Below are 114,789 nucleotides of genomic sequence, written 5' to 3'. Positions count from 1 at the left end.
CGTCGGTTTCCTCGGTGCTGTTCGGCGACGATATCTCCAAGCTCTGGCCGATCTCCTATGAAGGCCAGTCGGACACGGCCTGCTTCGACAACGCGCTCGAATTCCTCGTGCGCGGCGGCTACTCCATGGCCCATGCCGTGATGATGCTGATCCCGGAGGCCTGGGCCGGCAACCAGTCCATGTCTGCTGAACGCAAGGCGTTCTACGAATATCACGCAGCGCTGATGGAGCCGTGGGACGGCCCGGCCGCCGTCGCCTTCACCGATGGCAAGCAGATCGGCGCAACGCTCGACCGCAACGGCCTGCGCCCCGCGCGTTACCTCGTCACCGATGACGACCGTATCATCATGGCGTCGGAAGCAGGCACGCTGCCGGTGCCGGAAGAGCGCATAGTCAAGAAGTGGCGCTTGCAGCCCGGCAAGATGCTGCTCATTGATATGGAAAAGGGCTCCATCGTTTCCGACGAGGAAGTCAAGCACGAGCTTGCCGCCAAGCACCCCTATCGCACCTGGCTCGACCGCACGCAGCTCATCCTCGAAGAGCTGAAGCCGGTTGAACCGCGCGCGCTGCGCCGCGACGTGTCGCTGCTCGACCGTCAGCAGGCCTTCGGCTACACCAGCGAAGATACCAAGCTCCTGATGTCGCCGATGGCGACGACCGGTCAGGAAGCCATTGGTTCCATGGGCACCGATACGCCGATTTCGGCCATGTCGGAAAAGTCGAAGCTGCTCTACACCTATTTCAAGCAGAACTTCGCGCAGGTGACCAACCCGCCGATCGATCCGATCCGCGAAGAGCTTGTCATGAGCCTCGTGTCCTTCATCGGTCCGCGCCCGAACATTCTTGACCATGAAGGTGCGGCTCGTGCCAAGCGTCTGGAAGTGCGCCAGCCGATCCTGACCAATGGCGATCTGGAAAAAATCCGCTCCATCGGCCACACGGAAGATCGTTTCGACACCAAGACGCTCGACTTCACCTACGATGTGGAGCGCGGTGCCGAAGGCATGCCTGAAATGCTCGACCGCCTGTGCGAGCGTGCGGAATCGGCCGTTCGCGGCGGTTACAACATCATCGTTCTTTCCGACCGCCAGCTCGGCCCGGACCGCATCGCGATCCCCGCCCTTCTGGCGACGGCCGCCGTGCACCATCACCTGATCCGCAAGGGTCTGCGCACCTCCGTCGGTCTCGTCGTCGAAACCGGTGAGCCGCGCGAAATCCACCATTTCTGTCTGCTGGCCGGTTATGGTGCCGAGGCGATCAACCCCTATCTTGCCTTCGACACGCTGCTTGACATGCACAAGCACGGCGCCTTCCCGAAGGAAGTCTCCGACGATGAAGTGGTCTATCGCTACATCAAGGCTGTGGGTAAGGGCATCCTCAAGGTCATGTCCAAGATGGGCATTTCCACCTACCAGTCCTATTGCGGCGCGCAGATTTTCGACGCCATCGGCCTTTCCTCGGAATTCGTCGAGAAGTATTTCTTCGGCACCGCCACCTCCATCGAAGGTGTCGGCCTGACAGAGATTGCCGAAGAAACCGTGGCACGCCACACGGCGGCCTTTGGCAAGGACCCGATCCTCGCCAACACGCTCGATATTGGCGGCGAATACGCCTATCGCATGCGCGGCGAAAGCCACGCCTGGACGCCGGATGCCGTCGCCTCGCTGCAGCACGCCGTGCGCGGCAACAGCCAGGATCGCTACCGCGAATTCGCCGGCATGGTGAATGAGACGGCGCTGCGCATGAACACCATTCGCGGCCTGTTCAAGGTCAAGTCGGCGGAAGCACTCGGTCGCAAGCCGGTCTCCATCGATGAGGTCGAGCCGGCAGCCGATATCGTCAAGCGGTTCTCCACTGGCGCCATGTCCTTCGGCTCGATCAGCCGCGAGGCGCATACCACGCTTGCGATTGCCATGAACCGCATCGGCGGCAAGTCCAACACGGGTGAGGGCGGCGAAGAATCCGACCGTTACATGCCGCTGTTGAACGGTAAGCCGAACCCGGAACGCTCGGCCATCAAGCAGATCGCTTCCGGACGCTTCGGCGTGACGACCGAATATCTCGTCAATGCCGATATGCTGCAGATTAAGGTGGCGCAGGGTGCCAAGCCCGGCGAAGGCGGCCAGCTGCCCGGCCATAAGGTGGATGCGACCGTTGCCAAAACCCGTCACTCCACCCCGGGCGTCGGCCTCATTTCGCCGCCGCCGCATCATGACATCTATTCCATCGAAGATCTGGCCCAGCTGATCTACGACCTGAAGAACGTCAACCCGGAAGCGGATGTTTCGGTGAAGCTGGTGTCGGAAGTCGGCGTCGGCACGGTTGCGGCCGGTGTCGCCAAGGCGCGCGCCGACCATATCACCGTTGCCGGTTTCGATGGCGGCACGGGTGCTTCGCCGCTCACCTCGCTGAAGCACGCCGGTTCCCCATGGGAAATCGGTCTTGCCGAAACCCAGCAGACGCTGGTGCTGAACGGTCTTCGCTCGCGCGTTGCCCTGCAGGTGGATGGCGGTCTGAAGACCGGCCGCGACGTCATCATCGGCGCGCTGCTCGGTGCGGATGAATTCGGCTTCGCCACCGCACCGCTGATCGCGGCCGGCTGCATCATGATGCGCAAGTGCCATCTCAATACCTGCCCGGTGGGCGTCGCCACGCAGGACCCGGTTCTGCGCAAGCGCTTCAAGGGCACGCCGGAACACGTCATCAACTATTTCTTCTTCGTGGCCGAAGAAGTGCGCGAAATCCTCGCTTCGCTTGGCGTTACCAGGCTGGACGAGATCATCGGCGCTTCCGAGCTGCTGGAGAAGGATGAGATGCTGGCGCACTGGAAGGCCAAGGGGCTGGATTTCAGCCGCATCTTCCACAAGGTCGAGGCTCCGAAGGAAGCAACCTTCTGGACCGAGCGCCAGAAGCATCCGATCGATGACATTCTCGACCGCAAGCTGATCGAGAAGTCCCTGCCGTCGCTCGAAAACCGCGAGCCCGTGGTCTTCGAAGTGCCGATCAAGAACGTCGACCGTTCCGCCGGCGCCATGCTGTCGGGTGCGCTTGCCAAGCGCTGGGGTCACAAGGGCCTGAAAGACGACACGATCCACGTCACCCTCAAGGGTACGGCGGGCCAGTCTTTCGGCGCTTTCCTCGCCCGTGGCATCACCTTCGATCTGGTGGGTGACGGCAACGACTATGTCGGCAAGGGTCTGTCGGGTGGCCGCATCATCGTGCGTCCGCCGGAAAACACCCGTATCGTCGCGGAGAACTCGATCATCGTCGGTAATACCGTTCTTTACGGTGCGATCACCGGCGAGTGTTATTTCCGTGGCGTGGCTGGCGAGCGTTTCGCGGTGCGTAACTCCGGCGCGGTCGCGGTTGTCGAAGGTGTCGGCGACCACGGTTGCGAATATATGACCGGCGGCATCGTCGTCGTTCTCGGTGAAACGGGCCGTAACTTCGCGGCCGGAATGTCCGGCGGCGTGGCCTATGTTCTCGATGAGAAGGGCGATTTCGCCACCCGCTGCAACATGGCCATGGTCGAGCTGGAGCCGGTTCCGGAAGAGGACGACATGCTGGAGAAGCTGCACCATCACGGCGGCGACCTCATGCACAAGGGACGTGTGGACGTTTCCGAGGACATGACGCGCCACGATGAGGAGCGCCTCTACCAGCTGATCTCGAACCACTTCCATTACACGAACTCGTCGCGCGCCAAGGATATACTCGACCGCTGGAGCGAGTTCCGTCCAAAATTCCGCAAGGTCATGCCGGTCGAATACCGCCGTGCGCTTGAGGAAATGGAGCGCATGCGCATGGGCGTGGCGGCGGAGTAATCCGCCGCGTGAGAATTACACCAACTGGTCTCGCTGATGATCGCGGTCGCCGTTCCCACGGCGATCATTTGGACGAGCGGCGAGACCGGATTTGAGTTCATCGTGCTGGGGGCGGCTTTTGGTTTCGCTTACTGGTACTGGGGCCCGACAGGCGCTCCGCTTTGATGTGAGGACATAAACGTGGGCAAGGTTACAGGTTTTCTGGAGATCGACCGGCAGGTGGGCAAGTATCAGCCCGCATCGGATCGTATTCGCCATTTCCGCGAATTCACCATTCCGATGTCGGATGCCGAGGTGCAGAAGCAGGCGGCGCGCTGCATGGATTGCGGCATTCCCTATTGTCACGGCCCGACCGGCTGTCCCGTGCATAACCAGATCCCCGACTGGAACGATCTGGTCTATAACAACAATTGGGAAGAGGCGATCCGCAACCTCCACTCCACCAACAACTTCCCGGAATTTACCGGCCGCGTCTGTCCCGCGCCTTGTGAGGAGGCTTGCACGCTGAATCTCGAGGATGCGCCGGTCGCCATCAAGACCGTCGAGCAGGCGATTGCCGACAAGGCCTATGAGTTGGGCTTCATCGTGCCGAAGCCTGCGACGATCCACACCGGCAAGAAGGTGGCCATCATCGGTTCCGGTCCTTCGGGCATGGCGGCTGCGCAGCAGCTCGGCCGCGCCGGCCACGAGGTCCATGTCTATGAGCGCGAATCCAAGCCCGGCGGCCTGTTGCGTTACGGCATCCCGGACTTCAAGATGGAGAAGAACTTCATCGACCGCCGTGTCGAGCAGATCAAGGGTGAAGGCGTCACCTTCCATTGCGGCGTCAATGTCGGCGTCGATGTGACGGTTGAGGCGCTTCTGGCCGACCACGATGCCGTGCTTTATTGCGGCGGTTCGGAAACCCCGCGCCCGGCCGGTATCGGTGGCGCTGATCTGCATGGCGTCTACGATGCCATGCCCTATCTCGTGCAGCAGAACCGCCGCGTCGGTCGCGAAAATATCGACAGCGTCGGCTGGCCGGCCGATCCGATTCTTGCCGGCGGCAAGCATGTCGTCGTTGTCGGCGGCGGCGATACCGCATCCGACTGCGTCGGTACGGCTTTCCGTCAGGGTGCGGTGAAGGTCACGCAGCTCGACATCCGCCCGATGCCGCCGGAAAAGGAAGACAAGCTGGCCGTCTGGCCCTTCTGGGCGACCAAGATGCGCACCTCGTCCTCGCAGGCCGAAGGCGCTATCCGCGAGTTCCAGGTGGCGACGCTCGAATTCGTCGGCGAAGACGGCGTGTTGACCGGCGTGAAGTGCTGTCAGGTGGATGACCGCCGCAAGCCGATTGCCGGCACGGAATTCATCATCAAGGCCGATCTCGCCTTCATCGCCATCGGCTTTTCCGGTCCCTTCACGGACAGCGTGCTGAAGGAAATGGAAGGCAAGCTGACTCTCAACACCGACCGTCGCGGTTCCACCAATGTGATCGCAAACGAAACGGACTACAAAACCTCGGTCGACAAGCTGTGGGCGGCGGGCGACGTGCGCCGCGGCCAGTCGCTGGTGGTCTGGGCGATCCGCGAAGGCCGTCAGGCGGCGCGCGCGATCGATGAGGCGCTGATGGGTGCGACCGTTCTTCCGCGCTAAGCAGGCGGAACCGATAAGAAGTGGAAAGGCCTGTTGCGGACGCGACAGGCCTTTTTGTTTGACTTGGGTGTCCTCAGCAATAGGGAAGCGCAATGCGGAAACAGGCGCCGCCGGTGGAGGAATCGCTGATGGTGATCTCGCCGCCGTGATAACGGACGATCTCCTGCACGAGATTGAGCCCAAGCCCGGTGCCGCGATCCTTCGGCCTCAGCCGGTGAAACGCATCAAAGACGAGTTCCCGTTCCGCCTCGGGAATACCATTTCCTTCATCGGCTATCTCGATCACCCGGTTTGAGGCCACTCTTATGGTGATGGTTCCGCGATTGCCGCCATGTTCAATGGCGTTCTGCACGATGTTCATTAAAGCGCGCTGCAGCGAGGCATCATCGGCAAGGGCGAGGATCGGTTCCTCTTCCGGCTCGAAGGACAGATTATATCCCTGTGAGATCGCAAGCGGCGCCATATCGGCGACGACGGACCTGCACAGGCCGACGATATCAAGCGGAACCAGCGGTGCTTTCTGCCCGCCAAGGCGCTGCAAATCTAGCAATTGTTCGGCCAGCACGGCGATACGGCTGGCATCCGCCAATATTCTGCTGCGGGCCGGGCCGTCCAGCAGCGTTTCAACGCGGGTCTGGAGAATGGCGACGGGGGTTCGCAATTCATGGGCGGCATCGAGAATGAAGCGCTTGTGCCGTTCGTAGCCATCGTCCAGCCGCTTCAACGCGCCGTTGACGGCATGCACGAGCGGCTGCACCTCCCGTGGAATATCGCCATCCGGCAATCGGTATCCGCGCCTGTCGATATCGATGGTTTCCGCCGCGCGGGCAATGGTGGAAAGGGCGCGAAATTCCCGGCGGATGATCCAGGGGATGGTCACGACCGTCACGATGGACATGAGAATGAGGACAGGCATGATCAATATGTTCGAGAACAAAAAAACGGGGAAGGTCATGCTGAACGGTCCGCCTTTGCCGATCATGACGAATTCTCCGGCCGGCCCCGAAGCGCGGCGAACAATGGCGATGCGCACCACGGCGAGGTAGGAATAGGACAGCGCCGCGTCGCGCACGTCGGAGACCCTGATGTCGCTCAGCTGCTGATCCATGTTGCTGAATGCCTCGGGCACCTGCCCGCCCTGCACGATCTCCCCTTTTTCGCTGACCGCGACGAACCAGAAATCGGAGGTATTGCTGCGCAGGTTGATGAATTCGGGCGTTTCTTGGAGAACCAGCCGATTGTTCTCATCCCGTATGATCGCGTTGGCGGTTATCTGGGCCGCATCCGGGCTGAGCAGCGCGCTGCCTGCGCCGCCGCTCGACATATAGGTGACAATCGCGGCGGTGACGAAGAACAGGCTGCCGATCTGGAACAGCAGCAGTTGAATGGTGAGCCGGCGCTTGAGCGATTTTCTTCTGGCCAGCTTCACGAGGTTGCCCTCAGCAGGTAACCGACGCCGCGAATGCCGTGGACCTCAAGGCCCGCATCCGCGGCCGCCAATTTGCGGCGCAGGCGGGAGATATGGGAATCGAGTGCATTGGACTGGATCTCATCGTCGAAATTATAAACGGCTTCCTCCAGCAATGAGCGCAGCACCGTTCTGCCCTGTCGCCGCAACAGGGCCTCGAGGATCAGCAGTTCGCGTCTGGTCAGCGGAAGAAATTCGCCCTTGATACGCACTTCGCGGGTTTCGAAGCAAAATTCCAGCCTGCCCAGTTTTGCCGTCATCGTCACGGTGCCCGCCGGCCGGCGCATCAGGGCGCGAATGCGTGCAAGCAGTTCCTCGACGGCAAATGGCTTGGCCAGATAATCGTCCGCACCGAGGTTCAGGCCATTCACCCGATCCACAAGCGCGCCCTGCGCGGTGAGCACGATGACGGGCGGGGTGACGGGCAGGAGCCGCAAGTCTTCGATAAGCTGGATGCCGTCACCATCGGGCAATTGCCGGTCGAGCACGACAAGGTCGTGGACGCCGTCCATGATGGCGTGACGGGCAAGATCGAGCGTGCCGACCGTATCCACGATAATATCGAACCGGTGGAGCGCGGCGGACAGGGCTGCTGCCATTTCGCGTTCGTCTTCAACAAGCAGCAGGCGCATGAATTCATCTCGGTATTGTCCGGCGTACCGTCCGGAAAGGGGCGCGGCGAAAGGCAAAAAACGACGGCGCCGCTGACGCTACAAACAAGCGAGGCGTCGCCGTCAAATGGATGTCGCCATGCAAAAAGGGGACCGGGGATGGTGGATGGCCAACCCCGCATTCCTGCAAAGCTGTACCTATCCTGTCATGCGCGGATTGCCTAAACATTACGCCCGCTGCGGGGCGGTCAGGCAGCTGCGAAAGCGTCTATTGTTTTGCCTGTGTGGTATCGGGCGCCACACGATAGTCATCGATGCGGCCTGCCGGTGCATCGGCCATTTCGCCCCGCTTGGTCAACCTCTCACGTGGCGATTCCACCACGGATACGCGTGTCGGTCCGGCGGTCAAAGGAGCATCGCCCAGCAGCTTGTCGCCGCCATCGAGATTGGGATCGGTGAGACTGATAGGCTGGGTGCGCACCTGCCCGGCATCGATGCCGAGTGCTGGCAGGGAGGTGAGCGCCGGCAGATTGCTGCCGTCCAGTTTCACGAGGTCCGGCCCGGCGCTATCGAGGTGCCGGCGCACGAATTTTTCGACGTAAAACGCAAGCTTGCGTTTGCCGGCCTGGGTCATGCCGATGCCATCAGCCTCGCGCAGGCGGGCCTGCTGGCCGTTCATGTCGTAGCCGGTAATGACGAATTTTCCCGCCTCATCAACGAAACCGTCCCAGACGTCGACGAATTCGCCGCCATATTTCTCGACATGGCTGCGATAAAGGCGGTTGAAACCGACGAGATCGGCCGAAAGCGACGGCGACTGGAAGGCGGGCAGGCCAACCCACAAGAGCGGCACCTTTGGGCGTCCGGCAAGGGCCAGAAGCTCGTCGATCCGCCGCTCATATTCCTTGAACCAGACCTCCGTGCCGAACTTTTCCCTGATATCGCCGATCTGCATCTGCTGGCGATCGTTCGATCCCATCATGATGACGATGGTGGCTGGTTTGGTCTCGCTGATGAATTGCGGCAGGTTGGTGAACCAGTCGTAGTAATCGGTACGGACGAGGCCGGAAGAACCATTGGCACGCACATCGACGGCGATTGCAGGCGAACTGGCGAAGGCATTGACCAGTTCTTCACCCATGCCGCCGGCGAGAAAATCGCCGATGACCAGAACGCGCCGCGCATTTTCAAGCTTGGCGGCTGGCTCCGGCTTTGCGGTTCGCATCTGCACCACCGAAGGCGCTTTTCTGGCGGGTTGCGGGCGGGTGACCGATCTTTCGCGCGGAGCAGACGGAAAGTCGCGACGGTTGCGGGGCTGGTATTCGCGCCCGGATCCGCCATCGCGGCCCACCGGTCTGCCGAAGAGCATTTCAAACAGGGTGCGCCGTTGCTCCTGCGCGAAGCTTTCGAAAGGAACGAGCGGCACGGTAAGGACAGCGCAAAGAAGGACGGCGCAGAAACGCCAGCCGGTTCTTCCGTTCTTCGCCGCAGGTTTCCTACTCATGACATCAACCTTTCCGGATGCATCGGCGGCGCTCACGCCGCCGCCGAATTCACCGGCACATTATCAATTGCGCAGGGCTCTCAGCAACCGCTGCGACGGCTGGCCATCGGTTTCCATACCCATGCGCGACTGGATGGCGCTGATGGCGGCTTTCGACCCGGAGCCGAAGTTTCCATCGACCTCGCCGTCATAATAGCCGAGCTCCTTCATGCGGGTCTGCAGCTCGAATTTTTCACGAATGTCCAGCGTCCCGTCGGGGCGCGGCCATTTCTGCTGCATGCCGCCATAACCGGCGATCTCATCCGCAAGCAGGCCGACGGCTAGCGCATAGCTGTCGGATGCGTTGTATTTCTTGATGGTGAAGAAGTTTTTCATCATCAGGAAGCCGGGGCCGTTTGCTCCGCCCTGCAATTTCAGCATGGCGCGATCGGAACCGCGCGTGAAGTTCTTGCCGTTCGGGCGGGCAAAGCCGAGCTTCGTCCATTCCGCAATGGTCTTCGTTTGCCCTTCATAACGGGCGCCGCCACGTGGAACGGCGGTTTCATAACCCCAGGTCCGGCCGGGCTCCCAGCCGTTTTTGGAAAGAAGATTGGCAGCGGTTGCCAGTGCGTCCGGAACGGAGTGCCAGATGTCGCGCTTGCCGTTGCCATCCGCATCCACCGCATAAAGCAGGTAGCTGGTGGGAATGAACTGGGTGTGACCCATCGCGCCCGCCCAGGAGCCTGTCAGCTGTTTCGGCGTGACATCGCCCGCCTGGAGAATCTTCAGAGCGGCGATCAATTGCGTGCGCGCGAATTTGGCGCGTTTGGGATCGGAATAGGCGAGCGTTGCCAGCGCCTGCGGGATGTTGTGCAGACGTTCGGGTTTTTCGAGAACCGCGCCGTAATTCGATTCCATCGACCAGATGGCGAGAATGATGTGCTTGTCGACGTTGAAGTTACGCTCGATCCAGTTGAGGGTCGTTGCGTGCTTCATCTTCATCTCGCGGCCGATCCGCACCGTGTACGGATTGACGCGGGAATCGAGATAATCCCAGATCTGCGTGGTGAATTCCGGCTGGAAGGTGGCCTTGCGCAGCGCGTCGGGATCCGGCTCGCTGACACCGGCAAAGGCCTTCTGATAGGTCGCCTTGCTAATGCCTTCTTTCGCGGCTGTTGCATAGAACTGGTTGATCCACTGACGGAATCCCTGATCGGCGCGGGCCGAAACGGGCGCCAGCGAGATTGCCAGGCCTGCAACCAGCATGCAGCCGAATTTGCGGACATCTGAAAGGATCATCTTTGTCATCGTCTGTCTTTCGTTCTCTCGAATGTCATTTCGATTGCGAAAACGCATCGGGCGTCATCATGGATAACAAAAGAACGTCAACAAATTCTTTACCATTAATAGATGGTAGCGTCACCCTTTACAAAACGTTGTTATTTTTGAAATAACAACAGCGTGCGGGGATTGTGATCAAGTTTTATCTCTCAGGAGGGATATGTGGTAGAACAGAAGAAAATTCGGAAGGCCGTATTTCCGGTCGCAGGTCTCGGCACGCGTTTCCTGCCCGCAACCAAGGCGGTTCCGAAAGAAATGCTCACCGTCGTCGACAAGCCGGTCATTCAATACGTTGTCGATGAGGCGGCGGAAGCGGGCATCGAGCATTTTGTATTTGTCACCGGCCGCGGCAAGGCGGTGATCGAAGATTATTTTGATATTCAATTTGAACTTGAACAGATGCTGCGCGAGCGCAACAAGAATGCCGAGCTGACATTGCTGGCCGGCCTTCTGCCCAAAGCGGGTACTGCAAGCTTCACGCGCCAGCAGGTGCCGCTCGGTCTTGGCCATGCGGTCTGGTGCGCCCGTGATATCGTCGGTGACGAGCCTTTCGCCGTGCTCTTGCCCGATATGATCATGCATTCGCAGAAAAGCTGCCTCAAGGGCATGGTCGAACTTTACGACCAGACCCAGGGCAACGTCATCGCGGTGCAGGAATGCGCTCCCGACCAGACGCATAAATACGGTATCGTCGGCGTGGGTGATGCCGTGGGTGAAGGTTTCAAGATCACTGAAATGGTCGAAAAGCCTGCCAAGGGTACGGCGCCGTCGAATTTCTATATCAACGGCCGTTATATTCTTCAGCCCGAGATTTTCGACATTCTCGAAAATCAGGAGCGTGGCGCCGGCAACGAAATCCAGCTGACGGACGGCATGCTGACGCTTGCCAAGTCGCAGCAGTTCTCCGGATATCATTTCCGTGGACAGACCTTCGATTGCGGCGCCAAGGATGGTTTCATTCTTGCCAACGTCGCCTTCGCGCTGGAGCGTGGCGATATTCGCCCGGCGATCGAAGAGCCGATCAAGGCCCTGATCAACGGGCTGAAGTAATTCACCAGAACAACAACGGAATCCCGGCCTCAGCGCCGGGATTTCTTTTTGGCCGAAGCCTATCGCTTAAGGACAAGTCCTGCGCCGACGCGCAGCTCGCTGCTGTCATAAACCGGTGTCCACTGATAGCTGACGTCCGCCGTCAGGTCGAGATAGCGGTTCAGTCCCCAGGTCAGGCCGGCGCCAGCGGTATATTCAACGGCATTTTCCATGTCGGAAGAGGGGAATGTGCGATGCACGATCTGTCCCGTCAGGCGGGCAACGAGGTTGCTGCGCAATTCGTGGGTCAGGCCGGCATCCAGCCGATAGGAAATCCAGCCACCCTGCGGTCCGCCGGCAAAGTCCTCTATCGTCGTGCGCAGGCCGAGATTGACATTGGTGCCCCGCTGAGGTGACCAGTTGAGTTCGCCATCCAGCGTCAATGCGCCTATCGAGGCGAGGCGATCGTCGTCATATTGCTTGCGCAGATAGCCGATGGCGGCCTCGCCGCGGGTCTTCTCGCCAAGATCGACTTCCGCGCCGACCTTCGCCCCATAGGCATTGGAGGAGCGGGCATAGCCCGAATTGTCGAGACGCCTGTCATATTTGGTCGTCCCGGCATTCAGTTCGAGGAAGGGGATGAGTGCCGGCGACAATTCATAACCGATGCGTCCGCGCAGGTTCGCGCCGTTCTGGTCGCGGTCACTGAGGCTGATCGGCCGGCCGTCGACGCCTTTCGCATCCGTATAGACCGTGCGCGAGAGATCGAGCGCCCCCAGGCCGCGCAGCTTGCCGAAATCCCGCTCTATCGATGCGCTGCTGGTGAAGCGGTGTTCGCCGCCCTGCACGGCAGCGCCGGTGAGAGCATTGGGGTCCGTCGTGTCTTCGCGGCTGAATTCGTAACCGGCCTTGAGATTGGCCGTCGTTTCTTCGCCAAGATCAAGGCGCAGATCGGCCTCTATCCTGGCCCGGGGTTCTTCGCCGTCCTTGTCGCTGCCGAAGTTCCTCTCCCAGGCGCCGTCGCCCGTCACCGTCAAGGCGTGACGGGACCAGTCGCTGGTGAGCGTACCGCGTATGCCTGTCGTCAGATAATTGCGTCTGGAAGGGCCGCCGGTATTCGTCTGCTTTTCCGTATTGATCGTCTGGCTGATCGAGGGCCGCAGCAGGAATGTGCCGAGCCGGATGCCGGGCGTCTGGCCGGGTTCGGTGGCTATCCGTGGATTTTCGCCACCGTCCACCGTCGGCTCATAGGGGTTTTCGCCTTCGGCATAGGGTTGGCCCGCTTCGTCCTGCTGTTCGTAAATCGGATCGCCGGGATTGTTGGACGGACGCCAGAGTTGCGGTGCCGGCGTGGGTGTAGCTGTGGCCGGGACAGCGCCCGTGCCAGTGCTCACCCCATTGTCCGTCGCCGGCGTGGGGGAAGCTGCTCCGTCGACGGCAGAAGCGCTGCCCGGCAATACCGGTATGGCTGTCGTTGCAGTCTGCGCGAAGGTGCTTCCCTGTGGGTAAAAAATCGTGCAGGCGAGCAGCAGGGTTGCTGCTTTCCGCGACGTCGGCAGACGTGTGGCGGTGCCCTTCACGCTCATTCCTTTTCACCCGGCGAGTTTGGCCGATGCCGGATCGAAGGGCCAACAAGACATCTCCTCAGGCCCGATGAGTGACAGGCCGATGAAATGACGTGAAGAAACCAGGGACCAGACAGGCGACGCAAGTTTTAACATCGCTTTAACAATAGGTTTTTTATGGTTAACAGTTGATAAAGATCGCCGGGATTTCAGTGTTATGGCAGGCGAGGGAAAAGCAGAGACACCCCATCGCTCAATCGGGCGGCTCGATTTCACTCACCTCGGTTACTGGAGAAGAATAGTCATAAATGCAAAAAAAATTCTAATATGAGAAGATTAAAACGTTTCAATTTGGCACGGAATTGCCCTATAGTTTACAGCGGCTGATCGTCTATTGCGCAGCAAGTGGTATTGAATTTTATTTTGTGTGACAGCGCCGTTTCATGAATCCCGTTTTGAACGCCAAGCAGGTCGGTTTTTATTGTTGGGATATTACCAATGACCGTTTCTACCTAGATGAAGTATGTGCTGAACTCTTCGGGATTCCGCTGCGGGAGGCGATGCAGGGCATCAGCATTTTTCAGATGCTTGAAAAAGTGGACCTCGATCATCGAAACCATGTGATCGAAACGGCGTTGACCACCCTCAAGGCCGCGAGTTTTTATAATCAGGAATATGCCGTGCGCCGCAGCGACGGCTCGGTCTCATGGGTAAGGACGCTCGGGCGATATCTGGTCGACGAGGAAAACATCCCTTTCAAGCGGCTTGGAACGATGGAGGAGATTTCTCCGCCGGACCGGCGTCATTGATGACATGTCGTCGGACTGAAACCGTCGAACATTTTCGGACGACATCGACTAAAACCCGGCGCTCACCGGCTGGAGAGTGGACTTATTCCGGCTGAAAGAGTAACAGTCGGCCATGATTACGCGCGCCGTCAAACTGGTCGAAGACAATGCCATCGAATCCGCCGTGCGGACGATTTCGATGGAGCGGGCTGGCCTTGCCGCCCTTGAGGATGCTCTGAGGAACGGTCTTTCAGACCCCTTCTGCAAGGCGATCGAGACGATCGGCCAGTCGAATGGCCGTCTCATCATTACCGGGGTCGGTAAAAGCGGCCACATAGGCGCGAAGCTTGCCGCCACCTTCGCCTCCACCGGGACGCCCGCCTTTTTTGTGCATGCGGCGGAGGCCAATCACGGCGATCTCGGCATGATCGGCGGCGATGATGTGGTGCTGGCCATTTCCAAGGGCGGCGAAAGCGCGGAACTGCGCAGCATCATCAACTATTCGCGCCGTTTCTCCATTCCGTTGATAGCGCTCACCTGCTCGGAAAATTCATCGCTGGCACAGGCTTCCGATATCGTGCTGCTGGTTCCCAATGAGCAGGAAGCCTGCCCGCTCGGCCTTGCGCCCACGACCTCTACGTTGATGCAGCTTGCGCTGGGCGATGCCCTTGCCGTTGCGCTGCTGGAGGCGCGCAATTTCACCGCGGGCGATTTCAAGGTGTTTCATCCCGGCGGCAAGCTGGGGGCGAGCCTGACGCTGGTTAGCGATATCATGCATACCGGCGATCGCGTGCCGCTGGTTAACAAGGGAACGGCCATGCCGGAAGCGGTCGGGGTTCTCTCCCGCAAGCATTTCGGCTGCGTCGGCATTCTGGACGAGGATGGTCGCCTGTGCGGCATCGTCACCGAAGGCGATATGGCGCGCAACTTGTCGCGCAACCTCGCCGAAATGACGGTCGATGACATCATGACCCGCACGCCGAAGACCGTCAAAAAATCGGTGCTGGCGACCAGCGCGCTGGCGACGCTGGAAAAATTCCACATTGGCGCGCTGATTGTCATCGATGACGACAACCGTCCTATCGGGCTGGTGCATTTCCACGATCTCTTGAGAATTGGCGTGGCTTGAAGCCAGCGCCGATCCTGAAAAAGCTGGTCTGAATCTATCTGTCCAACGGCTCGATTGTAAGCGTGCGTCCGCGTGCGGAAGCAATTCTCACACGGGTGCCGGCCGGCAGGTCTTCGCCGTTGACCGGCCACCAGGTATCGTCCAGCCTGATCCGGCCACGCCCTTCGACAATCGGCTCCTGAAGGGTCGCGGTGCGGCCGACAAGGCTTGCCTCACGCTGGTTGAGGAAGGGCTCGTCGCTTGCCGCCCGGTTCCTGCCGAAATATTTCCGGCCGAGCAGGGCGAAGACGACGGAAAGCGCGGCAAACAGCACCAGCTGCAATTGCCAGGCCCAGAATGCCGTATCCCATAAAAGCAGCGAGACCGCGCCGATGACCAGCGCGGCGAGGCCGATCCAGATCAGGAATACGCCGGGAGCGATGAGTTCGGCGGCCAGAAGCACGAAGGCGACAATCCACCAGCTCCATGGCCCCAGCTCAGTGGCAAGCCGTTGCAACATCATCACTTCTCCGATGAAGCGCCGAAGGGATTACCGGGGATCGTGACGTTGATGCTCTGGCCGGAGGGCCGCGTCGGCGGCACGGAACGGGGCGCTGTGGAGGCGGCGGGCGCAGTCGGCGCATCGCCCCTGTCACCGAAGACCTCTTTCGCAATCGTGCCGATACCGCCGAGGGAACCGATCAGCGCCGAAGCCTCCATCGGCATCAGCACGATCTTGGAATTCTTCGCCGTGCCGATCTCTGCCAGAGCCTCGGTATATTTCTGGGCGACGAAATAGTTGATGGCGTGGACATTGCCGGCGGCGATGGCTTCCGAGACCATGCGGGTGGCATTCGCTTCGGCCTCGGCCAGACGCTCGCGCGCCTCGGCATCGCGGAATGCCGCTTCGCGCTGGCCTTCCGCCTCCAGAATGGCGGATTGCTTCGCGCCTTCCGCGCGCAGGATCTGGGCATTGCGGGCGCCTTCGGCTTCCAGCACCTGCGCGCGTTTTTCACGCTCGGCCTTCATCTGCCGCGCCATGGAATCGACGAGATCCTTCGGCGGTGCGATGTCCTTGATTTCGATACGGGTGACCTTGATGCCCCATGGTCCCACCGCCTCGTCCACCACGCGCAGCAGGCGGTCGTTGATGGCGTCGCGGTTCGACAGCAATTCGTCGAGGTCCATCGAGCCCATCACCGAACGGATATTGGTCATGGTGAGGTTTTCGATGGCCATTTCCAGATTGGCGATCTGGTAAGCGGCCTGCGCGGCATTGAGGACCTGATAGAAGGTGACGGCGTCGGCGGAGACGCTGGCATTGTCGCGGGTGATGACTTCCTGTGTCGGTATATGAAGGACCTGCTCCATCACGTTCATTTTCGAACCAATGGTTTCGAAGAACGGCACGATGAGGTTCAGGCCCGGCTCGAGTGTGCGGGTGTAGCGCCCGAACCGTTCAACCGTGTAACGATGCCCCTGGGGGACGGTCTTGATACCGGCAAACAGCACCAGAATAACGAGAACCACCGCTGCCATGACGACGATGTCGAAACCGCCCAATGCAATCATCACTTTTCCTCCTGATCGGAACCGTCCGGGTTTTACCCCGGCATCGTTATGGCAAGATTACACCCATCCTTGCAACTCCTGCCGCACAACCTTTTCGAGAACATTCATGCCCTCGGCGCTGTCGTTCAAGCAGGGAATATGGGTAAATTTCTCTCCGCCATTATGCAGGAAAATCTCGCCCGCTTCACCGGCGATTTCTTCCAGCGTCTCAAGACAATCCGAAACGAAGCCGGGATTCATCACGGCGATGCGCTTGATGCCTTCCGACGCCAGCTTTTCCACGGTTTTGTCGGTATAGGGCTGCAACCATTCTTCCGGTCCGAAACGCGACTGGAAGGTGATCATGAAGTTTTTCTCTGTCCGCCCCAGCGCCTCGCGCAGCAGCCGTGCGGTTTTCTGGCAGTGACAATAATAGGGATCGCCTTTTTTGAAATAGGATTGCGGAATGCCGTGGAAAGAGGTGATCAGCATTTCCGGCTCCCAGTCCAGCGTCGCCAGATGGTTTTTGACGGAGGCGGCGAGCGCCTCGATATAGGCCGGATCGTCGTGATAGGGCGGCACGGTGCGGATGGCGGGCTGCCAGCGCAGCTTCATCAAATGCTCGAAAGCCTTGTCGTTCACGGTTGCCGTGGTCGATGCGGCATATTGCGGGTAAAGCGGGAAAAGCAGGATTTTTTCGCAACCCTGTTCCTTCAGCGCGTCGATCTTGGAGGCGATGGAGGGCTGGCCGTAACGCATGCCCCAGTCGACCGCGACATTGGGCAGGTCCTTCAGCGCTTCCGCCAGCAGCTCGCCCTGGCTGCGAGTATAGGTGCGCAGATAGCTTTCATTGCGCTCGCGGTTCCAGATCTCCTCATAGGCCTTGCCGACTTTCTGAGGGCGCTTGTTGAGAACAATGCCGTAAAGGATCGGATACCAGTAGAGACGCGACCATTCGATTACCCGCTTGTCGCTCAGGAATTCCGCCAGATAACGGCGCATCGGCCAATAGTCCGTACCGTCAGGCGTGCCGAGGTTGACGAGCAGGACGCCGACCTTGCCAAATGCTGTGTGGGGATGGTTTGCGGGGAGTGCGGATAGTTCTGTCGCCATGAATGACACCCTGAAACTCGGACTGGTTGCGTGAGGAGCGGTTCCGTTTCGGACAAGGGCGGAAACGCTCCATCTTCTGTTTATGCGCGCCGAACGCAAACCGCGACGGGGTTGGGCCGGCGATGCCCGAGCTATACGCTCGTGCCGTCAATTTGTTCATGTGTTCTAGACGAAATTTTTCAGGATTAAACCACCGGCGGAGGCTATTTCCGGGGCGGGGGGCGCTGCAGGATGTCCTTTGCCAAAATTTGATCTGTAAAGATTTGTTTTTAAAGGGAAAATAAGAAACCGGCCCCGATCTCCGAGGGCCGGCTTCCTGTCTGCGGCAAATTGCCCTGTCTGTTCCCGTCCGGCTTATTGAGCCGGCAGTTCCAGCTCCTCGCCGATCTCGATGTGGTTCGGATGCTTCAGCGTGTTTGCCTTGGCAATCCTGCTCCAGAGAGCGCCGTCGCCATATTTCTCGGCTGCGATCTTCCAGAGCGAGTCGCCCTTTTCAACGACATATTTGCTGGCGGCTGCAGCGGCGGCTGCGGGCGTCGCCGTGGCCGGAGCCGTGGCGGCCGGTGCTGTGGCTGCAGGTGCTGCGGGAGCGGGTGTGGCGGCCGGCGCAGGTGCGGTTGCTGCCGGCGCAGGTGCCGCAGGCTTTGCCGGAGCGACATAACCGGCAGGCGTCACTTCGCTGATACGGCCATCCGTGTAGGGCTTATAGGGGCTGTTGGCGGTGATATAGGCCGCAACGGCTTCCTCGAGGTTGGGGCCGAAGTCATAGGCGTTGATGGCCTTGGTCGCAAAGACCTTGAAGCCGTCGCCGCCGGTACGCACGTAATTATTGGCCGCGACGATGTAGGTCTTGGCGGGATCGAGAGGCACGAAAGCGTCGCCTTCCTTGACGTCGACCGAAACGACCCTGCCGCCGGCCGGCTTCGAGCGGTCGAAGGAATATTTCAGGCCGGAGACCTGCATGAAACGACCAGCGCCGTCATCGATCTGGCTGACGCCGTTTTCGAGGGCGGCGCGAATATCCTCGCCCTTCAGCTGGAAGGTTGCGACGGTGTTCTGGAACGGCAGAACCGTCAGCACTTCGCCCATGGAGACATCGCCGGCATCGATGGAGGAGCGCAGGCCGCCGCTATTGGCGAAAGCGATGGTCACGCCCTGATCCTTGACGCGGGCGAGCGTTGCATCCGCCACCAGATTGCCCATGGAGCATTCCTTCACGCGGCAAACCTTGCGGTCTCCCTCGATCGGGCCTTCCGAGGAGCCGACGACCTTCGACTTCAGAGCCTCGATGGGCGCCTTCAGCTCATCAATGCGCTTCAGCGTGGCTTCATCGGGCTTGAAGGAGGAATCGATCAGGATGGGATCGCCCTTGCTTTCCTTGACCACGCCACTGTCATCGAAGACCACTTTGAGGTCGCCCAGATATTTGCTGTACTGCCCGGCCTGAACGACCGGAACCTTGTAGCCGCCGGGATTGTCGACGAGGGTCGGATAGGGGCCTTCGGCCTTCTGGTCGGTGTTGGAAAGCAGCGTATGTGTGTGGCCGCCGACCACGACGTCGACGTCAGGGATTTTGGCGATGAATTCGAGATCGCGCGGATAGCCGACATGGGTCAGCGCGATGATCTTGTCGACGCCGTCCTGCTTCAGCTTCTGCACCTGCTCGCTGATTTTCGCGACATCTTCGGCGATGGTGATATTGGGACCGGGCGTTGCCAGTTCCGCCGTGTCGTTCGCGACCGCGCCGACAATACCGATTTTCTGTCCGCCGACTTCGAGCACGATGGACGGCTTGACGCGGTCGCCGATTTTCGAGGCGGCGGTGGCCACCACATTGGCGGTCACGACGGGGAACTGCACCTTGTCGAGGAAGCCGGCAAGCCCGTCCTCGCTGTCGTCGAACTCATGGTTGCCGACGGTCATGGCGTCGAACTTCATGGCGTTCAGCACTTCCGCTTCCACCGTGCCCTTGTAGGTGGTGTAGAACAGCGATCCCTGGAAATTGTCGCCTGCATTGAGCAGCAGGACATTCTTGCCTTGAGCCTTCAGGGCATCACGGGTCTGATTGATTGCAGTCAGAAGACGGGCGGCGCCGCCGAAGCATTCGTTTTTGCCTTCTTCTTCAGCCGAGCAGGTCGAGTCGAACTTGTTGATCGATTCGATACGGGAGTGAAAATCGTTGATGTGAAGAATGTTGAGCTCGTAATCGGCCAGAGCCGCTCCGGCCGAAAGCGTTATCGCCGAAACGCTCAGCATGCCCAGTCCCAAAATTTTCTTCATGGTCCCTCTCTCCTGTTCAAAGCGGAAGCCCGGTGGTCGATCATCCTCCGGCCGTGCTCATTTTCTAATCTGAAATCATGTCAGTCTTTCAAAGCGCGATGTTTCCATTTAGCGGCAATCGCCGCAAGCGAAATTATGACAGGCGCACAATAAACGAAAACGCACGCCTGAGGCGTGCGTTCCAGAAGATCATCTCTTTGAAAAGGTGACGTTATCAGCCTTGGCGCGTCAGCGAGAACTGGCTGTTCGTGTCGGTCGTGCAGTTCAATTGTGACGGGGAGACGAGGGCGCAGTTGACGCGCGACTGCGTGTTGCGCACCAGCGAGGTCATGTTGATTTCGTAAAGCGTCGGCGAAATCGTCACATAGGTGCCGGAGGCCAGAAGCGTGTTGGTATCGGTCGAACGGGTGGAGAAGGCGCCGTTCTGGAATGTCGATACGATGCCGTTGCGGTCGATCCAGCGACCGTCGACGGCCGGGCCGCGGGAAAGCGAAGGCGCCATCGAGGTCTGCTGGGAGGGACCCGGCGCGACGCATGAAGACACCGCGATGGCGGCTGAAAGCAAAGCAGCGCTTGTCTTGAAGTTCATGGGCCTGTTCTCCTGCGATTCGATGAAACCTTCTGTGCTTCGACCATGCCGCGAAGCGTTGCTTATTTCAAGGCAACGTTGTTCGCTCTCCCCGGTTCCTGATGTCGTGCAGGAAAGCCCCGGCGTGACAAATATGAGACTCCCTCCCGTCAGCGCACGAGGATGTTGCGAAACTGCCAGGGATCGGACGTATCGATATTGTCGGGAAACAGGCCGGGGCGGCCATCGGTCGGCTTCCAGTCGGTATAATGTCCCTCGACGGGCCCGAGATAGGGGCGCTGCACCTCAAGGCAACGGCGGTAATCCATTTCATCCGCCTCGACGATGCCGGCCTGCGGGTTCTCAATCGCCCAGACCATGCCCGCGAGCACAGCGGAGCTGACCTGCAATCCGGTCGCATTCTGGTTGGGGGCGAGTGAGCGTGCTTCCTGCAGGCTCAACCGCGAGCCATACCAATAGGCATTCCTGTCATGGCCATAAAGAAGAACGCCGAGTTCATCGGCGCCGTCGACAAGCTCGTCTTCGCCGAGCACATGCTGGATCGGCTGGGGGGTGCCGCCATTGCCGAAAAGCTCATGCAGGGAAAGAATGGCGTCATTGCAGGGATGGTAGGCATAATGGCAGGTTGGCCGATAGGTCACGTTGCCATCATCGTTGCGGACGGTGAAATAGTCGGAAATCGAAATCGCTTCGTTATGCGTGACGAGAAATCCGTATTGCGGCCCAAGGCCCGGACACCATGTCCGCACCCGCGTATTGGCGCCGGGCTGATCGAGATAGATCGCCGCCTTGCTTCCCTTTTTCTGCTTTTTTGCGTTTTTCGGCATCCAGTTTTCATGCGTTCCCCAGCCGAGTTCGGCCGGCTGAAAACCTTCCGCGATAAAACCTTCGACGGACCATGTGTTCCAGAAAGCGCTGAAGGGCTTCGGTTCCTTCGCCCGCTGGGTGTCGCGTTCGGCCACGTGAACGCCCTTGACGCCAAGCCGCTTCATCAGCTTTGCCCAGCCATCGCGGTCATGCGGCTGCGGCTCCTCGATGTCGAGGCCGGTATCTTTGGCGAGATTGACGAGTGCCTGTTTCACGAACCAGGACACCATGCCCGGATTGGCGCCGCAGGTGGAAACCGCCGTCGTGCCGCCCGGCTTGCGCGCCCTCTCCTTCAACATGGTTTCGCGCAGCGAATAATTGGTTCTGGCCGCATTATCGGCATCGGCGTCGAAATAAAAACCGGGCCAGGGTTCGACGACCGTGTCGATGTAAAGCATGCCATGTTTGCGACAAATCCGCATCAGATCGACGGAGGCGGCATCGACCGAAAGATTAACGCAGAAGCCCTGGCCCTGAACGCCCTTGAGGAGCGGCTTGAGAATCTCCCGGTAGTTTTCCTTGGTCAGATGCGTCTGGATATGGCGGATGTTCCTTTCGGCCAGAAAGGCGGCGATGTCTTCGCGCGGGTCGATGACGACGAGCCGGGTCCTGTCGAAATTGAAATGACGTTCGATCAACGGAAGAGTGCCACGCCCGATGGAGCCGAAGCCGATCATGATGATGGGGCCGTCAATATCGCCGTAAATCGGGTGGTTTTTATCCGTCATTCGTCAATTTTCCTTTTTTAGCCAATAAGTAAGCTAGATCATAAAAGCGTGCCACAATAAAGGGCAGGTGGATGACGGACATATGACGATGGCGACGGCAAGGCGGGCGCGCGCACCCTTTCCACCGCATTCTGCCTCTTCGCATTTTAGATAGTGCCTTTATAATTAAGTTCTTCTTTTCCTCTCTATGTCCAAAGGCTTGGGGGCTTTGGCCGGATGACGACGGGGGAATTTTCGCCATCACGGGAGAGTTGCCTGTTGAATAATCTTATCGAGCGTGTCGCAGCGCTTCAGAGTGCCACCCCCGTTCTTATTGCGCTTTACGATTCCGAGGACCGGTTGCGCCATGCCAATCCGTCGTTTCGGGAAAGCTTTCAGCTCGCCGCCGGCGATTTCCCGACCTGGGCGGATATCATGCGGCTGAACCATCGGCTGCGCACCGGTGTCGTCGTCCGCAACAATGATTTCGAGGGATGGCTGCTGTCGGCGCAGTCCCGGCGCGGCAAGCTGCCTTACCGCGCCTTTGAGATGGATATGCATGACGGCCGCTGGTTCTGGATGACGGAAACGGTGCAGCAGGATGGCTGGATGCTGTGCGTTGCAAGCGACGTCACCGAATTGCGCCAGGGCTACAGAACGCTGCGGCAGGACCGGGATCTGGCAGTCCGCGCCTCGCAGACGGATGAATTGACGGGAACGGCAAACCGCCGTTTCGTCTTCGCCAAGCTGGCTTTGCAGGTGGAGCGGGTTGCCAAGGGGCTGGAAACGCTTTTTTGCCTGTGCACGCTCGATATCGATTTCTTCAAGCAGATCAACGACCGTTTCGGTCATAAATGCGGGGATGCGGTGCTTCGCGATTTCGTCGGCATCGCCCATTCCGTCATCCGGCGGGTGGATTGTTTCGGAAGGATCGGCGGCGAGGAATTCATGCTCATCCTGCCGCGCAGCACGGTGGCCGAGGGCCGGGAGATCGTCGAACGGCTGCTGCAGAAGGTGCGCCTTTCGAGGCCCCTCGCCGAATTCCCGGATTTTTCCTATAGCTGTTCAGCCGGGCTGACGGTCTATCGCGCGCCCGAAAGCGCCGACGATGTTTTCATGCGGGCGGATCAGGCTCTTTATGCGGCCAAGGAAAAAGGCCGCGACCGGCTTCTGTCGGTGACTGTTTAAACGAGTTCCGCCGCAATCAACCCATGCAGCGAATTGCCGACGAAGAGTTTCCGGCCGGCAATGTCTTCCGGTTTCAGCGCCTGTCCGCGCGCCCTGCGTTCGCGGATCAGATCAGCGCGCAGCACACCCGGCAGAATGCCGCTGTCGAGCGGCGGCGTCAGCAATTGCCCATCCGGCATTTCGACGAAAATGCTGGTCGACGATCCCTCGCACAACTCACCGCGCTCGTTGAGCAGCAGCACCTCGTCGGCCTCCCCGGCTGAAAATTCGGCCCGGGCGGCATCATAGGGCTCGCGGCGTGAGGACTTGTGGCGATAGAAGGTATCGGAGGAGTCGAGCGTGGTCTGCCGGGCGATGCGGACCCGCCAGACGGCATCCTGCCGCAAGGGCTGGAAGTCGGCGGTTTCGACGTCGAGCTCGCCCTTGTAGTTCATGACCAGCCTGACGCAGAGCGGCTTTTCGCCACCCACCTTCTTTTCCAGCACCTGAACCGCATTGACCGGCGCGCGAAAACCGAGCGCGTCGGCGGAGCGCAGCAATCGGCGTATATGCTGGTCGATGCGCTGAAAGCCGGTCTGCGGCTCCCAGCGCAGGGTTTCCCTCAAGGTCAGATCGGCGGGTTTGCGTTTCATTGCCTGTGCTCGTCGCCCGAATTGTTGCCGGTGTCTCCGCCGGCAATATCAACCGGCAAAGCTTGTCCGAAATAGGATAGCCCTGCTGGCGGAAGAGATTAAGCCTGTTTGTTATCCAGCGCTTCCAGCTCGTCGATCAGCCCCTCGATCATCGAAAGCCCCTTGTCCCAGAAAGAGGGATCGGTCGCATCGAGGCCGAAGGGTTTCAGAAGCTCCGAATGATGCTTGGTGCCGCCCGCCTTCAGAAGCTCGAAATATTTCTCCTGAAAACCCGTCTCGGCCTTCTGGTAAACCGCATAGAGCGAGTTCACCAGGCAGTCGCCGAAGGCATAGGCATAAACATAAAACGGCGAGTGAATGAAATGGGGGATGTAGGTCCACCATGTCTCGTAGCCTTCGGAAATCCGGATTGCCGGACCAAGGCTCTCGGCCTGAACGGACAGCCACAATTCACCGATCTGCTCGGAGGTCAGTTCTCCCTGTTTGCGGGCGGTGTGCAGCTTGCGCTCGAATTCATAAAAAGCGATCTGGCGCACGACCGTGTTGATCATGTCCTCGACCTTGCGGGCGAGCATGGCCTTGCGTTCCCGGACATCTTTCGTGTCGTCGAGCAGCTTGCGGAAGGTCAGCATTTCCCCGAAGACGGAGGCGGTCTCGGCAAGCGTCAGCGGCGTCGCGCACATCAAGGCGCCCTGCTCCCCGGCCAGCACCTGATGCACGCCATGGCCAAGCTCATGGGCAAGCGTCATCACGTCGCGCGGTTTACCGAGATAGTTGACGAGCACGTAAGGATGGGCCGAGGGCACGGTCGGATGCGCGAAGGCGCCTGGCGCCTTGCCGGGGCGGGCCGGCGCGTCGATCCACTCTTCATCGAAGAAACGGCGGGCAATATCGGCCATCTCGGGGGCGAAATTGCCATAGGCGGAAAGCACGGTGTCCTTTGCCTCATCCCAGGAAATGATGGTGTTCGACGTATCGGGAAGCGGCGCGTTGCGGTCCCAATAATTCATCTGCTCCATGCCGAGCCATTTCGCCTTCATGGCGTAATAACGATGCGAGAGGCGCGGATAGGCCTTCTTGACCGCCGCCGCCAAGGCATCGACCACCTCGCGCTCGACGCGGTTGGCGAGATGACGGCTATCGGCAATATCCTCGAATTTGCGCCAGCGGTCGGAAATATCCTTGTCCTTGGCAAGCGTGTTGGTGATGAGCGTGAAGACGCGCAGATTGTCCTTGAAGGTGGCGCTCAGCGCCTGAGCCGCTTTCTTTCGGGTTTCCGGCTCCGGCTCCTGCAGCATGTTGAGCGTCACTTCCAGCGGCAGGCTCGCGCCGTCAATGTCGAAACGCAGGTCGGCCATCGTCTCGTCGAACAGGCGGTTGAAGGCCGCTGCGCTGGTCATCGATTTTTCGAGGAACAGCTGCTCTAGCTGGTCGTCGAGCTGGTGCGGCTTGTCCTTGCGCAAATCCACCAGCCACGGGCGGTAGTGACCCGCCGCGGCGTCATTCGCCATGCAGGCGTCCATCGTGGCGTCATCGATGCGGTTGAGCTCAAGGGTGAAGAACAGGAGGTGAGAGGAAATATCCGTCAGCTTCGCCTGGGCATCGCCGTAAAGCTTGCCATTCGCCGGGTTCGACGTATCGGAAAAATAGGTGAGCCCGGCAAAGGAGCCGATGCGGCCAATGAGATCGTCCAGCGCTTCATATTCCTTGAGCGCGGCGCCGATGCCGTTTTCGCCCTTCGCCTTCGCGGCTGCTTCAAGCTTGCCCTTCCATTTCTTCTCGAAAGCCGCCGCCATCGACGCCGCCTTGTCGAGATCGCCCTTGTATTCCGGCGAATCACCCGACGGATAGAGGTCCGAGAGCTTCCAGCCGGGCAGGTCGCCAAGCGCCGGACCGGTGGTTTCGGCAAGGGAGAAGACGGGTTGCGGGGTAGGGCGGTTGAGGGTCATCGAACGTGTCCTTCTGATTATGCGTGCGAAGCATATGGGGACCTTGTTTCCCGCGGCAATGGATAAAATGCAAGCAATTCTCAAAACTGGATGTTCAAGTCTCCCATGCGAGAGTGCGGAATAAGGGACCGCATGAAGCAGGTCCATAAACCGGAAACCGGAGCTAAAAATGACCGCGCATGTTCTCGTGATAGACGATGATCCCGTCCAGCGCCGCCTGCTCAAAAATGCGGTGGAACGTTATGGGCATCTCGCCTTGCTCGCCGAAAACGGCAAGGCGGGGCTGGAACTGCTCAAGCAATATAGCGGCGAGATCAATGTCATCGTCCTCGACCTCATGATGCCTGAAATGGACGGGCTTACCTTTCTCAAAGCTATCGGCGAACTCGGCACCGATGTTCCCGTCATTGTCCAGACGGGGCAGGGCGGCATCGATACCGTTGTGCAGGCCATGCGCGCCGGCGCTTTCGATTTTGTCGTCAAGCCGGTTTCGCCGGAAAGGATCGGCGCCGCCATCTCCAATGCGCTCAAGCTCGACAGGAGAGAGGCAAAGGCCCGCACGGGCCGGCGCGGACGGAGCAATGCAGTGAATTTTACCGATATCGTTTCCGCAAGCCCCGCAATGCTGAGGGTCATCGAACTCGCGCAGCGCGCCGCCCAGTCCAGCATTCCCGTGGTGCTGGAAGGCGAATCCGGTGTGGGCAAGGAAATGGTCGCCCGCGCCATCCAGTCGGCCGGAGACAGGGCGAGCAAGCCGTTCATCACCGTCAATTGCGGCGCCATTCCCCATAATCTCGTGGAAAGCATCCTCTTCGGCCACGAAAAGGGAGCCTTCACAGGCGCGACGGAAAAACATGTCGGCAAATTCATGGAGGCGGATGGCGGCACGCTGTTCCTCGATGAAATCGGCGATCTGCCGCTGGACGTGCAGGTGAAGCTGCTCCGCGCGGTCCAGCAGGGCGAAATCGAAACCGTCGGCTCCGCACGGGTGCAGAAGGTGAATGTGCGGCTGATCTCCGCCACCAACAAGAACCTCATCGAAGAGGTGAAGGAAGGTCGCTTCCGCGAGGACCTTTATTATCGCCTCAATGTCTTCCCGATCACTATTCCGGCGCTGCGCCGCCGCAAGGAAGATATTCCCCATCTGGCGCGGGTTTTCGCCGAGCGCTTTTCGGCGGAACAGAAATTGCCAAATCCCGTCGGCCTCGACGCCAGCGCGCTGGCGCTGCTGACGGCCTATGACTGGCCGGGCAATATCCGCCAGCTCGAAAACGCCGTCTTCCGTGCGGTAGTGCTCTCACAGGGCGAGGAACTCTCGGATTTCGATTTTCCGCAGATCGCGCTTCAGCTGCCGGAATTTTCGACCGGTGACGATGCGGACGATGTCATCCGCACACCATCGGGAGCGTCTCTGAAACTTGCGGCCTATTCGCCGGCCCCGCCACCGGCCGCTGAAAACCACGCCGTCATGGAGGAGCCGTCGGATATTTCCACCACTATCTACCGGGGCGGAAACCTGATCTCCAGCATGGATGAATCGGGCAATATCCGCAAACTGGCCGAGATCGAAGAGGAGCTCATCCGTTTCGCCCTGCGCTTCTATCGTGGGCAGATGAGTCAGGTTGCCAGAAAGCTTGGTATCGGCCGTTCGACTCTTTACCGAAAGCTGAAAGATTATGGCATCGATCCCGACGATCCCCTTCGAGATGCAGCCTGAGCGCACAACCCCCGTATTCGAAGGCAGATCGTAAATTCGTTAACTTCTGAGCAAGGATATCCGCTTACCGTCTATAAACCTCTTGTTAGTGGCTGATTCACTATGTAGAGGAAGGTTGTATGTGTGTGGCAATTTTGCCATCGTGTCACCGTATTTGACGTTCATTTGAGGCAATGTGACAGAAATTGTCTTCCAGGCGGGGATCGAATTGCCATATCTGCATCGGAATAACGCGCTTTCGACAAAGATCGCGCGCGGCTTGATCAAGGATATATGCACGAAGCTGTCGGCGCGCGCTGTCACCTTTGCCTGCCTGATGCTCGCCGCAATGCCTTTCGTAGGTGTTTCGGCGACGGAAGCCGCCGCCGAGACGCGAAGCCTCAAACTGTATTATATCCATACACGCGAGAAGGCGGTCATCACCTTCAAGCGCAATGGAAAATATGACCAGAAAGGTCTGCAGGAGCTGAACCGCTTCCTGCGCGACTGGCGGCGCAACCAGCCGACACGCATGGACCCGCGCCTTTTCGATCTCGTCTGGGAAGTTTATCGCCGCAGCGGCGCGACCGACTATATCAACGTCGTTTCGGCTTTCCGCTCGCCGGAAACCAACGGTTTGCTGCGCACACGCACCAAGGGTGTCGCGGAAAAAAGCCAGCATATGCTCGGCAAGGCCATGGATTTTTATATCCCCGGTGTGAAGCTTGCCCGCCTTCGTGAAATCGGTATGCAGATGCAGATCGGTGGCGTCGGTTTCTATCCGACGTCGGGCTCTCCCTTCGTGCACATGGATGTCGGCGGCGTTCGCGCCTGGCCGCGCATGAGCCGCCAGGAACTCGTCCGCATCTTCCCGAACGGCAATACGCTGCATCTTCCTTCCGACGGTAAGCCGCTTCCCGGTTATGAGCAGGCGCTCGCCGATTACAAGAAGCGTGTCAGCTCCTCCTCCATTCAGGTTGCTTCCAGCGCCGGTGCCGGCCCTGCCTCATCTGGCGGCGGCAAGCGCAAGACGTTGCTGCAGGCCCTCTTTGGCGGCGGTGACGAGGATGAAGATCCCGATAGCATCGCAGCGCCGGAGCCCGCAGAACGCCCGGCTGTCGCCCGTCCGGCGGCTCCGCAGCAGGCGGCTCCCGAGCCTGAACCCACCATTGCAGTTGCTTCGGCACAGGCGCTTCCCGGCGTGAACGATGCGCCGCTGCCGACGGCTCGACCCGCCTTCGGTAACCAGCCGCCGGCCAATACCGGCCTTGCGACTGCGCTTTATTCGCCGGCCCGCAATGCCGCACAGGATGCCCTGCAGGCAGCGACCACGCCGACTCCGGCTTCCGCGCCGGCCGAGCGCCAGCAATTTGCCGATTTGGCTGAGGTATCCGTGCCGGTGCCCACACTTCTTGGGCCGCGTGGCATGAAAGGTGATGCGGAAGGATCGATCCTGACGGCGTCCGCAGATGGTGCGACACCGGCTGCGACCGGCGAACTCGCTTCTGTTCCGGTTCCTGCCAATCGTCCGGCCGTGGCGGAAGCCCTGCTGGCGGCGGCCAATGCCGATCCAGAAGGTGAGGACGATCTCGCCGAGGCGCAGGAGGATACGCTTTCGCCGACGGTGGTTGCGGCTCTTGAACAGAGCGGTCAGGCCGCCCGGTCGCAGGTCCAGTCGGCTGCCATGCCGACAGCCGCGCCATTCCCGGCCGCCGTCAACCATAAGGTTACCGTCGCACCCGCCGAAACGGCCAAGGCCGAACCGCAGGCTGGCTTCGGTGATGCTTTCGACCTGAAACCTGCGATCAATGGCGGCCTCAGCGCCGGCATGCCGACCAAGGGTTCGCGCCCGAGCAGGCAGGATGCCGCCGTTTCCCAGCAGGCCATGGTGGGCGGTGGACGTCTGACGCAGGATCTGATTTCGGATTGGGCGCTCAATCAGAACAAGGGCACGACCGGACGCTCGGTAAAGGCGCCGCGTGTTGTCGCCAACCGCATGCTCAGCAACGACATGTCGGCTTCCGCGACCTCGGCGAGCTTCAAGCCCGGTGCCGTTGCCATCGAATCCAGCCGCTTCAGCACGCCGGTGAAGATGCACTGAGCCCGCTTTCATTAAGTAAGACAGCCGAGAGGCCAACAAAAAACCCGCCGTTACCGGCGGGTTTTTTATGCGGGATATTGAAGCTTTAGACGCCGCTCTGGCCGTCCGAGCCGATATAGGCGATGCGGACCATATTGGTCGCGCCGGGGGTGCCGAGCGGTACGCCTGCGGAGATGATGATACGATCGCCCGGCTTGCCGAAACCTTCGGAAACGACGATGCGACAAGCGCGGTTCACCATGTCGTCAAGGTCGCTGGCATCGCCCGTGACGACGCAGTGCAGGCCCCAGACGACCGACAGGCGGCGGGCGGTCTGGATGATCGGCGACAGCGCGATGATCGGAACCTGCGGCCGCTCGCGCGCGGCGCGCAGGCCGGTCGTGCCCGAAGACGTATAGGTGACGATTGCCGCAAGCTTCAGCGTTTCGGCGATCTGGCGGGCGGCGAGCGAAATGGCATCGGCGCCAGTCGGTTCCGGCTGGGCGCGCTGCGCGTAGATGATATTGGAATAATAGGGGTCCTGCTCCACCGTGCTGGCAATGGATGCCATGGTGGAGACCGCTTCGACCGGGTAGTCGCCGGAGGCAGATTCAGCAGAAAGCATGATGGCGTCCGCGCCTTCGAAGACGGCGGTGGCGACGTCGGAGACTTCGGCGCGGGTCGGTACAGGTGCGGTGATCATCGATTCCAGCATCTGCGTGGCGACCACGACCGGCTTGCCGGCGCGGCGGCAGGCGCGGGTCAACTGCTTCTGGATGCCCGGAACGGCTTCCAGCGGCATTTCGACGCCGAGATCGCCACGGGCGACCATCAGCGCGTCGGAAAGCTCGATGATTTCTTCGATGCGCTCGACAGCCTGCGGCTTTTCGATCTTGGACATCAGGCCGACGCGACCGCGTGCGATCTTGCGCACTTCGGCAAGGTCTTCCGGACGCTGGACGAAGGAAAGCGCCACCCAGTCGACTTCGCCGGTGGCGAGAACGGCGTCGAGATCGACGCGGTCCTTGTCGGTCAGAACGCCGACGCCGAGCAGCGTATCCGGCAGGCTGATGCCCTTGCGGTCGGAAATGCGTGTACCGGAAATGACGGTGGTGACGATGCTCTTGCCGTCGCTCTTTTCAGCGCGCAGATGCAGCTTGCCGTCGTCGATCAGCAGGCGATGGCCGGGCTTGACCGCCTCGAGAATTTCCGGATGGGGAAGGAAAACGCGGGTGTTGTCACCAGGCGTGTCGTTATTGTCCAGCGTGAATGTCTGGCCCGGAACAAGTTCGACCTTGCTTTCGGCGAATTTTCCGACGCGCAGCTTGGGACCCTGCAGGTCGGCCAGAATGCCGATGGGGCGGCCGGTACGGCTCTCGACAGAACGGATACGCTGAATGAGCGTCCGCATCACGTCGTGGCTCGCATGGCTCATGTTGATCCGGAAAAGATCTGCGCCAGCAAGATGCAGCTTCTCGATCATCGCCTCTTCGGAAGAGGCTGGGCCGAGAGTTGCAAGAATTTTGACTTTGCGGTTACGCTTCATCAGTTTTGATTTCCCTGTGTGCCTGGCGTATCGGAGAGCTGGACCATCCAGCTGCCCTGTCTGCCCGTGTCATATTCCTTGAAACCCATTCTCTGGAAGCTGCGGGCAAAACAATCGTCCACGCCGTTGATCTTGAACTCGTTTTCCGCCACGCACATGTTGACGTCACCGGTCCAGCGGCCGCCATGGGCGGCATCTTCGGCATAGAGATAATAATAACGTGACTGCAGCTCACCCTCGATCAGCGTCGCGCAGGTCGAGGAGGGGACCTGCCACCAGCCTTCGCTGACCCAGCCCTCCTGTGCCCGGTAGCCGATTGCGACCCCCACGAGGTTCTGCGTGCTGTTGCACACGCGAAAATCCGCATGCGCGGGCGCCGCGATCATGAACGGGGTCAGAAACAATGCCGCTGCGGAAAAAAGACGGGCGATATGCCGAAAGTGGCGAGGAAGAGCGAGAGATGACTGAGTCACGGCTTCCATCCGGATTCCATGGTTATAATGAACACACTTCTTGGCGTGGCCGCCCAAGAAAGTCAACGCGATTTTAATCGATTATATTGTTCGTGGGATCGTGAGTGCGATAAGGTAGATGGCTGTTCTTTCGCCGCAACTTGCGCCCGGCCTCAAGCCATGCCATCAAGCTTCTCTCCTCAATCCTGCCCCAGAAAATCATCGATGAACGACTTCATACCCTATGAAATCATAGAAGGCGATTATGACAAAGGCATGGTTCTTCTGGCGGACCATGCCATGAACCTCCTGCCGGCACACTACGGCAAACTTGGCCTTCCGCAAACCGCTTTTCATCGCCATATCGCATTTGATATCGGTATAGAGGGGCTGACGCGCTCACTTGCCGCGCGCCTTGGCGTGCCGGCGGTGCTCGGGCGGTTTTCCCGGCTGCTGATCGATCCGAATCGCGGCGAGGATGATCCCACTCTCATCATGAAGATTTCGGACGGAGCGATCATCCCTGGCAATCATCCGATTTCGGATGAGGAATGGCAAAGGCGGATCGAGATTTTCCATCGGCCCTATCACAATGCCGTGGATCGTGTGCTGACCGGCGTGGCCGAGGCCTCGGAAGAAGCGCCGCTGGTTCTGTCGCTGCATTCCTACACGCCGTTCTGGAAGGAAACGCCGCGGCCATGGCATGCGGCGGTTCTGTGGGATACGGATCATCGTGCGGTCGAGCCGCTTCTGGCGCATCTGCGGGCCACGGGCGACATCCTCGTCGGTGACAACGAACCCTATGACGGAGCGCTCAAGGGTGACACCATGTATCGCCATTGCATGATGAAGGGCATACCGCATGCGCTTCTCGAGGTTCGGCAGGATCTGATCGCGAATGAAGAGGGGATCGCCGAATGGTCGGACCGGCTCGCTCCCATTTTCGCCGCAATGAACGACGATCCCGTCCTGCATGAATATCAGCAGTTCGCCTCCCGCACCGGTCCCTACTGAGCCTGGAGTTTTGCCATGACGACTGAGAACGACAATCGGCAGGTCGAATTCGAGGCGGCGGCATTTCGCCGTCTCGTGCAGCACCTTCGCGAACGCCACGACGTGCAGAACATCGACCTGATGAATCTCGCCGGCTTTTGCCGCAACTGCCTTTCCAACTGGTACCGGGAAGCGGCCGAGGAGGCCGGCGTTCCCCTCAGCAAGGAAGAGTCCCGGGAAATCGTCTACGGCATGCCCTCTGAGGACTGGAAGGAAAAATATCAGGCGGAGGCGAGTGATGCCCAGAAAGCCGCCTTTGAGCAGAACAGGCCCAGGGAATAACCCCGATCGACGGAAACGACTTGACGCGACGCCTTTCAGTGGGCAGTTCACAGGCCGGAATTCTGCTGCCCGCCGGCAGCGACCGGCGAAGGCTTCGCCCGGATATAATGAACAAGGCTCGCATGCGGGCCGCCAATGAAGGATGACATGATGGACGATACCAGCACCACCGAAACCGTCGCCGCAGCAGAACTGCGCCAGTTCATCGAGCGCGTCGAGCGTCTCGAAGAAGAGAAGGCCGCCATTCAGGGTGATATCAAGGATGTCATGGGCGAGGCGAAGGGCCGTGGTTACGACACCAAGGCGATCCGCACCATCATCCGCCTGCGCAAGAAGGATGCCAATGAGCGCATCGAGGAGGAAACGATTCTCCAGACCTATATGGCCGCGCTCGGCATGGAATGATCGGCTGGAAACGCCTCAATGAAAAATCGCCGCTTTTGCGGCGATTTTTGTTTGAGCATCTTGCGAATTCAGCCGCGCGTGCCGGCCAGCTTTTCCGAAAGGTCGACGGCCTCCTTGCGGGCGTCCTTGTCGGCGGGGTAAAGTGCCAGATAACGTTCCCACGCCTTCAACGCCAGCTCATCTCGGCCCGAGGCTTCGAGGATGTTGGCAAGGCTTGCCAGCGCCGGGAAATAGCGCGGTTCCCTTTCCAGTGTCAGGTTGATATCCGCCATTGCCTTGCGGGTGTCGCCATCGGCAAAATGCACCATGGCGCGGCGATAGGGCGCCTGCACATAGTCCGGATCGAGCAGAATGACTTGGTCGAGAAAATCGTAAGCGGCGGCATTGCGCTTTTCGTCGGCGGCTTCGCCCGCCCATTGCATCAGCAGATTGACCGTTGCGCTGCCGGAATCATTCCATTCGGAGGCGATCTGGTTGGCGATGCTGCGCGCCTTGACCGCATTCCGTTCTTTTTTCAGCGATGCGAAAAGCGTGTCGATCGTCTTGGCGGGTGAAGGTGAGTCCGCGACAGCAGGCGGTTGCCCGTCTGCCGCGTGGGCAATGGCAGCCATTCCCGAAAGCGGGAGGCTTGAAAACAGGAAGCCCTGGGCGAGGATGATAGCCGTGCAAAAACGATTTGGGCGCATGGGTTAAAGCTTAACCCGACTGCGCCCAATATCAAATGCAAACTTCTGCTCTGTCAACAAAGTGATCCGCGAGCTTGATCGCGAACCGCAGTCGCAGTCAATCAGCCCTGACGAGCCTTGAAGCGCGGGTTCTGCTTGTTGATGATGTAGACGCGGCCCTTGCGGCGAACCAGGCGGTTATCGCGATGACGGGCCTTAAGCGCTTTAAGCGAATTCTTGATCTTCATTTTACTGGTCCGCAGTTTTGCACGGTTTCTGCCGTGCTTATTCAAACAATCAAAAGCGCGCAACGGGGCGCGCTCTTTTCGGTTGGCAGGCAGATACCCGTTTGAGCCCTGCCTGTCAACACTTGCCCGTGTCTTTGCCTTAAAAGACTAGGCTTTTCCTGTGCGCAAAAGCTCGGTCACATGGCCCATCTTGCGGCCCGGCCGTGCTTCCGTCTTGCCGTAGAGATGCACGAGACAGTCTTTTTTCGACAGCCATGCCGGTACATCGTCGATGTCGTCGCCGATGAGGTTGGTCATGACGCAATCCGAATGGCGATCCGTGCTGCCGGGAGTAAGACCCGATACGGCACGGATATGCTGTTCGAATTGCGAGATTACGCAGGCCGCCTCCGTCCAGTGGCCGGTATTGTGAACGCGCGGCGCCATTTCATTGGCGACCAGCGAACCATCCGGCAGGACGAAGAATTCGATGCCGATGACACCGACATAATCCAGCGCAGCCAGAAGCTTTTCCGCCGATTGCACGGCAACTTCCCTCGCGGCGTCGGAAAGTGCGGCCGGAACGCTGGACGTGTGTAGAATGCCGTTCAGATGAACGTTCTCGGCCGGATCGTAGCAGGTGACGGTTCCATCCAGGAAACGGGCGGCGATGATAGAAATTTCCCGCTCGAAGGAGATGAAGCTCTCGAGAATCAGCGGCACGCCGCCGAGCGCCGCAAAAGCGCCTTCGAGGTCTTCTCCACCGCGGAAAAGACGCTGGCCCTTGCCGTCATAACCCATGCGACGGGTTTTCAGAACGCCCTTGCCCCCGAAGGCGGCCAATGCGGCCTCCAGCTCTTCCTGGTTGTCCACAGCACGGAAATCAGCAGTCGGGATGCCGCAGCCATTGAGGAAGCGCTTTTCCGTCAACCGGTCCTGCGAGGCGCTGAGCGCTTTCGGAGGCGGATAGACGGGAACGGAGAGGCTGAGCTTTTCGGCGGCCGCAACAGGCACGTTCTCGAATTCGTAGGTCACGACATCGCAACGGCTTGCGAGTTCCGCAAGCGCGTTTTCGTCGTCATATTCCGCCACGATCTGCTCGTTGCAGGCCTGCGCAGCCGGACAATCGGCCTGCGGTTCGAGTACGATGGTACGGTGGTTGAGGCGGGCTGCGGCCATCGCCAGCATACGCCCGAGCTGCCCGCCACCGATGATGCCGATGGTCAGGTTGGTCGTCTTTGCCATCACTTTTGTCGTCACTGGGTGCTGTCCATTGGATATTCCGCGACAGCCGCCGACTGGCGCGCGCGCCAGACATCCAGACGGTCGGCCAGATCCTCATCGCTGAGCGCGAGGACGGCAGCAGCCAGAAGGGCGGCGTTGATGGCGCCAGCCTTGCCGATGGCGAGCGTGCCGACGGGAATGCCAGCGGGCATCTGCACGATGGAATAGAGACTGTCCTGGCCGGACATGGTTTTCGATTGAACCGGAACGCCAAAGACAGGAAGCGGCGTCATTGCGGCTGTCATGCCCGGCAGGTGGGCAGCACCGCCCGCACCGGCGATGATGACCTTGAAGCCTTCGTCCTTCGCGCCATTGGCGAAGTCATAAAGCCGGTCCGGGGTACGGTGGGCGGAAATGATGCGTGCTTCGTATTCGATGTCGAGCGCATCCAGCGTATCGGCGGCGTTCTTCATGGTCTCCCAGTCGGACTGGCTGCCCATGATGATGGCGACGGGGGGCGTTTCTGCTGTCACGTAATCTCTCCGGCTCAGGCGATGATATCGGGAATGACCTGGTCTTCGAGCTGGGTCATCTTGTCCTTGACGGCCAGCTTCTTCTTTTTCATGCGCTGTATTCTCAGCGCATCGCAGCTGGTCTGGATCATCGCGTTGATCGCCGCGTCATAATCCTCATGCTCCTGGCGCAGCCGCGCCAGCGTGAGCCTGATGTCCGCCTGGTCCTGATCGGGCATCTCGTCATCCCCATTTTATGCCAGCCGGATCGGCTCCGGCGCGTCTGTGATCGTTCACGAGCCTCTATCATCAAATCGCGGTAACGGGAAGTTATCCCTTGCGACCAAATTGCCCACTTATTGCCTTCATTTCGCCTTCGACAAGCGGCGCGATCCGTGTCACATTGCCGTCGTAAACCTGAAACTCCAGCGATGGAGAGCTGGAGGTAGGTTCAAAAAGGAAGGACGTGCCGCATGACCATTCAGGCTCATATTGCATCGCTCGAAAAGAAACACGGTGCTCTGGAGGAGGAGCTCGAAAGTATTCTTGCTTCCCCGTCGTCTGACGATAGAGAGATCGCGGACCTTAAACGTCGAAAACTGCGCCTGAAGGATGAACTGCAGAGGCTCAAGGCCTCGACAAGACATTGATTTTTGCCAGCCCGTCAGCCCTCGATGAATGAGGGGTCGACGGTCTGAGCCTTTCGAGCTCTGGCGGCGAAAACCTGCTGCCAGAGCTTTTTTATTGTCAGATTTAGAACGGCAGTCCGTCCCATAGCAGTTTAAGCGCTGCAATCAGCGCCATGGCATACATGAGTGGGTAAAACACGGCCGGTTTCAGATATTTCACCACCCTGGCGCCGGCAAGCGTCGCCAGCATCGCCACCGGCAGCAGGCTTGCCGATGTCTTGAGGTTGGTGGCGTCCAGCGCGCCGAGCGCGAAATAGGGAATGAGCTTGATCGCATTCATGATGGCGAAGAAGCGCACGCTCATGCCGGTATAGGTCTTTGGATCGAGCTTCAGCGGCAGAACATAGATCTGAAAGGGCGGACCGCCCGCATGAGCCACGAAACTCGCATAACCCGACAGGCTGGACCAGAGGGTTGCAGCAGCCGGTCTTTGCGGCTTTGCCGGAATTTCCTGGCCTTTGCGGCTTTTGAAGCTCTCATAGAAATAACGCAGCACGAACAGGATCGTGACAGAGGCGACGACGAGACGCATGGCGTCCGCAGAAATGAGGCTCGAGGTCGCCCAGCCGAGCGCGATACCGGCGATTGCGCCCGGCAGCATGATGAGGAGCGTTTCCCGGTGGTTGTAGTGCCGCCAGGCAAAAAGCGCCACGATATCCATGACGATCAGGATCGGCAGGAAGATGGCCGCCGCCTGCACTGGCGATACGGCAAGCGCCATCAGCGGCACGCCCATAAGGGCCAGAGCACCGCCCAGCCCGCCCTTGGAAAGGCCGACGAGCACGACTGCGGGGATGGCGACGAGATAAAAATGAAAATCGGTGAGCATGGATGGACAGTTGATCCTTTCGCCGGTCCGGTTTATCGGATTTGTCATATGAAAACGAGTGCAGATTGCGCGGTAAGCGTCTTCTGTCTGAAATGGACGAACCGATGACCCTAGTTGAAGATCGTTGCCGCCTTGTCCTGATCGTTCCGCAATCGGACGACGCGCAAAAGCAGGCGACAGAGGTGGAAGATGCATTGCGGGGCGGCGATGTCGCTTCCGTCATTATTCCGCAATATGGTCTGGATGACGCCGCTTTCCAGAAACGCGCCGAACTGATCGTGCCGCTTGTCCAGAAGGCAGGTGCGGCAGCGCTCATCGCCGGCGACAGCCGCGTTGCCGGTCGCGTGAAGGCGGATGGCCTGCATGTGGTTGGCAATGGCGAGGCGCTTGCCGAGGCAGTGGAAAAATTCACGCCGAAGCTCATCGTCGGCGGCGGCAATGCGGATGACCGACACAAGGCGCTGGAGCAGGGCGAGGCCAATCCGGATTATGTGTTTTTCGGCAAGCTCGAAGGCGACATCAAGCCGGAAGCGCACCCCAAAAACCTGGCGCTCGGCGAGTGGTGGGCCTCGATGATCGAAATCCCGGCGATCGTCATGGGTGGTACCGATGTGTCCTCGGTGGTGGCCGTGGCCGAAACCGGTGTGGAGTTCGTGGCAATGCGCAGCGGCGTTTTCGATAACGCCACCGGCGCTGCCCAGGCCGTTTCTGAAATCAACGCCCTGCTTGACGAAAAAGCGCCACGGTTTGACGGTTGATACAGGCGATGATCATGCGCTCGGTTCACCTCTGCCTTTCCGTTTCGCTGCTGGCGCTCGCTTTCGGCGCGCCGGCGGGTGTCGCTTTTGCCCAGTCCGGACCGCAGAGCGAAAGCAATGCGCTGTCCCGCCAGCTGGAAAATGAGGCTCAGCCGACCCGTCAGGGCCGGGTGCAATCCGAAGAGCAGAAGGACTTGCAGCCGTCGGCAGGCGTGAATGTCTATCAGCGCATGGGCGCGGAATTGCCGGCGCTGCCGCCTGAAAAGGAATTCAAGGGCCGGGTGGACGAAGCTTACGGGCATTTCCAGCGCGGCGAATATGTGCAGGCGCTCGACAAGGCGCTGAACCGCGCGCAGAATGGTGACGCAGCCGCCCAGACGCTGGTGGCGGAAATGATGTCGCGTGGTCTGGGCATCGCCCGTGACGAGAAGACAGCTGCTTTCTGGTACCAGCAGGCGGCTCAGGGTGGCGATCCCGTCGCCATGTTCAAATTCGCGCTGATCCTGATGGAAGGCAAATTCGTCACCCGCGACAAGGCGAAGGCCGACGATTTCATGCGCCGTGCGGCGGAAGCTGGCAACGCCTCAGCCCAGTTCAACTGGGGTCAGATACTGGTTTCGGAAAATCCCGGCGCCAAGGGTCTGCTGATGGCTTTGCCGTTCTATGAGAAATCCGCCGAACAGGGCATTGCCGATGCGCAATATGCGGTGTCGCAGATTTACTGGTCGCTCAAGGATGTGCCGGCCGAGAAGAAGGCAAAGGCGCGGGACTGGCTGACACGGGCCGCGAAGGCGGGCTACGATACTGCGCAGGTCGATCTCGGCATCTGGCTGGTCAATGGTTTCGGCGGTGAGCGCAATCTGGATGAGGGCTTCCGCTGGCTCTACGGCGCGGCACAGCGCGGAAATGTCGTGGCGCAGAACAAGGTGGCGCATCTTTACATTCAGGCGCTCGGCACCCGGCCCGATCCGGTCGAAGCGGCCAAATGGTATGTGCTTTCCCGCCGCGCCGGGCTGAAGGACCCGTCGCTCGAGGACTTTTATCTCGGCATCACCGACGAGCAGCAGAAGAAGGCGATTGAGGCCGCAAATCGTTTCCGCCCGACGTGATGGAAGGGTAGCCTTGCCACGCTGGCGTTGACCCATCGGCTTTTTGCCTTGAATTTCCGCGCGTTTTGTGGTCTTGAACCGCAAACTTTCAATTCAAGAAAATAATGACGTGCCTGCCCGGTGAGCTTCCGGGCGGTTCGCAAGCTTTCCAGGAAACAACATCGATGGCCCGTTCAGCCCTTCTCAATGTCATGGTTCAGGCCGCCATCAAGGCGGGTAAGTCTTTGTCGCGTGACTTCGGTGAAGTGCAGAACCTTCAGGTCTCGGTCAAGGGACCGAGCGATTTCGTCTCGCAGGCGGACCTGAAAGCCGAGAAGATCGTGCGCGACGAGCTGATGAAGGCCCGCCCGACCTACGACTTCCTGGGTGAAGAAGGCGGCGAGGAAAAGGGCACGGACGGCGCACATCGCTGGATCGTCGATCCGCTGGATGGCACCACCAACTTCCTGCACGGCATTCCGCATTTCGCGGTTTCCATTGCGCTCGAGCGTAACGGTGAAGTCGTCGCCGGCGTGATCTTCAATCCGGCCACCGACGAACTCTACACTGCCGAGCGCGGCGGCGGCGCGTTCCTCAACGATCGCCGCATCCGCGTCGCTGCGCGCAAGGCGCTGACCGATTGCGTCATCGGTTGCGGCGTGCCGCATCTCGGCCGCGGCAATCACGGCAAGTTCCTGGTCGAACTTCGCCACGTCATGGGTGAGGCAGCCGGCATCCGCCGCATGGGTGCGGCGTCGCTCGATCTCGCCTACGTTGCCGCTGGCCGTCTAGATGGTTACTGGGAAGCCGATCTTTCGCCATGGGACATGGCGGCAGGCCTGGTGCTGATTCGTGAAGCCGGCGGTTTCGCCTCCGACATCAAGGGCGGCACGGATATCTTCGGCAGCAGCTCCGTCGCTGCCGGCAACGAATATATCCACAAGGCGCTTGTTGAGGTCGCCAACCGTCCCATTCCGGGCCGCTGATTGGTTTTTGGCGGAAAACCTGCCGTTTTCCGCAAGTTTTAGACGCCCGGCGAATATTCGCCGGGTGTTTTTGTTTTCCGTCATCCGGTTCCAGGCTGTTTTCGTGAAACGCCTGTGATGAAAGACCGGCTTTTCGCTTCAAATCGTCGCAATTTTCAAATAGCTTCCGCTGGATAGCTGACCAAAGGGAATGCGAACGTTATGGCGGATTCGGAGCTGCTCGATCTTGGCGTCGAGAAACCGGTGACCACACGGCAATACAGCCACAAGCTGTCCAGCCCGACACCGTTTCTATGGACGATGGTTCTGTTTCTGATCCTCGTGGGCTTTCTGGCGGCCATTCTTTACCGGCAGGCCCACACCGCCTTCATGACCAATCCGGGGCTCAACGGCTTCATTCTCGGCGTGCTGGCCATCGGCATCATTCTGGTGTTTACGCAGACGATGAGCCTGCGTTCCGAAGTGCGCTGGTTCAATGCCTTTCGTGCCGCCGGCAGCGTCGAAAAGGTCGGCCGTGCGCCCAAGCTGCTTGCGCCGATGAGCACGCTGATCGGCAAGCGTGGCGAAGTCCGGCTCTCTGCCGTTACGCAAAGGACGATCCTCGATTCCATCGCGACGCGCCTCGACGAGACGCGTGACACATCGCGTTATCTTGTCGGCCTACTGGTGTTTCTCGGCCTGCTCGGCACCTTCTGGGGCCTGATCGGCACCATTGGCGCCATCAGCAATGTCATCCAGTCGCTCGATCCGAGCGCCGGTGACAGTAACGATATTCTTGGCTCCCTCAAGGCCGGCCTGACTGCGCCGCTGGCGGGCATGGGAACGGCGTTTTCCTCGTCGCTGCTCGGTCTTTCGGGTTCGCTGATTCTCGGCTTCCTCGATCTTCAGGCCGGCCGCGCCCAGAACCGTTTCTATACACAGCTCGAAAACTGGCTTTCCTCGGTGACGGATACCACCGAAGGGCCGCGGGAGTTCAAGGGCGAACCCGGCGCCGTGGTCAGCACAGAGCGCTCGCTTGCGGCCATGACCAGCCTTGCCGAGGGCATTCAGGGTCTGGTCAAGAACATGCGCAGCGAACAGCAGATGTTGCGAGACTGGATCGAAGCGCAGCAGGAAGAATCGAAATCACTCCGCCGCACGCTCGACCGGCTGTCGGCGCGGATCGACAGCGACACGAAATCTTCCGGACGCACCCGGCACGATAACGGGAGCGAGTAGCCATGGCGCTTGCGCGCAACCGCCGCCGCGACAGGGGCGTGGATTATTGGCCGGGTTTCGTCGATGCACTGTCGACGCTGCTCATGGCCATCATGTTTCTGCTTACGGTCTTCGTGCTGGCGCAATTCGTTCTGTCGCGGGAAATCACCGGCAAGGACGAGGTGCTGACACGTCTCAACAGCCAGATTGCCGAACTGACCGAACTTCTGGCCATGGAAAAAGGCAACAAGCAGGATATTGAGGACGCGCTCGCGAGCCTGCAATCCACCCTTGCCGCATCCGAAAACGAGCGCTCGCGCCTGCAGTCGCTTCTCGATGCGGGATCTGGCAACAACGCAAGCGCCAATGCCCGGATCGGTAGCCTGACTGGCGAACTGGACGAGCAGCGGCAGGCCAATTCCCGTGCCTCCGCACAGATCGAATTGCTCAACCAGCAGATTGCGGCGCTGAGAGCGCAGATTGCCTCGGTCGAAGCCGCGCTTCAGGCCTCGGAAGCCAAGGATGCCTCTTCTCAGGTCAAGATCGCCGATCTTGGCCGCCGTCTCAATGTCGCGCTGGCGCAGCGGGTGCAGGAACTGAACCGTTATCGGTCCGATTTCTTCGGGCGGCTGCGCGAAATCCTGTCGGACCGCGAAAACATCCGCATCGTTGGCGACCGGTTTGTCTTCCAGTCCGAAGTGCTCTTCCCCTCCGGCGGCAATGAACTCAACCCGGAAGGGCAGGCGGAGATGGAGAAGCTTGCTGTCGCGCTGCTCGATCTCGCCAAGGAAATTCCGGCGGAGATCAACTGGGTGCTGCGCGTGGATGGCCATACGGATAACGTTCAGCTTTCCGGTTCCGGGCGTTATCGAGACAATTGGGAGCTTTCCTCGGCCCGCGCCACCTCGGTGGTGAAATTCCTGATCTCCAAGGGCGTGCCGGCAAACCGGCTGGTCGCCGCCGGTTTCGGCGAATATCAGCCGATTGCCGAAGGCGATACGCCGGAAGCACGGCAGCAGAACCGCCGTATCGAACTCAAGCTCACCGAACGCTGAAATCGCGGACCGCGTCATCGCAGTTGCCTTCTGATGAAAGTAAATTTACGTTCGCGTAAAAGTAATTCCGTCATATCTGGGAGGGGCTGATGGAAGGCTATGATGTGATCGTTGTCGGCGCGGGGCTTGCCGGGCTGGTGGCGGCAACCGAGGCGGCTGAGCGGGGTTTCAGCGTCTGCGTCGTGGATCAGGAGGGCGAGCAGAACCTTGGTGGGCAGGCCTTCTGGTCGCTGGGCGGTCTGTTTTTCATCGATAGCCCCGAACAGCGCCGGATGCGGGTGCGAGACAGTCTCGATCTTGCAAGACAGGACTGGTTCGGTTCGGCCGGTTTCAACCGTCCGGAGGATTATTGGCCGCGCCGCTGGGCGGAGGCTTATCTCGATTTTGCTGCCGGTGAGAAACGCGAATGGCTGCACCCCATGGGCATGCGCTGGTTTCCCGTTGTTGGCTGGGCCGAGCGCGGTGGCAGCCTTGCCCACGGCCATGGCAATTCCGTTCCGCGTTTCCATGTAACCTGGGGCACGGGTCCGGGCGTACTTGCACCCTTCGTAAAAAAGGCGAAGGCCATGGCGGCAACCGGCCGGCTAACCTTTCGCTTTCGCCACCGGGTTGATCGTCTGGAGATCACCGACGGCCGGGTGACCGGTGTTTCGGGTGCGATTCTTGCGTCCGACCCCGTGCAACGCGGGCAGGAGAGCAGCCGGGAAGAGCAGGGCGATTTTGTCTTCTCCGCTGCTGCCGTCATCGTCAGTTCCGGCGGCATCGGCGGCAATCAGGAACTGGTGCGGCGCAACTGGCCGGTGGAACGGCTGGGCGAGCCTCCTGCCAGCATGGTATGCGGTGTTCCCGCGCATGTGGATGGCCGCATGATCGCCATTACGGAAACCGCCGGCGGAGCCGTCATCAACCGTGACCGCATGTGGCATTATACCGAGGGCGTGAAGAACCACGATCCGATCTGGCCGGGTCACGGCATCCGCATCTTGCCTGGCCCCTCGTCCTTCTGGTGCGATGCGGATGGAAAACGCCTTGCCGCCCCGGCCATGCCGGGTTTCGATACGCTCGGCACGCTAAAAATGCTGGGTGAACGCGGCAGCGGCCATAGCTGGTTCATTCTGACCAAGGCGATCATCAAGAAGGAATTTGCGCTTTCAGGCTCGGAACAGAATCCGGATCTGACCGGCAAGGATATAAGGCTGCTGCTCAAAAGACTGGGCAAGGAACCGCCGGGACCGGTGCGTGCCTTCATGGAGCGCGGCGAAGATTTCGCCGTCCGGGATACGCTCGAAGAACTCGTGACGGCGATGAATGCCATCAGCGGCGACGACCGGCTGCGTATAGACCATATCCGTCATCAGATAGAGGCGCGCGACCGCGAAATCGAAAACGGTTTCAGCAAGGATGCGCAGGTAACGGCGATACACGGGGCGCGCCGTTATCTCGGTGACCGGCTGATGCGGACGGCAAAACCGCACCGGCTGCTTGATCCGGCAATGGGGCCGCTGATTGCCGTGCGGCTGCATGTGCTGACGCGCAAGACGCTTGGTGGCCTCCATACCGATCTTGAGGGGCGGGTGCTGGATGCTGCCGGTGCGCCGGTTCCGGGCCTTTATGCCGCCGGAGAAGTGGCGGGTTTCGGCGGCGGCGGCATGCATGGCTATAATGCCCTGGAAGGCACGTTCCTTGGCGGCTGCCTGTTTTCCGGCCGCGTTGCGGGGCGCAAAGTGCTGGCGTGATCTAGGCCTGGGCGCGCAATTCGTCCGGCCCAGTCTGAAATTGCAGCCGGGCAAGCCGCGCATAAAGGCCATTCTGGCGAATGAGACTCTGATGCGTGCCTTCTTCGATGATGCGGCCTTCATCCATCACCAGAATACGGTCGGCCTTCAACACGGTGGCGAGGCGATGGGCGATGACGATGGTGGTGCGGGTTTTCATCAGCTCATCGAGCGCCTTCTGCACCAGCGTTTCGTTTTCCGCATCCAGCGCCGAGGTGGCTTCGTCCAGCAGCAGGATTGGCGCATTGCGCAGGATGGCGCGGGCAATGGCGATGCGCTGGCGTTGGCCGCCGGAAAGCGTCACGCCGCGCTCGCCCACCTGCGTATCATATCCGTCGGTGAGACGTTCGATGAAGCTGTCGGCCTGTGCGGCGATGGCGGCGGCCCGCACCTCCTCGCGTGTCGCGTCAGGTCGGCCAAAGGCGATATTATCGTGGATGGAGGAGGCGAATATCGCCACATCCTGCGGAACGATGGACAGGCGCGCGCGCAGATCGGCAAGGGTGACGTCGCGAATATCCGTGCCATCGACGGTGATGTGGCCCTGCTGCGGATCGTAAAAGCGCATCAGCAGGGAAAAAACCGTGCTCTTGCCCGCACCGGAAGGTCCGACGATGGCGACGGTTTCGCCGGCGCTGACCTTGAAGGAGAGGCCGGAAACGATCGGCCGTTCTGTCGCGAGCGGATAAACGAAATCGACATTCTCGAATTCCGCCTCGCCGCGCGGCGGTTGCGGCATGGCGACGGGCGATATGGGTTCCGCGACGGGCGAGTGCTCGTTCAGCAGTTCGGAGAGCCGTTCTGCCGCACCGCCCGCCTGCGCCAGTTCACCCCAGACTTCCGAGAGCTGACCGAGACCGCTTGCCGCGATGACCGAATAAAGCACGAACTGGCCGAGCGTACCGGCCGTCATAGTGCCCGAGAGCACGCTTTGCGCGCCATACCAGAGAATGCCGACGACGCTGCCGAAGACGAGCGCAATGGCAACGGCGGTGAGGATGGAGCGGGCGCCGATGGCGGCGCGTGCGCCCTGATAGGCGGCTTCCACGGAGGCTCCATAACGGGCATTCGCCAGCACCTCGGCATTAAAGGACTGCACGGTGCGGCTCGCCGCAATCGTCTCGGAAGCATAGGCGGCGGAATTGGCCAATGTGTCCTGCGTGGTGCGGGAGCGGGCGCGAACCGAGCGTCCGAAGGCGATCAGCGGAAAAACGATGAAGGGAATGGCAAGCAGCGCAAGGCCGGAAAGGCCGGGGCTGGTATAGATCATCATCGCCACCGCGCCGCAGCACATGATGATGTTACGCAGCGCTACCGAGGCGGAAGAGCCAAAAGCCGAGCGAATTTGCACGGTATCGGCGGTCAGCCGCGAGGTCAGCTCGCCGGATCGATTGCTATCGAAAAACTGCTGCGACAGGGTGGTGAGGTGGGCAAAGACATCGCGGCGCAGATCGGCGACGACCCTTTCACCGATGGTCATGACGTAATAATAACGCATGGCGCTGGCGAGCGCGAGGACAACGGCAATCGCCAGAAGCATGGCGAAATAGCTGTTGATCATGCCGCCATCAGGCGTCTGGAAACCGTGATCGATAATGCGGCGAACGGCAAGCGGCAGGGCGAGTGTCGTGGCGGAAGAAAGCACGAGAGCGAAAAGGGCAGCCGCCATCAGGCCGCGGTAACGCCGGAGATAGGGAAACAGGCCAAGAAGCGGCTTCAGGCTTCGTTGTTTCGCCGCTTTCTGCTCGTCAATGTCTGCCACGTCCTCTATGCTCCTCATTCCCTGCCGTTTTGGGCCTTTTGCGGGTGAATTTCCCGCGTGCGGCAAAATTCCCGCCCCTTTGGCCATCTCCCTTCACAAGGGGATAGCAGGCTCTTGTTATCTGGGCGACCTTCATGTATAGGCTCCGCATCGAATTGGGAAGCCATAGCCCATCTGGTCTATGGCTTCATTTATTGAAATGGCTCAGTTGACGCAATTGCGGCAAATGGACCGCACGTCACTTAACCAGGAAGATTGTCATGAAGGCTGATATCCATCCCGATTATCACACGATCAAGGTGGTCATGACCGATGGCACCGAATACGAAACCCGCTCCACCTGGGGTTCGGAAGGCGCCGTCATGAACCTTGAAATCGACCCCAAGTCCCATCCGGCATGGACGGGCGGCAACCAGCAGCTTATGGACCGCGGTGGTCGCGTTTCCAAGTTCAACAAGCGTTTCGGCGGCCTCGGCCTCTGATCCTCTTGAGGACGGATCGTTAAAAAAAAGCCCGGTTTTGCCGGGCTTTTTTGTTGCCATTTTTCGGCGATGGCGCCCGCGCCGGCGTAGCACGCAAAAGAAAAAAGCAGGCCGGTGAGCCTGCTTTTCAAATTGTCCAGATAAGGTCGTCTTTTCTCAGTTGATCGAGAAAGCCGTGCGCAGGAGGTTGAGCTGCGCCTGCACGCTGTTTTCATTGTCCGGCACCTTGGCGGCTTCGGACGGGCGATAGATTTCGCGGTCGAGCAGGGCGATGCGGTTCTGGAGACGCAGCGAGCGCTCGATGAGGTCGCGGAAGGATTCCGGCAGGTCGTTCCAGCCGGGCGCATTGCGGTCGACGTTAAAGCTGTCGAGTCGCACCTTGTTCTTTTCGCTCAGAACCTGATCGCGCGTCATTTCACCGTTGTTAACGGCGCGCTGCAGAAGCAGCCAGGAGGCCATCTGCATCAAGCGGGTGGTGAGGCGCATCGATTCCGCCGCATAAAGAACCGAGGCCATACGCGGCAGCACCTTGGAGGCGGCGCGGCCGGCGCCGTCGAGATAACTTGCCGTTTCCTCAACCAAGGTCATGCCTTCGGTATAGAGGGTCTTGAACTGGTTGGAAGCAGCTGCGCGACCCGCAAAGCTTATGGTATTTAAAACCTGTTCCGACATTTTCTTTAAATCCCTGCTCACGCACCACACTGTCAGGCAACGACGACGCGGATATTTTGTTCCGGCCTTTAGTGTTTTCAGGATGGTATCTTTACCTGAAATGCGCAAGGCAATTATTAAAGAAGGGTTAATACCCACAGTTTTACGGAAACCGGCCAGCGGCAAAAAAAGAGCCGCGAAAGCGGCTCTCAAGGTAAAACAGGGAGAAAAATCAGACCAATTCGCCGTATGGAGAAGATGCCTGAGGTCCAGAAGAACTGGACATGTATAGTAATCTCTCAGAAAGCTTAATTTTTGGTTAATGGTAAACGAAAGACTGCCCCGTAATATTCATTTTCGGGCGCTGGCTGAGCCTTAGCTTACGGCAGCGGAAGTGCAGTCGTGTACCTATTCTGCAGGGCGCGTCAGGATCGGAAGAGATTTTCCGCCGCCTGCCTTCCGGCGGATTTCCGTGTCCTCTCCTCTTCGAGTCGGGTGATTTCGGCTTGCAGAAGATCGATACGGCTGCTCAGTTCGTCCACGGAAAGAAGGCTGAGATCGCCACCGATCTCATGCGCTGCCGGTTTTTGCGGACGGTCATCGTCAAAGAGGCTCATATGCCTGCTCCTTTTTCCACATAGTCGCCATCGTCGCCTGGATATTGCGGCGCGCGCGGGTCAAGCGCAATACTTTCCGGCGTGACGAGCGGCGAGGGTGTCGTTGGCATCATCGTCGAGAAATTGTCTTTTTCCTCGGTTGAAAGCGCTGCGCGCCGGCGGCTTCTGATGATGGCATAGGCGGTGATGAGCAGGTGCGCCACAGCCGTGACCAGAAACAGCGCATAGGGGCCGAAATGGGTCATGATCGCGCCGCCGAGCGTCGGGCCGATGATGGTGCCGATGCCGTAAAGCAGCAGCAGACCACCGGAAACCTTGACGAAGTCTTCCGATGCGGCGAAGTCGTTGGCATGGGCCACCGCGATGGGATAGAGCGCATTGGCGGCGGCGCCATAAATGGCGATCATCGAAATCAGCACATAGACATCATGCGGCTGGACCACCGCGACAGCCAGGCCCGCGACCGCGCCAAGCCCGGCAAGCCCGGCAAGCACATAGCGGCGGTCTATCCGGTCTGAAAGCCGGCCTGCGGGAAATTGCGCCAGCGCACCGACGAAAATCGTGACGGACACCATGATGGCGATCATGGTCGGGTCCAGCCCTGCCCGCGCACCGAAGACGGCGCCAAGCGTACCGTAAGCGCCGTTGGCAATGCCGATCATCAGGATGCCGATGAAGGAAACCGGTGAGTTGCGGTAAAGGGCCGGCAGATCCAGCTTCACCTTCTGCAACGGCTGTGGGCTCGCCGCTTTCGAAAGCGTCGCCGGCAGAATGGCGATGCAATAGATGATGCCGCAGATCATGAACAGCGAGGTATTGCTGATATCCCCCATCGGCACGATCATCTGCCCCGCCACGACACCGAGCAGCGTGATGGCGATATAAAGCGAGAAGATCATGCCACGACTTTCGTTGGTGGCGCGCTCGTTCAGCCAGCTTTCGATGATCATCGAGGTTCCGGCCGTGCAGAAACCGGTAAGCGCGCGCAGCGCGATCCATGAGGTGTCGTCGATGATAAGGCCGGTCATCAGCACCGTCAGGCACACCAGCGCCACGAATGACCCGAATGCCCTAACATGGCCAGCGCGGCGCACGATGGCAGGCGCGACAAAGCAACCGACGACGAATCCCGCCGCCCAGGAAGTGCCCAGAAAGCCAAGAATTTCATTGGAGTAACCTTCCGCCGAACCACGCACCGGCAGCACAAGGCCCTGAAGGCCGTTGCCGAGAAAAAGAAACAGAGTGCTGGATAAAAGAGCGAATACGGGTAGAAGATTTCTGCTCATGAAAACACTCTCATGCGTTCGGACGGACGGTCGGACAGGTCATAGGACGGGCGTTACCCGAATGAGTTGCACTCTTCTGGTGAACGGTAAAAATGTCCAGCCTGTGACGATGCAGAAATAAAGAAAAGGCTCAATAAATGACAAAGGCGATCGGCCTTTTTTTACTGCTGGCCATGGTGGTCCAGATCATCCGGCCGCTCGGTCTGCCGGGCCTGAAAAAAAGAGGCGATTGCTGGAAGATCGCGGTTGCCGCCTTTGTCATCTGGTCGGTGACGCTGCTTCTGCGCCCGTAAGGAAAAACCGCCGCGGAGGCAGGCTCCTTTCAGGCGGGTGGCGGCTCCGCATCGGGCACGACCGATAAAGTATGCTTGAGGCATTTAAGTGCGAAACAGGAGCGGGAATGGCGCACACCCTCGATCTTGTAAAGCTTGCGGCGCAGAAACTGCTCGTAGCCCGCGGTTCCCGCCACCGCCACCTTGATGAGATAATCATATTCGCCGGTTGTCAGATAGGCTTCCAGCACTTCGGGAAGAGCGGCCATGGCCTTACCGAAACGTTCCAGAACTTCATCGTCGTGACGTTCCAGCATGACCTCGATGATCACCGTCTCCGTCAGTCCCAGATGGGCCTGATCGAGAATGGCGGTATAGCCGCGAATGACCCCTTCGTCTTCCAGCCGCTTGACGCGCTGCCAGCAAGGGCTGGGCGACAGCCCCACCTTTTCCGATAGTTCCGTATTGCTCAGCCTGCCGTTCTCCAGCAGGGCCCGCAATATTTTGCGGTCAATTCTGTCCAGCGGCTTCGTCATGCCGGTCTCCCTGAAATGTATCGCAAAAAAATCTGCCGTCCGCGGGGCCGCTCGCGAAAGAAGTGTTTTCCGAAGGGCACTTTGACGACGCCATTCGAAAGCACCTTTGGCTGGTCTTTAAGTACCGTACTGCAAGGTACAGGCAGCAGGGAGGAGCAGGCATGGCACCCACACGGCAACAGCATTTTCCACGGCCGAGAACGCTGATACACCCCGGTATTTCTTCGCCGGTGCGTATCAACAGCCTGCGCTCGCCATCTGCGCGTCATATGCGGCTGTTCATCGCGCCGGGGTGCAGCCTCTACGATGGCATCGTGCGGCCTTTGGCCGAAAACGGCATCGAAAATGCCTCTTTGACCATTCTCGGCGGTTATTTCGACATCCTGTCCTATTGCGTGGCTCCACCCGATCCTTCCGGCAGGGCGGTCATCGCCTATACGAAACCCATCGATGCCGGGGCGGCCTGGCTGGTTTTCGGCAACGCGACGCTGGGGCGGAGCCTGAAGGGCGAGCCGATCGTGCATTGCCATGCCGCCATGCGGACTGCGGCGGGTGTGGTCAAAGGCGGCCATTTGCTGACGGAATCCTGTATCGTCGGAGAAAGCGGCATTTCCGCCCTTGTGACCTCGCTCGACAGTTTCGTGCTGCAGCAGTCCTTCGATCCCGAAACCAATATTCCCCTTCTTCAACCCAGGAACCGCACGGAGCCCGCCGATGAACACGCATAACACTGTCGAATCCGGCTCCATGGGCCGCGTGGCCTATGCCCGCATTGCGCCCAATGAAGACCTCGTGCTCGGCGTCGAGAAACTGTGTCTGGCCGAAGGTTTCCGTAATGCCTTCGTGCGCGGCGCGCTGGGCAGTCTGGTGGATGCGTGCCTCGGCACCCGCAGCGGCGCTTTTTTGCAGATAAGCGGTCCTGCCGTTGAAATCGTTTCGATTGCCGGTGAGGTGCGCGCCCAGCCGGATGGCTCCCTGCGCGCCGCGCTGACCGGCGTTGTCGCCGATACCGATGGCGCGGTTTATGGGGGTCCCTTCATCGCCGGCGCCAACCCGGTGTGCATGACCTTTGAGGTGACGCTGGAAGAATGGTTGCCTGTGGAAAAGCCACAGGCGGCGTGAGGTACGGTAAGGCGGGCGGTGGAGCTGCACGGCGCAACTCATGCGGCCGCCCCCTGTCTTTCGGTCAGAAGCAGCTCGAAAGTGACGCAGACCGGGTTTTTGCCGCGCACCAGCCGCCCGCCGCTGATCCGCGTGGTAAGATCGACCATCGCAATATCCAGCATTGCCCGTTCGCCACCCGTGGCGGCGGGGTGGATGCGGCCATTGCGGATGAGGATTTCGCTGGCATAGGCGGTGAGACTTGTTCCGTCTTCATAATCCGCGCCGATCAGGCTGCCGATACCATTGACCTCGGCCTGCCGCAGGTCGAACTGTCTGCAGGCGGCTTCAAGCGCCGTGCAGATATCGGTATTGGGCCGCACGGTGCACAACAGCGCCCGGAGCCCTGCATCCTTCCGGTTGCGCGGCTGTGCGATGGGCGTGAAGAGGGGGAAATTGGTTTCCTCGTCCTTCTGCACATCCAGAATTGCGCCATCCACCGCCAGCGCCTCAAGCGGCGTTTCCCCGGCAAATTCGGACTCCAAAGGCAGCAGGTGGCCCATGGAGAGAACGCCTTCGGCACTTTTCCACGAACCATGGCAGTGCAGGAACGGCTGACCGTCGCGCCGCCCCATATGCAGGCCGGCATCGATGATTGTGCCCCCCGGCATGGAGAAAGTTTCGCTATACCAGGCGGCATGCGCGTCATCGGGTGCCGCTGCGGGCATGACATAGTGCAACCGCTTCATCGGCACATTTTTCAGTCTGACATAACCCCCATAGAAACCCTGTTCGACAAAGGCTTCTGCAATCGCCTCATTGACGCAGACACCGGGTCTGGCATTCAGCCTGACCGGATGGGCGTGGCAACCGACGACTCGGAAGCGTTCGGGTGTTGCCGGCCCCGGATGGACGATGCTGCGCGGAAGCCCCTCCGGGGGCATTATCGTCATACCGCAAGCCCTGCGGTAATGAAGCCGCCATCCACGGCCAGCACCTGACCGTTGATGTAGCTCGCGTCGTCCGACACAAGGAAAGCCACGGCAGAGGCGATCTCGTCCGTCCTGCCATAGCGGTGCATGGGAACGCGGCTGTGCCACTGGCTGCGAACATTCTCCGTATGAACCGCCTGGGTGAGGGGGGTATCGACGGGGCCGGGCGCAATCGCATTGACGCGAATGCCCGATTGCCCCAGTTCGTTTGCCATAACCATCGTCAGAAGATTGACGCCGCCTTTTGAAGCGCCATAGGCGCTGCGACCACGATTGCCGCACATGCCGGAAACCGAGCTGATATTGACGATCGAACCGGAAATTGCGCGGTCCAGCCAGTAACGCGCGGCGGTGCGGGCCACGGCGAAACTGCCGACGAGATTGACGTCAACGATACGACGGAATTCTTCCACGCTGGTATCGACCGAAAGCTTGTCGATGCCGATGCCGGCGCTGTTGACGACGGCCACCAGATCGGCGCCGTCTGACGTCAAGGCGGCGAAAGCCTCTTCTATCGACGTCTCATCCGCCACGTTGCAGACGATGCCGCGCGAAGCATCGATGCCGAGTTTTTCGCAGGCCGCATCCAGCGCCTCACGCTTGAGATCCAAAAGCCATGGCTGCCAGCCGCGCGCCATCAACAGCTGCGCCGTGGAAAAGCCGATACCCGATGCGCCGCCGGTGATGGCGACAGCGCCTTTCATCTCTCTCGTCTGCTGTGTCATACCGTCTCCTCCCGGTTATGCGTTACGGCCTTCAGCCAGTCAGTTTTTCCTCAAAAACCGGCATCTGGCCGCGCTTTTCCAGCTCCTCGCGGATCATCTTCTTGGTGATCTTGCCATAGGCGGATTTCGGCATGGCATCCCAGAACACAATGGCTTTCGGCAGCTTGTAACGGGCCATCTTGCCGTCGAGATAGGCTTTCAGGTCGATGCCGGCGATATCCGCGCCCTCCCGCGCCACGCAGACGGCGACGCCGACCTCGCCCCACACCGCATCCGGCACGCCCAGAACCGCTGTCTCGCTGATATCCGGATGCATGAGGATTTTTTCCTCGATCTCGCGCGGATAGATGTTCGAGCCGCCGGAAATATACATGTCGGAGGCGCGGCCGGTGATGTAGACGAAACCGTTCTCGTCGCGGTGACCAAGATCGCCGGTGCGGAACCAGCCGTTGCGGAAGGCTTTGGCATTGGCATCGGGATTATCGTAATAACCCGCGAAAACAGCAGGGCCGATAACGCAGATTTCGCCGGTTTCACCGGCCTGAAGCTCCTCGCCTGCATCGTTCTGGATTTGCACTTCCATGCCGGTGCGATCAAAACCGCAGGTGCCGATCCGCGCCTCCGGGCCGTCCTCGGCGTTGTGGAAGGAAGGCGGCAGCACGGTGATGTTGCCGGTCACTTCGCCAAGGCCGAAATATTGCACCAGCACCGGGCCGAGCTTGGCGAGCGCCCGTTTCTGATCGGCGCGATACATGGGCGCACCGGCATAGATGACGTAGCGCAGCGAGGAATGATCGAAACGATCCACGGAAGGGTCTTCGATCAGCATTTTCAGAATGGTCGGCACGGTAAAGGCATTGGTGACGCGCCATTTCTCGATCAGCGCCCACACCGCTGGCACATCGAGTTTTTCCGCAGCCGGAAGCACCGTTTTTGCCCCATGCGCCACCTGCACCAACTGGTGAATGCCCGCGCCGTGCGAAAGCGGCGCAACGACGATGGAAGCGTCGCCCGGTCCGGTGCCGGGCATCAGATCGCAAAGATGGTTGGTGATGACGAAGGCCATCTGGCCATGGGTCAGCACCGCAGCCTTGGGTCGACCGGTGGTGCCGGAGGTGAAGAAGAACCAGCAGGGATCGTCCCGATCCACCGCCTCGCTTTTTACTTTCTGGCCCAGATGGCGGGCCACGATAGTGTCGTAGTCCTCGCCAAATTCGGCCGGGCCAATGGCGATGGTGAAATCGATCGCGGTTGCTTCGCGGCTCGCCCTTGCATGCTCGGGAAAAGCGCTGGCGCAGATCATGCCGCGTGCGCCGCTGGCTTTTGCCAGATAGGCCACCTCATCGGGCGACTGGCGATAATTGGTCGGCACCCACACCGCGCCCACGCGGAAGCAGGCGAACATGGATTCGAACATCTGGTTGTTGTTGGAAGACTGCACCAGAATGCGGTCACCTTTCCTGACGCCGAATTCTGTTACCAGCGCCTGCGCCATGGCATCGACGCGGGCGTCCATTTCAGCCCATGTCCAGCTCTTCTCACCCCATACGAAGCCGATGTCGGCGGGGTTGCGGCGCGCTGCCTGGGTCAGGAAATGCGAGAGATTCATGACCCGCGTGGTCGAAGGCGCAACCCCGCCCGGAGGATGTATCGTCATTTCACGCGCTCCATGATCGAGACATAGTTGGCAACCGCAGTTCCCCCCATGTTGAAAACACCGGCGAGCGAGGCGCCGGGGATCTGCATGTCGCCCGCTTCGCCCATCAATTGCATCGCCGCCATGACATGCATGGAGACCCCGGTTGCCCCAACCGGATGCCCCTTGGATTTCAGCCCGCCGGAGGGGTTGATCGGCAGGCGACCGGTTTTCAGGGCCGTGCCTTCGCGCACCACCCGGTGCCCTTCACCGGGCTTTGCCAATCCCATCGCCTCATATTCGATGAGTTCGGCAATGGTGAAGCAATCATGGGTTTCGACGAAGGAGAGGTCGTCGAGCGTCGCGCCTGCGAGTTCCAGCGAACCTGCCCAGGCGCGGCGCGCGCCCTCGAAGGCCAGCGGATCGCGGCGGCTGAGCGCCAGAATGTCATTGACATGCTTGCGGCCCCGGAAACCGATGGCCCGGTTGAGTGTCGCTGCGGTTTCCTCATCGGCCAGAATGATGGCGGCGGCGCCATCGGAAATCAGCGAGCAGTCGGTGCGGCGCAGCGGGCCTGCGACGTAAGGGTTCTTATCCGATACCGTGTTGCAGAAATCGAAGCCGAAATCCTTGCGCATATGGGCGTAGGGATTGACCGCGCCATTGGCGTGGTTCTTGGCGGCGATCATCGCCAGTTCTTCCGAGCGATCGCCATAGCGCTGGAAATAAGCCTGGGCGATACGTCCGAACTGGCCGGCAAAGCCGCCGGAAATATCGGCTTCTTCGGCACGGTAGCAGGCGGATAGCAGGATTTCACCCACCTCGGCGGTTGGCAGCGCCGTCATTTTTTCGGCGCCGACAACGAGCGCGATGCGCCCACGCCCGGCCTCGATGAAATCCATGGCGCTGTAAAGGGCGGCCGATCCTGTCGAGCAGGCATTCTCGAAACGCACGGCGGGCGTGTAGGCGAGGCGCTCATCGCCCATGGCCACCAGCGCGCCCTGAAAATCCTGTTTCGAGAAACCGTTATTCATCACGCCGACGAAAATGCCGTCTATATCGCCGACATCGACGCCGGCATGGTCGATGGCCGGCGCCACGACTGAAGCCATCAGTTGTTCGGTATTTTCAAGGGCCGATTTGCCGAAAGGCGAATGCGCCCAGCCGACGATCTGCGCTTTGCTCATTTGCTCGTTCTCCTTGTTTGCCGTTTCGCATCGCCTTCGCCACGCGTGCGGGCGCGGCTTGCCATCATTTCCGCAATGCGTGTTTCGATGCGGGTCACTTCCTCGCGCAGCACCGCCGCCAGTTCCGGCTGGCGCTCCGGCCGCATGCGGCTGTCGACGGCGGCAATGCTCAACGCTCCCGCCACCGCGCCATCCGGTGTTCGGATGGCAACGCCGATACCCCAGGAATTCGAGAGGATCAGACCCGGATTGAGCGAATAACCATTGGTTCGCGTCAATTCGACATCGCGGCGCAGTCCGTCCAGCGTGATGCCGGGATAGTTCGCGGCAATCAGCCCGCTATTGGCGGCAATGACGCTTTCCACCTCGGCATCGGGCAGGGCCGCGAGCATGGCGAGCGATCCCGCCCCAATGCCCAGCGGGTGCTCGAAACCGGCCTGAAGCGCGTGGGTGCGCACCGGCCAGGTGCCTTCTTCGCGATAGAGGCATAATGCGAACGTGTCGCGACGCACGGAAAGGAAGCTCGAATCCTCTGTGCGGCGGGAAATGCGCGTCAGACTGTCCTGGGCCATCTGCAGCAAGCCGAAACGGCGCGATGACAGGCTGCCGAGCACATAGGCTTCCTCGCCCAGATAATAACGCCGCGTTTCCTCATCCTGCTCCACCAGGCCTGCGCGGATCAGCGCCAGCAGCAGGCGGCGGGCCGTGGGCTTGTTCAGCCCGCTTTCGGTGACGATGACCGAAAGCGCCACACCGCGTTCGGCATGACGCCCCACCATGGAGAGCAGCCCTAGCGCCCGGTCTACCGCGCGCGCGCCTGTCAGGTCGTTTTCCATCGGGATCATCGTGGCCATATTAGGAAAACGCTCCCACCGCACAGCTTTGCCCGCCATCGACCGGCAGGCAGATTCCGGTGATGAACTTGGCTTCATCGGATGCCAGAAAGACTGCCGCGCGGGCGATATCGAAGGCATCGCCCATGCGGCCTACTGGGACTGCGGCATTGCGCGCCGCCACCATATCCTCGACGGAGGCATATTGATTGCTGATCTGTTTGTAGATCAGCGGCGTATCGATCATTCCGGGCAGAACGCAATTGGCGCGAATGCCCTGGCGGGCATATTGCATTGCCAGCGCCACGGTTGCCTGGTTTACGGCGGCTTTCATGGCGTAATACGCAAAATAGGGATAACCGGTCCAGCGAATGGAGGCGAGCGAGGAGATGTTGACGATGGCCCCACCGCCCTGCGCCAGCATCACCGGCAGTACCGCCTTGGCGGTGCGATAAACGGAGCCGATATTGAGATCGACCGAGGCTCGAAAACGTTCCTCGTCCAGCTCTACCGGGCCGCCCATATGGGTCACGCCGACATTGTTGTGCAGAATATCGATGCCGCCGAAGACCTCGCAGGTCCGCGCGACCGTGGCAGATACGGAATCGAGTTCCGTGACATCGGCAGCAACCGCAATCGCCTCGAAACCTTCGTTGCGAATGATCTGCGCGGTTTCCTCGGCCGCGTCAGCGGAAAGGTCGACACAGGCCACGCGCGCGCCTTCGCGGGCAAATTGCACGGCCGCAGCCTTGCCATTGCCAAAACCCGGACCAGATGATCCTGCGCCAAAAACTATGGCGCGTTTTCCCGTCAGGCGACCTGTCAAAACAGTCTCCATTACAATCGTCAGAAATAGTCGGGTCGGCCCCGCTAGAGTGTTTCCACTTTTCCTGGAAATGCTCTCAAAGCGGGGCCAATCATTCAGCGGACCGGTCAGGTCAGGCTGGCGCCAACGGCCTTTTCGAGAATGGCCCAGGCTTCATCGCCATATTTGCCCTTCCATTCGGAATAGAAACCGGCTTCCTTGAGGGTTGCACGGAAGAGTGAGGCGTCGGTGTCGTTGAAGGTCATACCCTTGGCAATCAGGTCTTCCTTCACCGAGGCATTGAGCTTCGCCACATCGGCCCGCTCGTCCTTGCCGGCTTGATTGAGGTTTTTGGCAACGATGGCGCGCAGGTCATCCGGCAGGCGCTCCCAGGCGCGCTTGTTCGCCAGGAACCAGAAGCCGTCCCACATATGGTTGGTGACCGAGCAGAATTTCTGCACTTCGAACAGCTTGGCGGTGGAGATGATCGCCAGCGGGTTTTCCTGGCCATCGACCACGCCGGTCTGCAAGGCGGTGTAGACTTCAGCGAAATTGATCGAGGCAGGGGCTGACTTGAAGGCCTTGAACATCGAGGTCCAGAGCGGGCTTACCGGCACGCGGATCTTGAAGCTTTCGAGATCGGCCGGCGTGGCGATGGGCTTCGAAGCGCTGGTGATCTGGCGGAAACCGTTATCCCAGATGGTGTCCATGGCAACGAGGTTCTGCTTGGCGATTTCGCCGCGTACATATTTGCCGAGATCGCCATCCATGGCCGCCCAAACCGAATCGTAGTTCGGGAAGGCGAAGCCGATGCCGCTGATGGATGCATTCGGCACCAGCGTCGACAGGATCAGTGGCGAAAGCGTAAAGAATTCAACGCCGCCCGAGCGTACCTGGCTCAACACATCGGTATCAGCGCCCAACTGGCTGCTGGGGAAGATGTTGATATTCACCTGGCCGTCGGTTTCCTTGGCGATACGGTCAGCCGCTTCCTTGGCGCGGATGTTCATGGGGTGCGCGGCAGGCAGGTTGTTGGCATATTTATAATTGAACTGCGCAGCGCGGGCGCGCGACACAAAAGCGGTGGCAAGAACGGCAGAGCCGGCGCCGGCCAACACGGTACGTCTGTTGATATTCATTGCTTTCTCCTCCCAAAATAAAAGCATGTGTCATTCATCGGCGTGGCGGATGGACCCGCCACGGTCTCAGAGCAGAATTGTCGAGAAGCCCGGAATTGCCGCAATCAGCAGCAGACCGATGACCATGGCTGCGAGATAGGGCCAGATGGCGCCCATGGCCTCATCAGGCGAAACATTGCCTATCTTGCAGGCGATATAGAAACCGATGCCTATGGGCGGCGCCATCAGGCCGATATTCATGGCGACCACGACCACCATCGAATAATGGATGTCGTTGATGCCAAGCGTGCGGGCAATGGGGAACATGATCGGTGCGAGCAATACGATTGCCGGCAGGCCTTCCAGCACGCAGCCGAGGATCATGAAAATCAGGATCGACACGATCATATAGGTCATCCAGCCGCCCGGCAGATCGGTGATCATCGCGGTCAACTGGAAGGCAAAGCCGCTCTGCGTCAACCCCCAGGCCATGGCCGAGGCGCAGCCGAGGATCAGCAGGATCGCCCCGGAAAGGGCGGCCGTCTCCACCAGCATGGAATAGAGCTTTTTGAGGCTGATGCCGCCATAAAGCACCGCACCGATAATCATCGCATAGAGCACGGCAATGGTGGAAACCTCGGTTGCCGTCGCCACGCCGCCGCCGACCAGGCTGCGGATGAGGAAGGGCAGAACCAGCGCCGGTGCGGCAACCAGGGCCGCCTTGCCGACCAGCGGCCATGGGGTGCGTTTTGCGCCTTCCATGTTTTCATGTCGCGCCTTCCAGCGGGCCAGAACGGCCAGTACCAGAAGCAGCACCATGGCGATCATGAAGCCGGAAGTGAACAGGCCGGCAATCGACACGCCCGCCGCCGAACCGAGGACGATCAGCACGATGGAGGGCGGAACCGTATCGGCCATGGCGGCGCCGGTGGCGAGCAGTGCAATCATTTCCTTGGGCTTGTGGCCACGGCGCTTCATTTCCGGAAACAGCGCCGGTGCGACCGTCGCCATATCCGAAACCTTGGAGCCGGAAATGCCCGAGACCAGAAACAGCGACCCGAGCAGCACATAGGACATGCCGGCGCGAATATGGCCGAACATCGAGGATAGCAGTTCGACAATCGCCCTGCCCATGCCGGTGGCATCGAGCACGCAGCCCAGCAGCACGAAAACTGGAACCGACAGCAGAATGATGCCTGACATGCCCTCGTCAATGCGCCCGATCATCACGATGGTCGGAACCCAGGTGGTAAAGGTCAGGTAGGCGAGGGTTCCAAGGCCGAAACAGAAGGCGATCGGTACGCCCAGCACCAGAAACACCGCCACGAACAGGCCGAGGAAGATCGCCAGATTGAAATTGCCGAAAGTTTCGAGCGTCGGCGATGCCAGATAGAGCAGGCCGGAGGCGACCGCGACGGTGACAACGGCTGCGATGATGTCCCGTAGATTCTCCCTGCGGAAGAGATTGTTGAGGACCAGCAGCAGCATCAGACAGGCGCCAACCGGCAAGGCGGCAGCGCGGAAGGACATTGGAATATTCAGCGCCGCCGAGGTGACGACCCATTCCTCGATGGCATATTCTATCGCCGGCTTGATAATCGCCGCAAGAAATGTCGCTACCAGCACCAAAGCGAGCGAGTTGACATAGCCCAGAATGCGCTGCGGAAACATATTGAGAAATAGTGTCAGGCGCAGGTGCTCGCTGCGGTCGATGGCAATTGCCGCACCCAGCATGGCAAACCACAGGAAGCTCAACGACGCCGTTTCATCGATCCAGACGATTGGCAAATGCAGGGCATAGCGCGATGTCACGCCCAGCAGAAGCAGGCCGATCATCACCGCCAGCAGCACCGCCGCGACAGCCTCGATGGGTCGCATGAACCATGAGCCTGTTACCGGCCCGGTATGCAAAAGCTCTCCATCGAGCACAAATACGTCGTCATTCGCGTTTGCGGTCATGGTCATCGGGGCCTCCTCTCCCACAGAACAACCTTCGCAACGGACTGCGGCAGACAAAGAGAGTTATCCGCGCCCACGCCAATATCATGACCGACGCATCAGGATATATCTGTCATTGCCAGACCGGCCAGACCCCTCCAAAAGCCTGAAACTAGCGGTATATTGCCTCCACAATATGGACCGTTAAAAAACTATGCATTCGGGATACACAGGAAAAGTGCCGAAATCAACTGTATAAATGCAGTATTGCGCGGTTTTCATCGTATGCTTATAGGTCCACATAGTGGATCATACTATAATTGATTGAAATTTATCTGTGATGTAACGAGCGCGCAGCAATTTCCGGGGCTTTTCGGAAGCCCGTCGAGACGACAGCGCTTGTGATGCCGGGCGAGCCGGACGGTCTGGCGTTATGCGCTGAAGAAGTCGGAGAGCAAATCCGCTGCCTATTGCGGCAATGACGGTCATAAAGTCGTCAGGTTGCACGACTTGAGCGGATAAGGCTGCCCATGGTGGACATGCTTCCACTCAGGCGATGCACAATCAAAACGGTGGAGAATTATCAGTCGGGTAAAATGAAAGACGATTGGGTCCGGGTGACGGAATACGGACGATCTTGCTTTATCAAACGAAGCAGCCGCCCTTTAAGGCGGCTGCTGTTTATCTGATGTTCTCTGTCAGCCTCAGGCTGCCTTTTCGAGTTCCTGCTTCCAGTTACCCTTGGCGGCGAGGCTGTTCATCGCGGCGCGGTGCGTGAAGGCGCGCTGGCCGGCGGCGACGTTTTCCTGCTTGCCGCCCCATGTCTTGAGGGCCGTATCCTGAAGCGCGCGGCCGTAGGAATAGGTCAGAGACCAGGGCAGGTCGTAGCCGGCATTCATGGCGGAGAGATGGGCGGTCGCCTCTTCGGAGGACTGGCCGCCGGAAAGGAAGGCGATGCCGGGAACGGCGGGAGGCACGGTCGCCTTCAGAACCTTCACGGTCTTTTCCGCCACTTCCTCGACGGAGGCCTTGCGGGCCTTCTTGCCGTCGATGATCATGTTCGGCTTGAGGATCATGCCTTCAAGATTCACACGGGCGTCGAACAGGTCCGCAAAAACGGTCTGGAGAACCCATTGCGTGACTTCCGCACAGCGGTCGATGTCATGCGTGCCCGGTTCGCCGTCCATCAGCACTTCCGGCTCCACGATCGGCACGATATCCGCCTGCTGGCAGAGAGCGGCGTAACGGGCGAGCGACTGGGAGTTTGCCTTGATCGAACCCCAGCTCGGACGCTGCTCACCGATGGTGATGACGCCGCGCCATTTGGCGAAACGCGCGCCGGCCTCATGATACTTGCGCAGGCGCTCGTAAAGACCGTCGAGGCCTTCGGTGATGAATTCATGCGGATGGAAAGCCATCGGCTTGGCGCCGATATCCACCTTGATGCCCGGCAGGCTGCCGGCCGCCTTGATGATATCCACGAAAGGCGTGCCGTCGGCGGCCTTCTGGAACAGGGTCTCTTCATAAAGGATGACACCGGAGATGTATTTCTTCATGGCGTCGTCGGAACGGAACAGCATCTCACGATAATCGCGGCGGGCGGTCTCGGTGGACTCCAGATTGATGCTGTCGAAACGCTTTTTGATCGTTCCCGTGGATTCGTCGGCGGCGAGCAGGCCTTTGCCGTCGGCGACCATTTTGATTGCGATGTCTTCGAGACGTTCGGTCATTTGCTATTCTCCCAAGGCACAATAAATTTCCGATAACAGAAGTTCCAGGGCAGGGAAATGGCACGCTAACTCATTGAAACGATTGAAATGATTTCAATCGTTTGAAACTTTTCCTCCCGGTGCCGCTTACCAAAAAGCAAGGCCGGACAAGCATGGCTTGTCCGGCCTCGTGTCAGGCAAGTAGGGTGAGTTTACTTGGCGGCGGTCAGGATGGCAACGCCCGGCAATTCCTTGCCTTCCATCCATTCGAGGAAGGCGCCGCCGGCCGTCGAAACATAGGAGAAATCCTCAGAAACGCCGGCATGGTTGAGCGCGGCAACGGTGTCGCCGCCGCCGGCGACGGAGACGAGCTTGCCGGCCTTGGTGCATTCCGCCGCGTGTTTTGCAGCGGCAACGGTCGCCGCGTCGAAGGGCTCGATTTCGAAGGCGCCGAGCGGACCGTTCCAGACCAGCGTTTCGGCGCGGGAAATCCAGGCCTTGATGCTTTCAACCGATTTTGGGCCGACATCGAGAACCATGGCATCAGCGGGAATGGCGTTGATGTCGACGATTTCATTGGCCGCACCGGCCTTGAATTCGCGAGCGACGACGCCGTCCTCCGGCAGCACGATGGCGCAGCCGGATGTCGCAGCCTCGATCATGATCTGCTTTGCGGTCTCGGCGAGATCATGCTCGCAAAGCGATTTGCCGACCTGCGCACCGCGGGCGGCGAGGAAGGTGTTGGCCATGCCGCCGCCGATGACGAGGGCGTCGACCTTCTTGACGAGGTTCATCAGCAGATCGATCTTGCTCGAAACCTTGGCGCCACCGACGATGGCGACGACCGGACGGACTGGCTGGCCGAGGCCCTTTTCCAGAGCCTCAAGCTCGGCCTGCATGGTGCGGCCGGCATAGGCGGGCAGGTGGCGCGCCAGGCCCTCGGTGGAGGCATGGGCGCGGTGGGCGGCGGAGAAGGCGTCGTTCACATAGATATCGCCATTGGCTGCCAGAGCTTCGACGAAGGCCGGGTCGTTCTTTTCTTCGCCCTTGTGGAAACGGGTATTTTCCAGAAGCAGGATATCGCCATCGTTCAGTTTAGCGACGGCGTCCGCCGCCGGTGCGCCGATGCAGTCGGTCGCGAAGGAAACGGCGTGATCCAATACTTCCTCGACGGCGGGTACGATCTGGGAAAGCGACATGTCGGCCACCGGTTCGCCCTTCGGACGGCCGAAATGGGCAAGCAGAATGACTTTTGCGCCCTTGGAGGACAGTTCCAGAATGGTCGGCGCAACGCGTTCGATACGGGTTGCGTCCGTCACCTTGCCATCTGCGACCGGCACGTTGAGATCAACGCGGACGAGAACGCGCTTTCCGGCAATGTCGTTGAGGTCGTCGAGGGTCTTGAAAGCGGGCATAGGTCGATCCTGATTTGTTGCGAGTTCGGCACGGACCATACTATGCCTGATTGACGACGCAAGCCGGTCAGGCCTCATTTTCTCTTACTGTATTCGCAGCGGCGGGGGCGCTTTCTTCAACGCTGGCGGAGCGTGGCTGGCGCTTCTCTGCCAGATGGTTGCGGACACGGTTGAGGATTTCCGAAAAGCTGATGAAGATCGGCAGGCTGGTCGCCGGTTCCACCGGTTCTAGGGAGATGCCCACACCGGTTATCGCCTCGTGTTCGTCCAGTGTGCGAACGATCAGCACGATGGAGCCGAGGCGCACGCGGTCGGCATAATCTGCCTTTCCGGCAAGGCGCGCTTCGATGAGTTCCGCGACGCTCATCGCCTGTTCGGCGGGCGAAAGCAGGCCGGGGCCATAGGCTGCGTCTAGTTCCTTCGCCGGACGGGCCGACGAGATCGCGAAGGTGCCGAAGAAATCGGCGTCGTCATCGGCAACCGGCAGGGCGCTCGCAAACAGCCGGTCGATCAGGCGGGAATAGCCGGGTGCGATGAAGAGGTAGACGAGATCGTTCTCGCGCAGCCGCCCGGCATATTGGTAGCGGATCGATTTGCCGTCGCGCACCACCAGCGAAGGCATGGCCCAGCGCGGAATGCGCTCGCCCTGCATGATGGCGCTGCCTTTGGCGACCCGGTAGGAAATCAGCTCATGATTGGCGGTGCCTGGAAGGTCCACCTCCAGCTTGTCCACCTCACCCATGCGTGGCGGCACGATCAGCCCGAGCCTTGTCGCCACCGGCTTGATGGTCCAGCCCTGTACCAGCAGCGACACCAGCACGATGATGAAGGCGGCGTTGAAATAGATCTGCGCATCGTCAAGCCCGCCGAGAATGGGCATGATGGCGAGCAGGATGGAAACCGCGCCGCGCAGGCCCACCCAGGCGACGAAAGATGTTTCCTGCTGGGTATAGTTGAAGGGCATGAGGCTCAGCCACACCGCAAGCGGGCGGGCGACGAAGATCAGGAACAGCGCGAGCAGCACGGCCGGAATGGCGATTGCCGGAAACTGCGACGGGGTGGCGAGCAGGCCGAGCATCAGGAACATGATGATCTGGGCAAGCCAGGTCAGCCCCTCATGGAAACGGCGAATGGTTTCCTTGGCGAAAATCCGGCGGTTGCCGGCAACAATGCCTGCCACATAGACCGCCAGAAAACCGCTGCCGCCAATTGTGCCGGTGAAGGAAAAGACGAGCAGCGCCAGCGCCAGCACGAAGATGGGCGCAAGCCCCCGGTCGGCGGCGAAACGGTTGACGACGGTGGCGATCATGACGCCGCCGAGCAGGCCGAAAATCACGCCAAGGCCCATCTGCTCGATGAAAAGCAGCAGAAAGCCGCTATCGATGCTGGCCAGCCCCTGGCCCTTGGCGATGATTTCGACCAGGGCGATGGTGAGGAAGATCGCCATCGGATCGTTGGTGCCGGATTCGACTTCCAGCGTCGAGCGCACCTGATCGCGGATATGGATGCCGCCGATGCGCAGCAGGAAGAACACGGCCGCCGCGTCCGTGGAGGCGACGATGGCGCCAAGCAGCAGGCCCTCAGGCCATGAAAGCCCGAGCAGCAGGGCCGCCGCGCCGGCAAAAAAGACGGATGTGAGGATGACGCCGACTGTGGCGAGAGCGACGGCGGGTGCCGCCGAAAGCCGGAAGGACTGGATGGATGTGCCGAACCCGGAATCGAACAGGATGACGGCAAGCACCAGCGAGCCGAGCATATAGGCCAGCGGATTGTTGGTGAATTCGATGCCGAGGCCGTCCACACCGGCCACAAGGCCGATCATCAGGAAAAGCAGCAGCAGCGGTGCGCCGAAGCGGAAGGCGATAAGGCTCGAAAAGGCGGCGACGAGAACGAGAACGGTTGCGACCAGCAACAGAAGATAAAATGATTCCACGTCCACCGCCTCATTCAAACCGCGTTGATAGACCGCAACCCGTGGCGCAATGAATGCTCTGCGCGTCTGCAGTCAATGCGCCACGGGTTGCGGTCTGTCAGCGCTGTTTCGGGTGGCGTTGAAAGACGACGCAAGGCGGGGTGTATCGAATGATACGGCAGGGCCGAAGTGCATTGCGCACGACCGTTATCCCTGCATCTCTTGTCCGTTTCAAAATCGACCAGACAAAGGCAGGAAATTGAAAACTTGGAGGCACCTCATAGGAAAATCGAAATAAAAAATCCGGCGAGATTGCTCCCGCCGGACCTGCATCCATTAATGCGTCTTCGTTAGATGGTCTTCGCGAAGGCGACGGCCGTGTCCGACATGCGGTTGGAGAAGCCCCACTCGTTGTCGTACCAGGACAGGACGCGCACGAAATTGCCTTCCATGACCTTGGTCTGGTCGTTGGCGAAGATCGACGAATGGCTGTCGTGGTTGAAATCGCGGGAAACCAGCGGCTCGTCCGTGTAGCCGAGGATGCCCTTCAGCTTGCCGTTGGCGGCAGACTTGATCGCTTCGTTGATTTCCTCAACCGTGGTGGCGCGCTTGGCAATGAACTTGAAGTCCACGACCGAAACGTTCGGGGTCGGAACGCGGATCGACGTGCCGTCCAGCTTGCCCTTGAGGTGCGGCAGAACGAGGCCAACGGCCTTGGCAGCGCCCGTCGAGGTCGGGATCATGGACAGGGCTGCGGCGCGGGCGCGGTAAAGGTCCTTGTGCATGGTGTCCAGCGTCGGCTGGTCGCCGGTGTAGGAGTGGATCGTCGTCATGAAGCCATGGTCGATGCCAACGACGTCATCGAGAACCTTCACGACCGGCACGAGGCAGTTGGTGGTGCAGGACGCGTTGGAAATGACCAGATGGTCCTTCGTCAGCTGGTCGTCGTTGACGCCGAAGACGACGGTGAGGTCTGCGCCGTCAGCCGGAGCCGAAACGATGACGCGCTTTGCGCCGGCCGTCAGGTGAGCGGCAGCCTTGTCGCGAGCGGTGAAGATGCCCGTGCATTCCAGCGCGATGTCGACGCCGAGTTCCTTGTGCGGCAGCGTTGCCGGATCGCGAACGGCCGTCACCTTGATCGGCTTGCCGCCGCCAACGATGATCGTGTCGCCTTCTACCTTCACATCGGCCGGGAACTTGCCGTGGATCGAATCGTAACGCAGCAGGTGGGCGTTGGTCTCAACCGGGCCGAGGTCGTTGATGGCAACGACTTCGATGTCGGTGCGGCCGGATTCGACGATGGCGCGCAGGACGTTGCGGCCGATGCGGCCGAAGCCGTTAATGGCAACTTTTACAGTCATTTACAGTCTCCCGAACAAGAATGGGCGTGGTCTTTGCTGAGTGGTGAGGGCTTGGGAAGCCCTCACGCAAGTTTTGCCTCGACTGCGGCGACAACGGCTTCCGCCGTGATGCCGAAGTGCTTGAAGAGATCCTTCGCCGGTGCGGACGCTCCAAAGGAGTGCATGCCGACGAATGCGCCGTCGGAGCCGATGAAATAATCCCAGCCCTGGCGGATGGCGGCTTCGACCGCGATCTTCACCGGAGCCTTGCCGATGATGGCGTTGCGATAGGTTTCCGGCTGTTCCTTGAAGAGCTCGAAGCAGGGAACGGAAACGACGCGGGCGGAAACGCCCTTGTCCTTCAGCGTTGCGGCGGCCTTCAGCGCCACTTCGACTTCCGAACCGGAGGCGAAGATCGAAACCTTGGCGTCGCTGGCGGAGACGAGTTCGTAGGCACCGTAAGCGGAGAGGTTCTTCTCTTCATATTCCTTGCGTGAGGGCGCAAGGTTCTGGCGGGTAAGCGCCAGTGCGGAAGGACGATGCTTCTGTTCCAGCGCGAGCTGCCAGCATTCTGCCGTCTCGGTTTCATCCGCCGGGCGGAAGACGAGCAGGTTCGGAATGGCGCGCAGGGCTGCGATCTGCTCCACCGGCTGGTGGGTCGGGCCGTCTTCGCCGACGCCGATGGAATCATGCGTCAGAACGTGGACGACGCGGATGCCCATGAGGGCAGCCAGACGGATCGATGGACGGCAGTAGTCCGAGAAGATCAGGAAGCCACCGGCATAAGGAATGAGACCGCCATGCAGAGCGATGCCGTTCATGGCTGCTGCCATGCCGTGTTCGCGGATGCCGTAATGCAGGTAACGGCCGGAGAAGTCCGTCGGCGTGATGGACTTCATCTGGCTGGTCTTGGTGTTGTTGGACGGCGTCAGGTCGGCAGAGCCGCCGATCATTTCCGGCAGGACGCCGTTGATGACTTCGAGCGAATCTTCCGAAGCCTTGCGGGTGGCGACCGTGGGGTTGTTCTCGATGATCTTCTTCTTGAAGGCATCGATGGCGCTGTCGAAATTGCCGGGCAGGTCGCCGGCGAAGCGGCGCTTGAATTCGGCCTTCTTGCCGGCTTCAGCGGCTTCAAGGCGGGCTTCCCAGTCCTGGCGGGTCTTGGTGGAGCGCAGGCCGGCGAGACGCCATGCATCGAGCACATCTTCCGGAACGACGAAGGCTTCGGCTTCCCAGTTCAGGTGCTTGCGGGTGGCGGCGATTTCTTCGGCGCCGAGCGGGTTGCCGTGAACCTTGTGGGTGCCCTGCTTGTTGGGGGCGCCGAAGCCGATGACGGTCTTGCAGGCGATGAAGGTCGGGCGGTCGGATTTCTGCGCGGCTTCGATGGCGGCGGCAATCGCGTCCGGATCGTGGCCGTCGACGCGGATGGTGTTCCAGTGAACGGCCTGGAAGCGGGCGATCTGGTCGGTGCTGTCGGAGAGGCCGACTTCGCCGTCGATGGTGATGTTGTTGTCATCCCAGAACAGAACGAGCTTGTTGAGCTTCAGGTGGCCGGCAAGCGCGATAGCTTCGTGGCTGATGCCTTCCATGAGGCAGCCGTCACCGCACAGGACATAGGTGAAGTGGCTCTGCAGGTCGGAGCCGAATTCCTCTTCAAGCTTGCGCTCGGCAATCGCCATGCCGACGGCGTTGGCGATGCCCTGGCCGAGCGGGCCGGTTGTGGTTTCGATGCCGGTCGCGTGGCCATATTCGGGGTGGCCGGCGGTCTTGGAACCGAACTGACGGAAGCGCTTGATCTCGTCGATCGTCATGTCCTCGTAGCCCGTCAAATAGAGCAGCGAGTAAAGAAGCATCGAGCCATGACCTGCCGACAGCACGAAGCGGTCGCGATCCGCCCAGAGCGGCGCCTTGGGATCGAATTTCAGGTAACGGGTGAAGAGAACGGTGGCGACATCAGCGGCGCCCATCGGCAGACCGGGATGGCCGGAATTGGCCTTCTCCACTGCATCCATGGCAAGAAATCGGATCGCATTTGCCATCCGGTTGTGTTTGTCGCGAGAAATCATGGCTTTTCCGTCTGTTTCCGGGTGAAAGGAGATAGTTTTACGCAACTATCCAAAAAGCGGGTTGATCCATAGCAGGTGAGGCCGGCAAGTCAATAAATCCACGGGCGTTTGCGGTTCGCTGAGGGAGAAAAAATCGTTTAGAAAATCGGGCATCCTGACAAAATTCGTGCGATATGCGCCGACATCTCTTCGTTCATCCACAGAGCAAAACGTCTCAATGCACTGGTTTGATTGACGGGATGGTAAATCGGGTAATAACCTCGTGATTGTTGAAAAGGCCTGAAACCGGACGATTCGGCCGGTGGCGTGCGAGTTGGAAAAAACGATGTCGGCTGACAAGACCGTACAATCTGCGCTGACGGAGCTGAATGCTGCCATCACAAATCTCGAAAATGCCATCGATATGCGTATCGAGCGGCAAAGGGAGACGGGCGAGATCGATAACGAGGTCAAGCGGGTCCATGTCGACCGCGCAAGGCTCGCGCATGAGCTGGATCAGGCCGAGTTTCGCGCCAATCGTCTTGAAGAAGTCAATCGCGAGGTTTCCCGCCGGCTGGTGACGGCGATGGAGACGATCCGCGCGGTGCTGGATCGATAGGAGCGGGCTCATGGCGCAAGTCACAGTTATGATCGACGGCAAGGCCTACCGCATGGCGTGCGAGGCGGGGCAGGAAGACCATCTGACCGATCTCGCAACGAGGTTCGACCGGTATGTCGGGCACCTCAAGAGCCAGTTCGGCGAAATCGGCGATCTTCGCCTGACCGTTATGGCGGGCATCATGGTGATGGACGAGCTTTCCGAACTCAATCGCAAGATCGAGAAGCTGGAAGGAGAGGTCGCCTCCCTTTCCCGCAACCGCGACGGCATGGCCGAGCACCGGGCGAAATCAGACGAGATGGTGGCGCTCGCCATCGGCGATCTGGCCGACCGCCTGAACGGGATTACCGAAAAACTGCTGGCGCGGCCGAAGCCCGCCGCGCATTGATGGCCTGAAGGGCTCTGAGGCGGCAAAATTTCGCGCGCTGCCCTCTGGCGGTTTTCTCCGATCCGTCCTATATCTTCTATGCGTTCTGCGCTTCCCGACAGGAACCACAATCCCTGGGGCCATACTCGATCCAAAGGGAGCTGTCCCTGGCCAGTCCCGTGGGGCTGGACACACGGTGCCCACCTACTTTTGTAGGCACCCAGGATCGTAAATCTCCATCGGTCGCCGTGGATCGCGCTTGAAGTTTCGGATCAACCTCCGGGGCTTCCCTGTATCCTTGATATATTCGACAGTCATTTTTCATAACTGCCGGACGCGGCTTTTTTACATTGCCGTCATTGCAATGGCGGAACAATTCCCTATTATCCGGATTGGTATGTCTGTCATGCCCTTTAAAAAAGGGCGCTGCGGTCAAAACCGCGACGTGCCGTTCAACAGCCCAAAGAGCTAAACTTGTTTACTGAAATTATGATCGTGGTCCTGCTCACCGTATTGAACGGTGTGCTTGCCATGTCCGAGCTTGCCGTTGTCTCCTCCAGACCGGCGAGGCTCAAAGTGCTTGCCACGCAAGGCAGCAAGGGCGCCACAATGGCGCTCAGCCTTTCCGAAAATCCCGGACGCTTTCTTTCCACGGTGCAGATCGGCATCACGCTGGTCGGCGTCCTTTCCGGCGCTTTTTCCGGCGCCACGCTCGGTGCGCGCTTTACGGCGTGGCTTTTGGAGCAGGGCGTTCCCGACCGTGCCGCCGATGCGCTCGGCGTCGGCTCGGTGGTCGTCGCCATCACCTATCTGTCGCTGATCGTCGGCGAACTGGTGCCCAAGCAGATTGCGCTGCGCGATCCCGAAAAGGTCGCCGCCCGCGTCGCCCCCACCATGATGCTGCTGTCCAAGGTCGGCGCGCCGCTGGTGTGGCTGCTCGACCGGTCGGGCAAGGCCGTTCTGGCGCTTCTCGGCCATAGCGGTGAATCCAACGCTTCGGTCACCGACGATGAAATCCGCACGGTTCTGGCCGAAGCTCACAGCGCCGGTGTGATCGAGACCGAGGAATCGGCGATGATCACCAGCGTCATGCGCCTTGCCGACCGCAATGCGCGGGGCCTGATGACGCCGCGACGCGATGTGGAAGTGGTCGATATCGAAGACAGCGCGGAGGAAATCCGCGAGCAGCTTCGCCAGACGCAGCGTTCACGCCTGCCGGTGCGCAACGGCGCCTCGGATGAAATTCTCGGCGTGCTTTTCGCCAAGGACGCATTCGATGCGCTCGCTTCCGGCAAGGAACTCAACATTCGTGAGCTTCTGCGGGAAGTGCCGGTCGTATCGGATCTGACGAGTGCGGTGGACGTCATCCAGTCGCTGCGCCGTTCCACAGTGCATATGGTGCTGGTCTACGACGAATATGGCCATTTCGAAGGCATCATCAGCTCCGGCGACGTGCTGGAAGCCATCACCGGCGCGTTCCAGGAAGATGACGATGAGGAGCCGGCCATGGTCGAGCGCGAGGACGGTTCGTTCCTCGTCGCCGGCTGGATGCCCGCCGATGAGTTCGCTTATCGCATGGGTTTCCAGATTGACGAGGATGCCGAGTTCGAGACCGTTGCCGGTCTGGTTCTGGACGAGTTCCGCCGCCTGCCGGAACTGGGCGAACATGTCACCCGCAATGGCTGGCGTTTCGAGGTCATCGATCTCGATGGCCACCGCATCGACAAGGTTCTCGTGAGCCGGGCCGCCTGATGCCCGGTGACGTTGCCGAAAAAGCAAGGCTGCGCGGCGAAAGGCTCGCCGCGCGCGATGCGCTGACGCTGGCGGAGCGCCAGGAGAAGAGCCAGTCCATAACGGCCCATGGCGCCTCCGATATCCCCTTTGCACCGGGCACCGTAATTTCCGGCTTCATGCCGATCCGCTCCGAGGCCGATACCCGGCCGCTGATGGAAGCGTTGCGGACAAGGGGCGGGCGTCTTGTCCTGCCCGTTGTGCTGGATCGTGAAACCATTGTCTTCCGCGCCTTTGAAACGGATACGCCGCTGGTGAAGACCGGCTTTGGCACGACCGGCCCGGGTGAGGATGAGGAGGTTCTCGATCCGGATATTCTGCTCGTGCCTCTCTCCGTCTTCGATGGCAAAGGTCAGCGGGTCGGTTATGGCGCAGGCCATTATGACCGCGCCATTGCGCGATTGCACGCCAGGGGTCGTCAGCCCGTGCTCGTCGGCGTCGCCTTCGATTGTCAGGAAGTGCCGTCCGTGCCGGCGGAGCCGCATGATGTCTCGCTTCACGCCATTCTGACGGAAAGCGGCCTGCGCTGGTTTTCCGTCCCACTGTCGATCTCTGACAGTGGGCAAAAGGCGCTTTAGCACTTTTTAAAAGATGGATTTCCGGTTAGAGGGTCTCCACTTTTCCTTGAATGGCGAAGACCCTCTAACTCTTTGTTTCGTCGTATTTCCGGACGGAAAACCGGGTTCCACTTTTCCTGGAAATGCACTAGAGGGGACGAAATATAGAAACATGCGCAAGATCGGGGCGGGTGAATGAGGCTTCTTTTTCTCGGAGATATGGTTGGCAAGACCGGACGCACGGCTGTCTGGGAGCGGTTGCCGGGGCTGATTTCCGACCTGAAGCTGGATTTCGTCATCGTCAACGGTGAAAACGCTGCCGGCGGTTTTGGGATCACCGAAGATATCTATCTCGAGACCATCAATGCCGGCGCCGATGTGGTGACGACCGGCAACCACGTCTGGGACCAGAAGGAAGCGGTTTCCTTCTGTGAGCGCCACGACCAGTTCCTGCGGCCCGCCAATTATCCGGATGGTACGCCGGGCAAAGGCTCGGGCATTTTTTATGCCCGCAACGGCGCGCGCATACTGGTTGCCAACATCATGGGCCGGGTCTTCATGCATCCGGAACTGGACGATCCCTTCAAGTCGGCTGAAAACATTCTTGCCGCCTGCCCGCTGAAGGAACAGGCCGACGCCATTATTTTCGATTTCCACGCGGAAGCGACCAGCGAAAAACAGTGTTTCGGCCATTTTGTCGATGGGCGCGCCAGTTTCGTAGTCGGTACCCACACCCATGTTCCGACAGCCGACGCGCAGATATTGAACGGCGGAACCGCCTACATGTCGGATGCCGGCATGTGCGGCGATTATGACAGCTCGCTTGGCATGGAGAAGGAAGAGCCGATCAACCGCTTCATTTCCAAAATGCCGAAGGGCCGTTTCGAGGCAGCCAGCGGACCTGCGACGATCTGCGGCGTCGGCGTGGAGATTTCCGACCGAACCGGACTGGCGGAAAAGATTGCGCCGCTGCGCATCGGGCCGCGGCTTTCGGAAACCCTGCCGACCTTCTGGGTTTAATCTTCCCCCGAAGCGTTCACAATGACGAGAGGGTGAGCCTTCCGTTGCTCTTGTAACTGGACGCTCGCCAAAACCTGCCCCATCCTCTCAGCTTCGCAAGTTCAGGGGAGTGGCATGATGCTGCGCGTGCTAATGCTTGCAATAACGGGGCTGATCGCCTGTTCGGGAGCGGCCTTCTCCCAGACGGCGAGCCGTCCTCCCGTCAGCCAGTGCCAGGCGATCGCCAGCAACATTCCGGGCGTTATGTTCGCGAGATTCAATCCGCCGGGTGTTCAGCTGGCGCAGGCGACGGCAAAGGAGGAGGTGAAGATCAGCTTCATCGGCCATTCCACCTATCTGATCGAAAGCCCCGGCGGTGTGACCATCGCCACCGATTATAACGGCGTCTATCGTCCGCCCGTCACGCCGACGGTGGTGACGATGAACCGGGCGCATTCGACGCATTTTACCCTCAGTCCGGACCCGGCCATTCAATATGTGCTGCATGGCTGGAGCGATACGCCGGGAGAAAAGGCCGAGCACAAGGTTCTGGTGGGCGATGTCTATATCCGCAATGTCGCAACCGACATCCGCAACCGCTGGGGCGATTACGAGTCCTTCCAGGAGAACGGCAATTCCATCTTCATCTTCGAGGTTGCCGGGCTGTGCATCGGCCATCTCGGGCATCTGCATCATGAGTTGACGGATACGCATTATGCCGAGATCGGCCGTCTGGATGTGTTGATGGTGCCGGTGGATGGCGGGCTGACCATGGGGGCAGACAGCATGAGCCGGGTGGTCAAGCGCCTGCGCTCCGCGCTGATCCTGCCGATGCACCGCACCGGCCCGCCACTGGAGCAGTTTCTGACGATGTTCGGCGAGAGTTTCCGCATTGCCTATGCGACCGATCCGGTGATCCGCGTTTCGATGAGAAACCTTCCCCGCCAGCCGCAGATACTGGTGCCAAAAGGCATGTAGCATGGCGACGGGCGGGGAAGGCCGGGGGGAGTGGTTTATCAGGCAAAGGTGAGGTGCTGGCGGACGCCGACGTCAGGCGTCTTGTCATCCGACATGTTCGCCTTGGCGATTTCCCAGCCGAATTTCAGCGTGCTGTCCGTCGAAGCCCAGATATCGGCATCGTCGACATGCAACGCCAGCATGATCAGTTGCGGGTCGCTTTTGCCATGTTCGTACCATGCGGCAGTGACCGAGTTCCAATATTCGTCGATCTTGGTTTTGTCGTCGCGTGCTTCGAGGATGCCTGAAAGGCAGGCGTGGTAGTCATGGTCCTTGCCCACCACGCAGAAATGCGCCCGGGAGCCGGATTTCAGCGATTTCACCAGATCGGTGTCTTTTTTGGAGAAAAACCAGACGGTGTTGGTCTTGGGGTCAGCATGAGGCGCCATGGGCTGCATGTGGTTGTGCAGTCCTTCGAGACCGAGCATGCCGGCATGGACGGAATTGATCTCGTCCCAGAGCTGGCGGGCCGGTGCTTCTCTTGCTTCAGTCAGGCTGACCATATGTTTTCTCCTTCGGGTCTCATGTTGCGACGGAGGAAAAATATCCTGTTCCGCCGCGTTCATGATCAGAACGAAGAGCGGATAAATCGGTTCCTTCCGTTGTTGCGGCAAGAGAAAGCGCTTGCGGGGTTGAATGGCGCGGCTATCGCACTTATAAGGCCCGCAATCTCCAAATTACGACAATCAGGTTTTCCATGGCTGGTCATTCACAGTTCAAGAACATCATGCACCGCAAGGGCAAGCAGGACTCCGTGCGGTCCAAAATGTTTTCCAAGCTTGCGCGCGAAATCACCGTTGCGGCAAAGACGGGCATGCCCGACCCGAACATGAACCCGCGCCTGCGTCTGGCAATCCAGAACGCCAAGGCCCAGTCCATGCCGAAGGACAACATCGAGCGTGCGATCAAGAAGGCGTCCGGCGCCGATGGCGAAAACTATGACGAAGTCCGTTACGAAGGTTACGGCCCGGGCGGCGTCGCCGTCATCGTCGAGGCCCTGACGGACAACCGCAACCGCACCGCCTCCAACGTTCGCTCCATTTTCACCAAGGCCGGCGGCGCTCTCGGCGAAACCGGTTCGGTCTCCTTCTCCTTCGATCGGGTTGGCGAAATCTCCTACAAGGCTGAAGTCGGCGATGCCGACAAGGTCATGGAAGCCGCCATCGAAGCCGGCGCCGACGACGTTGAATCTTCCGAAGACGGCCACACCATCATCTGCGGTTTCGAAGCGATGAACGAGGTTTCCAAGGCGCTGGAAGGCGTGCTGGGCGAAGCCGAAAGCGTCAAGGCCATCTGGAAGCCGCAGAACACGGTGCCGGTGGATGAAGAAAAGGCGCAGTCGCTGATGAAGCTCATCGACAATCTCGAAGACGATGACGACGTGCAGAACGTCTACTCCAACTTCGAAGTGTCCGAAGAAATTCTCGCCAAGCTTTCCGCCTGACATCTCATATTTCAAAAAAAAGCCCCGGCAGCGATCCGCTCCGGGGCTTTTTTGTTTAGGCAGCCTTCTTTATGGAGGTTCGCACGTCAGCAAAAATCTCCACGGATCGCAGCCGCTTTTCGATGTCATGGATCGGCATGGAAACGATCAGCTCATCCGCCTGGGTTTCCGCCAGGAAACCGTCGAGATGGCGCTGGATCGTCTCAGGCGAGCCCACGGCTGCGAAACGCAGCGTGTGTTCGACGGAGAAACGCTCCATCTCGTTCCAGTAATCGTCCATGCTGTGCACCGGCTTCGGAAACTGCGTGCGCACGTTGCGGCGCAGGTTGACGAATTGCTGCTGCGACGAGGTGAAAAGATGCTGCGCCTCTTCGTCCGTATCGGCGCCGACGCCCATCACACCCACCATCACATAGGGCTTGTCCAGTACTTCTGAGGGCTGGAAGCGCTCGCGATAGATATGGATCGCTTCCATCAGCATATCGGGCGCGAAATGCGAGGCGAAGGAATAGGGCAGGCCGAGGGCTGCGGCGAGATGCGCGCTATAGGTGCTGGAGCCGAGCAGCCAGATCGGCACATTCGAATTCATGCCGGGCACGGCAAGAATCGCCTGATCCTGCTGCGGCGGACCAAGGTAACGCTGGAGTTCGACTATATCGTGCGGGAAGTTTTCCGCGCCGGCATCGAGATTGCGGCGCAGCGCCCTTGCCGTGCGCATGTCGGTTCCGGGAGCACGGCCAAGACCGAGATCGACACGGCCGGGAAGCAGCGCCGCAAGCGTGCCGAACTGCTCGGCGATGACGAGTGGGGAGTGGTTGGGCAACATGATGCCGCCGGAGCCGACGCGGATATGTTTCGTGGCCGCGCCCACATGGGCGATGACGAGCGATGTTGCAGCACTGGCAATTCCCGGCATGCCGTGGTGCTCCGCCAGCCAGATACGGTTATAGCCGTTTTCTTCGGCCTTGATCGCCATTCGGCGGGAATTTTCAAGCGCCTCGCTGACGCTCTCGCCTTCGCCGATGGGCGAAAGGTCGAGAATGGAAAAGGGGATCATCCGACGCTCCTGCGAAATTTAAATCTTTGCTGCGGATGTAAGACGCGTGTCCCGATTTACCAGTGAAGTCGCGCAGAATTGAAGGATGGTTCAAAAAAATTGGGGCCTCCGAAGAGGCCCCTTTGCTTTTTCAGCCTGCCCGCCGAATTTGTCGGGCGTCGCGATGACCTGCTGCATCCCGGTCGGAAGCCAGCGTGAATTGTCCAAGCCTGCCGTCCATTTCGCCCGCTTCGGAGGCGAGATTGTGAATGGCGGCCGTTGTTTCTTCCACCATGGCGGCATTCTGCTGGGTCATGGTGTCGAGGCTGGCGACGGTGCTGTTGATTTCCGAGAGCGTGTGCGCTTCCTCGCGGGTGGAGTCCATGATCTCCTCGATGCGCGTGCTGATGGTCTGCACATGCTTGCCGATGCCGGAAAGCGACGTGCCTGCTTTTTCCACCAGCGCCACGCCGGCGGAAACCTCGTCGGTAGAGCGCTTCAGCAGGCTGGTGATCTCCTTTGCGGCCGCTGCCGAACGCTGCGCCAGTTCGCGCACCTCCTGCGCCACCACCGCAAAGCCCTTGCCTGCTTCGCCCGCGCGGGCTGCCTCCACGCCAGCATTGAGGGCGAGAAGATTGGTCTGAAAGGCGATTTCATCGATGACGCCGATGATCTGATTGATCTGGCGTGACGAGGTCTGGATCGCCTCCATGGCGGCGATGGTCTGCTCCATGATGCGGCTGGATGCCGTGGCCTCCGCGCTGGCGTCGCGGGCGATCCGCGTTGCCTGTTCGGCGCGTTCGATCTGGTCGCGGACGGCCTCCGTGATCGCCTTGATCGCGCTTGCCGTTTCGGTGATGGAAGCTGCCTGTCGCTCGGTACGTTCGGCGAGCTGATCAGCTCCCACCCGCATCTCCTCGGAACCGCCACGAACGGCGGCGGAGTTGCCGCCGATGGCCTGCATGGTTTCGCTGAGCCGGGAAAGTGCCGTGTTGAAGTTATGGCGCAGGCTTTCGAGATCGTCGGGGAAGACGGTTTCGATACGATAGGCGAGGTTGCCGTTCGCCAGCCGGTCCAGACCTTCATCCAGGGAATGCACGACCATCTGCAGGGTGCCGGCCTCGGCCTCCCGTTCCGCAAGATGCGCGCGGCGGGCCGTTTCGGCTTCCTCACGCGTGCGCGATGCGGTTTCTTGCATCTCCCGCTGCAGGATGAGCTTTTCGCGGAAACTGCCAAGCGCCCGCGCCATGCGGCCGATCTCGTCCTTCCGGTCCTGATTGCCGATCTCCGCATCGAGACGGCCTGCGGCCACTTCGCCGGTCAATCCTGCAAGCTTTTCCAGCGGTGCGAACAGGCGTCGCGCAAAGAAGGCCGTCGCCGCGCACATGGCCGCCAGAACGCAAAGGCCGATCACGGCAAGCGTGCCGGCAATCGAAACCGAGCCCGCATTCAATTCGCTGCGCAGCATGCTTTCCACCGCGAGATATTTTTCCCCGGCAAAGGAGAAGGGGCGGGCATAGGCATTGGCCTCGCCATCGGCACGGTCGATCTTGGCAATCGTCATGCCCGTCGTATTCAGCGCTTGTCCATGGAAGCCATAGATTGCCGGATCGAGGCCGACCAGCCTGTTGCCCTCCACGCCGATAACCTTGCCATCGGCGGAAACGATCGCGGACTGTTCGGAACTGCCGGCCGTCACACCCTTTGTGAGGATTTGGCTGAAGACCTCTTCCTTGACCCGGAAGAGGACGATGCCCTTGAAAGCGCCGAACTTGACGACGGGAACGCCGAAATAAATGCCGGCCTCTTTCGTGGCGGCATCGATGCGCAGGCCGGAGAAGCTGGTCTGGGCCACGTCGTTCGCGGCCTTTTCGGCATTTGCGGCGCCGCGTGCGAAGGCCGCGCCCAGGCCGCTTTCCGCCCAGGCGCCGCCGGTGACGGTTTCCCCGAAAGCCGATCCTTTCAGATAAGAGTAATAGACCGTGCCTGCGGGATCGATGAAGAGAACGTCGCTGAACGGCGTTCCCTGCAGATAACCGCCAATATCCGTCTGGGTTTTTTCATGGGTGGAATAATAAAAGCCGCTCGGGCTTTCCGGCTTGATCAGCTTTTCCTTTTCGCCGAAGGGGTTTTCCGTGACGAAGACGCGCTGCAGTTCCGCCTTCGCGTCACCGGAGTTCTTCTGCACGGTCGCCCAGCCGCTGCGCATGGAAACGACAGCCATTTGCAGGGATTCGATCTTGGCGATGGAGTCCGCCTGCGTTTTCAGCTGCTCAAGACGCTCCTGAAGCATGTCGCCGCGAAAGACGAGAATGCTCTCCATGGATTTCGACGCCTGTTCTTCCAGAACGCCGCTGCTGCTCTGGTAGCCGAGAAGCGTCAGAGCCCCGGTCGAGATCGCCATCAGCGCCAGGAAAATCGCCAGCACTTTGGTGGATATGGAATGAAAACGGTTCAGCATGGCCGATGCAGCCCCCAATGCCGTATCAGTTCCCGCGCCATGCATGTGGCGCCACCGGATGGCTGATATGGCTCAGATATTATGCTGCGGATCTTCATGTCCGCAGCTCCCCTTTTTTGATTTTGTGGGGGAACAATGCGGTACGCGGTTTAAGCAGAGGTAAATGCTGCACTGCAAATTTGATGAATGTTGTCGTTTTGTTCACTTATCGCTGGCAGGGTCGCAGCCGGAAAGATAAGGTGCCTCATGCAAAAGACGATTCGAATCATCGGCATTGACCCCGGATTAAGGCGCACCGGCTGGGGGGTGATCGACACCCTCGGCAACAGCCTCCGGTTTGTCGCCTCCGGCACGGTGACGTCGGACGGTGATATGGATCTGGCCTCGCGGCTCTGCCAGCTGCATGACGGGCTGGCGGATATTGTGCACAGCCATCAGCCCGACGAGGCGGCGGTGGAACAGACTTTCGTGAACAAGGATGCGGTTGCGACGCTGAAACTCGGCCAGGCGCGCGGCATCGCCATGCTGGTTCCGGCGCGCGCAGGATTGCCGGTCTTTGAATATGCGCCGAACGCGGTGAAGAAGGCCGTCATCGGCGTCGGGCACGGCGAAAAGCAGCAAATTCACATGATGCTGAAAATCCTGATGCCGAAGGCCGAATTCAAGGGTAACGATGCGGCGGACGCGCTCGCCATCGCAATCTGCCACGCCCATAATCGCGGCGGTGACAGGATGCGGCGACTGCTGGCGGCCGGTTGAATATTTAAAGTCTCATCACAGCGGGCGGCACCATGATCGGAAAACTGAAAGGCAGCATCGAGGAAATCGGCGCGGACTATGTGCTGGTGGATGTGCACGGCGTCTGTTACGTCGCCTATTGTTCGGCGCGCACGCTGTCGAAAATCGGCTCCGTCGGGGAGGCGGTGGTGCTGTTCATCGAAACCTATGTGCGTGAGGACCAGCTGAAGCTCTTCGGTTTTCTCTCGGCGCTGGAGCGGGAATGGTTCAACCTTCTGCAGAGCGTGCAGGGTGTTGGCTCGAAAGTGGCCTTGGCCGTTCTTTCCACGCTGTCACCCTCCGAACTGGCCAATGCCATTGCGCTACAGGACAAAACGATGATCTCGCGTGCGCCCGGTGTCGGGCCGAAGGTGGCGGTGCGTCTTGTGACAGAGCTTCGCAACAAGGCTCCGGCCTTTGCGGGAGAGGCTTCCGCCTCAATCGGCCTCAAGCAGGAGCTTGGCGAAGGCGTCGCATCCGCGCCGGTAGCGGATGCCGTCTCCGCGCTCACCAATCTCGGCTACTCGCGCGACCAGGCCGCCAACGCGGTTGCCGCGGCGCTGAAGAACGGCGGGGAGGGCGGCGACAGCGCCAAGCTGATCCGGCTCGGGCTGAAAGAGCTTTCGCGTTGATGCGCTTGATGCTAAATTCCTTACAATGGGTAAAAAGTAAGAAAAGGGCAGCGGCATGGGCTTTCAGGTGACAATCACCTCCAAAGGGCAGATGACAGTTCCCAAGAACGTGCGCGAACAATTGAAAATCAAGCCCGGCGACAAATGTTACGCCTGGGTTCGTAACGGGGAGATGATCGTTGTCCCTCGCAATAAATCTCTTGCCGATCTGGCCGGAATTCTCGGTAAACCCCCGAATGGCAAAAAGCTTACCATCGAGCAGATGAATGATGCGATTGGTGAGGGAGCTGTTGCGCGGTACAAGCGTTCTACGGATACGACGGAAGACGAATGACCAGCCGTTTCGGAATAGACACGAATATTCTGCTCCGTATCGTGGTAGATGACGATGTCGAACAAAAAGAAACGGTGAAGCGTCTTCTTACACGGCTTGAGGACGGAGAAACCCTGCTTGTAAGTCTCGCTGTGATTTTGGAGACGGCGTGGGTACTTGGCCAGTTCTACGGTTATCCCAAAAGCGCCGTTCTGGAGTTTTTCCAGCTTATGCTTGAGCGGCGGGAACTGGAAATTCCGGATTATGAGGCGATTGGCAATGCCATCGACATATGCCGGAATACAAATGCGGATTTTTCCGACGCGATTGTATCGGAAAGCAACAGGGTCAATGGCTGCGTGGCGACATATACGTTTGACAAAAAAGCTGCTCGCAAGCTGCCCGGAATGGAACTTCTGACATGAGTGATGCGGCAAGGCTTATCACCCCCGAAAAGCGCGGTGAGGACATCGACACCACCCTGCGCCCGCAGTCGCTGGACGATTTTACCGGCCAGGCGGAGGCCCGCGCCAATCTCAAGGTGTTTATCGAGGCGGCCAAGAACCGTGGCGAAGCGCTGGATCACGTGTTGTTCGTCGGCCCGCCCGGTCTCGGCAAGACGACGCTGGCGCAGATCATGGCCAAGGAACTTGGCGTCAACTTCAAATCCACCTCCGGCCCCGTCATCGCCAAGGCGGGCGATCTCGCCGCGCTTTTGACCAATCTCGAGGAGCGCGACGTTCTCTTCATCGACGAAATCCACCGTCTCAACCCGGCGGTGGAAGAAATTCTCTATCCGGCAATGGAGGATTTCCAGCTCGACCTCATCATCGGCGAAGGACCGGCGGCACGTTCGGTGAAGATCGATCTTTCCAAATTTACCCTTGTCGCCGCGACGACCCGTCTTGGGCTTTTGACGACGCCGCTGCGCGACCGTTTCGGCATTCCCGTCCGATTGGCTTTTTACACCGTCGACGAACTGGAATTGATCGTCCGACGCGGCGCGCGGCTGATGGGCCTGAACATGACCGATGAGGGTGCACGCGAGGTGGCAAGGCGTGCGCGCGGCACGCCGCGTATCGCCGGACGGCTACTGCGCCGCGTGCGCGATTTCGCCGAGGTGGCGCGGGCGGAAGCCGTTACCCGCGAGATCGCCGATGAGGCCTTGACCCGGCTTCTGGTCGACAAAATGGGTCTCGACCAGCTCGACATGCGGTATCTCACCATGATCGCGGTCAATTTCGGCGGAGGCCCGGTTGGCATCGAAACCATCGCCGCCGGCCTTTCGGAGCCGCGCGACGCGATCGAGGATATTATCGAACCCTATATGATCCAGCAGGGCTTCATCCAGCGCACGCCGCGCGGTCGCATTCTGACCGGCACGGCCTGGAAACATCTGGGCATGCAGCCACCCAAGGATCTTGAGGCGGCGCAGTTCCGGCTGACCCTGGAGGAGGATTGAGGGAACAAGCCCGGCGTGCCGGCATTTGATCGTCTTTGGCACGGAGATGATCATGTCGGTGTATCGCAAGGGCACTAAGGTCCGGTGGAACTGGGGCAGTGGTACCGGTGAAGGTAAAATCGTCGAGATTTTCACGGTTGATGTCGAACGCACCATCGCCGGCTCCAGAATAAAGCGGAAGGCGAGCAGGCAGGAGCCTGCCTATCTGATCGAACAGGAAGACGGCGCCAGGGTTCTGAAAAGCAGATCGGAGCTTGAGCGCGTCTATTGAACGACGCCGCCCTTCGGCGGCAATTGAGGAGCCTTCATGTCTTACGATCCGCTGCGGGTCTTCCGCAAACTCGCGCGCAACAACCGGCTGGCAAATTTTCGGCTGCATCAGGCCTGTCTTCAGCTTTCGCAGGAAGCGTTTGTGGCTTCCCGTGTGAGTTTCTTTCCGACGCTGCGCGCGACGCTGAACCACATCTACACCGTTGACCGTTTTTATATCGATGCCCTGCAAGGTGGCACGCTCGGCCTTGCGGCCTTTGCTGAAGAAGAGCCTTTCGCGACCATGGCGGATCTGCGTGTCGCCCAGACGGAGTTGGACGAGGCGCTGATCGCATTTGTCGACAGCCTCGATGAAGACGGCCTTGCCGCTAACGTCAATATCCATCGCGGCGCGCGTATCCAGCACGATCGCTGCGACGATATTCTATCGCATCTCTTCCAGCACCAGACGCATCATCGCGGGCAGGCGCATGCGATGTTGTCCGGCACCGCGCTCAAGCCGCCGCAACTGGATGAATTCATTGTGGGAGATGACGCAAAGGCGAGAAAAGATGAGATGGATGCGCTAGGGTGGACGGAAACCGATTTGATGTTTCCAGCCCGCAGGTCAGCGCCATGACACACGATACCAAGCAGGACACCCGCATCCGCATCAAGTTCAAGCCGAAGCGCATTTTTCAGATGCGGGTCGCGGGACTGGCGTTTCGCGATGGCCACGTCCTGGTGCACCGGGCGTCGCATGAAAAATTCTGGACCTTTCCGGGCGGCCGCGCCGAAATGGGCGAACGCTCCGAAGAAACGCTGGCGCGCGAAATGGTGGAAGAGCTTGGCGTCGAGGCCAAGATCGGGCGGCTTCTCTGGGCGGTCGAAAATTTCTTCCACTACGAAGGCAAGGACTGGCACGAACTCGGGTTTTATTACCTGATGGACCTGCCGGAGACGCTGGCCTTTCATCCGACCGATATCATTCACCGCGTTCAGGACGGCGACAACGAGCTGGAGTTCCGCTGGGTCGCCGCAACCCGTCAGGCATTGACCGAGCTTGATATTCCGCCCTATTTCATCGCCGACGAAATAGAGCACCTGCCTAAGGCCACGAGACACCTCGTCTGGCATGACGGCGATCTGGACGATAAATGACCTCTGCCCCTGAACGCCACATGATCCGGCTGGACCGGAAACCGCAGCTTTTCAGCATGCGCGTGGCGGCGCTGATCTTTCAGAACCGCCATGTTCTCGTCCAGCGCGGTGCGAAGGACATTTATTGGGCCTTGCCCGGCGGGCGTGCCGAAATCGGCGAAAGCTCGCAGGAAACCATCATCCGCGAGATCGGCGAGGAGCTTGACCGGGATTGTTCCGTCGAACGTCTTCTCTGGTCGGCCGAGAGTTTTTTCGCCTATGACGATTTTGCGGCGCATGAGCTCGGATTTTATTATCTCGTTTCGCTTCGCCAGCCCCTGCCGTTCCATGAAAGCGATATCGTGCATCGGGTGCTGGATGGTGTCGAGGTGGAATTCCGCTGGCTGCCCGCGCAGCCTTCAGCACTTCTGAAGAGCGATCTGAGGCCCCGTTTCATCGCGGAGCGTATCGAAGCGCTGCCGCACCGGCATGAGCATCTTATCGTCCGCGAAGGACGTCCCGATGCAGTTGAAATTTCCAAGGAGATAATATGAGCGAGCTTGTGGTTTCGCTTTCGGGTGAGCTTATCGAACATGGCCACCGCCTGACGCAGCGTGTCTATTACGAGGATACGGATTTCTCCGGCCTCGTTTACCACGCCCGTTACCTGCATTTTCTCGAACGTGGCCGCACCGATTACCTGCGCTGCCTCGGCTGCGAACAAAGCGCGCTTCTGACTGCCGATGAGGAGGGGCTGGTTTTCGTCGTGCATCGCATGGAGATCGATTTCAAAAGCCCGGCGCGGATGGATGACGTGTTGACGATCACGACTATCACCGAGAAGGCCGGCGGCGCGAAAATGGTGCTCAATCAGGAAATCCGGCGCGGCGAAACACTGCTGGTCGCCGCCAAGGTCATCATCGCCGTCATCAACGCCAACGGTCGCCCGAGGCGTCTTCCGGAGACGGTGGCGGAAAAATTCCTGAAGTAATTGGCGGTTCCATCCAGTAAATCCATCTGGCGTGGCCCGGTTGTAACACTCCTTTAACCATAATGGTGTCTTACTTTAGCAACTGGCATTTGTGCGGCGCACGCCTTCCTTTCACCAAATTTATTGGCAAGTAAGGCTTACTGGCAAGTATCGGGGTATGGCTAAGGGGTTGGCGGCTGTTGCCGCAGGACTTCGAGCGTTAACACGCGTTTGAATCGCCCGGTCCCGTACCGGGCGTTTGGATTCGGGGATTGGATATTTATGGAACAGGCAGGTTTGGCAGCGGCGACGCACGATGTAAGTCTCTGGGCACTGTTTATGCAGGCGGGCCTCATCGTGAAGCTCGTGATGATCGGACTTATCGCCGCCTCGGTCTGGACGTGGGCGATCGTCTTTGACAAATATGCGAGCTTCGGCAAGGCAAGACGCCAGTTCGACCAGTTCGAACAGGTCTTCTGGTCGGGCCAGTCGCTCGAAGAGCTTTATCGCACGCTGGCGGAACGCCAGAACGGCGGTCTTGCGGCGATTTTCGTTTCCGCCATGCGCGAATGGAAGAAATCCTTCGAGCGTGGCGCACGCTCGCCCATCGGTCTGCAGATGCGCATCGACCGGGCGATGGACGTGACCATGGCGCGTGAAAGCGAACAATACGAGGCGCGTCTCGGTTCGCTCGCCACCATCGGTTCGGCCGGTCCCTTCATCGGTCTCTTCGGTACGGTTGTGGGTATCATGACCTCGTTCCAGGCGATTGCCGGTTCGAAGTCCACCAACCTTGCGGTCGTGGCGCCGGGTATCGCCGAAGCGCTTCTGGCAACGGCCATCGGTCTTGTCGCGGCTATTCCCGCGGTTATCGCTTACAACAAGTTTACGGCCGACGCGCACAAGCTTTCCGCCCGCATGGAAGGTTTCGCCGACGAGTTCTCCGCGATCCTGTCGCGCCAGATCGATGAAAAACTTCAGACGCGGCAGGCCGCCCAGTAAGCGGCCGCATGCTGTGCAGTAATTTGCCGCAAGGCAAAATGGAGTAGATGATATGGGTATGTCAGCAGGTGGCAGCGGCGGCGGTTCCGGTGGACGCCGGGGGCGCGGCGGACGACGCAGGGGCGGCGCGATCAGCGAGATCAACGTGACGCCGCTGGTCGACGTCATGCTCGTGCTGCTCATCATCTTCATGGTGGCAGCGCCGATGATGACGGTCGGCGTGCCGATCGATCTGCCGCAGACATCCGCCAATGCGCTGAACTCGGATACGCAGCCGATCACCATTTCCGTCAACGCCAATGGCCAGATCCATCTGCAGGAAACGGAAATTCAGGCGGCAGAAGTGGCCGACAAGCTGCAGGCAATCGCCACGACAGGTTATAACGAGCGCATCTTCGTGCGCGCGGATTCCGTTGCCGCATACGGCGTCGTCGCAGATGTGATGGCGCGCATCCAGGCGGCGGGCTTCAAGAATATCGGCCTTGTGACCCAGCAGAAACAGGACAATTGACGTAAAACGATGAAGGGCAGCCTTACCACATCCGCGATCGTGCATGCGTCGCTTCTGGCTTTCGCCCTCGTTTCCCTGGGCTCGCCGGAGCCGCTTGACGTGTCGCAGGCCGAGGCCCTGCCGGTGGAACTGGTGCCCATCGAGGAGCTGAGCCAGATCCAGCAGGGCGACAAGAACGCGCCGAAAGCGGAAAAGTCGGCCCCCGTTCCGACCACGCGGCCGGATATCGTCGAAAACGCCCAGAATGTCGGCAACAACACGGTCGATCTTGACGCGCCGCCGACGCCGACCACCAAGCCGAACGACAATATCAGCGCTGCCGCTCCGCCAAAGCAGGAAAAGCCGCAACCCGTCGTCGACACCAAGGCGAACGAGGTGAAGGAAATCGTCAAGGAAGAAACCTCGGCTCCGAAGCCGCAGGAAATGGCCGCCTTGCCGCAGACCAAGCCCGAGATCGCGCCGCAGCCGAAGACGGAGCCGCCGCCGCAGGAAAAGAAGGCCGAAGAGCCGCCGCCCGCGCAGCAGGAACCGGCCGAAATTCCCGTGCCGCAGAACGTACCGCGCCCGAATTCCCGTCCCGAGCCGCCGAAGCCGGAAGAGCCGAAGCAGGTCGAGACCAAGCCTGCCGAGCAGAAGCCCGCGGAAAAACCGGCCGAGACCAAGCCCGATCAGGCGAAGTCCACCGACAAGCCTTCCGACAAGAAGCCCGGCGAGAAGAAGCAGGAGACTGCGAAATCGGCTTCCTCGAAGGAAAGCGATTTTAACGCCGACGATATCGCCGCGCTTTTGAACAAGCAGGCGCCTTCGGGTGGCGGCGCCAAGCGCTCCACCCAGCAGGCCTCGCTTGGCGGCAAGAAGACGACGGGCGGTTCGACGCTCAGCCAGACGGAAATGGATGCGCTGCGTGGCGCGATCCAGAAGAACTGGCAGATCATTCCCGGCATGGCGGATGCCTCGGACGTTCGCGTCCGGGTCACCATGAAGCTCGACCGTGATGGAACCATCATCGGTCGGCCCGAGATCGAGGCGACCGGCGGTTCCGAAGGAACACGTCGTGCTCTTTCCGGCGGAGCCTATCGCGCCATCATGCGTTCTGCTCCGTTCACAAACCTTCCTGCCGACAAATATGACGCATGGAACGAAGTTGTCGTGAACTTCGATCCCAGTGAATTGCTATGAATGCTGAAAGGCCTGGCAACATGAAGATATTTTCGCCGATCCGGCTGGTGCTCGCTGTCGCGGCCCTCATGTCGGTTTTCTCCGCACCGGCTTTTGCGCGGGTGGAAATCAACATCAACAAGGGCAATGTCGAGCCGCTGCCCATCGCCATCACCGACTTCATGTCGAGCGACGGCATCGGCGCGCAGGTTTCCGCGGTCATTGCCGCCGACCTGCAGCGTTCCGGCCTTTTTGCGCCGGTCAACAAGAACGCCTTCATCGAAAAGATCAGCAATCCGGATCAGCAGCCGCGTTTCGAGGACTGGAAGGTCATCAACGCCCAGGCGCTCGTGACCGGCCGTGTCACGCGTGAAAGCGATGGCCGCCTGCGCGCCGAATTCCGCCTGTGGGATACGTTCGCCAACCAGCAGATGACTGGCCAGCAATTCTTTACCCAGCCGGAAAACTGGCGCCGCGTTGCCCACATCATCGCCGACGCCATCTATGAGCGGATCACCGGTGAAAAGGGCTACTTCGACACCCGCGTCGTTTTCGTCTCTGAAAGCGGCCCGAAGACGGCCCGCAAGCGCCAGCTGTCGATCATGGACCAGGATGGTTTCAACGTCCGCAATCTCACCAACTCGAACGACATTGTCCTGACGCCGCGTTTCTCGCCGAACCGTCAGGAAGTGACCTACATGTCCTTCGAAGGCCAGCAGCCGCGCGTCTACCTGCTGCAGCTGGAAACCGGACAGCGCGAAGTTGTCGGCAATTTCCCCGGCATGACCTTCTCGCCGCGCTTCTCTCCGGATGGCCAGAAGGTCATCATGAGTCTGCAGCAGGATGGCAACGCCAATATCTACACGATGGACCTGCGCTCTCGCACCACGACACGGCTGACGAACACGTCGGCGATCGATACGGCGCCGTCCTATTCGCCCGACGGTCAGCGCGTCGCCTTCGAAAGCGACCGCGGCGGCCGCCAGCAGATTTACGTCATGAATGCCGATGGTTCCGGCCAGCAGCGCGTTTCCTTCGGCGATGGTTCCTATTCCACGCCGGTCTGGTCGCCGCGCGGCGATCTGATCGCCTTCACCAAGCAGTCGGGCGGCAAGTTCTCGATCGGCGTGATGAAGACCGACGGTTCGGGCGAGCGCATCCTGACCAGCGGTTTCCACAATGAAGGCCCGACCTGGGCGCCGAACGGCCGCGTGCTGATGTTCTTCCGTCAGAACGCCGGTGCGGGCGGTCCGCAGCTCTATTCGATCGACCTGACGGGCTACAACGAACAGCTCATCAAGACGCCGACTTTCGCTTCGGATCCAGCATGGTCGCCGCTTCTGGACTGATATGACTGCCATGACGGCGCCGGTTCATGCCGGCGCCGTCATGTTTTACTTGATACCATGGGGAAGTGCGCCTCTTTCTTGCCGCAAAGTGTTGTGAGGGAGCAAAAAAATGGGACATTTCCTTTCTGTTAACCATAAGCGTTTGCCGGCTATTAACCGCGATCAGTTAGTGTCCGGCAACGTTATTGAAATCCTAAGGAGAGACCGGCGATGAGCCGTACACACATTTCGGCACTCAGCCCCATGCAGAAACTGGCCCGTAACCCGGCTGTCATCGCCATGACGCTCGCGCTCGCTCTCGCAGGCTGCGCGAACAAGAAGAACATGCCGAACAGCGCCGGTGAACTTGGCCTTGGTGGCGCGGGCTCCGCAACGCCGGGCTCCCAGCAGGACTTCACGGTCAATGTCGGCGACCGCATCTTCTTCGACACCGACTCGACCTCTATCCGCGCTGACGCCCAGCAGACCCTGCAGCGCCAGGCTCAGTGGCTCGCCCGTTACCCGAACTACGCCATCACCGTTGAAGGCCATGCCGACGAACGCGGCACGCGCGAATACAACCTGGCGCTCGGCGCCCGTCGTGCGGCTGCAACCCGCGACTTCCTGGCTTCCCAGGGCGTTCCGGCTAACCGCATGAAGACGATCTCCTACGGCAAGGAAAAGCCGGTCGCCGTTTGCGACGACATCTCCTGCTGGTCGCAGAACCGCCGCGCCGTGACGGTTCTCGGTGGCGCGGGCATGTGATTGCCTGACGTTATTGTGATCTTTAATGAAAGGCGGTCTTTGGGCCGCCTTTTGTTTTTTTCATAGTTTGGCCGAAGTTAAGTTGCTTTTTCGGTCGATATGGAAAAAATCCGGCTTGCGCCATTCCGGTGCAAATCAGTTAAGGCAGGACGAATGAGATGAAGAAACTTGTCGTGGCGGGAATGCTGGGGCTTGCAGCCTGCACCGGCTTGAGCGGCATCGCCGTTTCGGGTCCGCTGTTCGGTGCGGGGGGTAGCTTCGGCACGATCAACTCTCAGCAGCAGCCCCCGGTCGTCCGGGTTCAGGCCAATGAAGCCTATCGGGTTCAGCAGCTTGAAGAACAGATCCGGCAGCTCAACGGCCGTATCGAGGAAATGAGCTTCCAGCTTCTGCAGATGCAGGAAACGATCCGCAAGGCGCAGGAAGACAATGAGTTCCGCTTCCAGGAACTGGAGAGCGGCAATGCCGGCGGCAAGGGTGCAAGCCCGACCGCTGCGCCGAAAAAGAAGGCGGAAGCCAGTCCGGTCAATCCGGCCTCACCGCCGACCGACGACGTTGCAACGATCATCGAAACGCCACCCGAGGGTGGCGCTTCCGTTTCTTCGTCTGCTCCCTCCACCGCTCCGACAGGCGCACCGGGAGAGACGACGCTCGGCTCCATCGAGCTTGATTCCAAGGGAATGCCGGTTGGCGGCACGTTGAATCAGGGCGCTAATAATTCCTCTGCCAGCCTTCCGGGCGTCAGCACGGGCAATAGCCAGCGCAAGACGGATCCGGTGAATACGGCGGCGCTTACCAGCGAAGGCGATATTTATCAGGCCGCTTACGGCCATGTTCTTTCCGGTGACTACAAGCTGGCGGAACAGGGGTTCCAGCAATATCTGCAGGGTTATCCCAAGGGCACGAAGGCCGCGGATGCGAGCTTCTGGCTGGGCGAGGCGCAATATTCCCAGGGCAAGTTCAACGAGGCCGCAAAGACCTTCCTGAACGGCCATCAGGCCTATGGCAAATCGCCGAAGGCGCCGGAAATGCTGATGAAGCTCGGCATGTCGCTTGCCGCTCTCGACAATACCGAAACCGCCTGCGCCACGCTGCGCGAGGTGCCGAAGCGTTATCCCAATGCTTCCAAGACTGTGCTGAGCAAGGTTGCCAGCGAACAGAAACGGCTGAGCTGCTGATTTTTCCCTGCCGTGGCGGGTATTTCCATGCCGGTTGATGCCCGCATTCTGAACGAAAAGACTGTTGCGCCGCTCGCGGCGGCAAGGTCTTTTGTCAAAAATCTCCACACACCAGCCCATATGCTCGTCGCAATCTCCGGAGGCAGTGATTCCACCGGTCTGTTGCTGGCCTTGCATGAGGCAATGGCGGAGACGGATCGGGATGGCTTGCGCCTTTCCGCTGTCACCATAGACCATGCGCTGAGAGCGGAATCCGCCGATGAGGCGCGCAAGGTGGCGATGCTCTGCGCCGAGCTAGGCATCCCCCACGTTACCCGCCGATGGGACGGCATCAAACCGGCCTCGGGCCTTTCCGAAGCCTCCCGGCTTGCCCGCTACCGCCTGATTGCCGAGGTCGCCCGCGAGACGGGCGCCGATCTTGTCGTGACGGGACATACGGTCGGCGACCAGCGCGAAACCGTGGCGATGCGCGCTGCCCGCAGCGGCGGCTCTGACAATCTCGGTCTCTCCGGCATGGCGGATGCGGTCTTATACGATGGCCGCCACTGGATCATGCGGCCGTTCCTGATGTGTGAGAGGCAGGCGATCCGTGGCTATGTGTCCTCCCGCTCGCGCGGTTGGTTTGACGATCCGAGCAATGAAAATACCCGATATGAAAGGGTGCGTGTACGGCAGGCGCTTCCCGTCTCTCCTGTCCGGATCGATGTGGAAACCTCTCTCAAAAGGCAGGCGCTTTCCGAAACAACGGCTGCTTTTCTGCGGGGGCATACACAGGTTTTCCATGCTGCGCTCGCCAGATTGGCCGGCGATGGCGTCAATCCCGATCTTCCCGAGTTCCGGCATGGGTTGGCGGCGCTGATCGCAACCCTTGGGGGAAGGGCATATTTTCCGGCCGCAAGCAGCATGGCGCGCGTTCTGGAGTTTCTTAAAGCGGCTGAAAACGGGCGACTGACGGTCGGTCGCGTCCTGCTCGATCGCCGGCGGGACGGGCTTTATATGTTCCGCGAGCAGCGAAACCTGCCGGAGCTTGATATTGGCGCACATGAACAGAGATTGTGGGACGATCGTTTTCTCGTGAAGAACGGATCGGCTTTTCCAGTGCACGTCAAAGCGCACAGGGCCAGCGATACTGCGGAAGTGGCCGCGCTTTTTCCGTCGGTACCGGCCGGGGTGGCGAAGCAGGCGATGGCGGGGCTGCCGCAAATTGCCGCAGCAGCCGATGAGCCGGGTTCGCGGGCGGAGGCCGTCACCGTCACGCCGAGGCTCGCACCTTTCGATCTGTTCCTGTCACGTTTCGACCTTGAGTTGGCGAATGCAATCGCCAATTTATTCGGCCGCCCGGCTTACCCACAGCCCCCGGTTTAAATCCGGCCTCTTTTTCGTGAATTGCCTTGGAATAGTTTTTACACCAAAACGCATCAGATAACGCCGTTCGCCTTGGCAACGGGAGATGTCGTCCTTATGTTAGGGGCACATTATAGCGGGCAGCAAATTTGTCCGTGTGAGTTCGGGGAGTTCGATGAACCCAAATTTCAGAAATTTCGCCTTATGGGCCGTGATTGCCCTCTTGCTGATCGCATTGTTCAGCATGTTCCAGACATCGCCGACGCAAACGGGTTCTCGGGAAATTCCGTATTCCCAGTTTCTTCGCGATGTGGATTCCGGGCGAGTTCGCGACGTGACCGTCACCGGTAACCGGGTTCTCGGAACCTATACCGAAAACGGCACGGCCTTTCAGACCTATTCCCCCGTCATCGATGACAGTCTGATGGAGCGCTTGCAGAGCAAGAACGTGACCATCGTGGCGCGTCCCGAAAGCGACGGTTCCTCCGGTTTCCTGAGCTATCTCGGCACGCTTTTGCCGATGTTCCTCATTCTCGGCGTCTGGCTGTTTTTCATGCGGCAGATGCAGGGCGGCTCGCGTGGTGCGATGGGCTTTGGCAAATCCAAGGCCAAGCTGCTGACGGAAGCCCATGGCCGCGTGACGTTCGATGACGTTGCAGGCGTGGACGAAGCCAAGCAGGACCTCGAGGAAATCGTGGAATTCCTGCGTGATCCCCAGAAGTTCCAGCGCCTCGGCGGTAAGATCCCGCGCGGCGTGCTGCTGGTCGGCCCTCCGGGTACCGGTAAGACGCTTCTCGCGCGTTCCGTCGCCGGCGAAGCCAACGTGCCGTTCTTCACCATTTCCGGTTCGGATTTCGTGGAAATGTTCGTCGGCGTCGGCGCAAGCCGTGTGCGTGACATGTTCGAGCAGGCCAAGAAGAACGCGCCCTGCATCATCTTCATCGATGAAATCGACGCCGTCGGTCGCCATCGTGGCGCCGGTCTTGGCGGCGGTAACGACGAACGCGAGCAGACGCTGAACCAGCTGCTGGTCGAGATGGACGGTTTCGAGGCGAATGAAGGCATCATCCTCATCGCCGCCACCAACCGCCCCGACGTTCTCGACCCCGCACTTCTGCGTCCCGGTCGTTTCGACCGTCAGGTCGTTGTGCCGAACCCGGATATTGTCGGCCGCGAGCGCATCCTCAAGGTGCATATCCGCAACGTGCCGCTGGCGCCGAATGTCGACCTTAAGGTTCTGGCCCGTGGTACCCCCGGTTTTTCGGGTGCGGACCTGATGAACCTCGTCAACGAAGCTGCCCTCATGGCTGCCCGCCGCAACAAGCGCGTGGTCACCATGCAGGAATTCGAAGACGCCAAGGACAAGATCATGATGGGTGCGGAGCGCCGCTCTTCCGCCATGACCGAGGCCGAAAAGAAGCTGACCGCCTATCATGAAGCTGGTCATGCCATCACCGCGCTGAAGGTTGCCGTGGCCGATCCGTTGCATAAGGCGACGATCATCCCGCGTGGCCGCGCGCTCGGCATGGTCATGCAGCTGCCGGAAGGCGACCGTTACTCCATGAGCTACAAGTGGATGGTATCGCGCCTCGTCATCATGATGGGTGGCCGCGTTGCCGAAGAGCTGACCTTCGGCAAGGAAAACATCACCTCCGGCGCGTCTTCGGATATCGAGCAGGCCACCAAGCTTGCCCGCGCCATGGTCACGCAATGGGGCTTCTCCGATGCTCTTGGCCAGGTGTCCTATGGTGAAAACCAGCAGGAAGTCTTCCTCGGCCATTCCGTCTCGCAGTCGAAGAACGTCTCCGAGGCGACGGCCCAGACTATCGACACGGAAGTTCGTCGCCTGATCGACGAGGCTTACGGCGAGGCCCGCCGCATCCTGACGGAAAACCACGATGGTTTCGTTGCGATTGCCGAGGGTCTGCTTGAATACGAAACCCTGACCGGCGACGAGATCAAGGCCCTGCTGAAGGGCGAGAAGCCCGCCCGCGATCTGGGTGACGATTCTCCGGGCAGCCGTGGTTCGGCAGTGCCGAAGGCAGGCACCAAGAAGGATGGTCCGACCGAAGCAAAGGGCGACGGCGAGGCCGAAGGCGGCATGGAGCCGCAGCCGCATTGATCGTTCGCGCAAGCTAAAAATTGTAAAAGGCCATCCGGGTTTCCGGGTGGCCTTTTCATTTTGGTAACAAGATATAAGCCATTTTTGCGCTAATTTACGTGCTGTTTATCGTGGTTTGTGGCATCTAGCCAAAAACGCTTCCGGCTGTTTCAGCTTTTGCCGGAATGCTGGAAAAGATTTGGAGTTCAAATGGCACGCCGTTATTTCGGAACCGATGGTATCCGCGGACAATCGAACGTCTTTCCGATGACGCCTGATCTGGCGATGCGTGTGGGCATTGCGGTCGGGACGATTTTCCGCCGTGGCCATCATCGCCATCGTGTCGTCATCGGCAAGGATACGCGTCTTTCCGGTTATATGCTGGAAAACGCGCTGGTCGCCGGCTTCACCGCCGCCGGCCTCGATGTCTTTTTGCTAGGCCCCATTCCGACGCCCGCCGTCGCCATGCTGACCCGGTCGCTGCGCGCCGATATCGGCGTGATGATCTCGGCCTCGCACAATCCCTTCTCCGATAACGGCATCAAGCTTTTCGGACCGGATGGTTACAAGCTTTCCGACGAGCTGGAACTGGAGATTGAAGACCTTCTCGATAAGGATATCTATGCGCAGCTTGCCAAGCCGAGCGAGATCGGTCGCGCCAAGCGTGTGGATGGCGACATCTATCGTTATATCGAATTCGTCAAGCGCACCCTGCCGCGTGATGTGACGCTGAGCGGACTGCGGATCGCCATCGACTGCGCCAATGGCGCGGCTTACAAGGTGGCGCCCGCTGCGCTCTGGGAACTCGGCGCGGAAGTCGTCACCATCGGCAATGAGCCGAACGGCATCAATATCAATCTGGAATGCGGCTCCACCCACCCGGAAGCGCTGCAGAAGAAGGTGCATGAAGTACGGGCCGATATCGGCATCGCGCTCGATGGCGATGCGGATCGCGTCATCATCGTTGACGAGCGCGGCGAGATCGTCGATGGCGACCAGCTGATGGCCGTCATCGCCGATAGCTGGGCTGCCGACAACACGCTGCGCGGCGGCGGTATCGTGGCGACCGTCATGTCGAATCTCGGGCTGGAACGCTTCCTGGGCGACAAGGGCCTCACCCTTGCCCGTACCAAGGTGGGCGACCGTTATGTCGTCGAACACATGCGTAACCACAATTTCAACGTCGGCGGCGAGCAGTCCGGCCATATCGTGCTGTCGGATTACGGCACGACGGGCGATGGCCTTGTTGCGGCCTTGCAGGTTCTCGCCAAGGTCAAGCGCTCCGGCCTCACGGTCAGCGAAGTCTGCCGCAAGTTCGAGCCGGTGCCGCAGCTTTTGAAGAATGTCCGTATTTCCGGCGGCAAGCCGCTGGAAAACCCTGTCGTGCAGCAGGCAATTGCGGATGCGGAAAGCGCATTGGCCAATAATGGCCGCCTTGTTATTCGCCCCTCCGGTACGGAGCCGCTGATCCGCGTCATGGCGGAAGGCGACGACAGTGCGAAGGTGGAGCAGATCGTCAACGATCTCGTCGGCGTCATCGCCAATGCCCGCTCGGCGGCGTGAGCCTTCGAGACAGTAACGCCCAAAAAGCCGGCTCTGCAGCCGGCTTTTTCTTTGAGTATTTCCTAATAAATATAGTGAATGATCGTGGTTAATCGGGACTTAACCATTTTACGTCAATCTCCATGACTGAACAGTTCACTGGCATCTGCTGCCGAAACCGCACGTGCCTCTTCTGGAGTGGAAGTCATGAAAAACGCCCTGGCCGGATTTCTGGCCGTCCTGCTGACCGGTACAAGCGCTATCGCTGCCGATCTTTATCAAGCTGAGCCTGCACCGGCCTATGTCGATGCACCCGAGGTTACTGTTACCCAGGCGAGCGGCTGGTATCTGCGCGGCGATGTCGGTTATTCCTTCAACAAGCTGCGCGGCGCCCATTATTATCAGGGCGGCCCCGGCGGCTACCTCGCGGATTTCGATACCGCGACGATCAAGGACAGCTATGTCATCGGTGCCGGTGTCGGTTATCAGTTCAACAACTATTTCCGCAGTGACGTGACCTTCGACTATATGGGTAAGTCGGATTTCCGCGGTTCCACGAGCGGCGGTTGCGGTGTTTCGCCCTCAGGTGGATGCGTCTCTACCGATCTTAGTTCGCTCAGAGCCTATACGCTCATGGCGAACGCCTATGTCGATCTTGGCACCTATGGCCGCGTCACGCCGTATGTCGGCGGTGGTATCGGCGGCTCCTATGTCAAATGGGACAAGCTGCGCAATACCTCGTGCAGCACCAATGGTCTCGGTTGCGACCCGACCACCGAACATGGCGGCAAGGGCAAGTGGCGTTTCGCTTACGCCCTGATGGCTGGTGCCTCCATCGATGTCACCTGTAACCTGAAGGCCGACATCGGCTACCGTTTCCGCCATATCAACAAGGGCGATATGTTCGGGTACGAAAACAATGGCGGTCCGGGCCGTGACAAGGGCCTTTATTCGCATGAAGTGCGCGTCGGCGGCCGTTATGTCTTCAACGGCTGCGATACCGCACAATACATGCCGCCCGCCGATATTCCGCTGCAGCCTGCCGTTTATAAATAAACGTCACGCCAAGCTGGTAGTTTCAAACCGTCCGCATCCTCCGGGTGCGGGCGGTTTTGTTTTACCGGCATCTGACACGGGGCATGACGCATATGGACCAAAATTCTTCTGCGTAGCGACATATTCCGCTTGACTGGGATCGGCCAGAGGAATAGCAACGGCGTCAGGACACCTCTCCCTAACGAGAGGCGCCTATCTGAAAGGGTAGTTAAATGACAGATATCGTGAAGCCGGACGTCCGTCCGGGCAATACGCATTTTTCCTCTGGTCCCTGCTCGAAGCGTCCCGGTTGGTCGCTAGATGCTCTCTCCGATGCGCCGCTCGGTCGCTCGCATCGCGCCAAGGTTGGCAAAGCCAAGCTGAAGCAGGCCATCGATCTCACCCGTGAAGTTTTGAACGTTCCTGCCGATTATCGCATCGGTATCGTTCCCGCATCCGACACCGGCGCCGTTGAAATGGCGCTCTGGTCGCTGCTCGGTGAACGCGGCGTCGATATGCTCGCCTGGGAAAGCTTCGGCGCGGGCTGGGTCACCGACGTCGTCAAGCAGCTGAAGCTGAAGGACGTTCGCAAATTCGAGGCCGATTATGGCCTGCTGCCGAACCTTGCCGAAGTCGATTTCGACCGCGATGTGGTTTTCACCTGGAACGGCACCACCTCCGGCGTTCGCGTTCCCAATGCCGATTTCATCCCGGCTGACCGCAAGGGTCTGACCATCTGCGACGCCACTTCGGCGGCCTTCGCACAGGACATGGATTTTACGAAACTCGACGTCGTCACCTTCTCCTGGCAGAAGGTTCTGGGCGGTGAGGGCGGCCATGGCGTCATCATTCTTTCGCCCCGCGCTGTCGAGCGTCTCCTGAGCTACGCGCCGGCATGGCCTCTGCCGAAAATCTTCCGCATGGTTTCCGGCGGCAAGCTGATCGAAGGCATCTTCACCGGCGAAACCATCAATACGCCGTCCATGCTCTGCGTTGAAGATTACATCGACGCGCTGCTGTGGGCGAAGAATCTCGGCGGCCTCAAGGCGCTGATCGGCCGTGCCGATGCCAATGCCAAGGTCATTTACGACTTCATCGAGAAGAACGACTGGATCGCCAACCTGGCCGTCAAGCCGGAAACCCGCTCCAACACGTCCGTTTGCCTGAAGATCGTCGATCCCGAAGTGCAGGCGCTGGATGCCGCCGCACAGGCCGATTTCGCCAAGGGCGTTGTCGCCCTGCTCGAAAAGGAAAATGTCGCCCTCGATATCGGCGCTTACCGTGACGCCCCGTCCGGCCTGCGCATCTGGGCCGGCGCGACCATCGAGACGACGGATATGGAAGCTGTCATGCCCTGGCTCGCCTGGGCTTACCAGACGCAGAAGGCAGCACTTTCCAAGGCTGCCGCCTGATTTTGATACCGGCCCTGCGCAGATGCAGGGCCGCACATTCCCCGCTTTCAAAACTGCACCGTTTTTCAAGGAGCCCGTGAACCATGGCACCTCGCGTACTCGTATCCGACGAACTGTCGGAAACCGCCGTCCAGATCTTCCGCGATCGTGGCGTCGAAGTCGATTTCCAGCCGAAGCTCGGCAAGGACAAGGACAAGCTTGCCGAAATCATCGGCAACTACGATGGTCTCGCCATCCGCTCCGCCACCAAGGCAACCGAAAAGCTGATCGAGGCTGCGACCAACCTCAAGGTTATCGGCCGCGCCGGCATCGGCGTCGACAATGTCGATATTCCGGCCGCCTCGCGCCGCGGTATCATCGTCATGAACACGCCTTTCGGCAACTCCATCACAACGGCAGAACATGCGATTGCGCTGATGTTCGCAGTTGCCCGCCAGCTTCCGGCAGCCGACAGCTCCACGCAGGCCGGCAAGTGGGAAAAGTCGAAATTCATGGGTGTCGAAATTACCGGCAAGACGCTCGGCGTCATCGGCGCCGGCAATATCGGCTCCATCGTCTGCTCGCGTGCACTCGGTCTCAAGATGCATGTTCTCGCTTATGACCCCTTCCTGTCCCCGGAACGCGCGCAGGAAATGGGCGTCACCAAGGTTGAGCTGGACGAGTTGCTGGCGCAGGCCGATTTCATCACCCTGCACGTGCCGATGACCGACAAGACGCGCGGCATCCTTAATGCCGAAAACCTCGCCAAGACCAAGAAGGGCGTTCGTATCGTCAACTGCGCCCGTGGCGGTCTGGTGGATGAAGCGGCCCTTGCCGATGCCATCAAGTCCGGCCATGTCGCCGGCGCCGGTTTTGACGTGTTCGAAGTCGAGCCCGCCACGGAGAGCCCGCTTTTCGGCCTGCCGAACGTCGTCTGCACGCCGCATCTTGGTGCTTCGACCACGGAAGCACAGGAAAACGTTGCCCTTCAGGTTGCCGAGCAGATGTCGGATTACCTCGTCAAGGGTGCGGTTTCCAACGCCATCAACATGCCGTCCATCACGGCTGAGGAAGCACCGCGCCTGAAGCCCTTCATCCGCCTGGCGGATGTTCTCGGCTCCTTCGTCGGTCAGGTGCAGGAAAGCGCCACCAAGGAAATCGAAATCCTTTATGACGGCGCAACCGCCAGCATGAACACGAAGGCATTGACCAGTGCATTGCTGGCCGGCCTGATCCGCAGCCAGGTTGCGGACGTGAACATGGTTTCGGCCCCGGTCATGATCAAGGAAAAGGGCATCATCCTCTCCGAGGTCAAGCGCGACAAGACCGGCGTTTACGACGGCTACATCAAGCTGACGGTCAAGACGGAAAACCAGATCCGCTCGGTTGCCGGCACGGTGTTCTCGGATGGCAAGCCGCGCTTCATCCAGATCAAGAACATCAACATGGATGCCGATGTCGGATCGCACATGATCTACATCACCAACACCGACGTTCCCGGCATGATCGGCTTCATGGGCACCACGCTCGGCGAGGCTGGCGTTAACATCGCCAACTTCCAGCTCGGCCGTGAAAAGGAAGGCGGCGACGCCATCGCGCTGCTGTATGTCGACGGCCCGGTTTCCGAAACCGTGCTGGACAAGCTGCGCGCCAACCCGGCAATCCGCCAGGTCAAGCCGCTGACCTTCAACGTCGACTGATCTTATCGTTCCTCCCAAGGGGACAATAAGGCCCGGCGCAGGGGAAACCCTGTGCCGGGTTTTTCGTTTTTCCAGTGTCTGTTTCGTCGCAAAATACGGGCGACTATCGCATTGGTTGCATATCACAAAAAATTTAAGCCGAGTGGTCTAAAAATGATGATCATGAGTTGCTATATCGCCTGCTGACATGCCGCTCATGGGAGGGCGGCCAACAGGAGATAACGATGTTTGCTGCCTTTCGGCGCTTCAAGGGTTTGTTCGCAGTCGCCGCGCTTGGTATCGCGGTGTCTTTCGTGGCGGTTGATATGGCAGAAGCGCGTCGCGCCAGCGGCGGTTTCGGCAGCCGCGGCACGCGGACCTATTCCGCTCCGCCTTCGACCAGCACTGCACCCGGCCAGACCGCGCCTATCAACCGCAGCATGACGCCCAACACTAATCAGGCAGCGCCGAGTGCTGCTCAGCCGGCCCGTCCGGGCGCGCAGGCGCCGCAGCAGAATCGCGGCCTGTTCGGCGGCATGATGGGTGGTTTGATGGGCGGCCTGTTGATGGGCGGTCTGTTCGGCATGCTGATGGGCGGCGGTTTTGGCGGTATGGCCGGTTTCTTCGGCATGCTGATGCAGGTACTGCTTATCGGTGGTCTGGTGATGCTCGCCATGCGTTTCTTCGCCTCGCGCCGCAAGGGCCAGCCCGCTTATGGCTCGGCCGGCGGGTCGCAGCGCACGGATCATTCCGGTTCCTCCTATAATGGCGGTTCGCAGGCGGGTTCTGCCGCTTCCTCGTTCAAGATTCCGAAGATCGGCGCGCTGGCCGGCGCTGCGGGCGGTGTGGCCGCCACTGCCGCAACGGCAAAGCCTGCGCCTCATGCCAACGCCATGTCGGAAGGCGATGAAATCGGCATCACCCAGGGCGATCTCGAAACTTTCCAGAAAATGCTGGAAGACGTGCAGGCCGCCTATGCCGCCGAGGATTACGGCACATTGCGCAAGCTGACGACGCCGGAAGCCATGTCTTACCTCGCAGAAGAACTGAGCGACAACGCCACCAGCGGCGTGAAAAACGACGTGCGCGATGTGACGCTGCTACAGGGCGATGTTGCCGAAGCATGGCACGAAGAGGGCCAGGACTATGCAACGGTGGCGATGCGCTACTCCGCCATTGACGTGATGCGCGACCGCACCTCCGGCAAGGTGATCGAAGGCGACGAGCACCAGCCTTCTGAAGCGGTGGAAATGTGGACCTTCGTTCGCCGCCCCGGAAACGACAACTGGCAGGTGGCCGCTATTCAGGCCGCTGCCTGACGAATCGGAGCGTGTTTAACGGATAAAGGCCCGGCGGTTTGGCGACCGCCGGGCCTTTGTTCGTCTCGCTTCCAGAGGGCATGGTCACGCCGAGGCTCGCTCCGCAAAAGGGGCGGAAAGATGCGGTCAAAAAAACGACTGATAAATCTAACGGGTGATATCTCCACCGCTCATCGGCGGTGAATTCCGTTTCGCCCTGCTATGCAACGCTTTGAGCGCTGCCTGTCGCGGCATGTTGCCCGCGCATGGCTCATCCGCTTCACGGAATTGCCTTTTTTTATTCATCCGGCGTTCAGTCCCTGCATCCTAACCAGAATGCATACACGTCAATGTGACTTTTTGTGCCGGTTCTAAACCGCTTTGGAAAGGGAACCTCAGGCGCAAAACAGCGTTGACAATCCAATCCCCGGCCCCTCCCAAGCCGGGCTGGGTGGCTGGGCAATGCAGGCCCTGCGAGAACGGAGAGCTATCGAGATGAAACGCTTTGACCTGATCGACGGGATGCGTGGTTACTTCCTCGTCTTCATGCTGATCAACCATCTGGTGTTTGCCGGCGGCTTCTGGCTGGTGGAAATCAATCACCGGCAGTTTGCCTTTGTCGAGGACGCGCAGGGCTTCGTGTTCCTGTCCGGCCTGCTGATCGGGATGGTCTATGCGCGCAAGATGATGAAATACGGCTATGATGCCGGTAAACAGATGATCTGGAACCGGGCGCTGGAGCTTTATCGTTACGCGATGGGTCTCGTCATCGCCGTGCTGTTCTTCCGCATGGTCATCCCGCATGCACCCTATATCTGGTACAACTGGCTCGGCATGACGTCGTTCGATGATCCGTTGCGACTGGCGGCGATCGCGATATTCCTGTTCCAGCCGACCTTCATGGATATTCTGCCGCAATATATCGTCTACATGATCTTTGCGCCGGTGCTGGTGAAGCTCTGCCTTGATGGCAAGTGGGCCTATGTCATGGCCGGCTCCCTGCTGGTCTGGATGGCCGGTCAGCTCGGCCTGCAGCAGATCGTGACGACCCCCCTCAACGAACTCGTGAAGGGTGCGGACGAGCAGGGCATTCGCGTCAGCTTCAACCTGCTCGGCTGGCAGCTCGTATTCTATTCAGCGCTGGTGATGGGCGCGATGACGGCGCAGAACCGCATTCCGTGGAAGGCGATCTTCTCGCCTGAGCATACGTGGCTGCCGAAAGCGGCGCTCGTCATCTGCCTGTTCTTCATGCCGCTGCGCATCGCCACAGCCTGGGGCCTGATGCCGGAATTCATGATGGGCAAATTCTCCACCATGGAAATCCGTGCCGATTTCGGCCCGGTCTATCTCATCAACTTCCTCGCTGTCGGCGTCGGTCTGACGTGGCTGGTGATCGCAGGTCCGAAGCATCATCGTCCGCTCGTGCGCTCCATCGCCGAGGGCGTCATCTGGGTGCTGTCGCTGAAGTTCCTGCAACTGCTCGGCCGCCATTCGCTGCAGGTCTATGTTTGGCACGTGGCCATCGTTTATGGCGTCTATTATCTGGACGGCCGCACGGCGGAACTGTCGCAGCTCAACAAGACCCTGATCGCCTTCACGGCTATCGGATTGCTGGCCCTGCCAGCCCTGTGGCGGGAGCGCGACAAGTGGTTCGGCAGCAGCGGCCAGAAGGCGGCCGGCGCCTGAGGGCCGGTCCCAGCCCGAATCTGACGGCTTTGCGGGGCGGTTTTCCGCCCCGTACTTGCGTGCGCGGCCATTCCTTTCTATATGCAGCCCTTAAATCCGCAGGATAGCGAAACAGGACGGCCCGATTGACGCCAGGTTTCTCGCGGCGGATGACCGACAGGCGGCGGGGCCTTTACCCCCGTTATGACTGACGATGGGAAAAAACGTGAATACGCTCGATTTTGACAAGAGGCCGGAAGATACCCGGATCGTTGTCGCCATGTCCGGTGGCGTCGATTCTTCGGTGGTGGCCGGTATCCTCAAGCGCGAGGGCTATGATGTCCTCGGCATTACGCTCCAGCTCTATGACCACGGTGCTGCCGTGCACCGCGCGGGCTCCTGTTGCGCGGGGCAGGATATAGACGATGCGCGCCGGGTCTGCGAAACGCTCGGCATTCCCCATTATGTGCTGGATTACGAAGCGCGTTTCCGCGAAACCGTCATCAACCCCTTTGCCGAAGCCTATGCGATGGGTGAAACGCCGATCCCCTGCGTGGCCTGCAACCAGACGGTAAAATTCGCCGATCTGCTCGCCACCGCGCAGGAACTGGGCGCCGATGCGCTGGCGACCGGCCATTATATTCGTTCGCGTCCCAATCCCGTTTCCGGTCAGCCGGGGCGGCGTGCGCTTTATCGGCCGATCGACAGTGACCGTGACCAGAGCTGGTTCCTGTTTGCAACCACGCAGGAACAGATCGATTATCTGCGCTTTCCACTCGGCGGCCTCTCCAAGGCCGAGACGCGCGCTCTGGCGGAAGATATGGGGCTGGTCGTCGCCAAGAAGGCTGACAGCCAGGACATCTGTTTCGTGCCGCAGGGCAAATATACCGATATCATTAACAAGCTGAAGCCGAATGCGGCATTGGCGGGCGATATCGTCCATCTCGACGGGCGTGTGCTCGGCCGCCACGATGGCATCGTGCATTACACGATCGGCCAGCGCCGCGGCATTGGTGTCGCGACCGGGGAGCCGCTTTATGTTGTGCATCTCGATGCACGCGGCCGCCGGGTCATCGTTGGCCCGCGCGAAGCGCTGGAAACCCGCCGGGTCTATCTGCGTGACGTGAACTGGCTGGGTGACGGCGAGTTGGCGAACGATGCCGGGCAGGGCTTTGCCTGTTTCGCCAAGGTGCGCTCCACCCGCCCGCCGACGGAAGCGATGCTGCATGCGGACGAAAACGGTATCTATGTGGACCTGATGACCGGGGAGGCCGGTGTCGCTCCCGGTCAGGCCTGCGTGCTTTATTCCGCACCGGGGGCCGATGCCCGCGTTTACGGCGGCGGTTTCATCGAACGGTCGGAACGCTCGGCGGAAGCCGAGGCGTCGCTGAAGGCGCTTCTGGAAAAGCCGGTTGCCGCCTGAAACCATTCGCTTTTTGCAGCGATGCGGAAAGCGAATTTTTTGCGCATCTTGCGCTTGACACTTTGGGGAGCGGCACCTTATAAGCCGCTCATCCTGATGGAACGGCCGGTCACATGACTGTCACGTTTCCCCTGTGGCGGGGTAGCTCAGGTGGTTAGAGCAGCGGAATCATAATCCGCGTGTCGGGGGTTCAAGTCCCTCTCCCGCTACCACTTTCCTTCATGCGAAAAATCCAAACCGAACGATTATGCGCCCATGTTTCATTGATTTTCCGAGCCGGAGAAACAATGGATCCGAGGGTGCCTGCCGGTAAGTTATGCCCAAAAAAAGGGAAACCCGCTTACTGCCAAAATGCAGCCAGCGGGCCTCAACCTTTACCCCCTCCCACAAGGGCGGCTGCACAAAAGCACATTGAATGAATTATGGCAAGATCAAGGCGACCATATTGTTGCGGTTGATGGCCCTGTTCGCCAGTTTAATGGCGGATGGCAGAGCGTGACCTGTTCCGTGTGCCGTTCGTTAGGGGAGCGATAGGACACGATATTTTCGGTGCAGCGCATTTTCGCGGAATTGGAATAGGTATTTTCGATCCGCTGCGGTCGATAATGTGCTTTGTGCGGTGAAACCCGTTCCTCACGATAAACCGTCATATCGGCGGCAGGCGATATGCCGGGTATCGACAAGGTGGCGACTGCGGCAATCAAGAGAATTCTTCCAGGATGTGCGGACATGGCTCTTCCCCGCGTTGAACAACGCAGGAGAACGTGCTGCGCACATAAGCTGTTCCAGGGACATCGGCAAAAAAATGCCCGCTCATGGCGGGCAATCAGAGGGGAACTGAGGTTAGGAGCCTCGGGTCTGAAACGGACATCTTCGGCATAAGTTCCGCTTGCGGGATAATTTCCGTCGCGCCTTGCCGACAAAGGGGGCTGCGCAGGCCGAGTTTCAAGCCGCACGACACGGAACGATGCGACACGCGCAAACGGCGATACTTTTATGATGATTCTATCTTTAGGGAAATTTGGAGCGGGCGAAGGGATTTGAACCCTCGACCCCAACCTTGGCAAGGTTGTGCTCTACCCCTGAGCTACACCCGCTCAAATCCACCGGTCCGGGGTAGTTCGCTGAACCGTGGGCCGCCAAGCGGCGACGGGCGCTATATCGCTCAATCGATTTTGGAATGCAACAGGGAAATGACAAAAACGCGAAAATTTCTTTGAGAAATGCGACAAGCGGCGGAAATGATTGAGAATTTTTCATCCCGCTGTTTTTTCCTGCGTTGCCAAGCGTCGGTTGCCCGCTTAATCAGGAAACAAGGATAGTGGAATCGGCAGAGGCAGGCGGCAGGATATGGCGGAAAATTCCCGGAAGACGGCATCGGAGCTGTTCGAGTTTCTCGACGGACTCGGCATTTCCCACACCACGAAGCAACATGAACCGGTGTTTACCGTCGCCGAATCCCAGTCGCTGCGCGATCTCATTCCCGGCGGCCATACAAAGAACCTCTTTGTAAAGGACAAGAAGGATCAGTATTTCGTTCTGACCGTTGAGGAAAATGCGGTCGTCGATCTGAAAAGCGTTCACAAGACCATCGGTGCGGCAAGCCGCGTGTCCTTTGGCAGACCGGAAAAGATGCTTGAATATCTGGGCGTCGCGCCGGGCTCGGTAACGGTGTTCGGAGCCATCAACGACACCGACAGGCAGGTCACCTTCGTGCTTGACAGCGGGCTTCTGGAAAACGAGCTGGTCAATGGCCATCCGCTTTCCAACGACCAGACGACAACGATCGCGTCCACGGATCTCATTCGCTTTCTCGAGGCAACCGGACATGCGCCGCTTGTCTTGAAAGTCACCGAGTGAGATACGATCTTTGCTTCAAATAAGACATATGACAGAGGTTACGGGAGACCGGCATGAGCGGCGAAAATAATCCTTACGGCGGTTCCTATAGCGGGCAGATGACCGCAAGCGCCCATCATAATGGCGAGCTGAACGGTGCGGCCTCCGGCCACATCAAGGACACCACGACGGCGGGTTTCTCCAGGGACGTTCTTGAGGAATCGCGTCGCCAGCCGGTTCTGGTGGATTTCTGGGCGCCCTGGTGTGGTCCGTGTAAGCAGCTGACGCCAGTGCTCGAGAAGGTCATCAACGAGGCGAATGGCCGCGTGAAGCTCGTGAAGCTGAATATTGACGACCACCCGTCGATCCCCGGCCAGCTCGGCATCCAGTCCATTCCGGCAATCGTCGCCTTTGCCGACGGCCGGCCGGTGGATGGCTTCATGGGCGCCGTGCCGGAAAGCCAGATCAAGCAGTTCATCGAGAAGATCGCCGGGCCTGACGCGGGCGATCCCAAGGCCGAGATCGAGGCTGTTCTGACGGAAGCGAAGCAGCTTCTGGCGGATGGCGATTTCAACGGCGCGGCGCAGCTTTTCGGCGCCGTCATGCAGGCCGATCCGGAAAATCCGGCAGCGATTGCCGGTATCGCGGAATGCATGATCGCCGCCGGTCAATATGAGCGGGCAAGCGAACTGCTCTCTTCGCTGCCCGCGGAACTCAATGAGGATGCGGGTATTCAGCTCGTTTCGAAAAAGATCGCGCAATATGAGGAAGCCCGCAAGATCGGCGACCCCGTGGCGCTGGAGCGCGAGCTTGCGCTCGATCCCGATCGTCACGAGGCGCGGGTGAAGCTTGCCAAGGTGCTGAATGCTCAAGGGCGGCGCGATGAGGCTGCGGACCATCTGCTTTACGTCATGCGCAAGGACCGGACCTTCGACGATGACGGCGCGCGCCGCCAGCTTCTGGAGTTTTTCGAGGCCTGGGGCTTCAAGGATCCGGCAACCGTTGCCGGCCGCAGGAAGCTTTCGGCGATACTGTTTTCGTAATGCGGGCATATCCCGGCCGTGGCGGTTGATCCGCCGGCCGGGCAGCAGTGAACAGGGGGCTTGATTCCCATGCATGTCGGAAATGCGAGATATGTGAAGAACGACGATCTGCCGGAAACCGTGCCGGTCTTTCCATTGCCGGGCGCGCTGCTTCTACCGGAAGGCCATCTTCCGCTCAATATTTTCGAGCCTCGATATCTCGCCATGATCGACCGAGCGTTAGCCGGCCATCGCATCATCGGCATGGTGCAGCCCGCGCTGCATGTCATCGAGGCGGGGCTTGAGGGCGGTCCGCTGAGCGCGGTTGGCTGCCTCGGCCGCATCACGTCCTTTTCCGAAACCGGCGATGGCCGTTATATCATCTCGCTCACCGGCGTGTGCCGCTTCCGCCTGCTGGAGGAGGTCGCCGCGGGTGAGCCCTATCGAAGTTTCCGGCACGCGCCCTTCATCGCCGATCTTAGCGGCGAATATGACGAGGAAGCCGTGGACCGCGAGAACCTTTTGCGTGTCTTCCGCTCGTTTCTGGATGCCAATCAGCTGGAGGCGGATTGGGAAAGCGTTGAGAGGGCGGGCAATCGCGTTCTCGTCAATTCGCTTTCCATGATGTCGCCTTTCGGGCCCGCCGAAAAACAGGCATTGCTGGAAGCGCCTGATCTGAAGACGAGGGCCGAAACACTGATCGCCATCACCGAGATCGTTCTTGCCCAGGGTTCGGGCGAGGGCGGCACCGTGCTGCAATAGGATCGCTGGCATGGACGACAGGATGAGTAATGTCGATCCCAAGCTGCTGGAGCTTCTGGTCTGCCCTTTGACGAAAGGGCGTCTTGCCTATGACCGCGCCCGCAATGAACTCATCTCCGAGAGCGCGAGGCTTGCTTATCCGATCCGCGACGGCGTGCCGATCATGCTGATTTCGGAAGCGAGAAAAATAGAAGACTAACCTTCCCGCTTGCCCGCCTTCACACATTGCGTGTCGCGAATTGACGAAGATGCGTTGACAACCATGCGTGGATTTGACCAGAGTCCCGCCCGACATGTCTGTTGCGGGGAGAAAACTGATGTCGTTGCGCGCGCTCGTCCGGATTTCGCTGGTTGCGGTCTCAACCGCCCTGTTTTTTCAGCCAGCCATGGCGGCGGAACCCTCCCGCAAGGTCGTTACGACTCAAAATGGCGATTATTTCGGCTTCGATCTCAGGACGGAGCAAAATGTCTCGCTGGAGCAATGCGGCGAGATTTGCGTCGGCGATACCGCCTGCAAGGCCTTTACCTACAATCCCAAGGTGAAATGGTGCTTCCTCAAATCGGATTTCAATCAGCTGAACGCCTTCCCCGGCGCGGTTGCCGGCAAGATCGTGGAAGTGGCCGCGGAAGCCGATATCGGCGCGCCGCAGCGCCTGTCCTTCGTGATCGACAGCCTGCAGCAGGAAGCGCGCCGGCTGAAATCCGGCCTTGCGGCAAATGAGGGTGAGGGCGAACAGGGCCTGGAAGCCCTCGTGGAAACGGCGCGCCAGCAGGCAGCTGCCGGCAATATTCCCGATGCGGTCACGACCTATAAACAGGCCCTTGCGATCACACCTGACGATGGGGCGCTCTGGGCGGAACTGTCGGAAAAGGCCGCGCAGGTCACCGATAATTATTCGATAGCGGGACAAGCCGCTTCCGCTGCCATCAATGCCTATCAGCTCAGCCGCACGGTCAGCGCTCGTACTGAGGCCCTGAACCGGCTGGCGAAGGCTTTTGAGCGAACCCAGAATTATCGCGCGGCACTCAATGCCTATAAGGAAAGCCTTGCGCTTACCGACAATGCGCAGACCAAGGCGGCCTATGCCGATCTGCGCACGCGGCAGGGTTTCCGCGTCATCAACAATACCGTGGATACCGATAGCATCAGCCCGCGCGCCTGCGTGCAGTTTTCCGAGCCGCTGGTGAAGAACGGCGTCGATTACTCCTCCTTCATCACGCTGGATGGGGCAGCGCCCAAGGCCATCGAGGCGAAGGGCAGCGAGATTTGCGTGGAAGGCCTGACCCATGGCCAGCGTTACAAGATCGCGTTTCGCGCCGGCCTGCCGTCTTCGGTGGAAGAGCCTCTGGAAAAGCAGGTCGATCTCGATATATACGTGCGTGACCGTGCCGCCAGCGTGCGCTTCACCGGCGAGAATTTCGTGCTGCCGGGCACGGCGCGCCGCGGCATTCCAATCGTCTCTGTCAATGCCGACAAAGCCGACCTGAAGCTTTATCGCGTCGGCGACCGCAACATCACCTCGCTTCTTTCAAACTCGCAGTTTCTGACGCAGATGGACGGCTACAACGCCGACCGTATCGAAAACGAAATTGGCGAGCTTGTCTGGCAGGGCTCAATCGATATCCAGCCCGATCTCAACAAGGATGTGGTGACGAGCTTCCCGGTGGATGAGGCCCTGCCCGAGCGCAAGCCCGGCATCTATGTGCTGACCGCCGTACCGCCGGGCACCGCGCCGGAAACCTGGGATTCGCGCGCCACGCAATGGTTCCTCGTATCCGATACCGGCATAACCACCTATGCCGGAACCGATGGGCTGAATGTCTTTGTCCGTGCACTTGGCAGCGCCAAGCCGCTGGCAGATGTGGATTTGCAGCTGCTCGCCAAGAATAACGAGGTGCTGGGCACTGCGAAGACCGATGCGGACGGCCGCGCGGTGTTCTCAGCCGGCCTAATGCGCGGCACGGCGGCGCAGGCGCCTGCGATTCTGACGGCGCGCAACGGCGACAACGACTATGTGTTCCTCGACATGACCCGCGCCGGCTTCGATCTTTCGGATCGCGGCGTGACGGGCCGTGCAGCCCCCGGCGCCATCGACGTGTTCAGCTGGACGGAACGCGGCATCTACCGCGCCGGCGAGACCGTGCATGCCGCAGCCCTTGCCCGCGATGTCGACGGCAAGGCAATCGAGGATCTGCCGCTCACTTTCATCTTCTCGCGCCCGGATGGTGTCGAGGACCGGCGTTTCGTCAGCGACGGCAAGGCGCTCGGCGGCCATGCGGTCGATCTGCCGTTGCAGGCAAATGCCATGCGCGGCACCTGGACGCTGCGCATCCATACCGATCCGAAGACGGCTGCCATCAGCGAAAAGAGCTTCCTCGTCGATGATTTCGTGCCTGACCGCACAGAGTTCGACCTCTCGAGCAAGGCAAAACAGATCGACCCTGGCGCGGAAACGGCAATCGATGTCGATGGCCGTTACCTCTATGGCGCGCCCGCAGCCGGCCTGACGCTGGAGGGCGAGGTCGCCATCAAACCGACGCGCACCAGCGCCGATTTCGAAGGTTATTTCTTCGGTCTGGCCGATGAGGAAAGCGAAGAGGAAAACCGCACCACGCTTGCCGATCTGCCGGCGCTGGACGAAGAGGGCAAGGCGAGCTTCAATATCGATCTGACCGATCTTCCCTCCACAACGCAGCTTCTTTCCGCCAACATCACCGTGCGCATGCGCGAGGCCGGCGGCCGCGCCGTGGAGCGCTCCCTGACGCTACCCATCAAGGCTGAAGCGCCGGTCATCGGTATCAAACCGCAATTTTCCGGCGATCTCGCCCAGAATTCCGTTGGCCGTTTCCACATCATCGGCGTCAATGCTGACGGTGCCAAACAGGCGATGAGCGGCCTCAACTGGAAGCTCATCAAGGTCGAGCGGAACTATCAATGGTATCGTCAGGGCAATTCCTGGCGTTACGAGCCGGTGGAATATACCAAGCAGCAGGAAGCCGGCAGCTTGTCCGTCGATGCCAATGGCGGCGAGATTTCCGTGCCTGTCACCTGGGGTCGCTATCGGCTGGAAGTGGAGGGCGCCGGCAATGGCGCGCCTGTCTCCAGCGTTGAGTTCGATGCCGGTTTTTATGTCGAGGCAAGCTCGACGGAAACGCCGGATGCGCTGGAAATCGCTCTCGACAAGCAGAGCTACAAGATCGGCGATAAGGCCAAACTCAAGGTTTCCTCGCGTTTTGCCGGCGAGTTGATGGTGACTTCCGGTTCGGAAAAGCTGATTGCCGTGCAGAATGCCGAGATCGGCGAGGATGGCGGCGAGATCGACATTCCCGTCACCGAGGAATGGGGTGCGGGCGCTTATGTGACAGCCACGCTATTTCGTCCCGGCGACGCGCAGGAAAGCCGTATGCCGATGCGCGCCATCGGCATCAAATGGCTCGCCGTCGATCCGGCCGAGCGCAAACTTGCCGTCACGCTTGGCGCGCCGCAGAAAACGCTGCCGCGCCAGCCGCTTGAAATTCCGATCACCGTCGCCGGTGCCGGCGTGGGCGAAAAGGCCTATGTCATCGTTGCGGCAGTCGATGTCGGCATATTGAACCTTACCCGCTATGAGCCGCCAAAGCCGGATGAATGGTATTTCGGCCAGCGTCGGCTGGGGCTGGAAATCCGCGACCTCTATGGCCGCCTGATCGACGGTTCGCTCGGCGCCACCGGCCGGTTGCGCACTGGTGGTGACGGCGGGCAGGCAGCCCTTCAGGGCAGCCCACCCACGGAAAAGCTCGTGGCCTTCTTTGCCGGTCCGGTCGAACTCGACGCAGACGGCAAGGCGACGGTGAGCTTCGATATTCCGCAGTTCAACGGCACGGCCCGTATCATGGCGGTGGCCTGGACGAAGACAGGCGTGGGACATGCCGTCTCCGACGCCATCATTCGCGATCCTGTCGTGGTCACGGCCAGCGCGCCGAAATTCCTCGCTCCCGGCGATGTCTCGCAATTGCGGCTCGATATCGCCAATACCGATGGCGAGCCCGGCGATTACCGGCTGGATGTGACCAGCAATACGGCCTTGACGGTCGATCAGGGTGAGATGTCGCAAACTCTCGCGCTTCAGAAAGGCGGCAAGTCTTCGCTGACGGTCCCGCTTACGGGCGAACAGCCCGGCAATGGCGCGATCACCATCAAGGTTTCCAATGCCGCCGGTCTTTCACTGGAGCAGGTTCTGAACGTTCCGGTGCGTCCGGCCGTTCTGCCCGTCACAACGCGGCGCGAAATCAAGATCGCGCCCAATAGCAGCCTGACGATCAATGGCGATCTTCTGGCCGACAGCATGCTGCTCGGCTCTTCCGTCGCGGTCAATGTCACGCGCTCGCCCGCCTTCGATATTCCGGCGCTGGTGATGATGCTGGACAAATATCCTTACGGCTGCGCCGAACAAACGACGAGCCGCGCTTTGCCGCTGCTTTACGTTTCGGAACTGACAAAGGATAGCGGCCTTGCAGAAGACCCCGATACCCGCAAGCGCGTGCAGGAGGCGATCTACCGCGTGCTGTCCTTCCAGTCGAGTTCGGGCAGCTTCGGCCTCTGGTCGCCGGGTTACGGCGATCTGTGGCTCGACGCCTATATCAGCGACTTCCTGACAAGGGCGCGTGAGCAGAATTACGATGTGCCCGAAGCCGCCATGGTGCAGGCGCTGAACAACCTGCAAAACGGTCTTTCCTATGACAGCAATGTCAAGGATCGCGGCAACGAGATCGCCTATTCGCTTTATGTGCTGGCGCGCAACCGCAAGGCGGCGATCAACGATCTGCGTTATTACGCCGATACGGCGCTTGCCGATTTCGCCACACCGCTTGCCAAGGCGCAGGTTGCCGCTGCCCTTTCGCTTTATGGCGACCAGACCCGTTTGAAGAGTGTGTTCGGCGCTTCGCTCGATATGGCAAGCCGTGCAACCAATGTCAGCTTCGCCCGCGCCGATTATGGCTCGGCCCTGCGTGATGGTGCTGCAACGCTTGCGCTTGCGGCCGAAAGCCGTCCGGTTCCGGCCGTCGTGCCGCAGCTTGCCGGTGCGGTGGCGAAGGAATGGGAAAAGAAGCCCTATACCAGCACCCAGGAACAGGCATGGATGCTGCTGGCCGCCCGCGCCGTGAAAGGCGAGGACAAGGATATCCGTCTCGATGTGAACGGCGATCTGCAGACCGGCGGCTTCGGCAAGCGGATGAGCGGCGATGAATTGCTGGCCGCACCCTTGAAGATCGCCAATGCCTCGGCCGATCCGGTCACGGCCGTCGTCACCACGGTGGCGCCGCCGGCGCAGCCGCTTGCCGCCGGCGGTGAAGGCTTCACCATCACCCGCACCTATTATTCCATGGATGGCGAGGAGGTGAATCCGAGCGAGGTGGTCCAGAACGAACGTTATGTCGTGGTGCTGAATGTGGTGCCGCAGAATAACTGGCAGTCGCGCATTCTGGTGACCGACCTGCTGCCCTCCGGTTTCGAAATCGACAATCCGAGCCTTGTCAATTCGGCTGAGCTTTCGAATTTCGACTGGCTGCCGGAAACGGAAGCGGCGCATACGGAATTCCGCTACGACCGTTTCGTGGCGGCCTTCGACCGCTCGGCCGGCGACAGTTCGGAAATTGCCCTTGCCTATGTGGTCCGCGCCGTTACCCCCGGCACCTACGATCATCCGGCAGCTTCGGTTGAGGATATGTACCGGCCACAATTTGCCGCCCGCACGGCAACCGGCCGCATGGAGGTGCGCTCGGCAAACCCATGAGGCGGAAGAAGGCGATCATTGTCGGCATGATGACGGCCGCGTTGCTTATGGGCGGCGCGGCCTTCGGTCTCGATGCGCTGGACAAGGCCTATCCGCCGCCGCTGGACGCTGCGCAGCAACGATCCTTCGAGGTTCTGGACCGTGACGGCAAGCTGTTGCGCGCTTTTGCGACAGCCGATGGCCGCTGGCGGCTGAAAACCTCGGCCGCCGAAGTCGACCCACAGTTCCTGCGCATGCTGGTGGCCTATGAAGACCAGCGTTTCTATGAGCATCACGGCGTCGATACCTGGGCGCTTTTGCGCTCCGCCTGGCAATTGGCCAGCAACGGCCGGATCGTTTCCGGCGCATCGACGCTTTCCATGCAGGTGGCGCGGCTGATCGAGCCGCGCGCCGACCGGTCGTTTTCGGCGAAATTCCTGCAGGCCGCGCGCGCGCTCCAGATCGAGAGAAGGCTCAGCAAGGCGGAAATCCTCGATCTCTATCTGAATATCGCGCCCTATGGCGGCAATCTCGAAGGCATTCGCGCCGCAAGCCTCGCCTGGTTCGGCAAGGAGCCGGGCAGGCTCGATACGGCGGAGGCAGCCCTTTTGGTGGCGCTGCCGCAATTGCCGGAAAAGCGACGCCCGGATCGCTTTCCGGAGGCGGCGAAGCAGGCGCGCGAGCGGGTGCTGCAACGGCTTGCCGTGGAACGCGTGGTGGGTGAGGGGGAAGCGGAACGGTCGGCGCTTGCGAATGTGCCCACCAACCGGCGGGACCTGCCGGCCTATGCGCCACATATGGCCGTCGCCGCACGGGTGAAATTCCCGGATACTGCCGAGGTGCGTTCCACGCTGAAGCTGCCGATCCAGCGGGAGCTGGAGGGTGTCGCCCGCCATGCGGCGGAAAAGCTCGGCGACAGGGTCTCCGTCGCCATCGTCATGGCCGATGCGCAAAGCGGCGATATTCTGGCGGAAGTGGGTTCGGCGGATTATCTCGATACGGCAAGACGCGGTTTCGTGGAGATGAGCCGGGCCGTTCGCTCGCCGGGCTCCACCCTCAAGCCATTCATCTACGGCCTTGCCTTCGAAGACGGTCTTGTCGGGCAGGAAACCATCATAGAGGATCGCCCGGCCGACTTTTCCGGTTACAGGCCGCGCAATTTCGACATGCATTATCAGGGCGATGTCAGCATCCGGCAGGCGCTGCAACTGTCGCTCAACGTGCCTGCCGTCAAGCTGCTCGATGCCGTCAGCCCCTCGGCGCTGATGGTGCGGTTCCGCCGGGTGGGCGTCAAACTCGTTCTTCCCGCCAATGAAGCGCCCGGGCTTGCCATCGCCCTTGGCGGCACGGGTGTTTCGCTGGTCGATCTGGTGCAGCTCTATGCGGGGCTTGCCGGCGGCGGCGATCCCGTGCGGCTTGGAGACGGCGTCCGCTCCGCCCCGGAACGGCTGGAGGGGGACCGGTTATTCTCCGATGCCGCTATCTGGAATGTCTCCGACATCCTCTCCGGCGTGCTGCCGCCGCTCGGCATGAAACAGCGCGGCATCGCC

At 60.0% G+C, this 114,789-nt stretch carries 102 protein-coding genes, 2 tRNA genes, 1 other RNA gene and 1 pseudogene (2 of these 106 only partly in view); 62 read left to right on the top strand and 44 right to left on the bottom strand.

Annotated elements, in window-relative coordinates; all coding sequences use genetic code 11:
• Together gltB and BTE54_RS08115 are read left to right on the top strand one after the other, a co-directional pair.
• Positions 1-3,824, top strand: a pseudogene (gene gltB / locus BTE54_RS08120) (glutamate synthase large subunit) (its annotated part extends 832 nt beyond the left edge of the window); the annotation flags it as partial.
• 180 nt (positions 3,825-4,004) lie between these two features.
• Complete coding sequence (locus BTE54_RS08115; RefSeq protein ID WP_065656528.1) at positions 4,005-5,459, top strand: glutamate synthase subunit beta; 1,455 nt, start codon at positions 4,005-4,007, stop codon at positions 5,457-5,459.
• Positions 5,460-5,532: 73 nt separating this feature from the next.
• Here BTE54_RS08115 and BTE54_RS08110 read toward each other — a convergent pair whose 3' ends face one another.
• The 4 genes from BTE54_RS08110 to BTE54_RS08095 form a co-directional block, all read right to left on the bottom strand.
• The gene (locus BTE54_RS08110; protein ID WP_078052057.1) at positions 5,533-6,888 is read right to left on the bottom strand and encodes a HAMP domain-containing sensor histidine kinase; all 1,356 of its coding nucleotides are present in this window, start codon (positions 6,886-6,888) and stop codon (positions 5,533-5,535) included.
• Entirely contained in the window at positions 6,885-7,559 is a 675-nt protein-coding gene (locus BTE54_RS08105) for a response regulator transcription factor (RefSeq protein ID WP_078052056.1), read from the bottom strand. Before BTE54_RS08105 ends, BTE54_RS08110 begins: the two co-directional genes overlap by 4 nt.
• A gap of 247 nt (positions 7,560-7,806) precedes the next feature.
• Entirely contained in the window at positions 7,807-9,042 is a 1,236-nt protein-coding gene (locus BTE54_RS08100) for a DUF459 domain-containing protein (protein WP_078052055.1), read from the bottom strand.
• 63 nt (positions 9,043-9,105) lie between these two features.
• On the bottom strand, positions 9,106-10,329 hold the full coding sequence (locus tag BTE54_RS08095; protein ID WP_078052054.1) for a lytic murein transglycosylase: 1,224 nt from the start codon (positions 10,327-10,329) through the stop codon (positions 9,106-9,108).
• 195 nt (positions 10,330-10,524) lie between these two features.
• Here BTE54_RS08095 and galU point away from each other — a divergent pair, with 195 nt between their 5' ends.
• Complete coding sequence (gene galU, locus BTE54_RS08090) at positions 10,525-11,412, top strand: UTP--glucose-1-phosphate uridylyltransferase GalU (protein WP_065656524.1); 888 nt, start codon at positions 10,525-10,527, stop codon at positions 11,410-11,412.
• Positions 11,413-11,471: 59 nt separating this feature from the next.
• Here galU and uppP read toward each other — a convergent pair whose 3' ends face one another.
• Complete coding sequence (uppP, locus tag BTE54_RS08085; RefSeq protein WP_078052053.1) at positions 11,472-12,977, bottom strand: polysaccharide biosynthesis protein UppP; 1,506 nt, start codon at positions 12,975-12,977, stop codon at positions 11,472-11,474.
• Between the two features lie 422 nt (positions 12,978-13,399).
• Here uppP and BTE54_RS08080 point away from each other — a divergent pair, with 422 nt between their 5' ends.
• Both BTE54_RS08080 and BTE54_RS08075 read left to right on the top strand, forming a co-directional pair.
• On the top strand, positions 13,400-13,765 hold the full coding sequence (locus tag BTE54_RS08080; RefSeq protein WP_065656522.1) for a PAS domain-containing protein: 366 nt from the start codon (positions 13,400-13,402) through the stop codon (positions 13,763-13,765).
• Positions 13,766-13,877: 112 nt separating this feature from the next.
• Entirely contained in the window at positions 13,878-14,873 is a 996-nt protein-coding gene (locus tag BTE54_RS08075; protein WP_003519544.1) for a KpsF/GutQ family sugar-phosphate isomerase, read from the top strand.
• Between the two features lie 34 nt (positions 14,874-14,907).
• Here BTE54_RS08075 and BTE54_RS08070 read toward each other — a convergent pair whose 3' ends face one another.
• The 6 genes from BTE54_RS08070 to BTE54_RS08045 form a co-directional block, all read right to left on the bottom strand.
• On the bottom strand, positions 14,908-15,372 hold the full coding sequence (locus BTE54_RS08070; RefSeq protein ID WP_078052223.1) for an NfeD family protein: 465 nt from the start codon (positions 15,370-15,372) through the stop codon (positions 14,908-14,910).
• Positions 15,373-15,374: 2 nt separating this feature from the next.
• Positions 15,375-16,424: an SPFH domain-containing protein gene (locus tag BTE54_RS08065; RefSeq protein WP_065656520.1), complete on the bottom strand. Its 1,050-nt coding sequence runs from the start codon at positions 16,422-16,424 to the stop codon at positions 15,375-15,377.
• A gap of 57 nt (positions 16,425-16,481) precedes the next feature.
• Positions 16,482-17,516, bottom strand: coding sequence for a ferrochelatase (gene hemH / locus BTE54_RS08060; RefSeq protein WP_065656519.1), 1,035 nt, complete (start codon positions 17,514-17,516; stop codon positions 16,482-16,484).
• A gap of 354 nt (positions 17,517-17,870) precedes the next feature.
• The gene (locus BTE54_RS08055) at positions 17,871-19,796 is read right to left on the bottom strand and encodes a 5'-nucleotidase C-terminal domain-containing protein (RefSeq protein ID WP_065656518.1); all 1,926 of its coding nucleotides are present in this window, start codon (positions 19,794-19,796) and stop codon (positions 17,871-17,873) included.
• A 214-nt stretch (positions 19,797-20,010) separates the two neighbouring features.
• Entirely contained in the window at positions 20,011-20,385 is a 375-nt protein-coding gene (gene omp10, locus BTE54_RS08050) for an outer membrane lipoprotein Omp10 (protein WP_003506132.1), read from the bottom strand.
• 149 nt (positions 20,386-20,534) lie between these two features.
• Positions 20,535-21,980, bottom strand: a complete 1,446-nt coding sequence (locus tag BTE54_RS08045) for a homospermidine synthase (protein WP_078052052.1) — start codon at positions 21,978-21,980, stop codon at positions 20,535-20,537.
• A 258-nt stretch (positions 21,981-22,238) separates the two neighbouring features.
• On the opposite strand from BTE54_RS08045, the gene BTE54_RS08040 reads away from it, so the two are divergent.
• Positions 22,239-23,147: a GGDEF domain-containing protein gene (locus BTE54_RS08040; protein WP_078052051.1), complete on the top strand. Its 909-nt coding sequence runs from the start codon at positions 22,239-22,241 to the stop codon at positions 23,145-23,147.
• On the opposite strand, the gene BTE54_RS08035 is transcribed toward BTE54_RS08040, so the two are convergent.
• Both BTE54_RS08035 and BTE54_RS08030 read right to left on the bottom strand, forming a co-directional pair.
• Positions 23,144-23,779, bottom strand: a complete 636-nt coding sequence (locus BTE54_RS08035; RefSeq protein ID WP_078052050.1) for an aminotransferase class IV family protein — start codon at positions 23,777-23,779, stop codon at positions 23,144-23,146. The two genes, BTE54_RS08040 and BTE54_RS08035, sit on opposite strands and share 4 nt — an antisense overlap.
• 98 nt (positions 23,780-23,877) lie before the next feature.
• Positions 23,878-25,728, bottom strand: a complete 1,851-nt coding sequence (locus BTE54_RS08030; RefSeq protein WP_078052049.1) for a M3 family oligoendopeptidase — start codon at positions 25,726-25,728, stop codon at positions 23,878-23,880.
• A gap of 169 nt (positions 25,729-25,897) precedes the next feature.
• Here BTE54_RS08030 and BTE54_RS08025 point away from each other — a divergent pair, with 169 nt between their 5' ends.
• Positions 25,898-27,445: a sigma-54 dependent transcriptional regulator gene (locus BTE54_RS08025; protein ID WP_078052048.1), complete on the top strand. Its 1,548-nt coding sequence runs from the start codon at positions 25,898-25,900 to the stop codon at positions 27,443-27,445.
• Positions 27,446-27,620: 175 nt separating this feature from the next.
• Positions 27,621-29,525 carry a DUF882 domain-containing protein gene (locus BTE54_RS08020; protein WP_174040058.1) on the top strand — a complete coding sequence of 635 codons (1,905 nt, stop codon included), beginning with the start codon at positions 27,621-27,623 and terminating at the stop codon, positions 29,523-29,525.
• Between the two features lie 85 nt (positions 29,526-29,610).
• On the opposite strand, the gene pyk is transcribed toward BTE54_RS08020, so the two are convergent.
• Together pyk and BTE54_RS08010 are read right to left on the bottom strand one after the other, a co-directional pair.
• On the bottom strand, positions 29,611-31,050 hold the full coding sequence (gene pyk / locus BTE54_RS08015; RefSeq protein ID WP_065656511.1) for a pyruvate kinase: 1,440 nt from the start codon (positions 31,048-31,050) through the stop codon (positions 29,611-29,613).
• A complete protein-coding gene (locus tag BTE54_RS08010) occupies positions 31,050-31,532 on the bottom strand; it encodes a DUF1036 domain-containing protein (protein WP_003506147.1) in 483 nt (160 codons plus the stop codon). Before BTE54_RS08010 ends, pyk begins: the two co-directional genes overlap by 1 nt.
• Before the next feature lie 195 nt (positions 31,533-31,727).
• Between BTE54_RS08010 and BTE54_RS08005 the strand changes: the two genes are divergently transcribed.
• The 3 genes from BTE54_RS08005 to BTE54_RS07995 all read left to right on the top strand — a co-directional run bounded on the left by BTE54_RS08005 (position 31,728) and on the right by BTE54_RS07995 (position 33,242).
• Complete coding sequence (locus BTE54_RS08005; RefSeq protein ID WP_078052046.1) at positions 31,728-32,516, top strand: N-formylglutamate amidohydrolase; 789 nt, start codon at positions 31,728-31,730, stop codon at positions 32,514-32,516.
• A gap of 15 nt (positions 32,517-32,531) precedes the next feature.
• Entirely contained in the window at positions 32,532-32,837 is a 306-nt protein-coding gene (locus tag BTE54_RS08000) for a DUF1244 domain-containing protein (protein ID WP_078052045.1), read from the top strand.
• 147 nt (positions 32,838-32,984) lie between these two features.
• Positions 32,985-33,242, top strand: coding sequence for a DUF2312 domain-containing protein (locus tag BTE54_RS07995; protein WP_020812069.1), 258 nt, complete (start codon positions 32,985-32,987; stop codon positions 33,240-33,242).
• Between the two features lie 68 nt (positions 33,243-33,310).
• On the opposite strand, the gene BTE54_RS07990 is transcribed toward BTE54_RS07995, so the two are convergent.
• The 5 genes from BTE54_RS07990 to BTE54_RS07970 form a co-directional block, all read right to left on the bottom strand.
• On the bottom strand, positions 33,311-33,928 hold the full coding sequence (locus BTE54_RS07990; RefSeq protein WP_078052044.1) for a tetratricopeptide repeat protein: 618 nt from the start codon (positions 33,926-33,928) through the stop codon (positions 33,311-33,313).
• Between the two features lie 101 nt (positions 33,929-34,029).
• Positions 34,030-34,155, bottom strand: a complete 126-nt coding sequence (gene ykgO, locus BTE54_RS07985) for a type B 50S ribosomal protein L36 (protein WP_003497670.1) — start codon at positions 34,153-34,155, stop codon at positions 34,030-34,032.
• A gap of 147 nt (positions 34,156-34,302) precedes the next feature.
• Positions 34,303-35,379, bottom strand: coding sequence for a 5-(carboxyamino)imidazole ribonucleotide synthase (locus BTE54_RS07980; protein ID WP_078052043.1), 1,077 nt, complete (start codon positions 35,377-35,379; stop codon positions 34,303-34,305).
• An 11-nt stretch (positions 35,380-35,390) separates the two neighbouring features.
• The gene (purE, locus tag BTE54_RS07975) at positions 35,391-35,858 is read right to left on the bottom strand and encodes a 5-(carboxyamino)imidazole ribonucleotide mutase (RefSeq protein WP_198939110.1); all 468 of its coding nucleotides are present in this window, start codon (positions 35,856-35,858) and stop codon (positions 35,391-35,393) included.
• 47 nt (positions 35,859-35,905) lie between these two features.
• On the bottom strand, positions 35,906-36,109 hold the full coding sequence (locus BTE54_RS07970; protein WP_003497661.1) for a YdcH family protein: 204 nt from the start codon (positions 36,107-36,109) through the stop codon (positions 35,906-35,908).
• Between the two features lie 234 nt (positions 36,110-36,343).
• On the opposite strand from BTE54_RS07970, the gene BTE54_RS07965 reads away from it, so the two are divergent.
• On the top strand, positions 36,344-36,520 hold the full coding sequence (locus BTE54_RS07965) for a DUF465 domain-containing protein (protein ID WP_003506164.1): 177 nt from the start codon (positions 36,344-36,346) through the stop codon (positions 36,518-36,520).
• A gap of 103 nt (positions 36,521-36,623) precedes the next feature.
• Here the strand turns inward: BTE54_RS07965 and BTE54_RS07960 are convergent, their stop codons facing one another.
• On the bottom strand, positions 36,624-37,388 hold the full coding sequence (locus tag BTE54_RS07960) for a sulfite exporter TauE/SafE family protein (RefSeq protein ID WP_003520365.1): 765 nt from the start codon (positions 37,386-37,388) through the stop codon (positions 36,624-36,626).
• A gap of 104 nt (positions 37,389-37,492) precedes the next feature.
• On the opposite strand from BTE54_RS07960, the gene BTE54_RS07955 reads away from it, so the two are divergent.
• The 6 genes from BTE54_RS07955 (at position 37,493) to BTE54_RS07930 (ending at position 44,208) form a co-directional block, all read left to right on the top strand.
• Positions 37,493-38,146: a thiamine phosphate synthase gene (locus BTE54_RS07955; RefSeq protein WP_065656695.1), complete on the top strand. Its 654-nt coding sequence runs from the start codon at positions 37,493-37,495 to the stop codon at positions 38,144-38,146.
• An 8-nt stretch (positions 38,147-38,154) separates the two neighbouring features.
• A complete protein-coding gene (locus BTE54_RS07950) occupies positions 38,155-39,255 on the top strand; it encodes a tetratricopeptide repeat protein (protein WP_035262893.1) in 1,101 nt (366 codons plus the stop codon).
• Positions 39,256-39,419: 164 nt separating this feature from the next.
• Positions 39,420-40,220 (top strand): inositol monophosphatase family protein, encoded by an 801-nt coding sequence (locus BTE54_RS07945; protein ID WP_003520360.1) that lies wholly within the window; start codon positions 39,420-39,422, stop codon positions 40,218-40,220.
• A 201-nt stretch (positions 40,221-40,421) separates the two neighbouring features.
• On the top strand, positions 40,422-41,438 hold the full coding sequence (locus BTE54_RS07940; RefSeq protein ID WP_003520359.1) for a hypothetical protein: 1,017 nt from the start codon (positions 40,422-40,424) through the stop codon (positions 41,436-41,438).
• 2 nt (positions 41,439-41,440) lie between these two features.
• Entirely contained in the window at positions 41,441-42,472 is a 1,032-nt protein-coding gene (locus BTE54_RS07935; RefSeq protein ID WP_078052040.1) for a peptidoglycan -binding protein, read from the top strand.
• A gap of 89 nt (positions 42,473-42,561) precedes the next feature.
• Positions 42,562-44,208: an FAD-binding dehydrogenase gene (locus BTE54_RS07930; RefSeq protein ID WP_078052039.1), complete on the top strand. Its 1,647-nt coding sequence runs from the start codon at positions 42,562-42,564 to the stop codon at positions 44,206-44,208.
• A gap of 1 nt (position 44,209) precedes the next feature.
• Here BTE54_RS07930 and BTE54_RS07925 read toward each other — a convergent pair whose 3' ends face one another.
• The gene (locus BTE54_RS07925) at positions 44,210-46,009 is read right to left on the bottom strand and encodes an ABC transporter transmembrane domain-containing protein (protein WP_078052221.1); all 1,800 of its coding nucleotides are present in this window, start codon (positions 46,007-46,009) and stop codon (positions 44,210-44,212) included.
• Between the two features lie 260 nt (positions 46,010-46,269).
• Between BTE54_RS07925 and rpmE the strand changes: the two genes are divergently transcribed.
• Complete coding sequence (gene rpmE, locus BTE54_RS07920; protein WP_003497640.1) at positions 46,270-46,491, top strand: 50S ribosomal protein L31; 222 nt, start codon at positions 46,270-46,272, stop codon at positions 46,489-46,491.
• Between the two features lie 156 nt (positions 46,492-46,647).
• Here rpmE and BTE54_RS07915 read toward each other — a convergent pair whose 3' ends face one another.
• The 3 genes from BTE54_RS07915 to BTE54_RS07905 form a co-directional block, all read right to left on the bottom strand.
• Positions 46,648-47,163: a DUF1465 family protein gene (locus tag BTE54_RS07915; RefSeq protein WP_003506184.1), complete on the bottom strand. Its 516-nt coding sequence runs from the start codon at positions 47,161-47,163 to the stop codon at positions 46,648-46,650.
• 404 nt (positions 47,164-47,567) lie between these two features.
• Positions 47,568-47,759 (bottom strand): DUF1192 domain-containing protein, encoded by a 192-nt coding sequence (locus BTE54_RS07910; RefSeq protein ID WP_003506186.1) that lies wholly within the window; start codon positions 47,757-47,759, stop codon positions 47,568-47,570.
• Complete coding sequence (locus tag BTE54_RS07905; protein WP_035262904.1) at positions 47,756-49,045, bottom strand: MFS transporter; 1,290 nt, start codon at positions 49,043-49,045, stop codon at positions 47,756-47,758. The genes BTE54_RS07910 and BTE54_RS07905 overlap by 4 nt, the downstream gene beginning before the upstream one ends.
• 137 nt (positions 49,046-49,182) lie before the next feature.
• Here BTE54_RS07905 and BTE54_RS25055 point away from each other — a divergent pair, with 137 nt between their 5' ends.
• Positions 49,183-49,338, top strand: a complete 156-nt coding sequence (locus BTE54_RS25055) for a hypothetical protein (protein ID WP_003520354.1) — start codon at positions 49,183-49,185, stop codon at positions 49,336-49,338.
• A gap of 29 nt (positions 49,339-49,367) precedes the next feature.
• Here BTE54_RS25055 and BTE54_RS07900 read toward each other — a convergent pair whose 3' ends face one another.
• Positions 49,368-49,853, bottom strand: coding sequence for an Lrp/AsnC family transcriptional regulator (locus BTE54_RS07900; RefSeq protein WP_065656502.1), 486 nt, complete (start codon positions 49,851-49,853; stop codon positions 49,368-49,370).
• A gap of 161 nt (positions 49,854-50,014) precedes the next feature.
• On the opposite strand from BTE54_RS07900, the gene BTE54_RS07895 reads away from it, so the two are divergent.
• Positions 50,015-50,581 carry a DUF296 domain-containing protein gene (locus tag BTE54_RS07895; RefSeq protein WP_198939106.1) on the top strand — a complete coding sequence of 189 codons (567 nt, stop codon included), beginning with the start codon at positions 50,015-50,017 and terminating at the stop codon, positions 50,579-50,581.
• Complete coding sequence (locus BTE54_RS07890; protein WP_198939105.1) at positions 50,568-50,975, top strand: PPC domain-containing DNA-binding protein; 408 nt, start codon at positions 50,568-50,570, stop codon at positions 50,973-50,975. Before BTE54_RS07895 ends, BTE54_RS07890 begins: the two co-directional genes overlap by 14 nt.
• Before the next feature lie 38 nt (positions 50,976-51,013).
• On the opposite strand, the gene BTE54_RS07885 is transcribed toward BTE54_RS07890, so the two are convergent.
• The 13 genes from BTE54_RS07885 to tkt all read right to left on the bottom strand — a co-directional run bounded on the left by BTE54_RS07885 (position 51,014) and on the right by tkt (position 68,630).
• Complete coding sequence (locus tag BTE54_RS07885; protein ID WP_078052037.1) at positions 51,014-51,907, bottom strand: DUF296 domain-containing protein; 894 nt, start codon at positions 51,905-51,907, stop codon at positions 51,014-51,016.
• Positions 51,904-52,671 carry an SDR family oxidoreductase gene (locus BTE54_RS07880; RefSeq protein ID WP_065656499.1) on the bottom strand — a complete coding sequence of 256 codons (768 nt, stop codon included), beginning with the start codon at positions 52,669-52,671 and terminating at the stop codon, positions 51,904-51,906. Before BTE54_RS07880 ends, BTE54_RS07885 begins: the two co-directional genes overlap by 4 nt.
• 31 nt (positions 52,672-52,702) lie before the next feature.
• Complete coding sequence (locus BTE54_RS07875) at positions 52,703-54,328, bottom strand: acyl-CoA synthetase (protein WP_078052036.1); 1,626 nt, start codon at positions 54,326-54,328, stop codon at positions 52,703-52,705.
• A complete protein-coding gene (locus tag BTE54_RS07870) occupies positions 54,325-55,494 on the bottom strand; it encodes an acetyl-CoA acetyltransferase (protein ID WP_065656497.1) in 1,170 nt (389 codons plus the stop codon). The genes BTE54_RS07875 and BTE54_RS07870 overlap by 4 nt, the downstream gene beginning before the upstream one ends.
• Positions 55,491-56,348, bottom strand: coding sequence for an IclR family transcriptional regulator (locus BTE54_RS07865; RefSeq protein WP_065656496.1), 858 nt, complete (start codon positions 56,346-56,348; stop codon positions 55,491-55,493). Before BTE54_RS07865 ends, BTE54_RS07870 begins: the two co-directional genes overlap by 4 nt.
• A 1-nt stretch (position 56,349) precedes the next feature.
• On the bottom strand, positions 56,350-57,153 hold the full coding sequence (locus tag BTE54_RS07860) for an SDR family oxidoreductase (RefSeq protein WP_198939104.1): 804 nt from the start codon (positions 57,151-57,153) through the stop codon (positions 56,350-56,352).
• Between the two features lie 107 nt (positions 57,154-57,260).
• On the bottom strand, positions 57,261-58,271 hold the full coding sequence (locus BTE54_RS07855) for a TRAP transporter substrate-binding protein (RefSeq protein WP_003520342.1): 1,011 nt from the start codon (positions 58,269-58,271) through the stop codon (positions 57,261-57,263).
• Between the two features lie 66 nt (positions 58,272-58,337).
• A complete protein-coding gene (locus BTE54_RS07850) occupies positions 58,338-60,215 on the bottom strand; it encodes a TRAP transporter large permease subunit (RefSeq protein ID WP_078052034.1) in 1,878 nt (625 codons plus the stop codon).
• A 677-nt stretch (positions 60,216-60,892) separates the two neighbouring features.
• A complete protein-coding gene (locus tag BTE54_RS07845; RefSeq protein WP_078052033.1) occupies positions 60,893-61,918 on the bottom strand; it encodes a class I fructose-bisphosphate aldolase in 1,026 nt (341 codons plus the stop codon).
• Positions 61,919-62,109: 191 nt separating this feature from the next.
• The gene (locus BTE54_RS07840) at positions 62,110-63,312 is read right to left on the bottom strand and encodes a phosphoglycerate kinase (protein WP_003523198.1); all 1,203 of its coding nucleotides are present in this window, start codon (positions 63,310-63,312) and stop codon (positions 62,110-62,112) included.
• Between the two features lie 67 nt (positions 63,313-63,379).
• On the bottom strand, positions 63,380-65,245 hold the full coding sequence (locus tag BTE54_RS07835; RefSeq protein WP_078052219.1) for a potassium/proton antiporter: 1,866 nt from the start codon (positions 65,243-65,245) through the stop codon (positions 63,380-63,382).
• Between the two features lie 329 nt (positions 65,246-65,574).
• Complete coding sequence (gene gap, locus BTE54_RS07830; RefSeq protein ID WP_059755800.1) at positions 65,575-66,585, bottom strand: type I glyceraldehyde-3-phosphate dehydrogenase; 1,011 nt, start codon at positions 66,583-66,585, stop codon at positions 65,575-65,577.
• Positions 66,586-66,647: 62 nt separating this feature from the next.
• Positions 66,648-68,630 (bottom strand): transketolase, encoded by a 1,983-nt coding sequence (gene tkt / locus BTE54_RS07825; RefSeq protein ID WP_078052032.1) that lies wholly within the window; start codon positions 68,628-68,630, stop codon positions 66,648-66,650.
• A gap of 325 nt (positions 68,631-68,955) precedes the next feature.
• On the opposite strand from tkt, the gene BTE54_RS07820 reads away from it, so the two are divergent.
• The 7 genes from BTE54_RS07820 (at position 68,956) to BTE54_RS07785 (ending at position 73,920) form a co-directional block, all read left to right on the top strand.
• Positions 68,956-69,228, top strand: a complete 273-nt coding sequence (locus BTE54_RS07820) for a DUF4164 domain-containing protein (protein ID WP_035263131.1) — start codon at positions 68,956-68,958, stop codon at positions 69,226-69,228.
• A 10-nt stretch (positions 69,229-69,238) separates the two neighbouring features.
• Positions 69,239-69,616, top strand: coding sequence for a cell division protein ZapA (locus tag BTE54_RS07815; protein WP_003523207.1), 378 nt, complete (start codon positions 69,239-69,241; stop codon positions 69,614-69,616).
• A gap of 79 nt (positions 69,617-69,695) precedes the next feature.
• Positions 69,696-69,854, top strand: a non-coding RNA gene (ssrS, locus tag BTE54_RS07810) — 6S RNA.
• Between the two features lie 230 nt (positions 69,855-70,084).
• The gene (locus tag BTE54_RS07800) at positions 70,085-71,347 is read left to right on the top strand and encodes a hemolysin family protein (protein ID WP_020812224.1); all 1,263 of its coding nucleotides are present in this window, start codon (positions 70,085-70,087) and stop codon (positions 71,345-71,347) included.
• Positions 71,347-71,964 (top strand): 5-formyltetrahydrofolate cyclo-ligase, encoded by a 618-nt coding sequence (locus BTE54_RS07795; RefSeq protein ID WP_078052030.1) that lies wholly within the window; start codon positions 71,347-71,349, stop codon positions 71,962-71,964. Before BTE54_RS07800 ends, BTE54_RS07795 begins: the two co-directional genes overlap by 1 nt.
• Positions 71,965-72,138: 174 nt before the next feature.
• Complete coding sequence (locus BTE54_RS07790) at positions 72,139-72,963, top strand: TIGR00282 family metallophosphoesterase (RefSeq protein WP_078052029.1); 825 nt, start codon at positions 72,139-72,141, stop codon at positions 72,961-72,963.
• A 114-nt stretch (positions 72,964-73,077) separates the two neighbouring features.
• Positions 73,078-73,920: an MBL fold metallo-hydrolase gene (locus BTE54_RS07785; protein WP_143240703.1), complete on the top strand. Its 843-nt coding sequence runs from the start codon at positions 73,078-73,080 to the stop codon at positions 73,918-73,920.
• A gap of 38 nt (positions 73,921-73,958) precedes the next feature.
• Here the strand turns inward: BTE54_RS07785 and BTE54_RS07780 are convergent, their stop codons facing one another.
• Positions 73,959-74,462 carry a pyridoxamine 5'-phosphate oxidase family protein gene (locus tag BTE54_RS07780; protein ID WP_065656489.1) on the bottom strand — a complete coding sequence of 168 codons (504 nt, stop codon included), beginning with the start codon at positions 74,460-74,462 and terminating at the stop codon, positions 73,959-73,961.
• A 194-nt stretch (positions 74,463-74,656) separates the two neighbouring features.
• On the opposite strand from BTE54_RS07780, the gene BTE54_RS07775 reads away from it, so the two are divergent.
• A complete protein-coding gene (locus BTE54_RS07775) occupies positions 74,657-75,403 on the top strand; it encodes a YebC/PmpR family DNA-binding transcriptional regulator (protein WP_003523214.1) in 747 nt (248 codons plus the stop codon).
• Between the two features lie 55 nt (positions 75,404-75,458).
• On the opposite strand, the gene BTE54_RS07770 is transcribed toward BTE54_RS07775, so the two are convergent.
• Together BTE54_RS07770 and BTE54_RS07765 are read right to left on the bottom strand one after the other, a co-directional pair.
• Positions 75,459-76,460 (bottom strand): LLM class flavin-dependent oxidoreductase, encoded by a 1,002-nt coding sequence (locus BTE54_RS07770; RefSeq protein WP_078052028.1) that lies wholly within the window; start codon positions 76,458-76,460, stop codon positions 75,459-75,461.
• Positions 76,461-76,590: 130 nt separating this feature from the next.
• Complete coding sequence (locus tag BTE54_RS07765; protein ID WP_078052027.1) at positions 76,591-78,900, bottom strand: methyl-accepting chemotaxis protein; 2,310 nt, start codon at positions 78,898-78,900, stop codon at positions 76,591-76,593.
• Between the two features lie 246 nt (positions 78,901-79,146).
• On the opposite strand from BTE54_RS07765, the gene ruvC reads away from it, so the two are divergent.
• The 26 genes from ruvC to BTE54_RS07635 all read left to right on the top strand — a co-directional run bounded on the left by ruvC (position 79,147) and on the right by BTE54_RS07635 (position 104,075).
• On the top strand, positions 79,147-79,659 hold the full coding sequence (gene ruvC / locus BTE54_RS07760; RefSeq protein WP_003523217.1) for a crossover junction endodeoxyribonuclease RuvC: 513 nt from the start codon (positions 79,147-79,149) through the stop codon (positions 79,657-79,659).
• 32 nt (positions 79,660-79,691) lie between these two features.
• Entirely contained in the window at positions 79,692-80,309 is a 618-nt protein-coding gene (ruvA, locus tag BTE54_RS07755; protein WP_003523218.1) for a Holliday junction branch migration protein RuvA, read from the top strand.
• Between the two features lie 55 nt (positions 80,310-80,364).
• Positions 80,365-80,643 carry an AbrB/MazE/SpoVT family DNA-binding domain-containing protein gene (locus BTE54_RS07750; RefSeq protein ID WP_078052026.1) on the top strand — a complete coding sequence of 93 codons (279 nt, stop codon included), beginning with the start codon at positions 80,365-80,367 and terminating at the stop codon, positions 80,641-80,643.
• The gene (locus BTE54_RS07745) at positions 80,640-81,047 is read left to right on the top strand and encodes a type II toxin-antitoxin system VapC family toxin (protein WP_065656484.1); all 408 of its coding nucleotides are present in this window, start codon (positions 80,640-80,642) and stop codon (positions 81,045-81,047) included. Before BTE54_RS07750 ends, BTE54_RS07745 begins: the two co-directional genes overlap by 4 nt.
• Positions 81,044-82,084: a Holliday junction branch migration DNA helicase RuvB gene (ruvB, locus tag BTE54_RS07740; protein ID WP_065656483.1), complete on the top strand. Its 1,041-nt coding sequence runs from the start codon at positions 81,044-81,046 to the stop codon at positions 82,082-82,084. The genes BTE54_RS07745 and ruvB overlap by 4 nt, the downstream gene beginning before the upstream one ends.
• Positions 82,085-82,136: 52 nt before the next feature.
• Positions 82,137-82,355, top strand: a complete 219-nt coding sequence (locus BTE54_RS07735) for a DUF2945 domain-containing protein (RefSeq protein ID WP_078052217.1) — start codon at positions 82,137-82,139, stop codon at positions 82,353-82,355.
• Positions 82,356-82,391: 36 nt separating this feature from the next.
• Positions 82,392-82,973 carry a DinB family protein gene (locus BTE54_RS07730; protein ID WP_078052025.1) on the top strand — a complete coding sequence of 194 codons (582 nt, stop codon included), beginning with the start codon at positions 82,392-82,394 and terminating at the stop codon, positions 82,971-82,973.
• Positions 82,970-83,494, top strand: coding sequence for an NUDIX hydrolase (locus tag BTE54_RS07725; RefSeq protein WP_078052024.1), 525 nt, complete (start codon positions 82,970-82,972; stop codon positions 83,492-83,494). Before BTE54_RS07730 ends, BTE54_RS07725 begins: the two co-directional genes overlap by 4 nt.
• Positions 83,491-84,027, top strand: coding sequence for an NUDIX hydrolase (locus tag BTE54_RS07720; protein ID WP_078052023.1), 537 nt, complete (start codon positions 83,491-83,493; stop codon positions 84,025-84,027). The genes BTE54_RS07725 and BTE54_RS07720 overlap by 4 nt, the downstream gene beginning before the upstream one ends.
• Positions 84,024-84,464, top strand: a complete 441-nt coding sequence (gene ybgC / locus BTE54_RS07715) for a tol-pal system-associated acyl-CoA thioesterase (RefSeq protein ID WP_065656478.1) — start codon at positions 84,024-84,026, stop codon at positions 84,462-84,464. Before BTE54_RS07720 ends, ybgC begins: the two co-directional genes overlap by 4 nt.
• Positions 84,465-84,725: 261 nt before the next feature.
• Positions 84,726-85,445 carry a protein TolQ gene (gene tolQ / locus BTE54_RS07710; protein ID WP_078052022.1) on the top strand — a complete coding sequence of 240 codons (720 nt, stop codon included), beginning with the start codon at positions 84,726-84,728 and terminating at the stop codon, positions 85,443-85,445.
• Between the two features lie 52 nt (positions 85,446-85,497).
• A complete protein-coding gene (tolR, locus tag BTE54_RS07705) occupies positions 85,498-85,956 on the top strand; it encodes a protein TolR (protein WP_003523240.1) in 459 nt (152 codons plus the stop codon).
• A gap of 9 nt (positions 85,957-85,965) precedes the next feature.
• Positions 85,966-87,135, top strand: a complete 1,170-nt coding sequence (locus BTE54_RS07700) for a cell envelope integrity protein TolA (RefSeq protein WP_078052021.1) — start codon at positions 85,966-85,968, stop codon at positions 87,133-87,135.
• A gap of 20 nt (positions 87,136-87,155) precedes the next feature.
• On the top strand, positions 87,156-88,463 hold the full coding sequence (tolB, locus tag BTE54_RS07695; protein WP_003523242.1) for a Tol-Pal system beta propeller repeat protein TolB: 1,308 nt from the start codon (positions 87,156-87,158) through the stop codon (positions 88,461-88,463).
• Positions 88,464-88,673: 210 nt separating this feature from the next.
• The gene (gene pal, locus BTE54_RS07690; protein WP_003506243.1) at positions 88,674-89,207 is read left to right on the top strand and encodes a peptidoglycan-associated lipoprotein Pal; all 534 of its coding nucleotides are present in this window, start codon (positions 88,674-88,676) and stop codon (positions 89,205-89,207) included.
• Between the two features lie 158 nt (positions 89,208-89,365).
• Positions 89,366-90,385 carry a tol-pal system protein YbgF gene (gene ybgF / locus BTE54_RS07685; RefSeq protein ID WP_198939103.1) on the top strand — a complete coding sequence of 340 codons (1,020 nt, stop codon included), beginning with the start codon at positions 89,366-89,368 and terminating at the stop codon, positions 90,383-90,385.
• Positions 90,386-90,412: 27 nt separating this feature from the next.
• On the top strand, positions 90,413-91,750 hold the full coding sequence (gene tilS, locus BTE54_RS07680; RefSeq protein ID WP_078052020.1) for a tRNA lysidine(34) synthetase TilS: 1,338 nt from the start codon (positions 90,413-90,415) through the stop codon (positions 91,748-91,750).
• A gap of 154 nt (positions 91,751-91,904) precedes the next feature.
• Positions 91,905-93,851 (top strand): ATP-dependent zinc metalloprotease FtsH, encoded by a 1,947-nt coding sequence (gene ftsH / locus BTE54_RS07675; RefSeq protein WP_065656475.1) that lies wholly within the window; start codon positions 91,905-91,907, stop codon positions 93,849-93,851.
• A 189-nt stretch (positions 93,852-94,040) separates the two neighbouring features.
• Positions 94,041-95,393 (top strand): phosphoglucosamine mutase, encoded by a 1,353-nt coding sequence (gene glmM / locus BTE54_RS07670; RefSeq protein ID WP_003523248.1) that lies wholly within the window; start codon positions 94,041-94,043, stop codon positions 95,391-95,393.
• Between the two features lie 186 nt (positions 95,394-95,579).
• The gene (locus tag BTE54_RS07665) at positions 95,580-96,428 is read left to right on the top strand and encodes an outer membrane protein (protein WP_065656474.1); all 849 of its coding nucleotides are present in this window, start codon (positions 95,580-95,582) and stop codon (positions 96,426-96,428) included.
• A gap of 212 nt (positions 96,429-96,640) precedes the next feature.
• Entirely contained in the window at positions 96,641-97,819 is a 1,179-nt protein-coding gene (locus BTE54_RS07660) for a phosphoserine transaminase (RefSeq protein ID WP_078052019.1), read from the top strand.
• A gap of 83 nt (positions 97,820-97,902) precedes the next feature.
• Positions 97,903-99,498 carry a phosphoglycerate dehydrogenase gene (gene serA / locus BTE54_RS07655; RefSeq protein ID WP_078052018.1) on the top strand — a complete coding sequence of 532 codons (1,596 nt, stop codon included), beginning with the start codon at positions 97,903-97,905 and terminating at the stop codon, positions 99,496-99,498.
• A 224-nt stretch (positions 99,499-99,722) separates the two neighbouring features.
• Positions 99,723-100,796 (top strand): Tim44 domain-containing protein, encoded by a 1,074-nt coding sequence (locus tag BTE54_RS24625; RefSeq protein WP_125144934.1) that lies wholly within the window; start codon positions 99,723-99,725, stop codon positions 100,794-100,796.
• A 474-nt stretch (positions 100,797-101,270) separates the two neighbouring features.
• Positions 101,271-102,461, top strand: coding sequence for an OpgC domain-containing protein (opgC, locus tag BTE54_RS07645; protein ID WP_078052017.1), 1,191 nt, complete (start codon positions 101,271-101,273; stop codon positions 102,459-102,461).
• Between the two features lie 205 nt (positions 102,462-102,666).
• A complete protein-coding gene (gene mnmA, locus BTE54_RS07640) occupies positions 102,667-103,863 on the top strand; it encodes a tRNA 2-thiouridine(34) synthase MnmA (RefSeq protein ID WP_078052016.1) in 1,197 nt (398 codons plus the stop codon).
• Between the two features lie 135 nt (positions 103,864-103,998).
• Positions 103,999-104,075, top strand: a tRNA-Met gene (locus tag BTE54_RS07635).
• Positions 104,076-104,294: 219 nt separating this feature from the next.
• Here the strand turns inward: BTE54_RS07635 and BTE54_RS24620 are convergent.
• Both BTE54_RS24620 and BTE54_RS07630 read right to left on the bottom strand, forming a co-directional pair.
• Positions 104,295-104,594, bottom strand: a complete 300-nt coding sequence (locus tag BTE54_RS24620; protein ID WP_143240702.1) for a hypothetical protein — start codon at positions 104,592-104,594, stop codon at positions 104,295-104,297.
• A 291-nt stretch (positions 104,595-104,885) separates the two neighbouring features.
• Positions 104,886-104,960, bottom strand: a tRNA-Gly gene (locus BTE54_RS07630).
• 253 nt (positions 104,961-105,213) lie between these two features.
• Here BTE54_RS07630 and BTE54_RS07625 point away from each other — a divergent pair.
• The 6 genes from BTE54_RS07625 to pbpC all read left to right on the top strand — a co-directional run.
• On the top strand, positions 105,214-105,723 hold the full coding sequence (locus tag BTE54_RS07625; protein WP_078052015.1) for a prolyl-tRNA synthetase associated domain-containing protein: 510 nt from the start codon (positions 105,214-105,216) through the stop codon (positions 105,721-105,723).
• A gap of 53 nt (positions 105,724-105,776) precedes the next feature.
• Complete coding sequence (trxA, locus tag BTE54_RS07620; protein ID WP_035261692.1) at positions 105,777-106,745, top strand: thioredoxin; 969 nt, start codon at positions 105,777-105,779, stop codon at positions 106,743-106,745.
• 69 nt (positions 106,746-106,814) lie between these two features.
• Positions 106,815-107,486, top strand: a complete 672-nt coding sequence (locus tag BTE54_RS07615; protein WP_065656418.1) for an LON peptidase substrate-binding domain-containing protein — start codon at positions 106,815-106,817, stop codon at positions 107,484-107,486.
• A gap of 10 nt (positions 107,487-107,496) precedes the next feature.
• Complete coding sequence (locus tag BTE54_RS07610; protein WP_003523265.1) at positions 107,497-107,685, top strand: Trm112 family protein; 189 nt, start codon at positions 107,497-107,499, stop codon at positions 107,683-107,685.
• A 118-nt stretch (positions 107,686-107,803) separates the two neighbouring features.
• The gene (locus BTE54_RS07605; RefSeq protein ID WP_078052014.1) at positions 107,804-113,260 is read left to right on the top strand and encodes an alpha-2-macroglobulin family protein; all 5,457 of its coding nucleotides are present in this window, start codon (positions 107,804-107,806) and stop codon (positions 113,258-113,260) included.
• Positions 113,257-114,789 carry the 5' portion of a penicillin-binding protein 1C gene (pbpC, locus tag BTE54_RS07600; RefSeq protein ID WP_198939102.1) on the top strand. Its footprint extends 546 nt past the window's final position, so the window shows 1,533 of its 2,079 coding nt (coding positions 1-1,533); its start codon is at positions 113,257-113,259; its stop codon lies beyond the right edge, outside the window. Before BTE54_RS07605 ends, pbpC begins: the two co-directional genes overlap by 4 nt.

This window comes from Agrobacterium sp. YIC 4121 (assembly GCF_002008205.1).
Lineage (GTDB): Bacteria > Pseudomonadota > Alphaproteobacteria > Rhizobiales > Rhizobiaceae > Agrobacterium > Agrobacterium leguminum.
The sequence above is the reverse complement of the archived record's forward strand: the minus strand, read 5'-3'. Positions and strand labels throughout refer to the sequence as shown.

What these genes read in the sequence shown, in the direction of transcription:
- BTE54_RS08105 (WP_078052056.1), bottom strand. Translation starts at nt 7,559, where the DNA reads ATGCGCCTGCTGCTTGTTGAAGACGAACGCGAAATGGCAGCAGCCCTG.
- BTE54_RS08100 (WP_078052055.1), bottom strand. Translation starts at nt 9,042, where the DNA reads ATGAGTAGGAAACCTGCGGCGAAGAACGGAAGAACCGGCTGGCGTTTC.
- BTE54_RS08095 (WP_078052054.1), bottom strand. Translation starts at nt 10,329, where the DNA reads ATGACAAAGATGATCCTTTCAGATGTCCGCAAATTCGGCTGCATGCTG.
- uppP (WP_078052053.1), bottom strand. Translation starts at nt 12,977, where the DNA reads ATGAGCGTGAAGGGCACCGCCACACGTCTGCCGACGTCGCGGAAAGCA.
- BTE54_RS08080 (WP_065656522.1), top strand. Translation starts at nt 13,400, where the DNA reads ATGAATCCCGTTTTGAACGCCAAGCAGGTCGGTTTTTATTGTTGGGAT.
- BTE54_RS08075 (WP_003519544.1), top strand. Translation starts at nt 13,878, where the DNA reads ATGATTACGCGCGCCGTCAAACTGGTCGAAGACAATGCCATCGAATCC.
- BTE54_RS08070 (WP_078052223.1), bottom strand. Translation starts at nt 15,372, where the DNA reads ATGTTGCAACGGCTTGCCACTGAGCTGGGGCCATGGAGCTGGTGGATT.
- BTE54_RS08065 (WP_065656520.1), bottom strand. Translation starts at nt 16,424, where the DNA reads ATGATTGCATTGGGCGGTTTCGACATCGTCGTCATGGCAGCGGTGGTT.
- hemH (WP_065656519.1), bottom strand. Translation starts at nt 17,516, where the DNA reads ATGGCGACAGAACTATCCGCACTCCCCGCAAACCATCCCCACACAGCA.
- BTE54_RS08055 (WP_065656518.1), bottom strand. Translation starts at nt 19,796, where the DNA reads ATGAAGAAAATTTTGGGACTGGGCATGCTGAGCGTTTCGGCGATAACG.
- omp10 (WP_003506132.1), bottom strand. Translation starts at nt 20,385, where the DNA reads ATGAACTTCAAGACAAGCGCTGCTTTGCTTTCAGCCGCCATCGCGGTG.
- BTE54_RS08045 (WP_078052052.1), bottom strand. Translation starts at nt 21,980, where the DNA reads ATGACGGATAAAAACCACCCGATTTACGGCGATATTGACGGCCCCATC.
- BTE54_RS08035 (WP_078052050.1), bottom strand. Translation starts at nt 23,779, where the DNA reads ATGAAACGCAAACCCGCCGATCTGACCTTGAGGGAAACCCTGCGCTGG.
- BTE54_RS08030 (WP_078052049.1), bottom strand. Translation starts at nt 25,728, where the DNA reads ATGACCCTCAACCGCCCTACCCCGCAACCCGTCTTCTCCCTTGCCGAA.
- BTE54_RS08025 (WP_078052048.1), top strand. Translation starts at nt 25,898, where the DNA reads ATGACCGCGCATGTTCTCGTGATAGACGATGATCCCGTCCAGCGCCGC.
- pyk (WP_065656511.1), bottom strand. Translation starts at nt 31,050, where the DNA reads ATGAAGCGTAACCGCAAAGTCAAAATTCTTGCAACTCTCGGCCCAGCC.
- BTE54_RS08010 (WP_003506147.1), bottom strand. Translation starts at nt 31,532, where the DNA reads ATGGAAGCCGTGACTCAGTCATCTCTCGCTCTTCCTCGCCACTTTCGG.
- BTE54_RS08005 (WP_078052046.1), top strand. Translation starts at nt 31,728, where the DNA reads ATGAACGACTTCATACCCTATGAAATCATAGAAGGCGATTATGACAAA.
- BTE54_RS08000 (WP_078052045.1), top strand. Translation starts at nt 32,532, where the DNA reads ATGACGACTGAGAACGACAATCGGCAGGTCGAATTCGAGGCGGCGGCA.
- BTE54_RS07995 (WP_020812069.1), top strand. Translation starts at nt 32,985, where the DNA reads ATGATGGACGATACCAGCACCACCGAAACCGTCGCCGCAGCAGAACTG.
- BTE54_RS07990 (WP_078052044.1), bottom strand. Translation starts at nt 33,928, where the DNA reads ATGCGCCCAAATCGTTTTTGCACGGCTATCATCCTCGCCCAGGGCTTC.
- ykgO (WP_003497670.1), bottom strand. Translation starts at nt 34,155, where the DNA reads ATGAAGATCAAGAATTCGCTTAAAGCGCTTAAGGCCCGTCATCGCGAT.
- BTE54_RS07980 (WP_078052043.1), bottom strand. Translation starts at nt 35,379, where the DNA reads ATGGCAAAGACGACCAACCTGACCATCGGCATCATCGGTGGCGGGCAG.
- purE (WP_198939110.1), bottom strand. Translation starts at nt 35,858, where the DNA reads ATGGGCAGCCAGTCCGACTGGGAGACCATGAAGAACGCCGCCGATACG.
- BTE54_RS07970 (WP_003497661.1), bottom strand. Translation starts at nt 36,109, where the DNA reads ATGCCCGATCAGGACCAGGCGGACATCAGGCTCACGCTGGCGCGGCTG.
- BTE54_RS07965 (WP_003506164.1), top strand. Translation starts at nt 36,344, where the DNA reads ATGACCATTCAGGCTCATATTGCATCGCTCGAAAAGAAACACGGTGCT.
- BTE54_RS07960 (WP_003520365.1), bottom strand. Translation starts at nt 37,388, where the DNA reads ATGCTCACCGATTTTCATTTTTATCTCGTCGCCATCCCCGCAGTCGTG.
- BTE54_RS07955 (WP_065656695.1), top strand. Translation starts at nt 37,493, where the DNA reads ATGACCCTAGTTGAAGATCGTTGCCGCCTTGTCCTGATCGTTCCGCAA.
- BTE54_RS07950 (WP_035262893.1), top strand. Translation starts at nt 38,155, where the DNA reads ATGATCATGCGCTCGGTTCACCTCTGCCTTTCCGTTTCGCTGCTGGCG.
- BTE54_RS07945 (WP_003520360.1), top strand. Translation starts at nt 39,420, where the DNA reads ATGGCCCGTTCAGCCCTTCTCAATGTCATGGTTCAGGCCGCCATCAAG.
- BTE54_RS07940 (WP_003520359.1), top strand. Translation starts at nt 40,422, where the DNA reads ATGGCGGATTCGGAGCTGCTCGATCTTGGCGTCGAGAAACCGGTGACC.
- BTE54_RS07935 (WP_078052040.1), top strand. Translation starts at nt 41,441, where the DNA reads ATGGCGCTTGCGCGCAACCGCCGCCGCGACAGGGGCGTGGATTATTGG.
- BTE54_RS07930 (WP_078052039.1), top strand. Translation starts at nt 42,562, where the DNA reads ATGGAAGGCTATGATGTGATCGTTGTCGGCGCGGGGCTTGCCGGGCTG.
- rpmE (WP_003497640.1), top strand. Translation starts at nt 46,270, where the DNA reads ATGAAGGCTGATATCCATCCCGATTATCACACGATCAAGGTGGTCATG.
- BTE54_RS07915 (WP_003506184.1), bottom strand. Translation starts at nt 47,163, where the DNA reads ATGTCGGAACAGGTTTTAAATACCATAAGCTTTGCGGGTCGCGCAGCT.
- BTE54_RS07910 (WP_003506186.1), bottom strand. Translation starts at nt 47,759, where the DNA reads ATGAGCCTCTTTGACGATGACCGTCCGCAAAAACCGGCAGCGCATGAG.
- BTE54_RS07905 (WP_035262904.1), bottom strand. Translation starts at nt 49,045, where the DNA reads ATGAGCAGAAATCTTCTACCCGTATTCGCTCTTTTATCCAGCACTCTG.
- BTE54_RS25055 (WP_003520354.1), top strand. Translation starts at nt 49,183, where the DNA reads ATGACAAAGGCGATCGGCCTTTTTTTACTGCTGGCCATGGTGGTCCAG.
- BTE54_RS07900 (WP_065656502.1), bottom strand. Translation starts at nt 49,853, where the DNA reads ATGACGAAGCCGCTGGACAGAATTGACCGCAAAATATTGCGGGCCCTG.
- BTE54_RS07895 (WP_198939106.1), top strand. Translation starts at nt 50,015, where the DNA reads ATGGCACCCACACGGCAACAGCATTTTCCACGGCCGAGAACGCTGATA.
- BTE54_RS07890 (WP_198939105.1), top strand. Translation starts at nt 50,568, where the DNA reads ATGAACACGCATAACACTGTCGAATCCGGCTCCATGGGCCGCGTGGCC.
- BTE54_RS07885 (WP_078052037.1), bottom strand. Translation starts at nt 51,907, where the DNA reads ATGACGATAATGCCCCCGGAGGGGCTTCCGCGCAGCATCGTCCATCCG.
- BTE54_RS07880 (WP_065656499.1), bottom strand. Translation starts at nt 52,671, where the DNA reads ATGACACAGCAGACGAGAGAGATGAAAGGCGCTGTCGCCATCACCGGC.
- BTE54_RS07875 (WP_078052036.1), bottom strand. Translation starts at nt 54,328, where the DNA reads ATGACGATACATCCTCCGGGCGGGGTTGCGCCTTCGACCACGCGGGTC.
- BTE54_RS07870 (WP_065656497.1), bottom strand. Translation starts at nt 55,494, where the DNA reads ATGAGCAAAGCGCAGATCGTCGGCTGGGCGCATTCGCCTTTCGGCAAA.
- BTE54_RS07865 (WP_065656496.1), bottom strand. Translation starts at nt 56,348, where the DNA reads ATGGCCACGATGATCCCGATGGAAAACGACCTGACAGGCGCGCGCGCG.
- BTE54_RS07855 (WP_003520342.1), bottom strand. Translation starts at nt 58,271, where the DNA reads ATGAATATCAACAGACGTACCGTGTTGGCCGGCGCCGGCTCTGCCGTT.
- BTE54_RS07850 (WP_078052034.1), bottom strand. Translation starts at nt 60,215, where the DNA reads ATGACCATGACCGCAAACGCGAATGACGACGTATTTGTGCTCGATGGA.
- BTE54_RS07845 (WP_078052033.1), bottom strand. Translation starts at nt 61,918, where the DNA reads ATGACCGAACGTCTCGAAGACATCGCAATCAAAATGGTCGCCGACGGC.
- BTE54_RS07840 (WP_003523198.1), bottom strand. Translation starts at nt 63,312, where the DNA reads ATGCCCGCTTTCAAGACCCTCGACGACCTCAACGACATTGCCGGAAAG.
- gap (WP_059755800.1), bottom strand. Translation starts at nt 66,585, where the DNA reads ATGACTGTAAAAGTTGCCATTAACGGCTTCGGCCGCATCGGCCGCAAC.
- tkt (WP_078052032.1), bottom strand. Translation starts at nt 68,630, where the DNA reads ATGATTTCTCGCGACAAACACAACCGGATGGCAAATGCGATCCGATTT.
- BTE54_RS07820 (WP_035263131.1), top strand. Translation starts at nt 68,956, where the DNA reads ATGTCGGCTGACAAGACCGTACAATCTGCGCTGACGGAGCTGAATGCT.
- BTE54_RS07815 (WP_003523207.1), top strand. Translation starts at nt 69,239, where the DNA reads ATGGCGCAAGTCACAGTTATGATCGACGGCAAGGCCTACCGCATGGCG.
- BTE54_RS07800 (WP_020812224.1), top strand. Translation starts at nt 70,085, where the DNA reads ATGATCGTGGTCCTGCTCACCGTATTGAACGGTGTGCTTGCCATGTCC.
- BTE54_RS07795 (WP_078052030.1), top strand. Translation starts at nt 71,347, where the DNA reads ATGCCCGGTGACGTTGCCGAAAAAGCAAGGCTGCGCGGCGAAAGGCTC.
- BTE54_RS07790 (WP_078052029.1), top strand. Translation starts at nt 72,139, where the DNA reads ATGAGGCTTCTTTTTCTCGGAGATATGGTTGGCAAGACCGGACGCACG.
- BTE54_RS07785 (WP_143240703.1), top strand. Translation starts at nt 73,078, where the DNA reads ATGATGCTGCGCGTGCTAATGCTTGCAATAACGGGGCTGATCGCCTGT.
- BTE54_RS07780 (WP_065656489.1), bottom strand. Translation starts at nt 74,462, where the DNA reads ATGGTCAGCCTGACTGAAGCAAGAGAAGCACCGGCCCGCCAGCTCTGG.
- BTE54_RS07775 (WP_003523214.1), top strand. Translation starts at nt 74,657, where the DNA reads ATGGCTGGTCATTCACAGTTCAAGAACATCATGCACCGCAAGGGCAAG.
- BTE54_RS07770 (WP_078052028.1), bottom strand. Translation starts at nt 76,460, where the DNA reads ATGATCCCCTTTTCCATTCTCGACCTTTCGCCCATCGGCGAAGGCGAG.
- BTE54_RS07765 (WP_078052027.1), bottom strand. Translation starts at nt 78,900, where the DNA reads ATGCTGAACCGTTTTCATTCCATATCCACCAAAGTGCTGGCGATTTTC.
- ruvC (WP_003523217.1), top strand. Translation starts at nt 79,147, where the DNA reads ATGCAAAAGACGATTCGAATCATCGGCATTGACCCCGGATTAAGGCGC.
- ruvA (WP_003523218.1), top strand. Translation starts at nt 79,692, where the DNA reads ATGATCGGAAAACTGAAAGGCAGCATCGAGGAAATCGGCGCGGACTAT.
- BTE54_RS07750 (WP_078052026.1), top strand. Translation starts at nt 80,365, where the DNA reads ATGGGCTTTCAGGTGACAATCACCTCCAAAGGGCAGATGACAGTTCCC.
- BTE54_RS07745 (WP_065656484.1), top strand. Translation starts at nt 80,640, where the DNA reads ATGACCAGCCGTTTCGGAATAGACACGAATATTCTGCTCCGTATCGTG.
- ruvB (WP_065656483.1), top strand. Translation starts at nt 81,044, where the DNA reads ATGAGTGATGCGGCAAGGCTTATCACCCCCGAAAAGCGCGGTGAGGAC.
- BTE54_RS07735 (WP_078052217.1), top strand. Translation starts at nt 82,137, where the DNA reads ATGTCGGTGTATCGCAAGGGCACTAAGGTCCGGTGGAACTGGGGCAGT.
- BTE54_RS07730 (WP_078052025.1), top strand. Translation starts at nt 82,392, where the DNA reads ATGTCTTACGATCCGCTGCGGGTCTTCCGCAAACTCGCGCGCAACAAC.
- BTE54_RS07725 (WP_078052024.1), top strand. Translation starts at nt 82,970, where the DNA reads ATGACACACGATACCAAGCAGGACACCCGCATCCGCATCAAGTTCAAG.
- BTE54_RS07720 (WP_078052023.1), top strand. Translation starts at nt 83,491, where the DNA reads ATGACCTCTGCCCCTGAACGCCACATGATCCGGCTGGACCGGAAACCG.
- ybgC (WP_065656478.1), top strand. Translation starts at nt 84,024, where the DNA reads ATGAGCGAGCTTGTGGTTTCGCTTTCGGGTGAGCTTATCGAACATGGC.
- tolQ (WP_078052022.1), top strand. Translation starts at nt 84,726, where the DNA reads ATGGAACAGGCAGGTTTGGCAGCGGCGACGCACGATGTAAGTCTCTGG.
- tolR (WP_003523240.1), top strand. Translation starts at nt 85,498, where the DNA reads ATGGGTATGTCAGCAGGTGGCAGCGGCGGCGGTTCCGGTGGACGCCGG.
- BTE54_RS07700 (WP_078052021.1), top strand. Translation starts at nt 85,966, where the DNA reads ATGAAGGGCAGCCTTACCACATCCGCGATCGTGCATGCGTCGCTTCTG.
- tolB (WP_003523242.1), top strand. Translation starts at nt 87,156, where the DNA reads ATGAAGATATTTTCGCCGATCCGGCTGGTGCTCGCTGTCGCGGCCCTC.
- pal (WP_003506243.1), top strand. Translation starts at nt 88,674, where the DNA reads ATGAGCCGTACACACATTTCGGCACTCAGCCCCATGCAGAAACTGGCC.
- ybgF (WP_198939103.1), top strand. Translation starts at nt 89,366, where the DNA reads ATGAAGAAACTTGTCGTGGCGGGAATGCTGGGGCTTGCAGCCTGCACC.
- tilS (WP_078052020.1), top strand. Translation starts at nt 90,413, where the DNA reads ATGCCGGTTGATGCCCGCATTCTGAACGAAAAGACTGTTGCGCCGCTC.
- ftsH (WP_065656475.1), top strand. Translation starts at nt 91,905, where the DNA reads ATGAACCCAAATTTCAGAAATTTCGCCTTATGGGCCGTGATTGCCCTC.
- glmM (WP_003523248.1), top strand. Translation starts at nt 94,041, where the DNA reads ATGGCACGCCGTTATTTCGGAACCGATGGTATCCGCGGACAATCGAAC.
- BTE54_RS07665 (WP_065656474.1), top strand. Translation starts at nt 95,580, where the DNA reads ATGAAAAACGCCCTGGCCGGATTTCTGGCCGTCCTGCTGACCGGTACA.
- BTE54_RS07660 (WP_078052019.1), top strand. Translation starts at nt 96,641, where the DNA reads ATGACAGATATCGTGAAGCCGGACGTCCGTCCGGGCAATACGCATTTT.
- serA (WP_078052018.1), top strand. Translation starts at nt 97,903, where the DNA reads ATGGCACCTCGCGTACTCGTATCCGACGAACTGTCGGAAACCGCCGTC.
- BTE54_RS24625 (WP_125144934.1), top strand. Translation starts at nt 99,723, where the DNA reads ATGTTTGCTGCCTTTCGGCGCTTCAAGGGTTTGTTCGCAGTCGCCGCG.
- opgC (WP_078052017.1), top strand. Translation starts at nt 101,271, where the DNA reads ATGAAACGCTTTGACCTGATCGACGGGATGCGTGGTTACTTCCTCGTC.
- BTE54_RS24620 (WP_143240702.1), bottom strand. Translation starts at nt 104,594, where the DNA reads ATGTCCGCACATCCTGGAAGAATTCTCTTGATTGCCGCAGTCGCCACC.
- BTE54_RS07625 (WP_078052015.1), top strand. Translation starts at nt 105,214, where the DNA reads ATGGCGGAAAATTCCCGGAAGACGGCATCGGAGCTGTTCGAGTTTCTC.
- trxA (WP_035261692.1), top strand. Translation starts at nt 105,777, where the DNA reads ATGAGCGGCGAAAATAATCCTTACGGCGGTTCCTATAGCGGGCAGATG.
- BTE54_RS07615 (WP_065656418.1), top strand. Translation starts at nt 106,815, where the DNA reads ATGCATGTCGGAAATGCGAGATATGTGAAGAACGACGATCTGCCGGAA.
- BTE54_RS07610 (WP_003523265.1), top strand. Translation starts at nt 107,497, where the DNA reads ATGGACGACAGGATGAGTAATGTCGATCCCAAGCTGCTGGAGCTTCTG.
- BTE54_RS07605 (WP_078052014.1), top strand. Translation starts at nt 107,804, where the DNA reads ATGTCGTTGCGCGCGCTCGTCCGGATTTCGCTGGTTGCGGTCTCAACC.